Source organism: Paracoccus sp. SY (genome assembly GCF_002901215.1).
Lineage (GTDB): Bacteria > Pseudomonadota > Alphaproteobacteria > Rhodobacterales > Rhodobacteraceae > Paracoccus > Paracoccus acridae.
On the sequence record NZ_NWMQ01000002.1, the window covers coordinates 1 to 111,727 of the forward strand.

The 111,727-nt window shown below is 66.9% G+C and carries 108 protein-coding genes, 2 tRNA genes and 1 pseudogene (1 of these 111 cut by a window edge); 60 read left to right on the forward strand and 51 right to left on the reverse strand.

Annotated features, from left to right (window positions below; translation table 11 throughout):
• Window positions 1–307 (forward strand): hypothetical protein (locus CK944_RS23725; RefSeq protein ID WP_205048996.1); only part of this gene is annotated, 307 nt, incomplete at its 5' end.
• Window positions 308–579: 272 nt separating this feature from the next.
• Here CK944_RS23725 and groL read toward each other — a convergent pair.
• Window positions 580–2,217: a chaperonin GroEL gene (groL, locus tag CK944_RS01810; protein ID WP_103171335.1), complete on the reverse strand. Its 1,638-nt coding sequence runs from the start codon at window positions 2,215–2,217 to the stop codon at window positions 580–582.
• Between the two features lie 35 nt (window positions 2,218–2,252).
• Window positions 2,253–2,540 carry a co-chaperone GroES gene (locus tag CK944_RS01815; protein ID WP_089386456.1) on the reverse strand — a complete coding sequence of 96 codons (288 nt, stop codon included), beginning with the start codon at window positions 2,538–2,540 and terminating at the stop codon, window positions 2,253–2,255.
• A gap of 196 nt (window positions 2,541–2,736) precedes the next feature.
• On the opposite strand from CK944_RS01815, the gene CK944_RS01820 reads away from it, so the two are divergent.
• Complete coding sequence (locus CK944_RS01820; RefSeq protein ID WP_239985945.1) at window positions 2,737–3,750, forward strand: TraB/GumN family protein; 1,014 nt, start codon at window positions 2,737–2,739, stop codon at window positions 3,748–3,750.
• A 3-nt stretch (window positions 3,751–3,753) separates the two neighbouring features.
• Here the strand turns inward: CK944_RS01820 and CK944_RS01825 are convergent, their stop codons facing one another.
• Entirely contained in the window at window positions 3,754–6,669 is a 2,916-nt protein-coding gene (locus CK944_RS01825) for a hypothetical protein (RefSeq protein ID WP_146038582.1), read from the reverse strand.
• Between the two features lie 188 nt (window positions 6,670–6,857).
• Between CK944_RS01825 and CK944_RS01830 the strand changes: the two genes are divergently transcribed.
• Window positions 6,858–7,928 carry an SIMPL domain-containing protein gene (locus tag CK944_RS01830; RefSeq protein WP_103171337.1) on the forward strand — a complete coding sequence of 357 codons (1,071 nt, stop codon included), beginning with the start codon at window positions 6,858–6,860 and terminating at the stop codon, window positions 7,926–7,928.
• Between the two features lie 31 nt (window positions 7,929–7,959).
• Here CK944_RS01830 and CK944_RS01835 read toward each other — a convergent pair whose 3' ends face one another.
• Entirely contained in the window at window positions 7,960–9,240 is a 1,281-nt protein-coding gene (locus tag CK944_RS01835) for an O-acetylhomoserine aminocarboxypropyltransferase/cysteine synthase family protein (protein WP_103171338.1), read from the reverse strand.
• A gap of 127 nt (window positions 9,241–9,367) precedes the next feature.
• Between CK944_RS01835 and CK944_RS23585 the strand changes: the two genes are divergently transcribed.
• The gene (locus CK944_RS23585) at window positions 9,368–10,036 is read left to right on the forward strand and encodes a hypothetical protein (RefSeq protein ID WP_103171339.1); all 669 of its coding nucleotides are present in this window, start codon (window positions 9,368–9,370) and stop codon (window positions 10,034–10,036) included.
• 3 nt (window positions 10,037–10,039) lie between these two features.
• Here the strand turns inward: CK944_RS23585 and CK944_RS01845 are convergent, their stop codons facing one another.
• The gene (locus CK944_RS01845; RefSeq protein WP_103171340.1) at window positions 10,040–10,879 is read right to left on the reverse strand and encodes a MoxR family ATPase; all 840 of its coding nucleotides are present in this window, start codon (window positions 10,877–10,879) and stop codon (window positions 10,040–10,042) included.
• A gap of 161 nt (window positions 10,880–11,040) precedes the next feature.
• On the opposite strand from CK944_RS01845, the gene dksA reads away from it, so the two are divergent.
• Window positions 11,041–11,463: an RNA polymerase-binding protein DksA gene (gene dksA, locus CK944_RS01850; RefSeq protein ID WP_103171341.1), complete on the forward strand. Its 423-nt coding sequence runs from the start codon at window positions 11,041–11,043 to the stop codon at window positions 11,461–11,463.
• A gap of 4 nt (window positions 11,464–11,467) precedes the next feature.
• Complete coding sequence (locus tag CK944_RS01855; protein WP_103171342.1) at window positions 11,468–12,595, forward strand: FAD-dependent oxidoreductase; 1,128 nt, start codon at window positions 11,468–11,470, stop codon at window positions 12,593–12,595.
• A gap of 65 nt (window positions 12,596–12,660) precedes the next feature.
• Here CK944_RS01855 and glmM read toward each other — a convergent pair whose 3' ends face one another.
• From glmM to CK944_RS01875, 4 genes are read right to left on the reverse strand one after another with little or no spacing between them, the layout of a single operon-like run.
• On the reverse strand, window positions 12,661–14,007 hold the full coding sequence (glmM, locus tag CK944_RS01860) for a phosphoglucosamine mutase (protein WP_103171343.1): 1,347 nt from the start codon (window positions 14,005–14,007) through the stop codon (window positions 12,661–12,663).
• Window positions 14,004–14,981, reverse strand: a complete 978-nt coding sequence (gene folP / locus CK944_RS01865; RefSeq protein ID WP_103171344.1) for a dihydropteroate synthase — start codon at window positions 14,979–14,981, stop codon at window positions 14,004–14,006. The genes glmM and folP overlap by 4 nt, the downstream gene beginning before the upstream one ends.
• Complete coding sequence (locus CK944_RS01870) at window positions 14,978–15,757, reverse strand: dihydroneopterin aldolase (protein ID WP_103171345.1); 780 nt, start codon at window positions 15,755–15,757, stop codon at window positions 14,978–14,980. Before CK944_RS01870 ends, folP begins: the two co-directional genes overlap by 4 nt.
• Before the next feature lie 43 nt (window positions 15,758–15,800).
• Window positions 15,801–16,457: a cell wall hydrolase gene (locus CK944_RS01875; RefSeq protein ID WP_103171346.1), complete on the reverse strand. Its 657-nt coding sequence runs from the start codon at window positions 16,455–16,457 to the stop codon at window positions 15,801–15,803.
• Between the two features lie 61 nt (window positions 16,458–16,518).
• Here CK944_RS01875 and CK944_RS23110 point away from each other — a divergent pair, with 61 nt between their 5' ends.
• Window positions 16,519–16,674, forward strand: coding sequence for a hypothetical protein (locus CK944_RS23110; RefSeq protein WP_158247936.1), 156 nt, complete (start codon window positions 16,519–16,521; stop codon window positions 16,672–16,674).
• A 67-nt stretch (window positions 16,675–16,741) separates the two neighbouring features.
• Here the strand turns inward: CK944_RS23110 and CK944_RS01880 are convergent, their stop codons facing one another.
• From CK944_RS01880 to CK944_RS01890, 3 genes are all read right to left on the reverse strand, one after another.
• Window positions 16,742–19,285, reverse strand: a complete 2,544-nt coding sequence (locus CK944_RS01880; protein ID WP_103171680.1) for a putative PEP-binding protein — start codon at window positions 19,283–19,285, stop codon at window positions 16,742–16,744.
• Between the two features lie 72 nt (window positions 19,286–19,357).
• Entirely contained in the window at window positions 19,358–19,948 is a 591-nt protein-coding gene (locus CK944_RS01885) for a peptidylprolyl isomerase (protein WP_103171347.1), read from the reverse strand.
• Complete coding sequence (locus CK944_RS01890) at window positions 19,941–20,447, reverse strand: peptidylprolyl isomerase (protein ID WP_103171348.1); 507 nt, start codon at window positions 20,445–20,447, stop codon at window positions 19,941–19,943. The genes CK944_RS01885 and CK944_RS01890 overlap by 8 nt, the downstream gene beginning before the upstream one ends.
• A gap of 159 nt (window positions 20,448–20,606) precedes the next feature.
• On the opposite strand from CK944_RS01890, the gene pgk reads away from it, so the two are divergent.
• A complete protein-coding gene (gene pgk / locus CK944_RS01895; RefSeq protein WP_103171349.1) occupies window positions 20,607–21,812 on the forward strand; it encodes a phosphoglycerate kinase in 1,206 nt (401 codons plus the stop codon).
• 79 nt (window positions 21,813–21,891) lie between these two features.
• Here pgk and CK944_RS01900 read toward each other — a convergent pair whose 3' ends face one another.
• From CK944_RS01900 to mdh, 13 genes are all read right to left on the reverse strand, one after another.
• Window positions 21,892–22,353, reverse strand: coding sequence for a lytic transglycosylase domain-containing protein (locus tag CK944_RS01900; protein WP_103171350.1), 462 nt, complete (start codon window positions 22,351–22,353; stop codon window positions 21,892–21,894).
• 70 nt (window positions 22,354–22,423) lie between these two features.
• Window positions 22,424–23,818: a dihydrolipoyl dehydrogenase gene (lpdA, locus tag CK944_RS01905; protein ID WP_103171351.1), complete on the reverse strand. Its 1,395-nt coding sequence runs from the start codon at window positions 23,816–23,818 to the stop codon at window positions 22,424–22,426.
• A gap of 46 nt (window positions 23,819–23,864) precedes the next feature.
• Window positions 23,865–24,254, reverse strand: coding sequence for an MAPEG family protein (locus CK944_RS01910; RefSeq protein WP_103171681.1), 390 nt, complete (start codon window positions 24,252–24,254; stop codon window positions 23,865–23,867).
• Between the two features lie 5 nt (window positions 24,255–24,259).
• A complete protein-coding gene (locus tag CK944_RS01915; RefSeq protein ID WP_103171352.1) occupies window positions 24,260–24,514 on the reverse strand; it encodes a hypothetical protein in 255 nt (84 codons plus the stop codon).
• A 54-nt stretch (window positions 24,515–24,568) separates the two neighbouring features.
• Complete coding sequence (gene odhB, locus CK944_RS01920) at window positions 24,569–26,173, reverse strand: 2-oxoglutarate dehydrogenase complex dihydrolipoyllysine-residue succinyltransferase (RefSeq protein WP_103171353.1); 1,605 nt, start codon at window positions 26,171–26,173, stop codon at window positions 24,569–24,571.
• 4 nt (window positions 26,174–26,177) lie between these two features.
• Window positions 26,178–29,144 (reverse strand): 2-oxoglutarate dehydrogenase E1 component, encoded by a 2,967-nt coding sequence (locus CK944_RS01925; protein ID WP_103171354.1) that lies wholly within the window; start codon window positions 29,142–29,144, stop codon window positions 26,178–26,180.
• Window positions 29,145–29,196: 52 nt separating this feature from the next.
• The gene (locus CK944_RS01930; protein WP_103171355.1) at window positions 29,197–29,658 is read right to left on the reverse strand and encodes a hypothetical protein; all 462 of its coding nucleotides are present in this window, start codon (window positions 29,656–29,658) and stop codon (window positions 29,197–29,199) included.
• 7 nt (window positions 29,659–29,665) lie between these two features.
• Complete coding sequence (locus CK944_RS01935; protein WP_103171356.1) at window positions 29,666–30,064, reverse strand: hypothetical protein; 399 nt, start codon at window positions 30,062–30,064, stop codon at window positions 29,666–29,668.
• A gap of 60 nt (window positions 30,065–30,124) precedes the next feature.
• The gene (locus CK944_RS01940; RefSeq protein ID WP_103171357.1) at window positions 30,125–30,472 is read right to left on the reverse strand and encodes a hypothetical protein; all 348 of its coding nucleotides are present in this window, start codon (window positions 30,470–30,472) and stop codon (window positions 30,125–30,127) included.
• 70 nt (window positions 30,473–30,542) lie between these two features.
• Window positions 30,543–31,427, reverse strand: a complete 885-nt coding sequence (gene sucD, locus CK944_RS01945) for a succinate--CoA ligase subunit alpha (RefSeq protein ID WP_103171358.1) — start codon at window positions 31,425–31,427, stop codon at window positions 30,543–30,545.
• 81 nt (window positions 31,428–31,508) lie between these two features.
• Window positions 31,509–32,702, reverse strand: coding sequence for an ADP-forming succinate--CoA ligase subunit beta (sucC, locus tag CK944_RS01950; RefSeq protein WP_103171359.1), 1,194 nt, complete (start codon window positions 32,700–32,702; stop codon window positions 31,509–31,511).
• Between the two features lie 171 nt (window positions 32,703–32,873).
• Window positions 32,874–33,209, reverse strand: coding sequence for a hypothetical protein (locus CK944_RS01955; RefSeq protein ID WP_103171360.1), 336 nt, complete (start codon window positions 33,207–33,209; stop codon window positions 32,874–32,876).
• A gap of 112 nt (window positions 33,210–33,321) precedes the next feature.
• A complete protein-coding gene (gene mdh / locus CK944_RS01960; protein ID WP_103171361.1) occupies window positions 33,322–34,284 on the reverse strand; it encodes a malate dehydrogenase in 963 nt (320 codons plus the stop codon).
• 139 nt (window positions 34,285–34,423) lie between these two features.
• Between mdh and CK944_RS01965 the strand changes: the two genes are divergently transcribed.
• The 12 genes from CK944_RS01965 to CK944_RS02020 all read left to right on the forward strand — a co-directional run bounded on the left by CK944_RS01965 (window position 34,424) and on the right by CK944_RS02020 (window position 43,071).
• The gene (locus tag CK944_RS01965; protein WP_103171362.1) at window positions 34,424–35,170 is read left to right on the forward strand and encodes a sulfite exporter TauE/SafE family protein; all 747 of its coding nucleotides are present in this window, start codon (window positions 34,424–34,426) and stop codon (window positions 35,168–35,170) included.
• A gap of 81 nt (window positions 35,171–35,251) precedes the next feature.
• Window positions 35,252–36,094, forward strand: a complete 843-nt coding sequence (locus CK944_RS01970) for a CoA ester lyase (RefSeq protein ID WP_103171363.1) — start codon at window positions 35,252–35,254, stop codon at window positions 36,092–36,094.
• A gap of 42 nt (window positions 36,095–36,136) precedes the next feature.
• A complete protein-coding gene (locus tag CK944_RS01975) occupies window positions 36,137–36,685 on the forward strand; it encodes an NnrU family protein (protein ID WP_103171364.1) in 549 nt (182 codons plus the stop codon).
• A gap of 1 nt (window position 36,686) precedes the next feature.
• A complete protein-coding gene (locus CK944_RS01980; protein WP_103171365.1) occupies window positions 36,687–36,893 on the forward strand; it encodes a DUF1737 domain-containing protein in 207 nt (68 codons plus the stop codon).
• Complete coding sequence (locus CK944_RS01985) at window positions 36,890–37,924, forward strand: MaoC family dehydratase (RefSeq protein ID WP_103171366.1); 1,035 nt, start codon at window positions 36,890–36,892, stop codon at window positions 37,922–37,924. Before CK944_RS01980 ends, CK944_RS01985 begins: the two co-directional genes overlap by 4 nt.
• A gap of 222 nt (window positions 37,925–38,146) precedes the next feature.
• Window positions 38,147–38,539: a succinate dehydrogenase, cytochrome b556 subunit gene (gene sdhC / locus CK944_RS01990; protein WP_103171367.1), complete on the forward strand. Its 393-nt coding sequence runs from the start codon at window positions 38,147–38,149 to the stop codon at window positions 38,537–38,539.
• A 13-nt stretch (window positions 38,540–38,552) separates the two neighbouring features.
• Complete coding sequence (locus CK944_RS01995) at window positions 38,553–38,939, forward strand: succinate dehydrogenase, hydrophobic membrane anchor protein (RefSeq protein WP_103171368.1); 387 nt, start codon at window positions 38,553–38,555, stop codon at window positions 38,937–38,939.
• Between the two features lie 7 nt (window positions 38,940–38,946).
• Complete coding sequence (gene sdhA / locus CK944_RS02000) at window positions 38,947–40,749, forward strand: succinate dehydrogenase flavoprotein subunit (protein ID WP_103171369.1); 1,803 nt, start codon at window positions 38,947–38,949, stop codon at window positions 40,747–40,749.
• The gene (locus tag CK944_RS02005) at window positions 40,749–41,114 is read left to right on the forward strand and encodes a hypothetical protein (RefSeq protein WP_188715266.1); all 366 of its coding nucleotides are present in this window, start codon (window positions 40,749–40,751) and stop codon (window positions 41,112–41,114) included. Before sdhA ends, CK944_RS02005 begins: the two co-directional genes overlap by 1 nt.
• Window positions 41,115–41,118: 4 nt before the next feature.
• Complete coding sequence (locus CK944_RS02010) at window positions 41,119–41,433, forward strand: hypothetical protein (protein ID WP_103171370.1); 315 nt, start codon at window positions 41,119–41,121, stop codon at window positions 41,431–41,433.
• Window positions 41,434–41,436: 3 nt separating this feature from the next.
• Window positions 41,437–42,279, forward strand: coding sequence for a hypothetical protein (locus tag CK944_RS02015; protein ID WP_103171371.1), 843 nt, complete (start codon window positions 41,437–41,439; stop codon window positions 42,277–42,279).
• Window positions 42,280–42,291: 12 nt separating this feature from the next.
• Window positions 42,292–43,071 carry a succinate dehydrogenase iron-sulfur subunit gene (locus CK944_RS02020; RefSeq protein WP_103171372.1) on the forward strand — a complete coding sequence of 260 codons (780 nt, stop codon included), beginning with the start codon at window positions 42,292–42,294 and terminating at the stop codon, window positions 43,069–43,071.
• 114 nt (window positions 43,072–43,185) lie between these two features.
• Here CK944_RS02020 and glyS read toward each other — a convergent pair whose 3' ends face one another.
• The 3 genes from glyS to CK944_RS02035 are packed head-to-tail and all read right to left on the reverse strand — an operon-like array spanning window position 43,186 to window position 46,816.
• Window positions 43,186–45,438: a glycine--tRNA ligase subunit beta gene (glyS, locus tag CK944_RS02025; RefSeq protein WP_103171373.1), complete on the reverse strand. Its 2,253-nt coding sequence runs from the start codon at window positions 45,436–45,438 to the stop codon at window positions 43,186–43,188.
• Entirely contained in the window at window positions 45,438–45,902 is a 465-nt protein-coding gene (locus CK944_RS02030) for a DUF6446 family protein (RefSeq protein ID WP_103171374.1), read from the reverse strand. The genes glyS and CK944_RS02030 overlap by 1 nt, the downstream gene beginning before the upstream one ends.
• Window positions 45,899–46,816 carry a glycine--tRNA ligase subunit alpha gene (locus tag CK944_RS02035; RefSeq protein WP_103171375.1) on the reverse strand — a complete coding sequence of 306 codons (918 nt, stop codon included), beginning with the start codon at window positions 46,814–46,816 and terminating at the stop codon, window positions 45,899–45,901. Before CK944_RS02035 ends, CK944_RS02030 begins: the two co-directional genes overlap by 4 nt.
• A gap of 106 nt (window positions 46,817–46,922) precedes the next feature.
• Between CK944_RS02035 and CK944_RS02040 the strand changes: the two genes are divergently transcribed.
• Window positions 46,923–48,239 carry a peptidoglycan-binding domain-containing protein gene (locus tag CK944_RS02040; RefSeq protein WP_229665155.1) on the forward strand — a complete coding sequence of 439 codons (1,317 nt, stop codon included), beginning with the start codon at window positions 46,923–46,925 and terminating at the stop codon, window positions 48,237–48,239.
• On the opposite strand, the gene CK944_RS02045 is transcribed toward CK944_RS02040, so the two are convergent.
• The 5 genes from CK944_RS02045 to CK944_RS02065 all read right to left on the reverse strand — a co-directional run bounded on the left by CK944_RS02045 (window position 48,236) and on the right by CK944_RS02065 (window position 56,155).
• Window positions 48,236–49,687: a TrkH family potassium uptake protein gene (locus CK944_RS02045; protein ID WP_103171376.1), complete on the reverse strand. Its 1,452-nt coding sequence runs from the start codon at window positions 49,685–49,687 to the stop codon at window positions 48,236–48,238. The two genes, CK944_RS02040 and CK944_RS02045, sit on opposite strands and share 4 nt — an antisense overlap.
• A gap of 31 nt (window positions 49,688–49,718) precedes the next feature.
• Window positions 49,719–51,206, reverse strand: coding sequence for an MFS transporter (locus CK944_RS02050; RefSeq protein ID WP_103171377.1), 1,488 nt, complete (start codon window positions 51,204–51,206; stop codon window positions 49,719–49,721).
• A gap of 185 nt (window positions 51,207–51,391) precedes the next feature.
• Window positions 51,392–51,841 (reverse strand): cytochrome c maturation protein CcmE, encoded by a 450-nt coding sequence (gene ccmE, locus CK944_RS02055; RefSeq protein WP_103171683.1) that lies wholly within the window; start codon window positions 51,839–51,841, stop codon window positions 51,392–51,394.
• A 19-nt stretch (window positions 51,842–51,860) separates the two neighbouring features.
• The gene (locus tag CK944_RS02060; RefSeq protein WP_103171378.1) at window positions 51,861–52,673 is read right to left on the reverse strand and encodes a glutamate racemase; all 813 of its coding nucleotides are present in this window, start codon (window positions 52,671–52,673) and stop codon (window positions 51,861–51,863) included.
• Between the two features lie 92 nt (window positions 52,674–52,765).
• On the reverse strand, window positions 52,766–56,155 hold the full coding sequence (locus CK944_RS02065; protein WP_103171379.1) for an indolepyruvate ferredoxin oxidoreductase family protein: 3,390 nt from the start codon (window positions 56,153–56,155) through the stop codon (window positions 52,766–52,768).
• A gap of 149 nt (window positions 56,156–56,304) precedes the next feature.
• Between CK944_RS02065 and CK944_RS02070 the strand changes: the two genes are divergently transcribed.
• From CK944_RS02070 to CK944_RS02115, 10 genes are all read left to right on the forward strand, one after another.
• Window positions 56,305–57,228: a LysR family transcriptional regulator gene (locus CK944_RS02070; protein ID WP_103171380.1), complete on the forward strand. Its 924-nt coding sequence runs from the start codon at window positions 56,305–56,307 to the stop codon at window positions 57,226–57,228.
• Window positions 57,229–57,530: 302 nt separating this feature from the next.
• Window positions 57,531–59,711 carry a phosphoribosylformylglycinamidine synthase subunit PurL gene (gene purL, locus CK944_RS02075; RefSeq protein ID WP_103171381.1) on the forward strand — a complete coding sequence of 727 codons (2,181 nt, stop codon included), beginning with the start codon at window positions 57,531–57,533 and terminating at the stop codon, window positions 59,709–59,711.
• Window positions 59,708–60,853, forward strand: a complete 1,146-nt coding sequence (locus CK944_RS02080) for a bifunctional 2-C-methyl-D-erythritol 4-phosphate cytidylyltransferase/2-C-methyl-D-erythritol 2,4-cyclodiphosphate synthase (RefSeq protein WP_103171382.1) — start codon at window positions 59,708–59,710, stop codon at window positions 60,851–60,853. The genes purL and CK944_RS02080 overlap by 4 nt, the downstream gene beginning before the upstream one ends.
• Window positions 60,854–60,857: 4 nt before the next feature.
• A complete protein-coding gene (locus CK944_RS02085; RefSeq protein WP_103171383.1) occupies window positions 60,858–61,355 on the forward strand; it encodes a phosphatidylglycerophosphatase A in 498 nt (165 codons plus the stop codon).
• Window positions 61,352–61,822 (forward strand): CinA family protein, encoded by a 471-nt coding sequence (locus CK944_RS02090; RefSeq protein WP_103171384.1) that lies wholly within the window; start codon window positions 61,352–61,354, stop codon window positions 61,820–61,822. The genes CK944_RS02085 and CK944_RS02090 overlap by 4 nt, the downstream gene beginning before the upstream one ends.
• Before the next feature lie 77 nt (window positions 61,823–61,899).
• On the forward strand, window positions 61,900–62,511 hold the full coding sequence (locus tag CK944_RS02095) for a holin-associated N-acetylmuramidase (protein WP_103171385.1): 612 nt from the start codon (window positions 61,900–61,902) through the stop codon (window positions 62,509–62,511).
• Window positions 62,502–63,023, forward strand: coding sequence for a holin family protein (locus tag CK944_RS02100; protein ID WP_103171386.1), 522 nt, complete (start codon window positions 62,502–62,504; stop codon window positions 63,021–63,023). Before CK944_RS02095 ends, CK944_RS02100 begins: the two co-directional genes overlap by 10 nt.
• 102 nt (window positions 63,024–63,125) lie before the next feature.
• The gene (locus tag CK944_RS02105) at window positions 63,126–65,087 is read left to right on the forward strand and encodes a heme lyase CcmF/NrfE family subunit (protein ID WP_103171387.1); all 1,962 of its coding nucleotides are present in this window, start codon (window positions 63,126–63,128) and stop codon (window positions 65,085–65,087) included.
• The gene (locus tag CK944_RS02110) at window positions 65,084–65,539 is read left to right on the forward strand and encodes a cytochrome c-type biogenesis protein (protein WP_103171388.1); all 456 of its coding nucleotides are present in this window, start codon (window positions 65,084–65,086) and stop codon (window positions 65,537–65,539) included. The genes CK944_RS02105 and CK944_RS02110 overlap by 4 nt, the downstream gene beginning before the upstream one ends.
• A 62-nt stretch (window positions 65,540–65,601) precedes the next feature.
• Window positions 65,602–66,372 carry an enoyl-CoA hydratase-related protein gene (locus CK944_RS02115; RefSeq protein ID WP_103171389.1) on the forward strand — a complete coding sequence of 257 codons (771 nt, stop codon included), beginning with the start codon at window positions 65,602–65,604 and terminating at the stop codon, window positions 66,370–66,372.
• Here CK944_RS02115 and CK944_RS02120 read toward each other — a convergent pair.
• The 3 genes from CK944_RS02120 to CK944_RS02130 form a co-directional block, all read right to left on the reverse strand.
• On the reverse strand, window positions 66,369–67,100 hold the full coding sequence (locus tag CK944_RS02120) for a DNA mismatch repair protein MutT (RefSeq protein WP_103171390.1): 732 nt from the start codon (window positions 67,098–67,100) through the stop codon (window positions 66,369–66,371). The two genes, CK944_RS02115 and CK944_RS02120, sit on opposite strands and share 4 nt — an antisense overlap.
• Window positions 67,049–67,402: a DUF983 domain-containing protein gene (locus CK944_RS02125; RefSeq protein WP_371411643.1), complete on the reverse strand. Its 354-nt coding sequence runs from the start codon at window positions 67,400–67,402 to the stop codon at window positions 67,049–67,051. The genes CK944_RS02120 and CK944_RS02125 overlap by 52 nt, the downstream gene beginning before the upstream one ends.
• Before the next feature lie 138 nt (window positions 67,403–67,540).
• Window positions 67,541–68,926: a diguanylate cyclase gene (locus CK944_RS02130; RefSeq protein ID WP_103171392.1), complete on the reverse strand. Its 1,386-nt coding sequence runs from the start codon at window positions 68,924–68,926 to the stop codon at window positions 67,541–67,543.
• A 99-nt stretch (window positions 68,927–69,025) separates the two neighbouring features.
• Here CK944_RS02130 and CK944_RS02135 point away from each other — a divergent pair, with 99 nt between their 5' ends.
• Genes CK944_RS02135 through CK944_RS02145 form a run of 3 tightly spaced genes read left to right on the forward strand, consistent with a single transcriptional unit; the run spans window position 69,026 to window position 70,888 of the window.
• Entirely contained in the window at window positions 69,026–69,313 is a 288-nt protein-coding gene (locus CK944_RS02135; RefSeq protein WP_103171393.1) for a DUF3572 domain-containing protein, read from the forward strand.
• 52 nt (window positions 69,314–69,365) lie between these two features.
• A complete protein-coding gene (locus tag CK944_RS02140; protein ID WP_103171394.1) occupies window positions 69,366–69,881 on the forward strand; it encodes a heme NO-binding domain-containing protein in 516 nt (171 codons plus the stop codon).
• Window positions 69,878–70,888 carry a GGDEF domain-containing protein gene (locus CK944_RS02145; RefSeq protein WP_103171395.1) on the forward strand — a complete coding sequence of 337 codons (1,011 nt, stop codon included), beginning with the start codon at window positions 69,878–69,880 and terminating at the stop codon, window positions 70,886–70,888. The genes CK944_RS02140 and CK944_RS02145 overlap by 4 nt, the downstream gene beginning before the upstream one ends.
• Here CK944_RS02145 and tpiA read toward each other — a convergent pair.
• The 3 genes from tpiA to CK944_RS02160 all read right to left on the reverse strand — a co-directional run bounded on the left by tpiA (window position 70,863) and on the right by CK944_RS02160 (window position 72,562).
• On the reverse strand, window positions 70,863–71,606 hold the full coding sequence (gene tpiA / locus CK944_RS02150) for a triose-phosphate isomerase (protein ID WP_103171396.1): 744 nt from the start codon (window positions 71,604–71,606) through the stop codon (window positions 70,863–70,865). The two genes, CK944_RS02145 and tpiA, sit on opposite strands and share 26 nt — an antisense overlap.
• An 89-nt stretch (window positions 71,607–71,695) precedes the next feature.
• Window positions 71,696–72,067, reverse strand: a complete 372-nt coding sequence (locus tag CK944_RS02155; RefSeq protein WP_103171397.1) for an iron-sulfur cluster assembly accessory protein — start codon at window positions 72,065–72,067, stop codon at window positions 71,696–71,698.
• Between the two features lie 141 nt (window positions 72,068–72,208).
• Window positions 72,209–72,562 (reverse strand): SUF system Fe-S cluster assembly protein, encoded by a 354-nt coding sequence (locus tag CK944_RS02160; protein ID WP_103171398.1) that lies wholly within the window; start codon window positions 72,560–72,562, stop codon window positions 72,209–72,211.
• Between the two features lie 123 nt (window positions 72,563–72,685).
• Between CK944_RS02160 and tgt the strand changes: the two genes are divergently transcribed.
• The 3 genes from tgt to CK944_RS02175 all read left to right on the forward strand — a co-directional run bounded on the left by tgt (window position 72,686) and on the right by CK944_RS02175 (window position 76,091).
• Window positions 72,686–73,816, forward strand: coding sequence for a tRNA guanosine(34) transglycosylase Tgt (gene tgt / locus CK944_RS02165; RefSeq protein WP_103171399.1), 1,131 nt, complete (start codon window positions 72,686–72,688; stop codon window positions 73,814–73,816).
• Between the two features lie 107 nt (window positions 73,817–73,923).
• The gene (gene rnd / locus CK944_RS02170) at window positions 73,924–75,093 is read left to right on the forward strand and encodes a ribonuclease D (protein ID WP_103171684.1); all 1,170 of its coding nucleotides are present in this window, start codon (window positions 73,924–73,926) and stop codon (window positions 75,091–75,093) included.
• Window positions 75,090–76,091: a GNAT family N-acetyltransferase gene (locus CK944_RS02175; RefSeq protein WP_103171400.1), complete on the forward strand. Its 1,002-nt coding sequence runs from the start codon at window positions 75,090–75,092 to the stop codon at window positions 76,089–76,091. The genes rnd and CK944_RS02175 overlap by 4 nt, the downstream gene beginning before the upstream one ends.
• A 14-nt stretch (window positions 76,092–76,105) precedes the next feature.
• Here CK944_RS02175 and CK944_RS02180 read toward each other — a convergent pair whose 3' ends face one another.
• Window positions 76,106–76,864: a PAS domain-containing protein gene (locus tag CK944_RS02180; RefSeq protein ID WP_103171401.1), complete on the reverse strand. Its 759-nt coding sequence runs from the start codon at window positions 76,862–76,864 to the stop codon at window positions 76,106–76,108.
• 230 nt (window positions 76,865–77,094) lie between these two features.
• Between CK944_RS02180 and gmk the strand changes: the two genes are divergently transcribed.
• Genes gmk through CK944_RS02195 form a run of 3 tightly spaced genes read left to right on the forward strand, consistent with a single transcriptional unit; the run spans window position 77,095 to window position 79,351 of the window.
• Window positions 77,095–77,724 (forward strand): guanylate kinase, encoded by a 630-nt coding sequence (gmk, locus tag CK944_RS02185; RefSeq protein WP_103171402.1) that lies wholly within the window; start codon window positions 77,095–77,097, stop codon window positions 77,722–77,724.
• Window positions 77,721–78,242, forward strand: coding sequence for a gamma carbonic anhydrase family protein (locus CK944_RS02190; protein WP_103171403.1), 522 nt, complete (start codon window positions 77,721–77,723; stop codon window positions 78,240–78,242). Before gmk ends, CK944_RS02190 begins: the two co-directional genes overlap by 4 nt.
• Window positions 78,239–79,351 carry a cell wall metabolism sensor histidine kinase WalK gene (locus tag CK944_RS02195; RefSeq protein WP_103171404.1) on the forward strand — a complete coding sequence of 371 codons (1,113 nt, stop codon included), beginning with the start codon at window positions 78,239–78,241 and terminating at the stop codon, window positions 79,349–79,351. The genes CK944_RS02190 and CK944_RS02195 overlap by 4 nt, the downstream gene beginning before the upstream one ends.
• Before the next feature lie 41 nt (window positions 79,352–79,392).
• On the opposite strand, the gene CK944_RS02200 is transcribed toward CK944_RS02195, so the two are convergent.
• Window positions 79,393–80,109, reverse strand: a complete 717-nt coding sequence (locus CK944_RS02200) for a PEP-CTERM sorting domain-containing protein (protein WP_103171405.1) — start codon at window positions 80,107–80,109, stop codon at window positions 79,393–79,395.
• Between the two features lie 331 nt (window positions 80,110–80,440).
• Here CK944_RS02200 and rpiA point away from each other — a divergent pair, with 331 nt between their 5' ends.
• The 7 genes and pseudogenes from rpiA (at window position 80,441) to CK944_RS02235 (ending at window position 88,020) form a co-directional block, all read left to right on the forward strand.
• The gene (gene rpiA / locus CK944_RS02205) at window positions 80,441–81,202 is read left to right on the forward strand and encodes a ribose-5-phosphate isomerase RpiA (protein ID WP_103171406.1); all 762 of its coding nucleotides are present in this window, start codon (window positions 80,441–80,443) and stop codon (window positions 81,200–81,202) included.
• Window positions 81,199–82,596 (forward strand): glutathione-disulfide reductase, encoded by a 1,398-nt coding sequence (gene gorA, locus CK944_RS02210; RefSeq protein WP_103171407.1) that lies wholly within the window; start codon window positions 81,199–81,201, stop codon window positions 82,594–82,596. Before rpiA ends, gorA begins: the two co-directional genes overlap by 4 nt.
• A 105-nt stretch (window positions 82,597–82,701) precedes the next feature.
• Window positions 82,702–83,976: an FtsH protease activity modulator HflK gene (gene hflK, locus CK944_RS02215; RefSeq protein ID WP_103171408.1), complete on the forward strand. Its 1,275-nt coding sequence runs from the start codon at window positions 82,702–82,704 to the stop codon at window positions 83,974–83,976.
• Window positions 83,976–85,025, forward strand: a pseudogene (gene hflC / locus CK944_RS02220) (protease modulator HflC); the annotation flags it as partial. The gene hflK and the pseudogene hflC, both read left to right, overlap by 1 nt.
• 422 nt (window positions 85,026–85,447) lie before the next feature.
• Window positions 85,448–87,010, forward strand: coding sequence for a Do family serine endopeptidase (locus CK944_RS02225; protein ID WP_103171410.1), 1,563 nt, complete (start codon window positions 85,448–85,450; stop codon window positions 87,008–87,010).
• A gap of 89 nt (window positions 87,011–87,099) precedes the next feature.
• Window positions 87,100–87,624, forward strand: coding sequence for a 2'-5' RNA ligase family protein (locus CK944_RS02230; RefSeq protein WP_103171411.1), 525 nt, complete (start codon window positions 87,100–87,102; stop codon window positions 87,622–87,624).
• A gap of 72 nt (window positions 87,625–87,696) precedes the next feature.
• A complete protein-coding gene (locus CK944_RS02235; protein ID WP_103171412.1) occupies window positions 87,697–88,020 on the forward strand; it encodes a 2Fe-2S iron-sulfur cluster-binding protein in 324 nt (107 codons plus the stop codon).
• Here the strand turns inward: CK944_RS02235 and hisA are convergent, their stop codons facing one another.
• Window positions 88,021–88,737, reverse strand: a complete 717-nt coding sequence (gene hisA / locus CK944_RS02240; RefSeq protein ID WP_103171685.1) for a 1-(5-phosphoribosyl)-5-[(5-phosphoribosylamino)methylideneamino]imidazole-4-carboxamide isomerase — start codon at window positions 88,735–88,737, stop codon at window positions 88,021–88,023.
• 143 nt (window positions 88,738–88,880) lie between these two features.
• On the opposite strand from hisA, the gene CK944_RS02245 reads away from it, so the two are divergent.
• On the forward strand, window positions 88,881–89,264 hold the full coding sequence (locus CK944_RS02245) for a DUF2147 domain-containing protein (protein ID WP_103171413.1): 384 nt from the start codon (window positions 88,881–88,883) through the stop codon (window positions 89,262–89,264).
• A 181-nt stretch (window positions 89,265–89,445) separates the two neighbouring features.
• On the opposite strand, the gene CK944_RS02250 is transcribed toward CK944_RS02245, so the two are convergent.
• The 3 genes from CK944_RS02250 to CK944_RS02260 all read right to left on the reverse strand — a co-directional run bounded on the left by CK944_RS02250 (window position 89,446) and on the right by CK944_RS02260 (window position 92,738).
• Window positions 89,446–90,609: an NAD-dependent epimerase/dehydratase family protein gene (locus tag CK944_RS02250; protein WP_103171414.1), complete on the reverse strand. Its 1,164-nt coding sequence runs from the start codon at window positions 90,607–90,609 to the stop codon at window positions 89,446–89,448.
• Window positions 90,610–90,711: 102 nt separating this feature from the next.
• Entirely contained in the window at window positions 90,712–91,386 is a 675-nt protein-coding gene (locus CK944_RS02255; protein WP_103171415.1) for an ABC transporter ATP-binding protein, read from the reverse strand.
• Window positions 91,383–92,738, reverse strand: coding sequence for a sugar transporter (locus CK944_RS02260; protein ID WP_239985946.1), 1,356 nt, complete (start codon window positions 92,736–92,738; stop codon window positions 91,383–91,385). Before CK944_RS02260 ends, CK944_RS02255 begins: the two co-directional genes overlap by 4 nt.
• Before the next feature lie 113 nt (window positions 92,739–92,851).
• Between CK944_RS02260 and CK944_RS02265 the strand changes: the two genes are divergently transcribed.
• The gene (locus tag CK944_RS02265; RefSeq protein WP_103171416.1) at window positions 92,852–93,688 is read left to right on the forward strand and encodes an ABC transporter permease; all 837 of its coding nucleotides are present in this window, start codon (window positions 92,852–92,854) and stop codon (window positions 93,686–93,688) included.
• 10 nt (window positions 93,689–93,698) lie between these two features.
• On the opposite strand, the gene choV is transcribed toward CK944_RS02265, so the two are convergent.
• From choV to choX, 3 genes are read right to left on the reverse strand one after another with little or no spacing between them, the layout of a single operon-like run.
• The gene (gene choV, locus CK944_RS02270; protein ID WP_103171417.1) at window positions 93,699–94,727 is read right to left on the reverse strand and encodes a choline ABC transporter ATP-binding protein; all 1,029 of its coding nucleotides are present in this window, start codon (window positions 94,725–94,727) and stop codon (window positions 93,699–93,701) included.
• A complete protein-coding gene (gene choW, locus CK944_RS02275) occupies window positions 94,724–95,572 on the reverse strand; it encodes a choline ABC transporter permease subunit (RefSeq protein ID WP_103171418.1) in 849 nt (282 codons plus the stop codon). The genes choV and choW overlap by 4 nt, the downstream gene beginning before the upstream one ends.
• 44 nt (window positions 95,573–95,616) lie before the next feature.
• Window positions 95,617–96,552, reverse strand: a complete 936-nt coding sequence (gene choX, locus CK944_RS02280) for a choline ABC transporter substrate-binding protein (protein ID WP_103171687.1) — start codon at window positions 96,550–96,552, stop codon at window positions 95,617–95,619.
• Window positions 96,553–96,637: 85 nt separating this feature from the next.
• Between choX and betI the strand changes: the two genes are divergently transcribed.
• The 3 genes from betI to betA are packed head-to-tail and all read left to right on the forward strand — an operon-like array spanning window position 96,638 to window position 100,274.
• Window positions 96,638–97,204, forward strand: coding sequence for a transcriptional regulator BetI (betI, locus tag CK944_RS02285; RefSeq protein WP_103171419.1), 567 nt, complete (start codon window positions 96,638–96,640; stop codon window positions 97,202–97,204).
• Window positions 97,201–98,646: a betaine-aldehyde dehydrogenase gene (gene betB, locus CK944_RS02290; RefSeq protein ID WP_103171420.1), complete on the forward strand. Its 1,446-nt coding sequence runs from the start codon at window positions 97,201–97,203 to the stop codon at window positions 98,644–98,646. Before betI ends, betB begins: the two co-directional genes overlap by 4 nt.
• Window positions 98,647–98,657: 11 nt before the next feature.
• Window positions 98,658–100,274, forward strand: a complete 1,617-nt coding sequence (betA, locus tag CK944_RS02295; protein ID WP_103171421.1) for a choline dehydrogenase — start codon at window positions 98,658–98,660, stop codon at window positions 100,272–100,274.
• A gap of 75 nt (window positions 100,275–100,349) precedes the next feature.
• Here the strand turns inward: betA and CK944_RS02300 are convergent, their stop codons facing one another.
• Window positions 100,350–101,090 (reverse strand): DsbA family protein, encoded by a 741-nt coding sequence (locus tag CK944_RS02300; RefSeq protein WP_103171422.1) that lies wholly within the window; start codon window positions 101,088–101,090, stop codon window positions 100,350–100,352.
• Window positions 101,091–101,245: 155 nt separating this feature from the next.
• On the opposite strand from CK944_RS02300, the gene CK944_RS02305 reads away from it, so the two are divergent.
• From CK944_RS02305 to CK944_RS02335, 7 genes are all read left to right on the forward strand, one after another.
• Window positions 101,246–102,382 (forward strand): pyridoxal phosphate-dependent aminotransferase, encoded by a 1,137-nt coding sequence (locus CK944_RS02305; RefSeq protein WP_103171688.1) that lies wholly within the window; start codon window positions 101,246–101,248, stop codon window positions 102,380–102,382.
• The gene (locus CK944_RS02310; RefSeq protein WP_103171423.1) at window positions 102,379–103,578 is read left to right on the forward strand and encodes an N-acetylmuramoyl-L-alanine amidase; all 1,200 of its coding nucleotides are present in this window, start codon (window positions 102,379–102,381) and stop codon (window positions 103,576–103,578) included. Before CK944_RS02305 ends, CK944_RS02310 begins: the two co-directional genes overlap by 4 nt.
• 81 nt (window positions 103,579–103,659) lie before the next feature.
• Window positions 103,660–106,209 carry a penicillin-binding protein 1A gene (locus tag CK944_RS02315; protein ID WP_103171424.1) on the forward strand — a complete coding sequence of 850 codons (2,550 nt, stop codon included), beginning with the start codon at window positions 103,660–103,662 and terminating at the stop codon, window positions 106,207–106,209.
• Between the two features lie 106 nt (window positions 106,210–106,315).
• Complete coding sequence (prfB, locus tag CK944_RS02320) at window positions 106,316–107,443, forward strand: peptide chain release factor 2 (protein ID WP_103171425.1); 1,128 nt, start codon at window positions 106,316–106,318, stop codon at window positions 107,441–107,443.
• Between the two features lie 83 nt (window positions 107,444–107,526).
• Window positions 107,527–108,594, forward strand: a complete 1,068-nt coding sequence (locus tag CK944_RS02325) for a patatin-like phospholipase family protein (RefSeq protein ID WP_103171426.1) — start codon at window positions 107,527–107,529, stop codon at window positions 108,592–108,594.
• Window positions 108,595–108,688: 94 nt separating this feature from the next.
• Window positions 108,689–108,764, forward strand: a tRNA-Val gene (locus CK944_RS02330).
• 168 nt (window positions 108,765–108,932) lie between these two features.
• Window positions 108,933–109,008 (forward strand) — tRNA-Ala (locus CK944_RS02335).
• A gap of 44 nt (window positions 109,009–109,052) precedes the next feature.
• Here the strand turns inward: CK944_RS02335 and CK944_RS02340 are convergent.
• On the reverse strand, window positions 109,053–109,970 hold the full coding sequence (locus CK944_RS02340; RefSeq protein WP_103171427.1) for an HAD-IIA family hydrolase: 918 nt from the start codon (window positions 109,968–109,970) through the stop codon (window positions 109,053–109,055).
• Window positions 109,967–110,902 carry an ornithine cyclodeaminase family protein gene (locus CK944_RS02345; protein WP_103171428.1) on the reverse strand — a complete coding sequence of 312 codons (936 nt, stop codon included), beginning with the start codon at window positions 110,900–110,902 and terminating at the stop codon, window positions 109,967–109,969. Before CK944_RS02345 ends, CK944_RS02340 begins: the two co-directional genes overlap by 4 nt.
• 196 nt (window positions 110,903–111,098) lie before the next feature.
• Here CK944_RS02345 and CK944_RS02350 point away from each other — a divergent pair, with 196 nt between their 5' ends.
• On the forward strand, window positions 111,099–111,727 hold the 5' portion of the coding sequence (locus CK944_RS02350) for an SOS response-associated peptidase (RefSeq protein ID WP_103171429.1). 25 nt of this gene lie beyond the right edge of the window; the window shows 629 of its 654 coding nt (coding positions 1–629); it begins with the start codon at window positions 111,099–111,101; the stop codon falls past the right edge of the window.

Here is a 111,727-nt window from a genome sequence, read left to right on the forward strand (position 1 = left end):
TAAGGTTGTTCAGAGCCGACTCGATAGGGAATTTCTGCATTGTCATCTTTCAAAAACTCCGAAACAACAACTTCAACTGGTAACGCAGGATATTGCAGCCTCAATTACGCCGCATGTCGCTTGGGTACGAGGTTCCTTGATTAGGCCCGACCGAAAGCCGGCCAGTCAAGCGAGGAGTATGGGATTTCCCACAAGCATCACTATAAAGATAGTGAAAACAGCAGGTATTAAATATTTAGTAAACTTCTTCCTTAACGAATTTCAACCGAAGGATTATCGAGAAAGCTGGGGATGTTATTCCAATTGAAAACACTGCTTGTTCTGGTGGCGCGAACGAAACCGTCTGTTGCCCATGGACCGGCTGCCGCCAGACACCCATCCTGCCGGCGCGCAATGTGTCGATCCCGGCCGGGCCGACCCGCGCGATGCTGCACCCTTGCATCGCCGGGGGATCGGCAGTGTTCCGGGTGCGGACTGGGTGTCTTCCGGTTGATCACCTCAGCGGCGCAGGGCGGGTGTTAAATGGAAAAAGGGCGCCTTCCGGCGCCCTTTCCGTTTCTGCCGCAGGGCAGGGGATGATTACATCATCCCGCCCATGCCGCCCATGTCGGGCATGCCGCCGGCCGCAGCCTTCGGCTCGGGCTTCTCGGCGATCATGGCTTCGGTGGTGATCAGCAGACCGGCAACCGAGGCTGCGTCTTCCAGGGCGGTGCGAACCACCTTGGCCGGGTCGATGACGCCGAACTTGAACATGTCGCCATATTCTTCGGTCTGGGCGTTGAAGCCGAAGGACTTGTCGTTCGACTCGCGGACCTTGCCGGCAACCACGGCACCGTCAACGCCGGCGTTCTCGGCGATCTGGCGCATCGGGGCTTCCAAGGCGCGGCGCACGATGGCGATGCCAGCTTCCTGGTCGCTGTTCTCGGCCGACAGGCCTTCCAGCGCCTTGCCGCCCTGAACCAGGGCCACGCCGCCGCCGACGACCACGCCTTCCTGCACGGCTGCGCGGGTGGCGTTCAGCGCGTCGTCCACGCGGTCCTTGCGCTCTTTCACCTCGACCTCGGTCATGCCGCCGACGCGGATGACGGCAACGCCGCCGGCCAGCTTGGCAACACGCTCCTGCAGCTTCTCGCGGTCATAGTCCGAGGTGGTTTCCTCGATCTGCTGGCGGATCTGCGACACGCGGGCTTCGATCTCGGCCTTTTCACCGGCGCCATCGACGATGGTGGTGTTGTCCTTGTTGATCGAGACCTTCTTGGCGCGGCCCAGCATGTCGATGCCGACGTTTTCCAGCTTCATGCCCAGGTCTTCGCTGATGACCTGACCGCCGGTCAGGATCGCGATGTCCTGCAGCATGGCCTTGCGGCGATCGCCGAAGCCCGGAGCCTTGACGGCCGCGATCTTCAGGCCGCCACGCAGCTTGTTGACGACCAGCGTGGCCAGGGCCTCGCCTTCGACGTCTTCGGCCACGATCACCAGCGGCTTGCCCGACTGGATCACGGCTTCCAGCAGCGGCACCATCGGCTGCAGCGACGAGAGCTTCTTCTCGTGCAGCAGGATGTAGGCGTCTTCCAGTTCCGCGACCATCTTGTCGGGGTTGGTCACGAAATAGGGCGACAGATAGCCGCGGTCGAACTGCATGCCTTCGACGACTTCGACTTCCGTCTCCATGCCCTTGTTTTCTTCGACGGTGATCACACCCTCGTTGCCGACCTTCTGCATCGCATCGGCGATGAAGCGGCCGATCTGGGCTTCGCCGTTGGCCGAGATGGTGCCGACCTGGGCGACTTCGTCGCTGTCGTTCACGGGGCGCGAGGCAGCCTTGATCGCCTCGACCACTTTCGAGGTCGCGAGGTCAATGCCGCGCTTCAGATCCATCGGGTTCATGCCGGCGGCAACCGCCTTCATGCCCTCTTTCACGATGGCCTGGGCCAGCACGGTGGCAGTGGTGGTGCCGTCGCCGGCCTCATCGTTGGTGCGCGACGCGACTTCGCGGACCATCTGGGCGCCCATGTTCTCGAACTTGTCGGCCAGTTCGATTTCCTTGGCGACCGAGACACCGTCCTTGGTGATGCGCGGGGCACCGAAGGACTTGTCGATCACGACGTTGCGGCCTTTGGGGCCAAGCGTGACCTTCACGGCGTCGGCCAGGATGTTGACGCCTTTCAGCATCCGGTCGCGGGCGTCGGTATTGAACTTGACTTCTTTCGCAGCCATTTGATTCTCCTGAATTTATCGGTGAAGGTGGCGGATCAGGCGATGACGCCCAGGATGTCGCTTTCCTTCATGATCAGCAGCTCTTCGCCGTCGATCGTGACTTCGGTGCCCGACCATTTGCCGAACAGCACGCGGTCCCCCGCCTTGACCGAGGGCGCGATCAGTTCGCCCGAATCCTTGCGCGCGCCTTCGCCGGTCGAGATGACCTCGCCCTCGGCGGGCTTTTCCTTGGCGCTGTCAGGGATGATCAGGCCGCCCTTGGTCTTTTCGTCCGACTGGACGCGGCGGACCAGAACGCGGTCATGCAGCGGTGTGAATGCCATGGTTGAACACTCCGTGTTTCAGGTTGCAGTGTCGCTTTGTTGGCACTCACACCGGGTGAGTGCCAATAGCCGGTGATTTAGGCCAAGGCTTCGGGCCTGTCAACGGCGCGCGGTCGCCAAAATGTGCGCGGCCGATGCTGGCCAAAGCGGGGGGCCTGTGACAGTTTCCCGGTGTCTGGCAGTCAAGGAGAGAACCGTGCGCAGCCTTCTGGTGGGAACCCTGATGCTGTGGGCGGGGGCGGCCTCTGCCTCGCAATGCGTGGGCACGAACCTTTTCGACACCATGACCCCCGACCAGCGGGCCGAGATCGACGCCGCCGTGGCGGATGTCCCCTATCACCAAGGGTTGCTGTGGCGGGCCAGCAAGGGCGACCAGACGATGATTCTGGTCGGCACCTATCATTTCGGCGATCCGCGCCACGACGCGATGCTGGCCCGGTTGGAGCCGATGCTGGCCGACGCCGCCGCCGTCTTTGTCGAAACGGGACCGGCCGAGGAACGGAAACTGACCGAGGCCCTGGCCTCTGATCCGACCCTGATGGTCGATCCGTCCGGGCCCACCCTGCCGGAACGTCTTGATGACCGCGACTGGGCGGCGCTTTCGGCCGCGATGGCGGATCGCGGGACACCCGCCATCATCACCTCGAAGCTGCGGCCCTGGTATGTGGCGATGATGCTGGGGGTCAGCCCCTGCATGATGCGGCAGGTGGCCGATGGGCAGGGGCAGCGGGACAGCCTGGATCACCGCCTGATGGACCGGGCCGAGGCGCTGGATATCCCCGTGCGGTCCCTGGAACCCTGGGATACGGTCTTCACCCTGTTTCGCGACCTGACGCCCCAGCAGGAGATCGAGATGATCCGGGCGGCCTTGCCTGCCGCATCCTATGCCGACGATTATGCCGTCACGTTGACCGATGCCTATTTCGCGGGGGATGTCTGGCGGATCTGGGAGTTCGGCCGATTCGACGCTTACCGCAATTCGGGACTGACGCGGGATCAGGTCGATGCGCAGATGGATCTGGTCAAGGACCAACTGATGGATCGGCGGAACGCGGCCTGGATCGGTCCGCTGACCAAGGGCGCGCGAAAGGCCGCCGCGCAGGGCAAGGGCATCGTCGCGGGTTTCGGCGCGCTGCACCTGCCGGGCAGGGGGGGCGTGCTGCACCTGCTGGAACAGGACGGCTGGACCATCACCCGGCTGGACGGTTGATCCTCAGCGCCCGCCCAGCACCGACAGCGCCTGCTGCTGGCCACCCTTCACGAAGGTGATGCGGCTGTCGCCGATATCGGTGATCGTGCCGCCGTTGATCCGGTCCCCCAGCCGCAGGGTCAGCACGCGGCCGTTCGACAGGCGCACAAGGGCGCGGCTGGCCTTGCCCGCGCCGATGGTGCCGATGATCTGGGTGCGGTTGATCTGGATGCCGTCCTTGACGGTGGCGGCGACGCCTGCCGTGGTCGGCGTGCGGCCGTCGGGGATATTGGCCGCGACTTCCGGCTCGTCCTCGGCCTCGGGCGGGGCATAGCGTTGCTGGCGGCTGGCTGCGGCGCGGGCCTCTGCCTCGGCCTGGGCACGGGCGCGGGCTTCGGCTGCGGCGCGGGCCTGTGCCTCGGCCTGGGCGTCCTGGGCGGCGCGGGCGCGGGCGCGGGCTTCGGCCTGGGCCTGCAACTCGGCATCCTGGCGGCGCTGTTCAGCCAGGGCCGCTTCCTCGGACTGGGCCTGGGCCGCGGCGCGCAGGTCGCCGGATGTGGGCGCCAGGGTCGCGATGGGTGCCGCGGCGGCGGTGACGGCCGCGGCGGCCGCAGCCCCGGCCCCCGTCGCGCGGCGTGGCGGAAGGGCAGATGAACGAAGCGCCGTCAAAGCGACGGCGCCTGGCAAGGGAGAGCTTTCGGATACGGCTTCGGCAACGGCCTGGTCGATGGCCCTGCCGGACAGGCTGGCGTTGCCGGGACCGGGATCGCTGCGGGCGACGGATCTGGCCCCGCCGGGCCTGGCCTTGGGACGGGCCGACTGTCCCAGTCCTGCTCCCGATGCCGACCGCGCAGGGGGCGCATCGGCGACCGCCGCCGCGACGGCATCCTGCACCGCCCGTTGCGCCGGTCCGCCGACCGCGACCGGCTTGCGGGTCGGGCGGGCATCGGCCAGCCGGATCAATGCGCCGCGTTCCGCCGTGCTGAGGCCTGACGCACCGGCCTGTGCCGTGCGCAGGTCGCGCAGCAGGTCGGTCAGGGCGCGTTTTTCGGCCTGTGTCAGGCGGGTCGGCTGGCCATCCTCGGCCCGGCTGCCTTCCTCGATCATGCTTTGGCGTTCGGGACGGGCGGGCGGGCGGTTCGACGACGCGGCCGGCGGCGTCGCGCGTGCGGGTCCCGATGCCGGTGTCACAGCGGGCTGGCTGGCTTGCTGGGTGGTGGGTCGTTCGGGCGGGCGGGACCCGGTCAGCCGGGCCGTGTCGGGACGTGCGCGTTCCGCGAAGGGCTGCGGATTGGCGGGAACCGCCGGGCGGGCATCGGTCCGTGCCGGAGGCGCGGCCCGCACCGGGGCCACGCGCGGCGGACGGGCCGAACTGGCAAGCCGCTGCGTCGGGGTTTCCACGCGGGCAGCAGGCGCCGCCGGCGCTGCCGCGACCGGAGAGGCAGCCGTCGGAACGCTCGCCGGGGCCGAGGGCGAGGCAGCGGCCGGGGCAGCGGCTGAGGCCGGGGCGTCTGCCATGGTCAGGGCGCTGACCGGGGCCTGCGGCGCGGTGGCCGGGGGCGCGGCCATGGCCTGCGTCAATGCCTGGGTCAGCGCATCATCGGGCTGCGCGGGTGCCGGCTGGGGACGCGTGGCGGTCACCACGGGCGCGACAGGAACGGGCTGGATGGCGGCAGTTTCGGGCGCGGCTTGCGTGGTCTCCGCAGCCTCGGCGGTTTCAGTGTCCGCCGCTGGGGGCAGGGGTGTGGCCACCGGGGCTGCGGCGGTTGCGGTCGGTTGCGCTTCGGGCTGGACCTGCGCGGGTTCCGCAGCGGGCGCTTCGGCAACGGCTTCGACCGCAGGGGCCTGGGCCGGGGTTTCGGCATCCGCCACGGGCGCAGGCGGCACGGCTTCCTGCGGCGCCTCGGCGGTCTCGACCGGCGCGGGCTGCGTCACCGGGTCGGCAGGCATGGCCAGGGCTTCGGCGGTGGTCGCGGGCGTCGGCGCCACGCCATCATCGCCCGACGGCGCGCCGAAGAAGGCCAGGACCAGCACGAGGCCCAGAACCAGAATCCCCATCATCACGGGCAACCGGCCCGGATCCAGGCTGCGCAGGCGCGCCGCAAGCGACGGCGAGGCTGCCGTGTCCTCGGATAGGGCTGCGGGGCGGGCCCGGGCTTCGCGGGCGCGGTCATGGACGGCCTGCGCGCGCGGCGGCAGGGTGCGGGGCGCCGCAGGGGCCTTGACCTCCTTGTGGCGGATCACGGCGGCAGCGGCGGCTTCGGGCGCGGGCCGGGCCTGCGCCGGAACGGCGGCGGCGACCACATGCGGCACGATGCGGCTGATGACGACGGGGGCATCGACCTTGGCGGCGGCGGGTTCCGCGACCGGCACGACCGGGTCGGTCACGCGCGCCTGCGCCAGATCCGGCTGGCTGAAGGGCGGGCGGGTGAACCCGTCGCCGGCCATCCGGCTGGGGCCGAAGTCGGGCTGGCCGTCGAAACGCTCATCCTCGGGGCGGGCGACGAAGCCTGCGGGGCGGAAGCCCTGGGCGCGGGCGAAATCCTCGGCCTCTTCCAGGGTGCGGCGGGCGACGGCGGCGATGCGCAGCGTCTCGATGTCGCCATGGGCCGACGGGCACCAGTCGAAGGCCAGATCCTCGGCCTGATAGGGGGTTATCGCCTCCAGCGCGCGGGCGATGGCCTTGGGGGTGTCGCTGCCCACCGGAACCGTCAGCGTGGTGTAAAGGATCTGGTCGTCGGGAATGACCAGAACGGTGTCGGCCTGGCCCGATGCGGTGCCCGCCTCGTCACGCAGGGCGGCCAGCCGGGCGGTCATTTCCCGGCCCGCGAAGGGGGCCTGGCCCAGGGGGCGCCATCCAAGTCCGTCGCGATGTTCCAGCAGGACCGCCTCGGGCGTGAAGCTCATGGCGAAATCGGGCGGCGCAATATGTCTGTTCATGGTAATGACTGCTCGATGACGATCGCGTGTTATGAAGGTCCGCGACTTGGTGGGATTACGGCAGATCTACCGGATTTTGCGCCCTGAGGAAAGCCAAACTGGCGGATCCGTGAACGCAATTGCTTTGAACTTACCAGCCGGATCGCTGTTAGCTGGAACAAGGAAATTTCCGCAGAGAGGACAGAGACATGACCATCTTTTCGCACCGGCTGGCACGGGCCGCCCTGGTGGCATCCACGGCCCTGGCGCTTGGGGCACCGGCCATGGCCGCACCGGGCAAGGGGGGATACGGCATGTGCCATCCCGGCATGTCGCGCCTGACCGTGACCGGCGAGGGAGAGGCGCGCGCGGCCCCGGATCTGGCGACGATCCAACTGGGCGTGACGACGCAGGCCCCCAGCGCGGCCGAGGCGATGCGCCAGAATTCCACCCAGCAGACCGCGGTGATCGACGCCCTGGCAGGCGCGGGGATCGAGGCGGCGGATGTCCAGACCTCGGGCCTGAACCTCAATCCCGTGATGGATTATGCCGAAGGCCGCGCGCCCAGCGTCACGGGTTACCAGGCCACGAACATGGTGACGGTCCGCGTCCGCGACGTGGCCCGACTGGGCGAGGTTCTGGACGCCATCGTCGTGGCGGGCGCGAACGAGATCAACGGCATCAGCTTCATCCGCGACAACAGCAGCGCGGCCGAGGACGAGGCCCGTCGCGCCGCCGTCGCTGATGCCCGCCACAAGGCCGAGATCCTGGCCGAGGCTGCCGGGCTGACCCTTGGCCCGGTCCTTGTCCTGCGCGACACCCCCACGATGGAGGGGCCGCGCCCCATGATGATGGAGGCCCGTGCCGCCGCGGATGCCGCCAAGGTGCCGATTGCCGCGGGCGAGGTCGCCTTGTCCGCCAATGTGGAAATGCAGTTCGCGCTGACCGGCCAGGATTGCGGTCCGATGATGGATCGGAAAGGCGGCCACGGCCACGGCCACGGGCATGGCGAAGGCCCCGCTTCGGGCCAGGGGACCGATGACGCCGAACAGGGTGTCCTGCCCCCCGGCCATCCGCCCGTTCCCGGCATGGAAACCCCCGCGCCCGACGGCGGTGCCGCAGCGCCCGTCCCCGGCAACGACCCGGCCGCACCGTCACCGGGCGAGCTGCCGCCGCCCCTGGGCACCGATACCGGCGCACCCGAACCCGATGAGCCTGTCGTGCCGCTGGGCGAAGCCCCGGCGGACGCCCCTGCCGAGGGTCAGGCACCCGCAAACTGAACGTGAAAGGGGGCCGCGCGGCCCCCTTTCCTTATCCGACCGCGGCCGACAGCGCCTGGTCCAGGTCGGCGATCAGGTCGGCCGGATCCTCGATCCCGATGGACAGGCGCAGCAGGTCGGGGGCCGCGCCCGCCGCGCGCTGCTGATCCTCGGTCAACTGGCGGTGGGTGGTCGAAGCCGAATGGATCACCAGCGACCGCGCGTCGCCCAGGTTCGCCACATGGCTGAACAGCTTCAGCGCGCCCACCACCTTGACCGCCGTTTCATAGCCGCCCTTGACCGAAAAGGTGAACAGCGCCCCGGCCCCCTTCGGATACAGCCGCTTCGCCGTCGCGTTCCAGGGCGAGGATGCCAGCCCGGCATAGGTCACGGCGGTCACGCGCGGGTCGTTTTCCAGCCATTCCGCGACCTTCTGGGCGTTCTCCACATGGCGGGCCATGCGCAGGCCCAGGGTTTCGATCCCCATCAGCGTGTAATGCGCGCCCTGCGGGTTCATGGTCATGCCCAGGTCGCGCAGACCGATGGCGATAGAATGGAAGGTGAAGGCCAGGTTGCCGAAGGTCTCGTGGAACTTCAGGCCGTGATAGGCGGGTTCGGGATCCGACAGGCTGGGGAACTTGCCCGAGGCCGACCAGTCGAAGCTGCCGCTGTCCACGACCACGCCGCCCGTCACGGTGCCGTTGCCGGTCATGTATTTGGTCAGGCTGTGGACGACCAGCGTCGCGCCCATCTCGATCGGGCGGCACAGGTATGGTGTGGCCAGCGTGTTGTCCACGATCAACGGGATGCCTGCGGCATTGGTGATCTCGGCAACTGCCGGAATGTCGGTGACATAGCCGCCGGGATTGCTGATCGATTCGCAGAAGACCGCGCGCGTGTCGTCGTCGATGGCCGCACGCAGGGCGTCCAGATCGTCGAAGTCCACGAATTTGGCGGACCAGCCGAACCGCTTGATGGTCTGGCTGAACTGCGTGACCGTGCCGCCGTAAAGCCGGGTCGAGGCGATGATATTGCGCCCCGGCCCCATCAGCGGGAACAGCGCCATGATCTGCGCCGCGTGCCCCGACGAACAGCAGACCGCCCCCGCGCCGCCTTCCAGCGCGGCGACCCGGTTCTGCAGCGCGCCGACGGTGGGGTTGGTCAGGCGGGAATAGATGTATCCCACCTCTTGCAGCCCGAACAGGCGCGCCGCGTGGTCGGCGTCCTTGAAGACATAGGACGTGGTCTGATAGATCGGCACCTGCCGCGCGCCGGTCGCGGGATCGGGTTCGGTCCCGGCATGGATCGCGGTGGTGTCAAAGCCCTGGGTCATCTCTCTCTCCTCTCGATGTCGGTTGCGGGCAGAAGGTCACGACAGCGCCCGGGTTTCAATTGGAAATACCGGGTTGTCCCTGCCGGACCTTGCCCCGATCATGCCGTCATCTCCTTAAGGGACAGCCATGCGCATGATCGACTTCAGCAACTGGAACAGCATCCTGTCCACCGTGATCGGGATCGCGCTGTTCGCGCTGATCGGCATCGGCATCCGGGTGCTGGTGATGTTCACCGTCCAGCAGCGCCGCGAACGGATGAACCGCCAGATCAACGAACGCCTGCGGGTGCTGATCGCCGCCTACAAGGTGCTGGGCGGATCCTTCACGGGCGATCTGGCCGTGGATCCCGCCCATCTGCGCGACCTGCGCCAGCGCGCGACCGAGGAGGGCACGGATCTGACCGAAGGCTCGGACCGCCGCCGCCGGATCCGGGATGCGGTCGAAGCCGCGCTGTCCGACATCCTGCTGCTGGGCACGGAAACCCATGTCCGCCTGGCCGAACGCGCCGCCCGCGACCTGGTGGAAGGGCGGCCGGTCCAGACGGATGAACTGGTGCGATCCCTGCGCGACTTCATCCGCAAAGCCCTGGATCTGGAACCCGTGCCCACCGGCCTTGCCATCCCGCCCCAGGGACCGACCCGCCCCGCACCGGGTGGCGGCAAGGGCAGGGGCGGGGACGAGGGGCGGTCCCGCGGCACCGGCGGCGGAGGAGGGGCGGGCGCCGGGGGTGGTGGCGGCATGGGCATGGGCATGGCTGCGGGCCGCCAGGCCGACGATCCCGCGACCGGCGGCTGAGGCTTACCGCTGCCGCCGTGCCATGAAGGCCAGCTTTTCGAACAGTGCCACATCCTGTTCGTTCTTCAGCAGCGCGCCGTGCAGCTTCGGCAGCATCGTGTGGGGGTCACGCCGCAGATCCTCGGGCGCCAGATCCTCGGCCAGGATCAGCTTCAGCCAGTCCAGAAGCTCGCTGGTCGAGGGCTTCTTCTTCAGCCCCGGCGTGTCGCGCAATTCGAAGAACTGCGTCAACGCCTGGTCCAGCAGCCCGCGCTTCAGGCCCGGATAATGCACGTCCACGATGGCGCGCAGCGTGTCGGCATCGGGAAACCGGATATAATGGAAGAAACAGCGCCGCAGGAATGCGTCCGGCAGTTCCTTTTCGTTGTTCGAGGTGATGATGACAACCGGCCGGTGTGCGGCGCGGATCGTCTCGCCGGTCTCGTAAACGTGAAACTCCATCCGGTCGAGTTCCTGCAGAAGGTCGTTCGGAAACTCGATGTCGGCCTTGTCGATCTCGTCGATCAGCAAGACCACCTTGCCGGGCGCCTCGAAGGCCTGCCACAGCTTGCCCTTGCGGATATAGTTGGCGACATCATGGACCCGCGCATCGCCCAACTGGCTGTCGCGCAACCGGCTGACGGCGTCGTATTCATACAAGCCCTGCTGGGCCTTGGTCGTTGATTTGACATGCCATTCGATGATCGGCAGGGACAGGCTTTCCGCCACCTGCCGGGCCAGTTCGGTCTTGCCCGTGCCCGGTTCGCCCTTGACCAGCAGCGGGCGTTCCAGCGTGACGGCGGCATTGACCGCGATCGCCAGGTCGGGCGGGGCGACATATCGGCCGGTGCCGGTGAACTGCATCAAACTCTCCTTTCAGGTGAAATACTTGGGCACGAACAACGCACGGGATCGCATGTCATTCAACCTTGAACGTTTCGCCTAGTGACAAGCAGCACGTCATACTTTATGGGGGCGCGCAAGGTGCCGGTTCGCGTTCCACCCGGCCCTGCCGGAGAGCATTTATGAAAGCCCAGACCTTCCTGCCCCAGGACTATCGTCCCGCCGAGGATGAGCCGTTCATGAACGACCGGCAGTTGGAATATTTCCGGCGCAAGCTGGAAGCCTGGAAGCAGGAATTGCTGGATCAATCCGCCGAAACGCTGGAAGGCCTGCAAGACAGCGCCCGCGCCGTGCCGGATCTGGCCGACCGCGCGTCCGAGGAAACCGATCGCGCCCTTGAACTGCGCACCCGCGACCGCCAGCGCAAGCTGGTCAGCAAGATCGACGCGGCCTTGCGCCGGATCGAGACGGGCGAATACGGTTATTGCGAAATGACGGGCGAACCGATCAGCCTGAAACGCCTGGACGCCCGCCCTATCGCCACCATGACGCTGGAAGCGCAGGAACGCCACGAACGCCGCGAGCGGGTCCACCGCGACGACTGATCCGATGCCAGGCGCCCTGCGATCACGGCCCGTCACGGTCGTCGGCGGCGGCGTCGCGGGGCTGACCGCCGCCATCGCGCTGCAACAGCGCGGGGCAAAGGTCACCGTCCTGGAACGCGCGCCCGCCATCGCCGAGGTCGGCGCGGGCCTGCAACTCTCCCCCAACGCGATGCGCGTGCTTGACGCGCTTGGGCTGTCTGCGGCGCTTGATGCGGTGTCGCTGCCCAGCCATGCGGTGCGGTTGCGCGATGCCTCGGGTTCGGATGTGGTTCGGCTGGACCTGGCCCGCCACCGCCCCCAGGCCCGGTTCCGCCTGATCCACCGCGCCCGTTTGATCGAGGTTCTGGAACAGGCCGCAAGGCGGGCGGGTGTGCGGATCGTCCTGGACCATCCAGTTGAATCTCCACCCGACGCCCCCCTGCTGATCGGCGCCGACGGGCTGCACAGCGGGATCCGCGCCGCCCTGAACGGACGCGAAGTGCCCTTCTTCACGGGCCAGACGGCCTGGCGCGCCGTCATTGCAGACCAGGACAAGCCCCCTGAGGCTCAGGTCTTCATGGGACCGAACCGCCACCTGGTCAGCTATCCCCTGGCGGGCGGGCTTCGCAACATCGTGGCGGTCCTGGAAACCCGCGACTGGCAGGACGAAGGCTGGTCCCATCCCGACGATCCCGCCAACCTGCGCGCGGCCTTCGCCCGCTTCGGCGGCCCGGTGCCGGGATGGCTGGCACAGGTCGATCGGGTCCATGTCTGGGGCCTGTTCCGCCATCAGGTCGCAGCCCGCTGGCAAGACGGACGCATGGCGATCCTGGGCGACGCCGCCCATCCGACGCTGCCCTTCATGGCCCAAGGCGCCTGCATGGCCATCGAGGATGCCTGGACGCTGGCCGCCTGCCTGGACGCCGTGCCCGACCAGCAGGCCGCGCTGATGCGCTATGAAAGCCTGCGCAAGCCTCGCACGACCCGCATCGTCGAGGCGGCGAATGCCAATGCAGGCAACTATCACCTGACCGGTCCGAGGCGGCTTGCCGCCCATGCCGCGCTGCGTTTGGGCGGCAAGGTGGCACCCGGCGCAATTTTGTCGCGCTTCGACTGGATCTATGATTTCGACCCGGTTGCGGAAGCGCCCTAAATCTTCTGTGTGAAAATATCCCACAGGGGGTCCGGGGGACGTGAAGTCCCCCGGCGTTTGCCGCCTCAGGCTGCCTTTTCCACCGCCGCGACGATCCCGTCCACGACTTCGCGCAGCACGGTCTCGTTCTCGGCCTCGGCCATCACGCGGATCAGGGGTTCGGTGCCGGACTTGCGGATCAGGACGCGGCCCGTGCCTGCCAGCCGTGCCTCGGCATCCGCGATCACGGCGCGCACCTCGGCCGCCGACAAGGGGTCGGCGCCTGCGGCGTAGCGGACGTTCTTCAGCATCTGCGGCACCGGGTCGAACTGCGCGGCCAGGACGCTGGCGCTTTCGCCCGTCTCGGCCATGGCGGCCAGGAACTGCATCGCCGCGATCAGCCCGTCCCCGGTGGTGGCATAGTCGGTCATCACGATATGGCCCGACTGTTCGCCGCCCAGGTTGAACCCGCCCCCGCGCATCCGTTCGACCACATAGCGGTCGCCGACCTTGGTGCGCTCCAGCCGCAGCCCGCGCCCGGTCAGGAAATGTTCCAGCCCCAGGTTCGACATCACAGTGGCGACAAGGGCGTTCCCTTGCAGGCGTCCCTGGTCGGCCCAGCGGGCCGCCATCAATGCCATGATCTGGTCCCCGTCGGCCACCTGACCCTTTTCGTCGATGATGATCACCCGGTCCGCATCGCCGTCCAGGCTGATGCCCAGATGCGCGCCATGGTCCAGAACCGCCGCCGCGCAGGCCTGAGGATGGGTGGAACCCACGCCGGCATTGATGTTGAAGCCGTCCGGCTTCACCCCGATGGGGATCACATGGGCGCCCAGTTCCCACAGCACGTCGGGCGCGGCGCGATAAGCGGCGCCGTTGGCGCAGTCGATCACCACGCGCAAGCCGTCCAGGCGCTGTCCTGACGGGAAGGTGGTCTTGGCATATTCGACATAACGCCCGCGACCGTCGTCGATGCGCCTGGCGCGGCCGATATTGGCGGGCTGGGCCGGGGTGATGTCGCCCGCGACGATGCGCTCGATCTCGGCTTCGGCCTCGTCCGACAGCTTGAAGCCGTCGGGGCCGAAGAACTTGATGCCGTTGTCCTCGGCCGGGTTGTGGCTGGCGGAAATCATGATTCCCACATCCGCGCGCATCGACCGGGTCAGGAAGCCCACGGCCGGGGTGGGCACCGGACCCAGCAGCAGCACGTTCATGCCGGTGCTGGTCAGCCCCGCCGTCAGGGCGTTTTCCAGCATGTAGCCGGACAGCCGCGTGTCCTTGCCGATCACCACGCGATGCGCGCTGTCATCGCCCGAGCGGCGGAAATACCGCCCCGCCGCCGCGCCAAGGCGCAGGGCCATCTCGGCGGTCATGGGGTGGGTGTTGGCGCGTCCGCGCACGCCGTCTGTCCCGAACAAGCCTCTGCTCATGTTCCTGCCTTTTCGTTATCGTTGACGGCCTGCCACAGCCGCAGCCCCTGCACCAGTCCGCGCACATCGTGGACGCGGTGTATCTGAACCCCCTGCGCCACCGCCGCAAGCGTCACCGCCAGCGTTCCCGGCGATCTGTCGGCGGGATCCTGCGCCCCGCCGACCGCACCGATGAACCGCTTGCGCGAGACGCCCAGAAGGATCGCGCAGCCAAGCCCATGATACAGCGAAATCCGCCGCAGGATGGCAAGATTATGCGCCTGCGTCTTGCCGAAGCCGATGCCGGGATCGACCAGGATCCGATTGCGCGCGATGCCCGCAGCCTCGGCCCGGCGGATCCGCGCTTCCAGCGCGTCATAGACGTCCAGCAGCACATCGTCATAGCGCGGATCGTCCTGCATCGTCTCGGGCAGGCCCTGCGCATGCATCAGGCAGACCGGCACCTTCGCCTCCGCCGTCAGGCTTGCAAGCGCGGGGTCGAAGTCGAAGCCCGACACGTCGTTGATCAGCCCTGCGCCCGCCGCCAGCGCGGCCCGTGCGACCGCCGTCTTGCGGGTATCGACGGAAAGCGGCGCATCGGCCAGGGCGCGGATGACGGGGACGATCCGGCCGATCTCCTCGGCCACCGGAACCTCGGCCGCGCCGGGGCGGGTGGATTCGCCGCCGATGTCCAGCAGGTCGGCCCCATCCTGCATCAGTTGCCGGCCCCATTGGACGGGGTCATAGGTGCCGCCGTCCGAGAAGCTGTCCGGCGTCGCGTTGACGATGCCCATCACGCGCGGGCGGTCCATGGACAGGTCCAGGACGCCGGAACGGGGCGCGGTCAGGCGTTCCAGCAGATCGGGCGGGATGTCCGTGCCAAGCCGGGGCAGCTGGCCGCGTTCCAGGACCTCGACCTGGGAAAAGCGGATCCAGCCGCCCGCAAGGCGGTGGCGGCCGTATGGGTCGGGAAGGGGGCGGTAATAAAGGCTCATGTCGCCACCGGAACACGGCCCACGGCAATCCCCTCGGGCGGGGCGGGCAGGGGCGCATCGGTCGCGAAATCGACGCGGTGGGCGGACAGGCGCGCGGCCAGCCAGAAGGCCAGGTCCGGCGCGGCGGGCAGGATGCCGGGTGCTTCGACCGCAAGCCGGGCCGGGGCCCAGACCACCGCGGCTTCGGCCCGAATGGCGGCGTCGAGTTCGGTCCGCGTCTCGGCCACCTCGATGCCCAAGGCGTCCGACAGGATCCAGGCGGCCTGATCAAGGCCCAGCAAGGCGATGCGGCGGGTGTCGCCACCCTGCGGCAGGGGCGCGACGTGCGCTTCGGGCACTACCACCAGGGCACCAGAAGGCAAGGCCGCCGGACGGCCCACGACGATCCGCACCGGCAGATGCTGCGATGTCACGGCCATGCGGCCCGCATCGCGGGTGATGGTGATGCCCAGGGCGCCGGGGCCGCGATCCAGCTTTTCCACCGTGACGGTTATCCGCGCGGCGCGGGGATCGGCCAGCACCTGCGCCGCGATGCGTTCGGCCAGCGTTTCCACCAGGTTGAACCGCTGCTCCGCAAGGGCTGCATCCACCGCCTGGACCAGCACGTCATAGGACAGGATGCGGTCCACATGGTCGTCCCTGGCGTCCACGGGATCGCGCAGATCGACGGAAAGCGAAAAACGCAGCCGCTGGGTGCGGCCGCGTTCGGATTGAAAGGCGCCGATTTCGGCTTCGACGACATGGTCGCGCAGATGGATGCGGTCAGGCTGGCTCATGCCTGCCATTCACAGCAATTCCCAGCCGCAGGCAAGTCCGGCCTTAATTCGAGGCGACGCGCTGGCCGCCGGGGCGATAGAAGATGTGCTGCCCGATCTGCACGGTGCGCTGGAACCGGCGCGACCAGGACGGGCTTACGGCGGGCGTGTGGAAATAGGTGGCCCCGTTCGTCAAGGCGCGCGGTGCCCCGGCCAGGGCGTTGCGGGCGATGTCGCGGGCACGCAGATAGGCGCTCTTGTTCTTGATCGGCTTGCGCCCGCCGATGGTATAGCTGAACTGGCTGGGCTGGTTCACCACCCCGCAGACCGACGAGGGGAACTGCCGGCTGTCGACGCGGTTCAGGATCACCTCGGCCACGGCGGCCTGGCCGCGGGTGCTTTCGCCGCGCGCCTCGTGATAGATCGCCTCGGCCAGGCAGTTCAGGTCGCGTTCGTCGAACCTGCCCCTCGCCGACCGTTCGGCGCTGGCCGGCAGCAATCTTGCACGCTGATTTTCACGCTGGACGGCAGATTCAGCCTTCACAGGTTCGTCACCCGTATGTAGAAGCGGCGTCGGACGCGCTGACTGTGTCGCGGAACCGAACAGCCCGGCATCGGACGAAAACAGCGATCCGTTGCCTGCAATGGCGTATGTCGCCGTGAAGGTAAGGGCGGCGGCGCACAGGCATGACGGCACCAACCGCTGAAGCAGCGTTTTCATATCTATCCCTATAACCGTGTCGGATGGACAGGTCGTTAAGATCACGGCTGGCCCAGAGCAGATGGACACCACCGCGTTCGCCGGAATGATTACGGTTTTAGCGATCGGCGCATCCACCGAACTTCCCCGTGAGGTTCCGTTTCAGGGGAAAAAGGGACGTTTCCGGCAGCATCTCGCCGACCTGCAAAGCGTCAACCGGCAGGTTTCGGCACGATGACAACCTTTGCGGGTGCAGCAAGAGGCTGTCGAGACGCAAGATTTTGCGTGATCGACCGGCGAATCAGTCAGCCGTCGCCGCGCAGAAGCCGGGCGCGCAAGGCCGATTGCGCCGCCGCCAGCCGGGCTACGGGAACGCGGAACGGCGAACAGGACACATAGTCGAATCCCGCATCATGGCAGAACCCGATGGATTCGGGATTGCCGCCATGTTCCCCGCAGACCGAGATGGTGATCCCGGGATGCTGCTGGCGTGCCCTCTGCGCCCCGGTCAGCAGCAATTCCCCGACGCCGTCCTGGTCAAGGCAGTGGAAGGGATCTTCCTCATAGACGCGCTGGCCGACATAGGTGCCCATGAAGCGCCCCGCATCGTCGCGCGACAGGCCATAGGTCATCTGCGTCAGGTCGTTCGTGCCGAAGGACAGGAAGGCCGAATGAGCGGCGATGTCGCCCGCGCGCAGGCAGGCGCGCGGCGTTTCCACCATCACCCCCAGGCGATAGGTGAAGTCGATGCGGCGGTCGTTCCTGACGGCGGCGGCCACCGCGTCGATGCGGTTCTTGACCAGCTCGACCTCTCGCATGGCGCTGACCAGGGGGATCATGATCTCGGGGACGACCGGGTCGCCCTTGCGGCTGGCTTCAATGGTGGCCTCGAAGATGGCACGGGCCTGCATGTCATAGATTTCGGGAACGGTGATGCCCAGCCGGACCCCGCGCATCCCCAGCATCGGGTTGAATTCCGACAGCGCCTCGACCCGGCGGGTCACGTCGGACAAGGGCAGGTCCATGGTATCGGCCAGTTCGCGCAACCCCTCGCGGTCATGGGGCAGGAATTCGTGCAGCGGCGGGTCGAACAGGCGGATGGTGACCGGCAGGCCTGCCATGATCTCGAACAGGGCGGTGAAGTCCTGGCGCTGCATGGGCAGGATGCGGTCCAGGGCCAGGCGGCGATCCTGGGGGGTGTCGGCAAAGATCATCTCGCGCATGGCGGGCAGGCGCTCGGCGTCGAAGAACATGTGTTCGGTCCGGCACAGCCCGATGCCCTGCGCGTTGAAGCGCCGGGCGGTGCGGGCGTCTTCCGGCGTGTCGCAATTGGCGCGCACCGCGATGCCCCCCGCCGCATCCGCCCAGACCAGCAGTTGCGAGAAATTGTCGTCGAGCGCCGGTTCCAGCAGGGGGACACGTCCCGTCAACACCTCTCCGCTGGATCCGTCGATGGTGATCTCGTCCCCTTCGTGCAGGGTGATGCCGCCCGCGCGAAGGGTCCGCTGGCGCGCGTCGATGCTGATGCCATTGGCACCCACGATGCAGGGCAGACCCATGCCCCGCGCGATCACGGCCGCGTGGCTGGTGGTGCCGCCCCGTTCGGTCAGGACGCCCACGGATGCGTGCATCCCGCGCACGTCTTCAGGGACGGTTTCACGGCGGACCAGGATGCAAGCCTCGTCCCGCGCGGCGGCGGCCTGGGCGGCGGCGGCGGTGAAGACGATCCGGCCGGTGGCGGCGCCAGGGCTGGCGTTGATGCCGCGCGCGATCACCTCTCGCGGGGCGTGGGGATCGACCTGTCGGTGCAGCAGATCGGCAAGCGCGCGGGGTTCGACGCGCATCACGGCCTCGGATTCCGGGATGATGCCGTCGCGGGCCAAGGCCACGGCGATGCAGACCCCGGCGCGGGATGTCCGCTGAACCCGCGTGGCGTCGATGATCGAGATCTGGCTGTCGGCCACCACGAACTCGATCTGCATTTCCTCGCGCAGGCGCTCGCGCGCGGCGACGCCGAAGCGGATCAGGTCGGCGAAAACCTCGGGCGCGGTGTCTTCCAGCGACGGACCACGGTCGTCGCGGACCAGGAACTGGGTTTCGGCCCCCGCCCCATCCGCGCCCCCATGGTGCTGGCGCTTGAAGCGGCCGGTGACGCGGGGCGCGCCGGTTGCGGAATCGACGAACTGGATGCTGCCCGATCCGCACAGCCCCGGCCCCAGGCCAAGCGCCATCTGCTGAACCACCAGCCCCAGCGGCGCGTCCGGGGGCGCGCCCTTGGCCTGGCGCAGCAGCCGCGCGGTCGGGCCGTCCCAGGCGCGGGCCATGGACCGCAGGACCTCGGCCAGTTGGATGGCGGGATCCTGGGGAAAATCCTCGTCCGTTTCGTCGCGATAGCTGCGAAGCGCCTCGGCCAGGGCGCCTTCGCCGTCCTGGGCGAACATGTCGGGGTCCAGGCGCGCGATATGGATGGCATAGCTTTGGACAAAGCGGCGATACAGGGTGTCGGCATTGGCGCGGCCGATCCGATGGGCCAGCCGCTTGTGCGTCCTGTCGTTGATGCCGACGTTCAGGATCGTGCCCGGCCCGCCCCATTCCGGCATCAGGGCCGAGGGGCGCACGCTGACCAACCCGTCGCCGTCGCTGAAAAGGTCCGCCAGATCCCCCAGGTCGATCCGCCTGCCCGTCGCGATGGACTGCACCGATTCCGCGGGGATCGCAAAGCTGCGCGGCACCGGCAGGCGCATCCGGATCAGCCGTTGCAGGCACTTCGCCCGCCAGCCGTGGCACGCGCGTTCCACCCCGGCCGAGGGGGTGATTTCAGTTACGTCTGGAAGGTTGCGCGGTTCCATGTCGCGCGAAAGATAGGCGCGCGGCGGCCAATGCCGCAAGCGCGAAAAAGGGGGCCATCGGCCCCCTTGATCTTATTCGACGATGGTGACTTTCGCCATGTAGTCGGGTTCCTCGACCGCGCCATTCGCGTTCGCGTCGCCTTTCTTGATGCCGGTCAGCACGTCCCAGCCGTCGATCAACTGGCCAACGACGGTATATTGCCCGTCAAGGAAGGTCGCGGGCGCCAGGTCGATGAAGAACTGGCTGTTGGCGCTGTTCGGATCCTGCGCGCGGGCCATGCCCACGGTGCCCGCCTGGAACGACACGTCGTTGAACTCGGCTTCCAGATCCGGCAGGTCCGATCCGCCGGTGCCGGCCATGGCGACGCTGGCGCCGCCCTGCTTGCCATGTTCCACATCGCCCGTCTGTGCCATGAAGCCGTCGATCACGCGGTGGAAGACCACGCCGTCATAGGCGCCGGCCTTGGCCAGTTCGACCAGGCGGGCGACATGGTTCGGCGCCTTGTCGGCCAGCAGGTCCAGCGTGATGGTGCCCTTGGACGTGCCGTCGGCGGCAGCCACTTCGATCACCATGTTCGGGCCGGGGCCGTCCTCATGCGCGGGGGCCTGGGCATGGGCCGCCGTTGCGGCCAGGACGAATGCGGGGATCAGCAGCTTACGCATCGGCAGCCACCTTGACCGAGATCATGCGGTCGGGGTTCGCAGGCGGCTCTCCGCGCGCGATCTTGTCCACATGCTCCATTCCCTCGATCACGCGGCCATAGACGGTGTACTGGCCGTTCAGGAAATGGTTGTCCTTGAAGTTGATGAAGAACTGGCTGTTGGCGCTGTTGGGGTTCTGCGACCGCGCGGCACCCAGCGTGCCACGATCATGCGGCAGCTTGGAAAATTCCGCCGGCAGGTCCGGCAGGTCCGACCCGCCCGTGCCCGAACGACCGGGGTTGTAGTTGTTTTCCATGTTGGCGTGCTGGACGTCGCCGGTCTGGGCCATGAAACCCTCGATCACGCGGTGGAAGGCCACGTTGTCGTATTTCCCGGCGCGGGCCAGTTCCTTCATGCGTTCGGCATGTTTCGGGGCGACATCGGGCAGAAGCTCGACAACGACGCGGCCGTCCTTCAGCTCGATGATGATGGTGTTTTCGGGATCCTTGATCTCGGCCATGCGGCCCTCCTTTGCCACGTTCGGTCCTTGGTCTAGGGCTTTGCCGCCCCGATCGCAACGCGCAAACCCCCTCACGCGTTGATCATACTTACGCGAGAGTTGACGCGGGCAGCCCCATGCGGGACAAGCCCGGCAATCCCAATGCTGCGAGGACGGACGATGGCCGATTTCAAGACGATCGATGATCTGGACATGGACGGCAAGGTCGTCCTGACCCGCGTGGACGTGAACGTGCCGGTCGAGGACGGCCGCGTGACCGACGCCACGCGGATCGAGAAGATCGTGCCCACGGTCAAGGACATCCAGGCCAAGGGCGGCATCCCGGTGCTGCTGGCCCATTTCGACCGCCCCAAGGGCAAGCGCGTGGATGCCATGAGCCTGAAGCAGATCGTCCCGGCGCTGGAAGCCGCGCTTGGGCAGTCGGTCATCTTTGCCGACGACTGCATCGGCGGGCCCGCCAAGCGGGTGGTGGCGGGGCTGAAGCCGGGCGATGTTGCGCTTCTGGAAAACACCCGCTTCCATGAAGGCGAGGAAAAGAACGACGCCACCTTCGCCGCATCCATCGCGGCGCTTGGCAAGGTCTATATCAACGACGCCTTCTCGGCCGCGCATCGCGCGCATGGCTCGACCGAAGGGCTGGCGCGACTGCTGCCCGCCGGGGCGGGCCGGCTGATGGAGGCGGAACTCAAGGCGCTGGATGCGGCGCTTGGCAATCCGCAACGGCCGGTGATGGCGGTCGTGGGCGGGGCCAAGGTCTCGACCAAGCTGGACCTGCTGATGAACCTGGTGGACAAGGTCGATCACCTGGTGATCGGCGGCGGCATGGCCAACACCTTCCTGGTCGCCAAGGGCGTCGAGGTGGGCAAGTCCCTGGCCGAACGCGACATGGCCGACACGGCGCGCCAGATCCTGGAAAAGGCCGACCAGGGCGGCTGCGTGATCCATCTGCCGCTGGACATCGTGGTGGCGCGCGAGTTCAAGGCGGGCGCGGAATCGCAGGTGCTGCCGGTCGATCAATGCCCGCCCGACGCGATGATCCTCGACGCGGGCCCCGCCACTGTGGACGCGCTGCGCGAGGCGATGGGCCATTGCAAGACGCTGATCTGGAACGGCCCCCTTGGCGCCTTCGAGATCGAGCCCTTCGACCGCGCGACCAATGCGGCGGCCCAGGCCGCGGCGCAACTGACGCGCAATGGCACGATGACCTCGGTCGCGGGGGGCGGGGATACGGTCGCGGCGCTGAACAAGGCGGGCGTCAGCGGGGATTTCACCTTCATCTCGACCGCCGGGGGCGCCTTTCTGGAATGGATGGAAGGAAAGGAACTGCCCGGCGTCGCCGCCCTGAAGGACGCGCGGAACGGCTGACGAAAAAGGGGGCGCTCGCGCCCCCTCTTGCGCCTCGGGCGCAATTCACCCCCGAGGATATTTGGCACAGAAGAAAACCCTAGCCGCGCAGGCCGGTCTTTTTCAGCAGCCCCTTGCGCTTGGCCTCGTAATAATAGCCGCGCGAATACCACATCACCGTCTTGTCGGGATTGCCGTCGGCCACCATCCAGGCGCCGCGCAGGTATTTGACCCCATAGCGCAGGTTCGTGTCCGCATCCAGCAGCGCCTCGGGCGATCCGCGATGGCCCATGGTGCGGGCGGTCTGCGGGTTCAGCTGCATCAGCCCGTAATAGGAACCGTTGCGCGCGCCGGGGCGATGCTGCGATTCCCGCAGGATGATGCGCTGCACCATCGCGGAAGGCACCTCGTAATGGCGCGACCAATAGTTGATGCGGGCGCGCAGCTGCGGCGTCTCGTTCGGGTAAAGCCCGTTGCGGCCCAGGCCGTCCGGCATCTTCTGGCCCCCGCCGCCACAGGCGGCAAGCGCAAGCGTCGCCAGGATCAGGCCGCGCCTTCCCATCTTCTGTGCGGAAATATCCCGGGGGGTGAGACGCGCCAGCGTCGAGGGGGGCAGCGCCCCCCTTGCCAGATCAGACATGGATGGCGCCGTCCCCGCAGGCAAGCGCCGCTTCCCGCACCGCTTCCGAGGTGGTCGGATGCGCGTGGCAGGTCAGCGCCAGATCCTGCGCAGCGGCGCCGAATTCCATCGCCACGCAGACCTCGTGGATCATCTCGCCCGCGTTGGGGCCGATGATGTGGCAGCCGAGGATGCGGTCGGTTTCCGCATCGGCGATCATCTTGACGAAGCCCTCGGCCTGCATGACCGCCTTTGCCCGCGCATTGCCCATGAAGGGGAACTTGCCGACCTTGATCTTGCGGCCGCCTTCCTTGGCGGCTTCCTCGGTCAGGCCGACGCTGGCGACTTCGGGCATGGTATAGATCACGCCGGGGATCAGGCCATAGTTGACGTGCCCATGCTTGCCCGCGATCACCTCGGCCACGGCCATGCCCTCGTCCTCGGCCTTGTGGGCCAGCATCGGGCCAGGCACCGCGTCGCCGATGGCATAGATGCCGGGAACCGAGGTCGCCCAGTGGCCGTCCACCTTGATATAGCCGCGATCGGTCATCTGCACGCCCAAGGCATCCAAGCCCAGGCCGTCGGCATAGGGGCGGCGGCCGGTGGCGACCAGGACCACATCGGCCTTGATCTCGTGCTTGCTGCCGTCCTTGCGCAGCTCGTATTCGACCTCGGCCCGGCCATCCTCGACCTCGACCTCGGACACGGCGGCGCCCAGGATGAACTTGAGGCCCTGCTTGGTCAGGATGCGCTGGAACTGCTTCTGCACCTCGCCGTCCATGCCGGGGGTGATGGCGTCCAGGTATTCGATCACCGTCACCTGCGCGCCGAGGCGCGCATAGACCGAACCCAGTTCCAGCCCGATCACGCCAGCGCCGATCACCACCATGGATTCCGGGATCTTCGGCAGCGCAAGCGCGCCGGTCGAATCCACCACGATGCCCGCATCGTTGTCCACCGTCACGCCCTTCAGCGCCGAGGGGACCGAGCCGGTGGCGATCACGATGTTCTTCGCCTCATGAGTGGTCTCGCCGACCCTGACCTTGCCCGGCGTCTCGATCACGGCCCAGCCTTTCAGCCAGTCGATCTTGTTCTTCTTGAACAGGAACTCGATGCCCTTGGTGTTGCCGGCGACGGTTTCGGACTTGTAGCCCTGCATCTTCTGCCAATCGATTTCGACGTGGCCGGCCATCAGGCCCATCTTGGCGAAATTCTCGTGCGTCTCGTGCAGCATGTGGCTGGCGTGCAGCAGGGCCTTGGACGGGATGCAGCCCACGTTCAGGCAGGTGCCGCCCAGCGTCTCGCGCCCCTCGACGCAGGCGACCTTGAGGCCCAGCTGGGCTGCCCGGATCGCGCAGACATAGCCGCCCGGTCCCGCCCCGATCACGATCAGGTCATAGGTGGACATCAACTTCTCCTTCATTGTCCCTCAGGGGCCAGTGTCCAGGGCGTGCCTAGAACAGCGCGGCCAGTATCATCAGCATCGTCGCCGCGAATCCCACGGCCCAGATGACCGAGCGCCAGGGCACCCAGCCAAAGACATAGGCCGGCACATAGAGGATTCGCGCCGCAAGATAAATCCATGCGCAGGCCGTCGTCGCGCCGCTGGCCTGCCCGCCCAGCGTCACCACGACAACGGCCAGGGTGAACAGGATCAGCCCTTCGAAATGGTTGTTCAGCGCCCGCTGCAGGCGCCCCGCCGTCCCGGTCAGCGCCGGGGCATGATCGCGCGGCCCCATCGCCACGCGCGGCCCGACCTGCATGTTCGCCGCGACCGAGAAAGCCGCGAATTGCAGGCCCTGCAGCAGGCCCGCAAGCGCCAGGACGGTCAGTTCCGGCGTCATCATGGTCAGGCGGTCTTCACGAAGTGGAAATCGGTGCCGGTCACGCCCGCCTGCGCGTTGAAGGGGGCCGCGCCGCCGGACAGATAGGCCCGCGCGGCCTTGGGGTCGGTCACCTGGAACAGCGCCCAGGCATTGCGGTCATCTTCGTGCCACAATTGCAGCAGCGACAGGCCGGCATGGCCGCGATCCTCGGCATCGGCGTCGAAGGCCGTGCGAAAGGCGGCATAATCGGCGACGGTGTAATGGGCGATCAGTTGCATGGCCTGTCCTTTCAAGGGAAAGGCACCGCCGCTGGGATCGGCGGTGCCGGGTCTTTACAGATCCATCAGCAGGCGGCGGGGATCCTCCAGCGCCTCCTTGACGCGGACCAGGAAGGTCACGGCGCCTTTGCCGTCCACGATCCGGTGGTCATAGGACAGCGCCAGATACATCATCGGCCGGATCACGATCTGCCCGCCGACGACGACCGGACGGTCCTGGATCTTGTGCATCCCCAGGATCCCCGACTGCGGGGGGTTCAGGATCGGCGAGGACATCAGCGAGCCATAAACCCCCCCGTTCGAGATGGTGAAGGTGCCGCCCTGCATTTCCTGCATGGTCAGCTTGCCGTCCCGGCCCTTGGCGCCCAGTTCGGCGATTTCCTTCTCGATAGCGGCGAAGCCCTTCTGGTCGGCGTCGCGCACCACCGGAACCACCAGGCCCGAGGGGGTGCCCACGGCCACGCCCATGTTGACATAGTTCTTGTAAACCACGTCGGTGCCGTCGATCTCGGCGTTGACCTCGGGGACTTCCTTCAGGGCGTGGCAGCAGGCCTTCACGAAGAAGGACATGAAGCCCAGCTTGACCTTGTGCTTCTTCTCGAAGGCGTCCTTGTATTCGTTGCGCAGACCCATGATGCCGGACATGTCGGCCTCGTTATAGGTCGTCAGCATCGCGGCGGTGTTCTGCGCGTCCTTCAGGCGCCGCGCGATGGTCTGGCGCAGGCGGGTCATCTTGACGCGTTCCTCGCGCGCGGCGTCCTCGGCCGGGCGGGGGGCTGCCGGGACGGCGGCGGGCTTCGGCGCGGCGGCTGCCTTGGCGACGTCTTCCTTCATCACGCGGCCGTCGCGGCCCGAGCCGGTCACCTGATCGCGGCTGACGCCCTTTTCGGCCATGGCCTTCCGGGCCGAGGGCGCATCCTCGACATCGGTGCGGGGCTGGGTCTGCTCGGGGCCGGCGCCGGGGGATCCGACCTGGCCTGCGGTCACCCCATCCTCGCCGCCCGAGGCGGAACCCACGGGGGCCTCGGCATTGCCATAGGCGCCCTTGTTGTCGCCCTTGCTCTCGGAAGAAGACTGCGGGGCCGAGGCGCCCGCGCTGCCGGCGGCGCCTTCGGTGATGATCGCCAGGCGCGCCTTGGCATCGACGGTCGCGCCTTCCTCGGCCAGGATGTCGGCCAGGACGCCCGCGGCGGGGCTGGGAACCTCGACCGACACCTTGTCGGTTTCCAGCTCGCACAGCATCTCGTCCACGGCGACGGTGTCGCCGGGTTTCTTGAACCAGGTGGCCACGGTCGCCTCGGTCACGCTTTCGCCAAGCGCGGGCACCATCACATCCACGGATTTGCCGCTCATCTGTTTCTGTCCTTCCGGGGTCTTCTGGGCCGTCTCGGCCTGCTGTTGTGTGTTTGGGGTGACGCTGCCAGCCTCGCCGATCTGGGCCAGCAGCGCGTCGGGTCCGACGGTTTCGCCTTCCGCCACCACGATTTCGGCAAGGATGCCCGCCGCGGGGCTGGGAACCTCGACCGTCACCTTGTCGGTTTCCAGCTCGCACAGCATCTCGTCCACCGCCACCGCGTCACCCGGCTTCTTGAACCAGGTGGCGACGGTCGCCTCGGTGACGGATTCGCCCAGGGCGGGCACGCGGACTTCGGTGGGCATCAGGTCATCCTTCAAGCGACAGCGCCTCGTTCACCAAAGCTTCCTGTTCGGCCTTGTGGCGCGATCCAAGACCCGTGGCGACCGATGCGGCGGCGTTGCGCCCGACATAGCGGGCGCGGTTGTGGCGCGCCCCCAGCCGGTCCAGCGACCATTCCAGGTAGGGCTCGACAAAGCTCCACCCGCCCTGGTTCTTGGGTTCCTCCTGGCACCAGATGACCTCAGCGTCCTTGAAGCGGGCCAGTTCCTTGACCATCGACTGCGCGGGGAAGGGATAGAACTGTTCCAGCCGCAGCAGATAGATGTCGTCGATCCCGGCCTCGTCCCGCGCCTTCAGCAGGTCGTAATAAACCTTGCCCGAACAGATCACGACGCGGCGGATGCGGTGATCCGGGACCAGCGTGATGTCCGAACTGCCCTGCTGCGCGTCGTCCCACAGCACGCGGTGGAAGGTCGATCCGGTCTGGAAATCCTCGGCCCGGCTGGTGGCCTTGGGATGGCGCAGCAGCGATTTCGGCGTCATCAGCACCAGCGGCTTGCGGAAGCGGCGGTGCATCTGGCGGCGCAGGATGTGGAAATAGTTGGCCGGCGTCGTGCAGTTGGCGACGATCCAGTTGTCCTCGGCGCACATCTGCAGGAAGCGTTCCAGGCGGGCGGAACTGTGTTCCGGCCCCTGACCCTCAAAACCGTGGGGCAGCAGCATCACCAAGCCCGACATGCGCAGCCATTTCTTCTCGCCCGAGGAGATGAACTGGTCGAACATGATCTGTGCGCCGTTGGCGAAATCGCCGAACTGAGCTTCCCACATCACCAGGGCGTTCGGTTCGGCCAGCGAATAGCCGTATTCGAAGCCCAGCACGGCGTATTCCGACAGCATCGAATCGATGACTTCGTAATTCGCCTGGCCTTCCGCGATGTGGTTCAGCGGATAGTAACGATCCTCGGTCTTCTGGTCGATGAAGGCCGAATGACGCTGGCTGAAGGTGCCGCGCGTGCTGTCCTGTCCTGCCAGCCGCACGCCCTTGCCTTCCAGCAGAAGCGATCCGAAGGCCAGGGCCTCGCCCGTGGCCCAGTCGAAGCCTTCGCCCGTCTCGAACATCTGGCGCTTGGATTCCAGAAGGCGGCCCACGGTCTTGTGCAGGTTGTGGCCTTCGGGAACGGTGGTCAGCGCGCGGCCGATCTGGGCCATCGTCGACGGCTCGATCCCCGTTTCGCCCGAGACGTATTCGGCCCCCTCGCGATCAAGGCCCGACCACTTGCCGTCCAGCCAGTCGGCCTTGTTCGGCTTGTAGTTCTTGCCGATCTCGAACTCCTCGTTGAGGTGGTTCTGGAACGCGGCCTTCATGTCCTCGATCTCGCCCTCGGGGATCAGGCCGTCGGCGACCAGGCGTTCGGTGTACAGCTGCAGCGTGGTCTTGTGACCCTTGATCTGGGTGTACATCGCCGGGTTGGTGAACATCGGCTCGTCGCCTTCGTTGTGCCCGAAGCGGCGATAGCAGAAGATGTCCAGCACCACGTCCTTCTGGAACTTCTGGCGGAACTCGGTCGCGACCTTGGCGGCATGGACCACGGCCTCGGGGTCGTCGCCATTGACGTGGAAGATCGGCGCCTCGACCATCAGGGCGATGTCGGTCGGATAGGGCGAGGTGCGGCTGAAATGCGGCGCGGTGGTGAAGCCGATCTGGTTGTTCACCACGATGTGCAGGCAGCCGCCGGTGCGATGGCCCTTGATGCCCGAAAGCTGAAGGCATTCGGCCACAACGCCTTGGCCCGCGAAGGCCGCGTCGCCATGCAGCAGGATCGGCAGGACCGCGCTGCGGTCATGCTGGTCGCCCAGCTGGTCGCCCTTGGCGCGCGCCTTGCCCAGCACGACCGGGTTCACGGCCTCCAGGTGCGAGGGGTTGGCGGTCAGCGACAGGTGGACGGTGTTGCCGTCGAATTCGCGGTCGCTGGATGCGCCCAGGTGGTATTTCACGTCGCCCGAACCGTCCACGTCCTCGGGCTTGAAGCTGCCGCCCTGGAATTCGTGGAAGATGGCCCGATAGGGCTTGGACATCACGTTGGCCAGGACCGACAGACGGCCCCGGTGGGGCATGCCGATGACGATTTCCTTCACGCCAAGCGCGCCGCCGCGCTTGATGATCTGTTCCATCGCGGGGATCAGCGCCTCGCCGCCGTCAAGGCCGAAGCGCTTGGTGCCCATGTATTTCACATGCAGGAACTTCTCGAAGCCCTCGGCCTCGACCAGCTTGTTCAGGATGGCGCGGCGGCCTTCGCGGGTGAACTGGATTTCCTTGCCGTAACCCTCGATCCGTTCCTTCAGCCAGGCGGCTTCCTCGGGGTTGGAAATATGCATGAACTGGATCGCGAAGGTGCCGCAATAGGTCCGCTGCATCAATTCGGTGATCTGGCGGATCGAGGCGATCTCCAGGCCCAGCACGTTGTCGATGAAGATCGGCCGGTCCATGTCGCCGGGACCGAAGCCATAGGTTTCGGGGTTCAGTTCCCCGTGGTCGGGCACGTCGCGCAGGCCCAGCGGGTCCAGGTTCGCGTGCAGGTGGCCCCGGATGCGGAAGGCGCGGATCAGCATCAGCGCGCGGATCGAATCCAGCACGGCCTGACGCATCTTGTCCTCGGTCAGGCTGACGCCCTTTTCCTCGGCCTTGGCGGCGATCTTCTTCATCGCGGCGGCGGCTTCGGATTTGGAGGCCATCGGCCATTCGCCGGTCAGCGCGGCGGTGGTCTCGTCCGACGGCATGGGCGGCCAGTCGGCGCGCTTCCAGCTTGCGCCCTCCGCCTCGCGGGCGGCATCCTCTCCGGCATCGCCCAGGCTGCGGAAGAATGCGTCCCAGGCCGCGTCGAAGGCGCCCGGGTTCTGCGCCCATTGGCCGTAAAGCTGCTCGATATAGGCCGCGTTGTGCCCTTGCAGGAAGGACGAGTCGTGGAAATCGGCGTTCTTGGGTTGGTCGGTCATTGTGTCTCGCGTCCTTGACGCAATGGAAGAATGGGAACGGGGATATGCGGCGTCAGGCGGCGCTGCATGTGACGATCATCATCTGGACACCGGGCATTGCGCTGCCCGCGCCAGGCTTGTTGGTGCGGCTGTTTTCCAAGCCGCGTCCCGCGCTGCGGCACAGTTGCGCGGGTGCGGCCTCGATCTTGCCGGCGTCGGTCTGGGCGGGCCGGAACAGCACGGTGAAGCGGCTGTCGGCATCGCCTGTGACGGCGATGACCGAAGCTTGGTGCAGGCCGGTGCGGCTGTCCACGGGGCCGGTCGGCAGGGCCGGGGCGGGGGGCGCAACCACCGGCGGCGATGGCAGAACGGGCAGGCTGGCCACTGGCGGGGCAGCGGGCGCCGGGGCAGGGGCCACGGGGGCAGGCTGCTGGGCCGCTGGTGTCACCTGCACGCAACCCGCCAGAAGCGCGGCCGGCAGAAGCACCGACAGGCGGGCAAGAACGGAAGGTTTGGCAGGATATCTGGGTGTCATGACCGCCTCAGGCACAATAAACGTCGATGATGGCCGCGCCGGGATCGGCATAGGGATCCGCGCGCGGGATGCGTTCGATCCGGGCAACCCCGCGGCGTTCCAGCCCGCACAAGGCGCGGGCCGCGCCCTGGTCGGCCCCGGCGGGCGCGCGGGTGGGGTGATAGATCAGCCGCCAGCCGAAATCGCGCCGCGCCACGGTGCGCACGGAGTCGGGGGGCAGGGTGCTGGCCTGGTGCAGGTTCGTGATGGCGGGAATGCCGCCGCGCAGGATGTCGTCGGTGGGCGCGCGGCCACAGGCCGTCAGCGCCAGAAGGGCGGCCAGGGACAAGGGCGCCATGCAGCCGCCGGTCCGGGCGTTTGCCCCGTCCGAAGATCTGGCTGCTGCGCGCTGCGGCTGGTCGTCCACGTCATCCCCCTGGTTTCCGATGCCCCATACTTATGTCCGAGGCACCGGCTTTCAATCGCGTCACCCGCAGGTGACGGTCATCCTTTGAACGCCACTGCCGAACTGCGGGGCAGAGGTATCCACCGCCTCGGCCGAAAAGACCTGCGAGGCGGTGTTGGAACAGATGATCGCGGGTGCGGCGGCAACCTGGTCGGCCGTCACCGCGTCGCCGCGATAGAAGACCGTGTACTGGTTGCCGGTGCGCGAGGCGGCGACCACGGCATCGGCCGGCAGGCCCGTCGCCGCGCCAAGCGCGCCCGAGGGAACCGAGGCCACCGACACCGAGGTTTCGACGCGCGTGATCGGCTCGGGCGCGCAGGCTCCCAGAACGACAGTCGAGGCGATGATGGCAGCAGAAAGCATCTTCATCTTTAATCTCCTGTGGTTACAGAGCGATTGCTCTTGCCCGTGGAACGCGCGCGCCGCGCCGGGGGTTGCGTCAGCCCTTGATGGCCTTCAGCACGGCCTCGCCCAGGCCTGCGGGGCTGTCGGCCACGACGATCCCGGCGCGCTTCATCGCCTCGATCTTCGATTCCGCGTCACCCTTGCCGCCCGACACAATGGCGCCGGCATGGCCCATGCGACGGCCCGGAGGGGCGGTGCGGCCCGCGATGAAGCCAGCGGTGGGCTTCCACTTGCCCTTCTTCTTCTGCTCGGCCAGGAACTCGGCCGCTTCCTCCTCGGCCGAACCGCCGATCTCGCCGATCATGATGATCGACTCGGTTTCCGGGTCGTCCAGGAACATCTGCAGCACGTCGATATGCTCCATCCCCTTGATGGGATCGCCGCCGATGCCCACCGCCGAGGACTGGCCCAGGCCCACGTCCGAGGTCTGCTTCACGGCCTCATAGGTCAGGGTGCCCGAACGCGACACGACGCCCACGCTGCCGCGGCGGAAGATGCTGCCCGGCATGATGCCGATCTTGCATTCGTCCGGCGTCATGATGCCGGGGCAGTTCGGCCCGATCAGGCGCGACTGCGACCCTTGCAGGGCGCGCTTGACGCGCATCATGTCCAGCACCGGGATGCCTTCGGTGATGCAGACGATCAGCGGGATCTGCGCGTCGATGGCCTCCAGGATCGAATCCGCCGCGAAAGGGGGCGGGACATAGATCGCGGTCGCATTGGCGCCCGTCTTCGCCACGGCCTCGTGGACCGAGTTGAAGACCGGCAGGCCCAGATGTTCGCTGCTGCCCTTGCCGGGGGTCACGCCGCCGACCATCTGCGTGCCATAGGCGATCGCCTGTTCGGTGTGGAAGGTGCCCTGGGATCCGGTGATCCCCTGGCAGATGACTTTGGTGTCTTTGTTAACGAGAACGGCCATTACGGCTTTCCTTGACGTAGGGTGCGTGGTCCCACGCACCATTGTTCAGGGGAAGGCGCGTGAAATCACGCGCCCTGTGTTTCAACCTTTAACGGCTTTCACGATCTTCTCGGCCGCGTCCGACAGGTCGTCGGCGGCGATCACGTTCAGACCGGACTTGGCGATGATCTCCTTGCCCAGTTCGACGTTCGTGCCTTCCAGGCGCACGACCAGCGGAACCTGCAGGCCGACTTCCTTCACAGCGGCGATGATGCCTTCCGCGATGATGTCGCAGCGCATGATGCCGCCGAAGATGTTGACCAGGATGCCTTTGACGTTCGGGTCCGAGGTGATGATCTTGAAGGCTTCCGTCACCTTCTCCTTCGTGGCGCCGCCGCCCACGTCCAGGAAGTTCGCGGGTTCCGCCCCATACAGCTTGATGATGTCCATCGTGGCCATCGCCAGGCCCGCGCCGTTCACCATGCAGCCGATCTCACCGTCAAGCGCGATGTAGTTCAGGTCGAACTTGGAGGCGGCCAGTTCCTTGGGATCTTCCTCGGTCTCGTCGCGCAGCGCCATGATGTCGGGCTGGCGGTAAAGCGCGTTGTTGTCGAAGCCCATCTTCGCGTCCAGGCACTTGATGTTGCCTTCGGGCGTGACGATCAGCGGGTTGATCTCCAGCATCTCCATGTCCTTTTCGATGAACATGCGATACAGGTTCTTGACCAGCGCCACGCACTGCTTGACCTGCGAGCCTTCCAGCCCCAGGGCGAAGGCCACGCGGCGGCCGTGGAAGTCCGACAGGCCGGATGCCGGATCGACGCTGAAGCTGACTATCTTTTCGGGCGTGTGGGCCGCGACTTCCTCGATGTCCATGCCCCCCTCGGTCGAGGCGACGAAGCTGACGCGAGAGGTCTGGCGGTCCACCAGCAGCGCCAGGTATAGTTCGCGCGCGATGTCGCTGCCGTCCTCGATATAGATGCGGTTGACCTGCTTGCCGGCGGGACCGGTCTGGTGCGTGACCAGCGTGCGGCCCAGCATCTGGCGGGTCAGTTCCTCGGCTTCCTCGACCGACTTGGCCAGGCGGACGCCGCCCTTTTCACCGGCTTCGGCTTCCTTGAAGCTGCCCTTGCCGCGGCCGCCCGCGTGGATCTGAGCCTTCACGACCCACAACGGGCCGTCCATCTCGCTGGCGCAGGTCTTGGCCTCGTCGGCCTTCATCACGATCCGGCCGTCGCTGACCGGCGCGCCGTATTGACGCAGCAGCGCCTTGGCCTGGTATTCGTGGATATTCATCCTGACCCCCTTTTTCGGTTCGGCAGATTTCGGGGCCTCTTGCCACATCCGAGGGGAGAACGAGAAACGTTTTGATCGGGAAAACGCCTAAACTTGCAGGAACATGCCGATTGTGATCACAGCTTCAAATGCCGTGATCACAAAGGACATGCCGCGGGATTCGCCTGACCCTCAGCCAGCGACGCGGGCGCAATCGAAGCTGTCGCCGGTGGTTTCCGATGTCCAGGTCATCCGGTTGTCATTTTGCCACTGAACCTGGATCACCGCGCCGTCGGCCAGGGTCATCGTGGTTGCGCGGTTCTGGGTCGAGAAACTGCGGATCGTGATCGGCGCGGCATCGACCGAGGGGATATAGGAGGTCGGCGTGAATGTCATGGTGGTCGCGCCGCAATCCCATGTGCCCATGAACGGCAACTGGTCGGTCGGGCGGGGGCTGGTGGGCGGCGCCTGACAGGCGGTCAGGACAATGGCGGAAAACAGGGCAGCAGGCAGAACGGTCCGGTTCATGGTCGCCTCCGGTTGCAAGGAACGGGGCGATGATAAAGCGGAAGCCGAAAAACGCATAACATCAAATGCAAAGGCGCGCCCACCGGGCGCGCCTTGTTCATGTCGGGCCGTTTCAGGCCAGCGAGCCGTCGATGCCCTTGCAGGCCTCGACCAGGCCGTTCACCGCATCGACGGACTTGGTGAACATCGCCTGTTCGTCTTCGTTCAGCGTGATGTCGATGACCTTTTCGACGCCGCCCGCACCGATCACGGTGGGCACGCCCACATACATGCCGTTCAGGCCATAGGCGCCGTCCACATAGGCCGCGCAGGGCAGGACGCGCTTCTGGTCCTTGAGATAGGCTTCCGCCATCTCGATCGCGCTGGTCGCGGGGGCATAGAAGGCGCTGCCGGTCTTCAGCAGGCCGACGATCTCGGCGCCGCCGTCGCGGGTGCGCTGGACGATGCTGTCCAACTTCTCCTGCGTGGTCCAGCCCATCTTGACCAGATCCGGCAGCGGGATGCCCGCGACCGTGGAATAACGAACCAGCGGCACCATCGTGTCGCCATGCCCGCCCAGCACGAAGGCCGTCACGTCGCGCATGGAGACGCCGAATTCCAGCGACAGGAAGTGGCGGAAGCGGGCCGAATCCAGCACGCCGGCCATGCCGCAGACCTTTTCACGCGGCAGGCCGCTGAATTCGCGCAACGCCCAGACCATCGCGTCCAGCGGGTTGGTGATGCAGATCACGAAGGCGTTCGGGGCGTGCTTGGCGATGCCTTCGCCCACCGACTTCATGACCTTGAGGTTGATGCCCAGAAGGTCGTCGCGGCTCATCCCCGGCTTGCGCGGCACGCCGGCGGTGACGATGCAGACATCCGCGCCCGCGATGTCGGCGTAATCGTTGGCGCCTTTCATGACGGCGTCGAAGCCTTCGGACGGACCCGACTGGGCGATGTCCAGTGCCTTGCCCTGGGGCGTGCCCTCGGCGATGTCGAACAGGACGACGTCGCCCAGTTCCTTCATCGCGGCCAGATGCGCCAGCGTGCCGCCGATCTGCCCCGCACCGATCAGTGCGATTTTGGGTCGGGCCATGGATAACCTCCGATCAATGGGATGATTGTTGCGGGGTGGTTACGGGGTCGCGCAAGAAATCGCAAGCCACTGTTGGCGCTGACACTTGCCAAAGCGGGCGCGGGGCCGCATTCCTGCCGGGCGGACAGGGGAATGGACCATGCTGGAATTGACCGTTGGGGGCTGGGTTCTGGCCGTGATCGCCGCAGCCTCGGTCGGGCTTGCCAAGGGCGGGCTGGCGATGGTCGGCATGATCTCGGTCCCGGTGCTGTCGCTGGTGATGTCGCCGGTACAGGCGGCGGGCTTGATGCTGCCCATCTATGTGGTGTCCGACGTGGGCGGGCTGCTGGCGTTCCGGCGGAACTTCGACATGCGCGTGCTGGCCACCGCGCTGCCCGGCGCCCTTGCCGGGATCGGCATCGGCTGGGCGGGCGCGCATGTGGTGCCCGTGGATGGCGTCACCTTCATCGTCGGCGCGGTCGGGACGATCTTCGCGCTGAACGCATTGATCCGGCCCCCGCTAAAGGACGAAAGGCGATCCCCGTCCTATGCCCGGGGCACGGGCTGGGGGCTGCTGTCGGGATATACCAGCTTCGTCAGCCATGCGGGCGCGCCGCCCTGGCAGGTCTATGTGCAGCCGCTGCGGCTGTCCGCGCTGACCTATGCGGGAACGACCACCTGGTTCTTCGCGGTCTGCAACTGGGTCAAGCTGATCCCCTATGCCGCGCTGGGGCAGTTGTCGCCCGGCAACCTTCGGGCCGCCGCCGTGCTGATGCCGGTCGCGCTGCTGTCGGTCTGGGCCGGCCTGCGGCTGGTCAAGATCATCCCCGAGGCGCTGTTCTACAAGCTGATCACCTGGGGCCTGCTGGCGGTGTCGCTGCGGCTGATCTGGCAGGCGCTTGCCTGACGCCGCAGCGCAGCAATTTTGCGCTTGCCAATTCTAGCGCCACAGGGCAGCGTCGCGCAAGATTGTTGCGAGGAGGATCTGATGGCGCGTCCCTATCGTTCGGTTCTGTATATTCCCGCCGCCAATGCGCGGGCGATGGAAAAGGCGCAGACGCTTCCCGCCGACGCGATCATCTTCGATCTGGAGGACGCGGTCGCCCCTGCGGAAAAGCCTGCCGCGCGGGATGCCCTGGCGGCAGCCCTGGGCAATGATTACGGCCCGCGCGCGCGGATCGTGCGGATCAACGGTCTGGCGACGGAATGGGGCGAGGACGACGCGCGCTTCTGCGCGGGGCTGGCGGTCGATGCGGTGCTGATCCCCAAGGTGGACGGCCCCGCCGACCTGGACCGGGTGGCCGCGATCATTCCCGACGCGCCCTTGTGGGCGATGATGGAGACGCCGCTGGGGATGCTGAACGCCGTCGCCATTGCCGCCCATCCCCGGCTGGAGGGGATGGTGATGGGCACCAACGATCTTGCCAAGGAACTGAACAGCCGCTTCCGCCCCGACCGGCTGCCGATGCAGGCGGGGCTGGGCCTGTGCCTGCTGGCCGCCAAGGCCCATGGCAGGGTGATCGTGGACGGGGTCTTCAACGCCTTCAAGGACGAGGACGGGCTGCGCGCCGAATGCGAACAGGGCCGCGACATGGGATTTGACGGCAAGACGCTGATCCACCCCGCCCAGCTTGCCATCGCCAACGACGCCTTCGCCCCCACGGACGCGGAAATCGACCTGGCCCGCCGCCAGATCGACGCCTTCCAGGCGGCAAGCGCCGAAGGCAAGGGCGTCGCCGTGGTCGATGGCAGGATCGTGGAAAACCTGCATGTCGAAACCGCGCGCAAGACGCTGGACCGCGCCAAGGCGATTGCGGCCATGGCCGGATAAGGGCAGGGTGCGGCACAAGACATCCAGCGAAGGGAAAGCCAGATGGTTCTGCTGATATCGGGACTGGTTCTGTGGTGGGCGGCCCATCTGTTCAAGCGCGTGGCACCGGAACGGCGTGCCGCCCTGGGCGATAAGGGCAAGGGCCTGGTCGCGGTCCTGCTGATCCTGTCGGTCTTCATCATGGCGCGGGGCTATGGACAGGTCGATGGCCCCGTCTGGTGGGGCCGTTCGCCCGCGACGACGGGCATCAACAATCTGCTGATGCTGCTGGCCTTCTATCTCTATGCTGCCGACGGGATGGGCACGCGCGTCACCGCCTGGATCCGGCATCCGCAGCTGACCGGCTTCTCGCTCTGGGCCGTGGCGCATCTGCTGGTGAACGGGGATCTGGCCTCGCTGATCCTGTTCGGCGGGCTGCTGGCCTGGGCGCTTGTGGAAATCGTCCTGCTGAACCGCGCGGGCGCCTGGAAGCGGCGCAGCGGGCCCTTCCCGGTCCGCAAGGAAATCATGGCGGCCGTGGGCGCGGTCGTCGTCATGCTGGTCGTGGGCCTGATCCACGGCTGGATCGGACCCTGGCCATTCGGAGGCTGACGTGACCACCCTTTACCGCTGCATCACCGAGGACGACACCGTCCAGTTCTGCCACCGTGTCAGCGAGGCGCTGTCCAAGGGCTGGTCCCTGCATGGCAGCCCGACCATGGCCTTCGATCCCGTCAAGGGCGTGATGCGGATGGGGCAGGCCGTGACCAAGCAGGTTCAGGCCGAATACCATCCCGACATGAAGCTGGGGCAGCAATGACCAAGACCAATCCGGGCCGCTTCTTCGAGGATTACCGCATCGGCCAGGTGATCCGCCACGCCGTTCCCCGCACTGTCGCGGAAGGGGAACGGGCGCTGTATCACGCGCTGTATCCTGCGCGCCACGCGCTTTATTCCAGCGATGAATTCGCGTCGAATTGCGGGCTGGAAAGCAGCCCGATGGATGACCTGCTGGCCTTTCACATCGTCTTCGGCAAGACCGTGCCGGATGTCAGCCTGAACGCGGTGGCGAACCTGGGCTATGCGCAGGGGCGCTGGCTAGCCCCGGTCTGGCCGGGCGACACGCTGCGGTCGGAATCGCAGGTGATCGGGCTGAAGCAGAACAGCAATGGCAAATCCGGCGTGGTCTGGGTCCGTACCGAGGGTCTGAACCAGATGGAGGAGCCCGTGCTGGACTATGTTCGTTGGGTGATGGTGCGCAAGCGCGACCCTGATGCCCCCGCGCCCGAAACGGTCGTGCCCGACCTGGCCCCCGTTGTCATGCCCGAGGATCTGGTGTTTCCGGAAGGGCTGGATTTCAGCGACTACGACTTCGATCTGGCCGGCGAGCCGCATCGCTGGGGCGATTACCAACTGGGCGAGAAGATCGACCATGTGGACGGCGTCACCATCGAGGAGGCCGAGCATATGCTGGCGACCCGGCTGTGGCAGAACACCGCCAAGGTCCATTTCGACGCCACGAACCGAGAGGATGGGCGGCGGCTGATCTATGGCGGCCATGTCATCAGCATGGCCCGCGCGCTGTCCTTCAACGGATTGGCGAATGCGCAGATGATCGTCGCGCTGAACGGCGGCACCCATGCCAACCCTTGTTTCGCGGGCGATACCGTTCGCGCATGGTCCGAGGTTCTGGACAAGGCCGAAACGCCCGCGCCCGGCGTCGGCGCGATCCGGCTGCGGCTGGTCGCCACCAAGGGCGACAGCGGCGCGTTCAGGCTGAAGGACGCCGAGGGCCGCTATCATCCCGATGTCCTGCTGGATCTGGATTACTGGGCACTGATGCCGGTCTGACAAAGCGACTCGGCCGTTTCGCATCCGCAGCATGTGTTGTGATCACAGCCCGCCAGGTCGTGATCACAAACTCCGCCGACCAAGTCAAATCCGCGAAAAGACGGTGATGACTGGGTGACAGATGAAACAAATGGCGACAGTAACGCGTCAATTGCCAGCCCGCGCGGTCAGCCAAGCACCTGCGACGGGTCAAGCCAGAACCGTTTGAAGGAGCGCCGCATCATGGCCGACGTGAACCGGGGCAACCGGCCGCTTTCCCCCCATCTTCAGGTTTATCGCCTGCCCATGGCCGCCGTGACGTCGATCATGACGCGGATCACGGGGCACGCATTGGTCGCGGGTATCCTGCTGCTGGTCTGGTGGCTGGTCGCCGCCGTAACCGGCCCGGAAGCCTTTGCCGCCGCCGACTGGGTGGTGCGGTCCTGGATCGGCTTCATCGTGCTGACCGGATCGGCCTGGGCGCTGTGGTTCCACACGCTGGCGGGCATCCGGCACCTGTTCTACGATTCCGGCCAGCTTCTGCGGATCGAGGAGGCCGAGCGCGCAAGCTGGGCCATCATCATCGGGTCGGTGGTGCTGACGCTGCTGTCGCTGATCCTGTTCTTCTTTGCATAAGGGCAAGGCAACCATGCGCTATATCACCCCCCGCAAGGCAGCCATGGGCCTGGGTTCCGCCCACAGCGGCACGGCCGACCACTGGTTCCTGACCGTCAGTTCCTGCGCCCTCGTCCTGCTGGTCCCGGCCTTCATGCTGGTGATCGGCAATGCCATCGGCATGTCGCATCCCGAACTGGTGGCCTATTTCGGCCGTCCCTATCCGGCGCTGATCACGGCGCTGTTCATCGTCGTGGGCATGGTGCACTTCATCAAGGGCACCCGGATCATGATCGACGATTACTTCCAACACACGGCGCGCAAGGTGGCGATCATCGTCTCGGTGGTCTTTTCCTGGGCGGTCATCGCGGCGGCGGTCTTTGCGCTGGCCAAGATGACGCTGGTCACCGTCGCGATCTGAGGGCACCATGGCAGCATACGATATCCATACGCATGATTACGACGTGGTCGTGGTGGGGGCCGGGGGCGCCGGCCTGCGCGCGACGCTGGGCATGGCCGAACAGGGCCTTCGCACGGCCTGCGTGACCAAGGTCTTTCCGACCCGGTCCCACACCGTCGCGGCGCAGGGCGGCATCGCCGCGTCTCTGTCGAACATGGGCCCGGACAACTGGCAGTGGCACATGTACGACACCGTGAAGGGGTCGGACTGGCTGGGCGACACGGACGCGATGGAATACCTCGCGCGCGAGGCGCCCAAGGCCGTCTACGAGCTTGAACATTACGGCGTTCCCTTCAGCCGGACCGAGGAGGGCAAGATCTATCAGCGTCCCTTCGGCGGCCACACGACCGAGTTCGGCGAAGGCCCCCCGGTGCAGCGCACCTGCGCCGCGGCCGACCGGACCGGCCACGCGATCCTGCACACGCTTTACGGTCAGTCGCTGAAGAACAATGCGGAATTCTTCATCGAATACTTTGCGATCGACCTGATCGTCACGGACGGCGCCTGCACCGGCGTGGTCTGCTGGAAGCTGGACGACGGCACCATCCACGTCTTCAACGCCAAGATGGTGGTGCTGGCGACCGGCGGCTATGGCCGGGCCTATTTCAGCGCGACATCGGCCCATACCTGCACCGGCGACGGCGGCGGGATGGTCGCGCGCGCGGGCCTGCCCCTGCAGGACATGGAGTTCGTGCAGTTCCATCCGACCGGCATCTATGGCTCGGGCTGCCTGATCACCGAAGGCGCACGGGGCGAGGGCGGATACCTCACCAATTCGGAAGGCGAGCGTTTCATGGAACGCTATGCGCCGACCTACAAGGATCTGGCGTCCCGCGATGTGGTCAGCCGCTGCATCACCATCGAGATCCGCGAAGGCCGCGGCGTCGGTCCCGACAAGGACCACATGTATCTGAACCTGATGCACCTGCCGCCCGAGGCCTTGGCCGAACGTTTGCCCGGCATCAGTGAATCGGCCAAGATCTTCGCAGGCGTCGATGTGACCAAGCAGCCGATCCCCATCCTGCCGACGGTCCATTACAACATGGGCGGCATTCCCACGAACTATTGGGGCGAAGTCCTTGCGCCGACGGCGGAAAACCCCGATGCGATCTTCCCCGGCCTGATGGCCGTGGGCGAGGCGGGCTGCGCATCCGTCCATGGCGCGAACCGCCTGGGATCGAACAGCCTGATCGACCTGGTGGTCTTTGGCCGCGCCGCCGCCATCCGCGCCGGGCAGGTGATCGACCGCGAGGGTCATATCCCCTCGACCAACCAGGCCGAGGTTGACAAGGCCCTGGCCCGCTTCGACGGTCTGCGCCACGCCAAGGGCACCGTCAGCACGGCCGAACTGCGGCTGGAAATGCAGCGCACGATGCAGGCCGATGCGGCGGTGTTCCGCACCGACAAGACCCTGGCCGAGGGCGCCGAGAAGATGACGGCGATCGCGGCCAAGATGGACGACATCAAGGTCACGGACCGGGGCCTGATCTGGAACAGCGACCTGATGGAAACGCTGGAACTGACCAACCTGATGCCCAACGCGCTGGCGACCATTGTCGCGGCCGAGGCGCGCAAGGAAAGCCGTGGCGCACATGCCCATGAGGACTGGCCCGAGCGGGACGACGCCAACTGGCGGAAGCACTCGCTTGCATGGGTCGATGGAAACGCGGTTAAACTGGACTACCGCCCCGTCCATCTGGACCCCTTGACCAAGGAAGAGGATGGCGGGATCGACCTGAAGAAGATTGCTCCCAAGAAAAGGGTTTACTGATGCGCTTCCAAACTCTCGCCGCCCTGGGTCTTGCCGCCGCCACGCTTGCGGCCTGCGCCGCACCGATGCCGCCGGCGACCACCGTCACCGTGCCCCCCGCGGTCGTCACCACGCCGACCGTGCTGGACGCGGCCTCGCGCCAGGTTGCCCGGACCGTCATCAACGCCGAGATGGAGAAGCGCCTGCCCGGCGCCAATGTCGCGCCCTATACCGACTGCGTGGTCAACAACGCCACCACGGCGGAACTGATCGACATCGCCCAGGCCTCGCGCGCGGGCGTGTCGGGCACGGCGGACAGCGTGGCGGCCATTGTCTCGCGCCCGGCGACCACGCAGTGCATCGCCGCGGCGGCACGCACGGCCTGATGTGATGCGCGCGCGGGCGGGACATATGGCCTTGGCGCTGATCGGGATGCTGGCCGCCTGCGGCCCCGTCCCGGTCCAGCAGGCCGAGGTGACCTGCCTGCGCGACGCCGAACTGGCCGTCCGCCCGCAGACCAATGTGGCGGTCGGCATCGGCACCGGATCGTCCGGCACGCGCGGCTTCGGCAGCGTGTCGGTCGATCTGTCGGGCGACTACCTGATGGGCCGCGACCCGTCGCAGGTCTATGACCGCTGCGTGCAGCGCCGTTCGGGCCAGCCGCCGCGCCGGCCGCTGATCGACCAGCCGGGCTGGACGGGCTGAGCCATGGCGGGGCAGGCAGGGACAGGGCAGGGGGCGCGGCGCCTGATCGTTCATCTGGGCGTCCAGAAGACCGGCAGCACCTCGATCCAGCGGCACCTGCGCCGCAATGCCGACACGCTGGCGCATCACCTTGTGGTCCGCACGCCCGAGGAAGGATCGCCCATGCGCCCGCTGGGCCGCGCGGCGATTGCCTTCAGCCTGGCGCCTTCGGATGTCCGTGCGCAGGCGCTGAGGCTTGCCTTTCGCGACGTGCTGGACACCCTGCCGGCAAGCGATGTTCCGGTTCTGGTCAGCCACGAGAACCTGGCGGGCGCCATGCCCGGCAATGGCGGCGAGACGGGGCTGTTCCCGCACCTGCCCGGGATCGCCGGCCTTCTGGCAGAAGAAGCGCGGGAATTCGCGACCGATTTCGTGATCTATACGCGCAACCAGAAAAGCTGGCGTCCCTCGGTCTGGGCGCAGGCGGTGCGGACCGACGGTTATACCCGCAGCCTGGTTGAATTCGAGGCCGAGACTGCCGATCTTCCCCGGTGGGGCGACCTGATCCGCCGCATGACGGCCGAACTGGGCGGACGCGTGACCCGCTTCCGGCTTGAGGACGAGGGCGATCCCCTGCGCCCCGGCCGCCAGCTTCTGCGTCATGCCGGGCTGGATGACGCCCTGATCGACGCGCTTCAGCCCCTGGACGGAGAGGCGAACAGCCGCCTGAACGACGGCGCGACCGAATTCCTGCGCAGGCTGAACGGCCTGTCGCTGAACCCCCACGCGCATGGCCGGATCGTCGATCTGGTCGCGCGCGCCGAACATCTTTTCGCGGCGGACGTGACGTCGCAAGGCACTTCCTGAGAGGAGCACCCCATGGTCCAGTTCACCCTGCCCAAGAACAGCCAGATCCGGGTCGGCAAGACCTGGCCCGCGCCTGCGGGCGCCACCAATGTCCGCAAGTTCAAGATCTATCGCTGGGATCCCGACACGGGCGAAAACCCGCGGCTGGACACCTATTTCGTCGATCTGGACAAGTGCGGGCCGATGATCCTGGACGCGCTGATCAAGATCAAGAACGAGATCGACCCGACCCTGTCCTTCCGCCGGTCCTGCCGCGAAGGGATCTGCGGGTCCTGCGCGATGAACATCGACGGCGGCAACCACCTGGCCTGCATCTATGGCATCGACGAGGTGAAGGGCGACGTGTCCATCTATCCGCTGCCGCATATGCCGGTGGTCAAGGACTTGGTGCCAGATCTGACGCATTTCTATGCCCAGCTTGCATCCGTGAACCCTTACCTGATCACCAAGTCGCCCACGCCCGGAAAGGAATGGAAGCAGTCCATCGAGGACCGCAAGAAGCTGGACGGGCTTTATGAATGCATCCTTTGTGCCTCCTGCTCGACCTCTTGCCCCAGCTACTGGTGGAACGGCGACCGTTATCTTGGCCCGGCCGCGCTGCTGAACGCCTATCGCTGGATCATCGACAGCCGCGACGAGGCCACGGGCGAGCGGCTGGACGAGCTGGAGGATCCCTTCAAGCTGTATCGCTGCCACACGATCATGAACTGCACCAACACCTGTCCCAAGGGGTTGAACCCCGCCAAGGCGATTGCCTCGATCAAGCACATGATGGTCGATCGGATGGTGTGATCCGCGTCCCGCAGTGGCCGGGGGCCAGCCCCCGGACCCCCGGGGTATTTGGGCAACGAAGAAGGGCCGGAGCAGTGATGCTTCGGCCCTTTTGGTTTTAGCATATTGGAAGGGTCAGCCTTCGACCTTGGTGAAATCCGCGATCTGCTGGCCTGCGGCGCGGATGCGGTGCAGCAGGTTCAGGCGGTTGCGGCGGACGATCTGGTTGTCGGTATTGACCTGCACCGCCTCGAAGAAGGCGTCGATGGGGGCGCGAAGGCCTGCGATGGCGGTCATGGCGGCGGGGAAATCCTCGGCCTTGATCGCGGCTCTGATGGCCGGTTCGGCGGTATCGAGGGCGGCGAACAGGGCGCGTTCCTCGTCGGTTTCGGCGAACTTCACGTCGGCGCCAAAGCTGTATTCGACGCCGTCCTTTTCCTCGGCCTGGGCCAGGATATTGCCCGCGCGCTTGAGGCCCTGGGTCAGGTTCCGGCCGTCATCCGTCTGCAGCATGGCGTTCAGGGCGGTGGCGCGGTTCACCACCAGCACGAGGTCGTCGTTGCCGGGTTGCGCCAGCACGGCGTCGATGATGTCGTGGCGGATGCCTTGGTCGCGGAGATAGACCTTGAGGCGGTCGTGGAGGAAGGAGAGGAGGTCGGCAGCTTTCGAATCCAGTCCGACAGCAATATTTTCTGCCGTGGCTTCGGGATCGAAGTTTTCTCCGAACGTATGCGCATCGAACAGACTTAAGAGAAGCTTCTGTTCTGCTTCTGTTAGATTACTATCCCTTGAGGCGTTGCGTGTTGTATTGAGCGTCTGTGCAAATTGATCAAGCATCGATTCTTTCACGGCCGCTGCCAGGTTTCTGATCAATGGAAGTTTCGATGTGGTCTCTAACCTCATACGGACGTCACTTCCGAGAATGAGCCGAATGACCCCCAGCGCGGCCCGCCGTAGCGCAAAGGGATCCTTCGATCCCGTAGGCTTCTCATCAATCGCCCAGAACCCGGTCAGCGTGTCGATCTTGTCCGCGAGTGCCACCGCCACCGACACAGGCGTGGTTGGCACCGCATCCGACGGCCCGAGCGGCGAGTAGTGGTCGCGGGCGGCATCTGCCACGGCCTCATCCTCGCCAGCCGCAAGCGCGTAGTAGCGACCCATCGTGCCTTGCAGTTCGGGGAATTCACCGACCATGGCGCTGCGCAAGTCCAGCTTGGCCAGCTTTGCGGCCCGTTCGGCCTGGTCGGCATCGGCGCCGACCAAGGGCGCGATCTCTCGGGCAAGGGCGGCGATGCGTTCGATGCGATCCGCCTGCGAGCCCAGCTTGTTGTGGAAGGTAACGGATTTCAGCCCCTCGGCCCAGGCCTGCATCCCGGCCTTCGCCTCGCGCAGGTCGTTCTGCCAGAAGAACGCCGCGTCCGACAGACGCGCGGCCAGCACCCGCTGGTTGCCGGCCAGGATCGTCGCGCCGTCGTCGGGGGTCTCGATATTGGCGACGGTGACGAAGCCCTCGATCCGGCCGGTCCTGGGGTTGCGGGCCGAGAAGAACTTCTGGTGTTCCTTCATCGAGGTCTGCAGCACCTCGGGCGGCAGGTCCAGGAAGCGTTCCTCGATCACGCCCATCAGGGGGACGGGCCATTCGACAAGGCCCGCGACTTCGGCCAGCAGGGCGTCGTCGGGCACGATCTGCCAGCCGCGCGCGAAGGCGAGGTTCTCGGCCCCTTGGCGGATCGTTTCCTCGCGCTCGGCGCTGTCCAGGATCACATGGGCGCGGCGGAGTTTCGCGGCATAGTCGTCGAAGCCTGAAACGGTGAAGGCGTCGGGGGACAGAAAGCGGTGGCCGCGCGTGCTGTTGCCGGCGGCGATGCCTTCGACCGTCAGCGGGACCACGGTGGCGCCGGCCTCGTCCGAGAGCAGGCAGATGATCGAATGCAGCGGGCGCACCCAGCGCAGCGAACCCGCGCCCCAGCGCATCGACTTGGGCCAGGGGAAGTTGCGGATGGCGGCGTCCAGAACCTCGGCCACGATCTCGGATGCGGGGCGACCGGGCTTTTCGACCGTGGCGAACCAGACCTGGCCCTTCTTGTCGTCGCGCGCCGTCAACTGGTCGCGGGTCAGGCCGGCCGAGCGCAGGAAGCCCTCCAGCGCGGCTTCGGGGGCATCCAGGCGGGGGCCCTTGCGTTCCTCGCGCGTGGTGGGGCTGTGGGCGGTCAGCCCTTCCACCGCAAGCGTCAGGCGGCGGGGCGTGGAAAAGGCCCCGGCGCTGGCATAGGTCAGCCCGGCTTCGACCAGTCCGTCCGTGACCAGCTTGCGCAGATCCTTGCGCGCGCGGGCCTGCATCCGGGCGGGAATTTCCTCGGAGAACAGTTCGATCAACAGGTCGGGCATCAGTCCATCACTCCGCGTTCCGGGGTCTTGTCGTTGTATTGGTGCCAGCCATAGACGCGGCCGTCGGGATAGATCGCCAGCACGCGGTCCACGTCCGGGCGGATCTCGGCCTGGCCCAGGACGGCCTGGGCTGCGCCGGAGGCGAGGTCGGCGGTCAGTTGCCCGTGGTCGAAGCAGTCGAACCAGCCGGGGGCGCCCAGCGGCGTCGCGCCGCCGAAAGGGACGGGATCGGCGGGCTGCTGGTCCAGCACCGCGCAGGCCCGCCAGCGAAGGGGCGAGCTGTCTGCGTCGATGCCCTGGAAGTCGCGGACGGGCAGGGTGACGGGGCCGCCGGCGGTCTGCACGGCGAGCGTGTCGGCAGGCGGGATGCGGTCGTAGAAATGGTATTCCTGCAGATACCACATGCCCCCGCCCGCGATCACGCCGATGGCCAGCAGCCCTATGCCGACGATCTTGCCGTTCATGCTTGCGCGGCCTCGGTCGTGACGAACAGGTCGGCGCAGGCCTTCGCAAGCGCGCGGACCCGGCCGATATAGGCCTGCCGTTCCGTGACCGAGATCACGCCGCGCGCGTCCAGCAGGTTGAAGATGTGGCTGGCCTTGATCGCCTGGTCATAGGCCGGGTGCGCCATGGGAATGGTGCGGCCCGCCGCGTCCACCGGATCGGCGGCAAGGATGCGGGCGCATTCGGCCTCGGCGTCCTTGAAGTGCTGGAACAGCGTGTCGGTATCGGCCACGTCGAAGTTCCAGCGGGAATATTCGCGTTCGGTCTGGCGGAAGACATCGCCATAGGTCAGCGGGATCGGCGCGTCGGGGTCGTTGAAGGGCATGTCCATGACATGTTCCACCCCCAGCACATACATCGCCAGCCGTTCCAGGCCATAGGTCAGCTCGCCCGACACCGGGCGGCAGTCATGGCCGCCGACCTGCTGGAAATAGGTGAACTGGCTGACCTCCATCCCGTCGCACCAGACCTCCCATCCCAGGCCCCAGGCGCCCAAGGTCGGGGATTCCCAGTCGTCTTCCACGAAGCGTACGTCGTGGACCAGCGGGTCCAGGCCGATGGCGCGCAGGCTGCCCAGATACAGATCCTGCAGGTTCGCGGGGCTTGGCTTGATGATGACCTGATACTGGTAATAATGCTGCAGGCGGTTGGGGTTTTCGCCATAGCGCCCGTCGGTCGGGCGGCGCGAGGGCTGGACATAGGCCGCGGCCCAGGACCGCCCGCCCAGGGCGCGCAGCGTGGTGGCGGGGTGGAAGGTGCCCGCGCCGACTTCCATGTCATAGGGCTGCAGGACGGCGCAGCCTTGGGCGGCCCAGTAATTCTGCAACCGCAGGATGATGTCCTGGAAGCTGCGGGGTCGGTTGGGGCTGGTCATCGGGGCCGTCCTTTGCATAGATCAGCACATGCTTGCGCGCCTTCTAGGCGGGGCGGGGAACAGGGTCAATAAAGGCCGCAAGAACGGCCAGCGAAGGGGAACGGGGATGCGGCGCTTGGCTTTCTTGGTGATGGCGGCGGGATTGCCGATGGCGGCCTGGGCGCAGGACGCCGTGATCCGCATCGAGGCCAAGCGCGGCGACGACGTGGCCGAAGCCGCCGCCCGCTGGGCCAGCCAACTGGGCGAGGTGGTGACCTTTCCCCTGCCGCGCGGCTGGACGGCCATCGCCATCGGTCCCCTGACGCCCGAGGAAGCGGGCGAACGGATCGGGGCGCTGAAGGAGGCGCGCCAGATCCCGCAGGACAGCTTCGTCACCGTGCCGGGCCCGGATGTGGTTCTGACGCCGGTGGGTGCGGCGCCTGCGGTTGCGGAACCTGTGACCGAGGAACCTGCCGCGCCGCAGCCGGACCTGCCCGCGCCGGGAACCTATATCCGCCTGCAATCGGTGCAGGACCGTGCCGAAGCCGATGCCGCGCTTGCGGAATGGCGCAAGACCTTCCCCGAGGCGGGGATGACGGAATTGCCGAACGGCCGGTTCGGGGTGGTGCTGGGTCCGATGGACCGGGCGACGGCGGATGCCTGGCTGGATGTCTTCGAGGATGGCGACGTGGTGCCGGACGATGCCGTGGTGTCGGATGCGTCCGAACTGGGCGCGGTGATCGAGGCGGGGGAAACCCCCGACCTGCCCCCGCCGCCTGCCACCGCCGCCGAGATGCCGCCCATGGACCAGGTTCAGCGCGCGCTTCGCTGGGCGGGCGTGTATGATGGGGAAATCGACGGCAAGACCGGTCCGCGCACCCGCGACGCCATCCAGGCCGAGATCCTGGCCGAGCGCCTGTCCACCGATCCCGGCACGGCCATGGCCGAACTGATCGCCCGGCGCGAGGCCTGGCGGGCCGAAGTCGGGCTGACAACGCTGGAAGACAAGGCCACGGGGCTGTCGGTCATGGCGCCGATGGACCGGCTGGAATTCGACCGGGCGGAACGGGCGCTGTCGATCTATGGCCCCAAGGACGGGTCGGGCGCGGCGCTGATCCTGTTCAGCCAGCCCGGCGGTCAGCAGGAGTTGCTGGACATGTCGGGCCTCGTCACCGCGCTTGGCTGGGTGCCGCAGCCGGTGCGCGACATCAAGCCGGGCCGTGTCCTGCTGGAAGGCGCAAACGACGCCCATATCGGCCGCGCCGAAGGCTGGGTCCGCGACGGCCGGGCCGAGGGCTTCGTGCTGATCTGGCCTGCGTCCGACGCGCAGGGCCAGGCGCGGATCGCGGCAGAAATGTCGGACAGCTTCGCGCGCAGGGGTCCGGCGGCGAATGACGCGCCCCAGCCTGCCCAGTCTGCCACGCCCGCCTTGGGAAATCCCTAACCCCGCCAGAAGCGCGGCAGCAGCAGGACCAGCACCGATACCAGTTCCAGGCGGCCCAGATACATTCCCAGCGTCATCAGCCATTTGGCCGCGTCCGGAAATTCGGCGACCGATCCGTTGGCGGTGATCTCGGGTCCCCAGACGGGGCCGATATTGGCGATGGCGGTCCAGGCGCCGGTCAGGGCGGTGCGGGGATGCAGCCCGGCCAGCGACAGGCCCACGATCAGCAGCCCGAAGGTCAGCATGAACAGCGTGAAGAAGGCCATGACGGAATCGATCACGTCCTGGTCCAGGGGGCGGCCTTCATAGCGCAGGGCATAGACGCGGTGGGGCGAATGCATCCGGCGCAACTGCGCGCGCACCGCCTGGAACAGCACTAGGTATCGGAACACCTTGACCGAACAGGCGGTCGATCCCGTGCAGCCGCCGATCAGCCCGCAGATGATCAGGATCGCCAGCGGCAGGTGGCCCCAGGTCATCACGTCGGTCGAAAAGAACCCGGTGCCGGAAAAGGTGGACACGGTGTTGAACACGGTTTCCCGCGTGATGTCGATGATGTTGCCCTGATGCTGCAGGAAGATCACGCGATAGGCGATGATGATCGCGCAGGCATAGACGATCCAGCGAAGATAGGCGCGGATCTGCAGATCCTGCCAGAAGGGCGTCAGGTCCCCGCGCATCCCCTGCACCAGCCGGATGAAGGGGATCGAGGCCAGGATCATGAAGAAGGACGCCGCCCATTCCAGCGGTCCCAGGAAGGCCCCGAAGCTGGCGTCATAGTTCGAGAAGCCGCCGGTCGAGACCGTGCCGAAAGCCTGCACGATGGCATCGAAGCCGTTCATGCCCAGCAGCAGATAGGTGACGGTGCAGAACGCCGTCAGCATGATGTAGATGCGCGTCATCTCGGCCGCGATCTCTCCGGCGCGGGGCATGATCTTGCCCAGGGTGTCGAAGCCCTCGGACCGGAAGAACTGCATGCCGCCCACCTTCATGATCGGCAGGAAGACCATGGCGACGACGACGATACCGAGGCCGCCGATCCAGTGCAGGATGGCCCGCCACAGATGCGTGCCGCGCGGCAGGCCGTCCAGTTCAGGGAATGCCGTGGTGCCGGTGGTGGTGACGCCCGACATCGCCTCGAAATAGGCATCGACGAAGGGGGCGCCGGGCTGGCCCAGCATGAAGGGCAGGGCGCCGAAGACCGGCAGCACCGCCCACAGGCCCGAGGTCAGCAGAAAGGCCTGCTGGATCGACAGGCTTCTGTATTCGCCCCAGGTCGCGACCGAGACCAGCGTGCCCGCGACGGCCGTCAATGCCGCGCATTGCAGGAAGACCACCCAGTGCGGGTCGCCGTGCCACCAGTCCACCAGCATGGGCGCCAGCATCGAAACCCCCAGGGTCACGATGATCTTGCCGATCGGATGGGCCACGGGGCGAAGGTCGATCATGGCGACTGCTTGCCCCGCGCCCGTCAGGCCGTCAAGCGCCCTGCTGGACCCCGCGTGCGGCGCGGTTGATCCGGCCGATCCACCATGCCGCCGCCAGCAGCACCAGCCCCGCCGCCAGCGCCACCATGCCCGTGGCATGGTCGAAGGCCGCGTTGGCCGTGGCGATCAGGCGGTCCGCCTGCGGCGCGGGCAGGGTCGCGGCCAGGGCCAGGGCGCCGTCCAGCGAATCCGTGGCCTCGCGTCCTGATCCCCCGGCACCCGCGAAGCTGGCGCTGTAGATGCCCGCAAGCAGGCTGCCCAGGATCGCGATGCCAAGCGCGCCGCCCAGTTCATAGGACACCTCCTCGACCGAGGCCGCCATGCCCGCGCGGTCCGCGGGCGCGTTCAGCATGATGGCCGAGGAGGCGGCGGTCATGGCCGCGCCGATGCCTGCCCCCATGACCGCGAAGCTGCCAAGCGCCAAGGCCGGATGGCCGAAGCCCATGCCATAGGCCAGGATGCCCGCCCCGCTGGCCGCCAGCGACCAGGCCAGCAGGCGCCCCGCGTCCATGCGGGCCATCATCAGGCCCGCGACCGGTCCGGCCACGAAGGCCGCCAACGGGATGGGCAGGCTGAACAGCCCTGCTTCCAGGGGCGACAGGCCCTGGACCAGTTGCAGGCGCTGCGTGATGGCAAGCTGCACCCCCAGCAGCGCGGCGGCGGAGACGACGGCGCCGATGACCCCGCCCGCGAAACGGGGATCGCGGAACAGCGCCAGGTCGATCATCGGGCTGGCGCTGCGGCGCAGGCGGCGCAGGAACAGCGCAAGGGCGGCAAGGCCCACCAGGGCGGACAGGACCAGCACCGTCGCGGAAGGCGCAGGCTTGGCGATTTCCTTGATGGCCAGCGTGATGCCGATCAGGCCCACCAGGATCAGCACCGATCCCGCAGGGTCGAAGGGATGATGCCCGTGGGCCTTGCCCCTGGGCACGAAGGCGATGGTCAGGACCAGTGCCGCCAGCACGACCGGCAGGTTGATCAGGAACACGGCGCCCCAGTGGAAATGCTGAAGCAGCGCCCCGCCGATCACCGGCCCCAGCGCCGCCCCGCCCGAGGCGACGGCGGCCCAGATGCCGATGGCCAAGGCCCGGTCATCGGGATCCTCGAAGGTTTGGCGGATGATCGACAGCGTGGCGGGCATCATCGCCGCCGCGCCCAGGGCAAGGCCCGCCCGCGCCGCGATCAGCATGACCGGCGACGGCGCAAAGCCCGCAGCCAGCGAGGCCAGCCCGAAGATGACCAGCCCGATGGCGAACATCCGCCGGTGACCGTAACGGTCCCCCAACGCCCCCGCGCCGGGCAGCAGCCCGGCCACGACCAGCGAATAGGCATTGACGATCCACAGCTTTTCCGTGGCCGAGGCACCCAGATCCCGCGTCAGCGTCGGCAGCGCGGTGTAAAGCACCGTCATGTCGATGACGATCAGGAACAGCGCGCTTGAAACGATCGCCAGCACGAGCCAGGGGGAACGGGCGGTCATGATTCACCTGAAATGAAGGCGATGCCGGAACGGGTCGATGCGTGACTTTAGCTATAATGGAGAAGGAGCAAAATGGCCGAGATCGCGGGGCTGCGGAACGAACAGGCAGCCATTTCCGGCGCGACCCGCGCAGGTGGCCTCTGAAAGCCACCGCTTGGGTCTTGCCTGGGTCGGCCCCTGCCAAATCAGCTGTTCGGATCCTGGTAAACGCCGGTTTCCTTCAGCGTGTCCATGACCTCGCGCGGCATGTAGGTCTCGTCATGCTTGGCCAGAAGGTCGCGCGCCTCGAAGCGGCCGTCGCGGTAATAGCCCTTGGCGATGGTGCCCTGGCCTTCGGTGAACAGGTCCGGGCGCGGGTCGCGGCCGACATAGCTGACGGGGATTTCCGCCGCGCCATCGGTGATGACGAAGTCGAATTCGACGCCGTGGCGGTCCACGATGGACCCGTCCTTCACCAGCCCGCCCAACTGGAAATATTCGTCGGGATCGGGCGCGGCCTCGGTCACCTGCGTGGGCGAGCGATACAGGTTGATGCCGTCGCGAAAGCCGTAGCCGATCAGCCCCACCGCGATCAGCAAGGCAACGGCGGCCGCGACGATCACCTGGATGCGGCGGCGTTTCTTCAGGGATTTCATGCCAGCCATGGTATCACCCTCATGCTGCCTCGAAATGGATGGGGCGGCGCAGGAACTGGGTGGCCTTGCTGGACACCCGGACCGGATCGCCCGTCGTCAGGTTCTTGGATTCGGTGCCCGAACCCAGGAATTCCGGCCTGCGCTGCAGATAGTCGGCCAGGCTTTCCGCGACCAGTCCCGCCTGGCTGAAAACCTTGACATCGGGACCAAGCGCCTTCTGGAAGGCCGCTTCGACCAGGGGATAATGCGTGCAGCCCAGCACCGCGGCCTCGGGGTGGGGCATCCGGCGCAGCAGCGCCTCGACATGGGATGCCACAAGCGCCTCGGCCAGGATCTCGTCGCCCATCTCGATGGCATCGACCACGCCGCCGCAGGGCTGGGCCTCGACATCGACGCCCACGGCGCGGAAGGCCAGTTCCCGCTGGAAGGCGCGGCTGGCGACGGTCGCCGGGGTGGCGAACAGCGCCACATGCTTGACCGCGACCTCGCGGGGCGGCGAATTGTCGCCCCAACGGCGTTCGGTCAGCGCCTCGATCATCGGGACGAAGACGCCCAGGACGCGCTTGTCGGCGGGCAGCCAGGTTTCCTGCATCCGCTTCAGCGCGGCGGCGCTGGCGGTGTTGCAGGCCAGGATCACCAGATCGCAGCCTTCCTGCCACAGCCGTTCGACGCCCGCGCAGGTCAGGTTGAAGATATCCTCGGCATCGCGCACGCCATAGGGCGTATGCTTGTTGTCGCCCAGATAGACCAGCGGCAGGTCGGGCAGGCGCGCGGCGATGGCCTGATGGACCGTCAGCCCGCCCAGTCCCGAATCGAAAACGCCTACCGCCATCCGTGCCACCCTTGTTCTGTCGCGAGGTGCCTTTTTAGGGCGCATCGCGGTTCTTGGAAATGACTTAGATCAGGTGACCCCCCGAAAGGTGGTCATTCGGCGGCCTGCTGCAGGGGTGCCTGGCCGCTGCGGAGCTGCGCCAGCAGTTCCGTCCGGCGCAGGGCCGCGGCTTGTTCGGCCTTTTCCTTCACCGGGCCGAAGCCGCGCACCGTCAGCGGCAGTTCCGCCAGTTCGATGGCAACGGGCATGGTGGCATCGGTGACATTCGCCAGGACTTCGCGCATGTCCGCCTCGTATTCGCGGATGGCAGCCCGTTCCCTGCGGCGTTCGGCGGCATAGCCGAAGGGGTCGAAGGGCGTGCCGCGCAGGAACTTCAGCCTTGCCAGCAGCTTGAAGCCGCGCAGCATCCCTTCGCCGTATTCGCGTTTCCTCGGGCGGCCTTCGGCATTCTTGCCGCCCAGGATCGGCGGGGCGAGGTGCAGCTTCAGCTTCGTGTCGCCATCCCACTGTTCCGCAATCTGCTGCGCCGTGGTCAGGTGCAGCCGCGCGACCTCGTATTCGTCCTTGTAGGCCAGCAGCTTGTAATACCCGCGCGCGACGCTTTCGCGCAGGGGTGCGGGGGCGGCATCGACCAGCTTGCGGAAACGCTTTGCCAGCCGCTTGTTCTGGTAACCGATCAGCCGCGCCTCGCGATAGGCCACCGGATCGGGGGGCAGTTGCGTGACCGGGGCGGGCTTGCGGGTCTGTTCGGGGAAGGCCATGGCCCAGCGGCCGATCTGGAAGGCCCGCTGGTTTTCCGCGACCTTGGCGCCGTTCAGTTCGATCGCCTGCATGATCGCGTCCAGCGTCAGGGGGATCAGCCCCTGCTGCCAGGCCGCGCCCAGCACCAGCATGTTGGAATAGATCGAATCCCCCAGCATCCGCAGCGCCAGGTCGTTGGCGTCGAAGAAGGCCACCTTTTCGCGCAGCCGCGCCTGAAGCGAGACCTTGAGCTGGTCCGAGGGCACGCGGAAATCGCGCAGGCGGGTGAAGTCGCCGGTCACGATCTCGTGGTCGTTGACGACGGCGCCGGTGCGGCCCGTGGTCATCAGGCCGATGGTCTTGGCCCCGGCGGTCACGACCAGGTCGCCGCCGATGATGCAGTCTGCCTCGCCCACGGCGACGCGGATGGCGCTGATGTCCTCGGGGCGGTTCGCCAGGCGCAGGTGGATATGGACCGCGCCGCCCTTCTGGGCCAGGCCCGCCATCTCCATCATGCCGGCGCCCTTGCCGTCGATATGGGCGGCCTGGGCCAGCACCGCGCCCAGCGTCACGACCCCGGTGCCGCCGACGCCGGTGATGACAACGTTATGCGTGCCGGTGATCGCGGGAAGGGTGGGGCTTGGCAGGTCGGGGATCTCGAAGGCCTCGGCCTTGGGCTTCCTCAGCTTGCCGCCCTCGACCGTGACGAAGCTGGGGCAGAAGCCCTTGAGGCAGGAAAAGTCCTTGTTGCAGGACGACTGGTCGATCTGGCGCTTGCGGCCCAGTTCGGTGTCCAAGGGCACGATCGACACGCAGTTCGACTGGATGCCGCAATCGCCGCAACCCTCGCAGACCTCGGGGTTGATCCAGACGCGGCGGTCGGGATCGGGGAAGGTGCCCTTCTTGCGGCGGCGGCGTTTCTCGGCCGCGCAGGTCTGGATATAAAGGATCGCGCTGACGCCCTCGGTCCCGGCCAGTTCACGCTGCACGGCCATCAGTTCGGACCGTTCCTCGAAGCGCAGGCCCGTGGGGAACTGCTTGCGGTCGATGTCTTCCTTTTCGTCATAGACGACGACCAGGGGCTTGACGCCCATCGCCACCAGTTCCTCGGCGATCTGGGGGGCGGTCAGGCCGCCTTCGTTGGGCTGCCCGCCGGTCATGGCGACCGCGTCGTTGAACAGGATCTTGTAGGTGATCGTGGTCCCCGCCGCGATGGCCGCGCGGATCGCCAGCGACCCCGAATGGTTGTAGGTGCCGTCGCCCAGGTTCTGGAAGACGTGCTTGGTCTTGGAAAACGGCGCCTCGCCCACCCAGTTCACGCCCTCGCCGCCCATATGGGTGAAGCCGGTGGTTTCCCGGTCCATCCACTGCACCATGTAGTGACAGCCGATCCCGGCATAGGCGCGGCTGCCGTCCGGCACCCTGGTCGAGGTGTTGTGCGGGCAGCCCGAGCAGAACCAGGGCGTGCGCGTGGCGATTTCCGGGGCGTTGTCGGCGCGGCGCACCTCGGCCAGGCGGGTCAGGCCCGCCTTGATGTGGTCGGTGCCGCGACCTTCCTCAATCAGGATTTCGCCGATCTTCTGGGCGATCATCACCGGATCAAGGGCGTAGCGCGTGGGGAACAGTTCGGCCCCGGTGCGGTCGTGCTTCCAGCCATGGACGCGGCGGCCGTGGCGGTTGTCGAAGATCGCCTCCTTCAGCTGCACCTCGATCAGCTTGCGCTTTTCCTCGACGCAGACGATCAGTTCAAGGTTCTCGGACCATTCCTGGAAGGACTTCATGTCCAGGGGCCAGGTCTGCCCGACCTTGTAGGTGGACAGGCCCAGCCGTTCGGCCTCGGCCTCGTCGATGCCCAGAAGCGACAGCGCATGGACCAGATCCAGCCAGTTCTTGCCCGCCGCGACGAAGCCGATCTTGGCGCCGGGCTTGCCCCAGACCTTGTGGTCGATCTTGTTGGCGCGCGAAAACGCCTCGGCCGCCCAGCGTTTATAGTCGATCATCCGCGCCTCGGAGGCGACGGGCGTGTCGTGCAGGCGGATGTTCAGCCCACCTTCCGGCATCTGGAAGTCGGGCGTGACGAAGGACAGCCGGAACGGATCGCCATTGACGACCGAGGTCGCCTCGACCGTGTCCTTCATGGTCTTCAGCCCCGTCCAGACGCCCGCGAAACGCGACAAGGCAAAGGCGTAAAGGCCGTAATCCAGGATTTCCTGCACGCCCGCAGGCGACAGCACGGGGATATAGCGGTCGATCATCGCCCAATCCGACTGGTGCAGCACGGAACTGCTTTCGCCGGTATGGTCGTCGCCCATGGCCATGACCACGCCGCCGAATTTAGACGTGCCCGCCATGTTGGCATGGCGCATCACGTCGCCCGACCGGTCCACGCCCGGACCCTTGCCATACCACAGCGCGAAGACGCCGTCGTATTTGCCCTCGCCGCGCAACTCGGCCTGCTGGCTGCCCCAGATGGCGGTGGCGGCCAGATCCTCGTTCAGGCCCGGCTGGAACAGGATGTTCTGTTCCCCCAGCCGCTTGCCTTCGCGCATCATCTGCAGATCGACGCCCCCCAGCGGCGATCCGCGATAGCCGGTCACGAAGCCCGCCGTGTTCAACCCCGCCGCCTTGTCGCGCGCCGCCTGCATCAGCATCAGCCGCACCAAGGCCTGCGTGCCGTTCAACAGCACCTGGGGCTTGGTCAGGTCGAACCGGTCCGCTAGCGAAAATTCCTGCTTGCTCATTCTGTGGTCTCCTCCGCCTTGAGACATTATAGGTCAGCTTTGCTGACCGACGAAGGAAAAACTTCGTGTTTGCCTTTCGCTTGCCGAGATGGGGCATTCAGGTTAGGTCTGCAAAAATTGCATGGCAGCCACGGCAGGATTGTAACAGCATGGACTGGGACAAGCTTAGAATCTTTCACGCCGTTGCCGATGCCGGCAGCCTGACCCATGCCGGCGACACGTTGCACCTGTCGCAATCGGCGGTCAGCCGGCAGATTCGCGCCCTGGAAGAATCACTTGGGACCACCCTTTTCCACCGCCATGCGCGGGGGCTGATTCTGACCGAACAAGGGGAACTGCTGTTCGAGGCCACCTCCTCCATGGCGCGCAAGCTGGACACCGCATCGGCCCGCATCCGCGACAGCGAGGAGCATGTCTTCGGCGAATTGAAGGTGACGGCCACCGTGGGCTTCGGCACGCTGTGGCTGGCCCCCAAGCTGGTCAAGCTTTACGACAAGTATCCCGACCTCAAGATCGACCTCATGCTGGAGGAACGGGTCCTGGACCTGCCCATGCGCGAGGCCGACGTGGCGATCCGCATGAAGGAACCCAGCCAGTCCGACCTGATCCGGCGCCGCCTGCTGTCCGTGCGGATGCGGCTTTATGCGACGCAGGAATACCTGGACAAGGCGGGCGTGCCCGAAACCATGGCCGACCTGTCCCCCTATCGCCTGATCTGCCAGCGTCCCGACCAGCCCCAGGTGACGGCCGGCGCGCGCCTGGTGCAGGAAATCATGGCCCAGAACATCGGATCGACCCTGACGGTAAACAACTATTTCGGGGTGCTGCAGGCCGTGCTGGCGAACCTGGGCATCGGCGTGTTGCCCGATTATCTGACAGCCGATCACAAGCGCCTGGTCCGCGTCCTGCCCAACATCGAATCCGGCGAGGTGCCGGTCTTCCTGGCCTATCCCGAGGAATTGCGCCAAACCCGCCGGGTCGCCGTGTTCCGCGATTTCGTGCTGGAGGAAATCCAGGCATTCCGCCGCCGGCAAAGCGAAGCCCTGCTGTCAGAGGCCATAAGCAACGACTAAAGTCGCAGAAGCTGGGGCAAATCTGCAACTTTGGCGTGTAGCCATTCCGCAACTGCATGGCCGCTATGACCTTTGGATGGGGTCAATGGCCTTGAATCGTTAACAGCCTGCCCATAGATCAGGCGTCGAAGGCGATGATCAGCGTAATCGCTCATCACCTTCTACCTCCCTGTTGGACTTAGGCCGGGCCTTGTGCCCGGCTTTTTTTTGGCCCGCTTTCGACAGGGGTCGGCGCAGGCCTTCCCATGCGCGCCGTCTGTGCCTAAAAGGCGCCACATCCACCCCCGCAGGAAGGCACCACGATGCAGGAACCGACGATCACCCCCGACCTGATCGCCGCGCACGGGCTGAAGCCCGACGAATACGACCGCATCCTGGACATCATCGGACGCGAACCCACCTTCACCGAACTGGGCATCTTCAGCGCCATGTGGAACGAGCATTGTTCCTACAAGTCGTCGAAGAAATGGCTGCGCACGCTGCCCACGACCGGCCCCCAGGTGATCTGCGGTCCGGGCGAGAATGCGGGCGTGGTGGATATCGGCGACGGCCAGGCCGTGGTCTTCAAGATGGAAAGCCACAACCACCCCAGCTATATCGAGCCGCACCAGGGCGCCGCGACCGGCGTGGGCGGCATCCTGCGCGATGTCTTCACCATGGGGGCGCGCCCGATTGCCGCGATGGACGCGCTGTCCTTCGGCCGCCCGGAACATCCCAAGACCCCGCATCTGGTCAAGGGCGTGGTGGAAGGCATCGGCGCCTATGGCAATGCCTTCGGCGTCCCGAACGTGGGCGGAGAGGTCCGCTTCCACCGCAGCTATGACGGCAACTGCCTGGTCAACGCCTTTGCGGCGGGCCTGGCCGATGCGGACAGGATCTTCTATTCCGCCGCCTCGGGCATCGGGATGCCGGTTGTCTATCTGGGCGCCAAGACCGGCCGCGACGGGGTGGGCGGCGCGACCATGGCCAGCGCCGAGTTCGACGACAGCATCGAGGAAAAGCGTCCCACGGTCCAGGTGGGCGATCCCTTCACCGAAAAATGCCTGCTGGAAGCCTGCCTCGAGCTGATGCAGACGGATTCCGTCATTTCCATCCAGGACATGGGCGCGGCGGGGTTGACCTGTTCCGCCGTGGAAATGGGCGACAAGGGCGGGCTTGGCATCAAGCTGATCCTGGACAACGTGCCGCAGCGCGAAACCGGCATGACCGCATACGAGATGATGCTGTCGGAAAGCCAGGAACGGATGCTGATGGTCCTCAAGCCCGAGAAGGAAGCCGAGGCCCGCGCCATCTTCGAGAAATGGGATCTGGACTTCGCCATCGTGGGCGAGACGATCGCCGAGGACCGCTTCCTGATCATCCACGGCAATGAGGTCAAGGCCGACCTGCCGCTGTCGAAGCTGTCGTCCAGCGCGCCGGAATACGACCGCCCCTGGGTGGAAACCCCCGCCGCCGGTCCTGCGCCGGATCTGCCCGCGATCACGCCCATCAAGGCGCTGCGGGCGCTGATCGGATCGCCTTCCTATGCGCACAAGGCCTGGGTCTGGGAACAATACGACACTCAGGTGGGCGCCGACACGATCCGCCGCCCCGGCATGGGCGCGGGCGTGGTCCGCGTCCACGGCACCAACAAGGCGCTGGCCTTCACCAGCGACGTGACGCCCCGATACGTCAAGGCCAACCCCTATCAAGGCGGCAAGCAGGCCGTGGCCGAGGCCTATCGCAACCTCTCGGCCGTGGGCGCGCTGCCGCTGGCAACCACCGACAACCTGAACTTCGGCAACCCCGAAAAGCCCGAGATCATGGGCCAGTTCGTCGGCGCCATCAAGGGCATCGGAGAAGCCTGCAAGGCTCTGGACTTCCCCATCGTGTCGGGGAACGTGTCGCTGTATAACGAGACCGACGGCAAGGGCATCCTGCCCACCCCCACCATTGGCGGTGTGGGCCTGATCGACGACCTGTCGAACCTGATCGCGGGCCTGCCGAGCGAAGGCGACGTCGCCATCGTCATCGGCGAAACGCGCGGCCATCTGGGCCAGTCGGCGCTCGCCGCCGAGGCCTTCGGCATCGAGGAGGGCGACGCGCCTCATGTCGATCTGGAGGCCGAGCGCAAGCATGGCGAATTCCTGCGCGCCAACCGCACCCATCTGAAATCCGCCACCGACCTGTCGGACGGCGGCCTGGCCCTTGCCGCCTTCGAGATGGCCGAGGTCGCGGGCATCGGCATCCGCCTGGACAGCGGCGACATCGCGCAGCTGTTCGGCGAAGACCAGGCCCGCTATCTGGTCGCCTGCGACGCCGCCGGGGCCGAGGCGCTGTTGAAGGCGGCCGATGCCGCTGGCGTTCCCGCCGCACAGGTGGGCGTCTTCGGCGGCCTTGCCGTGCAGATGGGCGATGACGCGGGCGATCTGGCGGAGCTGTCGCAGCTTTACCGCACCGCCTTCGCCCAGGCGATCCGGGGCGACATGCCCGATCACGCATGACGGTCACGGCGCCTCCGGGCTATGCCGCCATCGTCACCGCTGCCGGTCGCGGCACCCGCGCGGGCGGGGGCGAGCCGAAACAATGGCGCGACCTGGCCGGGCGCAGCATCCTTGCGCGCTCGCTCGATGCCTTTGCGGGCTTTGACCGCGTGGTTCTGGTGGTCCATCTCGACGACATGGCCCGCGCGATCCGCGACTTTGCGGGCGGCGTGACCATCGTCACCGGCGGCGAGACGCGGGCGGCCAGCGTCATGGCCGGGCTGCAAGCGCTGGAAGGGCAGGCGACCCACGTCCTGATCCATGACGGCGCCCGCCCCCTGGTCGGCGATGCCGTCATCCAGGGCGTGATCGACGCGCTGCAAGGCGGCGCGCCCGCCGCGGCCCCGGCCTTGCTCGTCAGCGATGCCTTGTGGAAGGGTGCGGACGGGGCTGTCACCGCCACGACCCCGCGCGACGGGCTGTTCCGAGCGCAGACGCCGCAGGGCTTTGCCTTGGATCAAATATCCAATGCGCACCGCCTCCACCCCCACGACGCCGCCGACGATGTGGAACTGGCGCTCAAGGCCGGGATCCCGGTTGCGATCACGCCGGGGTCCGAGGACAATCTGAAGATCACCTTTCCCGCAGATTTCGCGCGGGCCGAACGGATACTGGGGACTGCGATGGATATTCGCCTTGGCAATGGCTATGACGTTCACGCCTTCGGGCCGGGCGACCATGTCTGGCTGTGCGGCGTGCAGATCGCGCATGAAGCCGGGCTGGTCGGCCATTCCGACGCGGATGTGGGAATGCACGCGCTGACAGACGCGATCTATGGCGCGCTGGCCGAAGGCGATATCGGCCGCCATTTTCCGCCCAGCGATCCGCAATGGAAGGGCGCCGACAGCGCGATCTTCCTGGCGCATGCGGCGGATCTGGCGCGCGAACGGGGCTTTACCTTCGGCAATGCCGACGTCACGCTCATCTGCGAGATGCCGAAGATCGGCCCGCACGCGCAGGCCATGCAGGCCCGCCTAGCCCAGATCATGGGCATTGACGCCAGCCGCATCAGCGTCAAGGCCACCACCTCGGAACGGCTGGGATTCACCGGGCGGCGCGAAGGCATCGCGGCCATCGCCACTGCCGTGCTGATCAAGGCGTGACGCGATGATCGCCATGATCACGACCTTCTTCGGCATCGGCAGGCTGCGCCCCGCGCCCGGCACCTGGGGGTCGGCGGCCGCCGTCCTGCTGGCGGTGCTGGTCTATGAGGCCGGGGGGGCGCTGCTGATCCCCCTTGGCGCGGTCCTGGCCGCACTGGTCGGGTTCTGGGCCGTGCCGCAGGCGCTGCGCATGACCAGCGACGAGGACCCGTCCGAAATCGTCATCGACGAGGTGGCGGGCCAGTGGCTGGCCATGTCCTTCACGGTAATTCCCTTGTCCCGGCACGGGATCTCGATCCTGGATGCCTGGCCTGCCTTTGTGGTGCCCTTCCTGCTGTTCCGCCTGTTCGACATCTGGAAGCCCTGGCTGGTGGGCCGCGCCGACCGGCGGGGCGGGGCCGTCGGCGTGATGATGGACGATCTGTGGGCCGGTCTGTTCGCGGGTCTGGGATCGGTCGCGCTTGCCGGTCTGTATCACGCCCTGCTGGAGCCGATGCTGTGAGCCTTGCCGCCGATATCCTGGACGCCGCCCGCGCGCGCGGCGTGATGATCGCCACCGCCGAAAGCTGCACCGGCGGCCTGATCGCAGGCGCCCTGACCGAGGTGCCGGGATCGTCCGACGCCGTGGACCGGGGCTTCGTCACCTATTCCAACGCCGCCAAGCAGCAGATGCTGGGCGTGCGCGCTGAAACGCTGGAAGCCCATGGCGCCGTCAGCGAACAGGTCGCGGCGGAAATGGCCGCTGGCGCGCTGCGCCTGTCCCTGGCGGGCATCGCTGTTTCCGTCACCGGCATCGCAGGCCCCGGTGGGTCCGAACACAAGCCCGAAGGCCGCGTCTGCTTCGGCATCGCGCAGCCTTTCGGCACCCGGACGGAAACGGTCGAGTTCGGGGCCATCGGCCGCAGCAATGTCCGCGCCGCGACCGTCGATCACGCCTTGCAGATGCTGATGGACGCCCTGCGCGACTAGCAACGCACGGACGGTTAACGGCCCGTTAACGCAGGCCCGCCACCCTTGCCGCCTGATGTTCAGGACGGGGGTGATCCATGCCAAGCGTTGAGGAAGTCGCCGCGCAGATCGTCGCGCGGGAAGGCGGTTACGTGAACGATCCCGACGATCCGGGCGGCGCCACCAACTATGGCGTCACGGTCGGGACCATGAAGTCCCTGGGCTTGGATCTGAACAAGGACGGGCGGGTCGATGCGACCGACGTCAAGGTGCTGACCCGCGCCCAGGCGCAGCAGATCTTCGTCGAACATTACTTCCGCCGCCCGCGACTGGCCGAACTGCCCCCTGCGGTGCAGTCCAGCGTCTTCGACATGTATGTGAACGCGGGCACCAATGCCGTGAAGATCCTGCAAAGGCTGGTCGCGCGCATGGGCTTTGCCGCGACGGCCGACGGCGTCATCGGCCCGCAAACCATCGCCGCGGCCCATGACGCCGCCGCCGCCGCGCCCGACCACTTCGCCGATGCCTATGGGATCGCGCGACGGAATTATTACTATTCGCTGGCCGATCAGCGCCCCGCCAGCCGCAAATATGCGCGCAGCAAGGCGGGCGGCAAGGGCGGCTGGATCACCCGGGCCGAGGAATTCATCAGCCCCCGCTATCACCTGACCGAGGCCGAGCATCGCGAAAGGACCGCCAAATGGGCATGATCGACCGCTTCATCGGCCTGGGCCAGGGCGTCACCGCCTTGGGGAGCGCCGCCACCGGCATGGCCGAGGTCTTCACCCAGAACGCCACCCGCAAGATGGAGCTTGAGGAGGAAGCCTATGCCCGCGCGATCAACCAGCTGGGACAGGAATTCCAGACCGTCCGCCCGGGATTTTTCGACAGTTTCGTCAACGGTTTGAACCGCCTTCCCCGACCGCTTCTGGCCTTGGGGACCATGGCCCTGTTCGTCTATGCCATGATCGAGCCCGAGGGGTTCGGCCTGCGCATGATGGGCCTGCAACAGGTGCCCGAACCCTTGTGGTGGCTGCTGGGGGCCATCGTGGGCTTCTATTTCGGCGCGCGAGAGGCGCATCATTTCCGCCATCGCGTCTGGCCCGCCCAAGAGGTCAAGACCAGCGTGACGACCACCCAGCAGGTCACGGCGGTCAAGCCCAACGACGACTTTGCCGACAATGCCGCGCTGCGCGACTGGGTGGCCGGCCTGCGCGAATAGGCCGCAGCCCGGCGCACGCAAAACTGACCAAGGCGACCAAGGGGGGACTTTTCCCCCCTTTTGCATGGCTCTATGCTGGGCGGACACGGAAGGATCGCCGCCATGACAGCTGAATTCGGCCATTTCGCCCTGATCCTCGCCTTTGCGGTGTCGCTGTATCAGACGGTCGTGCCGCTGGTCGGCGCCTCGAAAGGGTGGGGGGGCTGGATGGACAGCGCCCGCCCCGCCGCCGTGGCGCAGTTCCTGCTGGTCGGGCTGTCCTTCGCGGCGCTGACGGTGGCCTTTGTCACCTCGGACTTCTCGGTGAAGCTGGTGTACGAGAATTCGCATACCGCCAAGCCGATGATCTACAAGATCAGCGGCGTCTGGGGGAACCACGAAGGGTCGATGCTGCTGTGGGTGCTGATCCTGGCACTGTTCGGGGCGGCGGCTGCGGTCTTCGGCGACAACCTGCCCCCGGCCTTGCGGGCGCGGGTGCTGGCGGTGCAGGCGGCGATCGGCGCGGCCTTCTATGCCTTCATCATCTTCACCTCGAACCCGTTTTTGCGTCTGGCCAGCCCGCCCTTCGACGGGCGCGACCTGAACCCGCTGCTGCAGGATCCGGGCCTGGCCTTCCACCCCCCGTTCCTTTACCTGGGCTATGTCGGCCTTTCGATGGCCTTCAGCTTCGCCGTCGCCGCCCTGATTGAGGGGCGGGTGGACGCCGCCTGGGCGCGCTGGGTGCGGCCCTGGACGCTGGCCGCCTGGATGTTCCTGACCATCGGCATCGCGCTGGGATCCTGGTGGGCCTATTACGAGCTTGGCTGGGGCGGCTTCTGGTTCTGGGATCCGGTCGAAAACGCCAGCTTCATGCCCTGGCTGCTGGCCGCCGCCCTGCTGCATTCCGCCATTGTCGTCGAAAAGCGCGAGGCGCTGAAAAGCTGGACGATCCTTCTGGCGATCATGGCCTTCGGATTTTCCATGATCGGCACGTTCATCGTGCGTTCGGGCGTCATCACTTCGGTCCACAGCTTCGCAAGCGACCCGGCGCGGGGGGTGTTCATCCTGGGGATCCTGGTGTTCTTCACCGGGGGCGCGCTGACGCTTTATGCCGCGCGGGCGGGGCAGATGACCGCCAAGGGGATCTTCGCGCCGGTGTCGCGCGAAGGCGCCCTGGTCCTGAACAACGTCCTGCTGGCGGTGTCGGCCTTCGTGGTCTTCATCGGCACCATGTGGCCCCTGATCGCCGAGATGCTGTGGGACCGCAAGCTGTCGGTCGGGGCGCCCTTCTTCAACCAGGCCTTCACGCCCTTCATGGTGGTGCTGGCGATGGTGCTGCCCCTGGGGTCGATCCTGCCCTGGAAACGCGCGACGCTCGGCCGGATCATGCGCCCGCTGTGGCCGGCGCTCGCGCTGACCGGGGCGGTGATGGCCCTGATCTTTGCCGTCTCGACCGGACGGTCGGCGATTGCGGTGATCGGGGCGGGGCTTGGCGCCTGGATCGTCTTCGGCGCGGTTGCCGAACTGGTCCACCGCACCGGCCAGTCGGGCCTGTCGCGCCTGGCCCGCCTGCCGCGCGCCGACTGGGGCAAGGCCATCGCCCATGGCGGTCTGGGCGTCACCTTCATCGGTGTCGCCCTTTTGACCGCCTGGCAGGTCGAGGATATCCGCGTCGCGCAGATCGGCCAGCCGTTCCGGGTCGCCGATTACGACATCACCCTTGCCAGCGTCGATGAGGTCGAGGGGCCGAACTACGTCTCGACCACGGCCACCATGGAGGTCGCGCGGGATGGACGCCCGGTGGCGGTGCTGCATCCTGAAAAGCGGGTCTATCCCGTCCAGGCCATGCCCACGACCGAGGCCGCGATCGACAACGGCATCTTCCGCGACATCTATCTGGTGATCGGGGATGCCCAGGCGGACGGGGGCTGGGCCGTGCGCACCTATATCAAGCCCTTCGCCAACTGGATCTGGGCGGGATCCCTGCTGATGGCGCTTGGCGGGATCGTCAGTCTGTCCGACCGTCGCTATCGCGTGGCCGCAGGCGCCCGGCGCACGCCCGCCAGAACGGTGGCCGCGGAATGAGACGGCTTGCCCTGGCACTCGCCCTGCTGCTGCCCATGGCGGCCTTCGCGGTGCAGCCCGACGAGGTGCTGCCCGATCCCGCGGCCGAGGCACGGGCGCGCGAGATTTCCCAAAAACTGCGCTGCCCGGTCTGCCAGGGCGAGAATATCGACGAATCGAACGCCCCGATCAGCCGCGATCTGCGGCTGTATGTGCGCGAACGGATCATCGCCGGCGACAGCAATGACGAGGTGATCGACGCCGTCGTGGACCGCTTCGGCGAATTCGTGCTGTTCGAACCCCGCGCCCGGGGCGGCAACCTGGTCCTGTGGCTGGCCGGGCCGGTCATGGCGCTGCTGGCCCTGCTGGGGGCCTGGCGCTTCCTGCGGTCCCGCGCGACGGCCCGCCCCGAGGAAACCACGGCGCTGAGCCAGGCCGAGCGTGACCGGCTGGACCAGATCATGCGCGACTGACGCCGGGTCGCGCTTTCCCCCTGCGCGGTTTCGGTCATGATGCCGCCAAAAGGGGGACCGCCATGACTTACGAAACCATCGAATTCGCCGTCAGCGAAGGCGTCGCCACGCTGACCCTGAATCGCCCGCAGGTGATGAACGCGCTCAGCAGTCGGATGCGGGCCGAGATCACGGACGCGGTGCAGACCCTGCCTGGGGAAGCGCGTTGCCTGGTCATCACCGGCGCCGGGCGGGGCTTCTGTTCGGGCCAGGATCTGACCGATCGGGCGGCGGCAGCCGATCTGGAAGGCACGCTGCGCGACGAATACGAGCCCATGCTGCGGGCGATCCGCGCCTGCCGCGCGCCGGTGATCGCGGCGGTGAACGGGGTCGCGGCGGGGGCGGGGGCGAACTTGGCCCTGGCCGCCGATGTGTTGATCGCCACCGAAAGCGCCAGCTTCATCCAGGCCTTCGCGCGAATCGGGCTGGTCCCGGATGCGGGCGGCACCTTCGTCATTCCCCGCGCCGTGGGCATGGCGCGGGCCATGGGCATGATGCTGTTCGCCGAACCCGTCAGCGCCCGCCAGGCCGCCGATTGGGGGCTGATCTGGGAAGCCCTGCCGGATGCGGATTTCGCCGAAGGCATCGCCACCCGTGCGCGGCAACTGGCGCAGGGACCGACGGCCGCCTATCTGGCGATCCGCGAAGCCGTCGCGGCATCCACCCAGAACGACATGGACGCGCAGCTTGCGCTGGAGGCGCGGCTGCAAGGCGCAGCGGGCCGGACAGCGGATTTCGTCGAAGGGGTGACGGCCTTCCTGGAAAAGCGCCCGGCGCGGTTCACCGGACGCTAGGCGATCTGCGCGAAACGCGGGGCAGGGGTCCGGTTGTCGAAGAAGGGCACCGTATCGGGCACCGGCAGGGGCGCGTCGGGCGCCAGGCCCGCGATCAGGTCGGCCAGTTCGGCCAGCACCACCTCGGTGATGAAGGGCAGGTCTAGGGCGCGCGCCTGGGCCAGGGGCACCCAGTGCAGGTGCGAAAGCTCGTCGCAGGCGCGGCTGAAATCATCGGGGTCGGTCGCCAGGCAGGCGGCGTCGGCCACGAAGAAATGCGCGTCGAACCGGCGCGGCCGGCCCGGCGGGGTGATGGCGCGGAACAGATAGGTCAGGGAGGCGGCATCGGGGGCAAGCCCCGCCTCGGCAAAGCCCGGCCAGTCGCAGCGGCCGGGACGGCCGATCAGCTGGCCCGTTTCCTCGGCCAGTTCGCGCAGGGCGGCGGCGGCAATGGCATCGGGATGGGGCGTGCAATCGGGGCGGGGTTCCCGTGCCAGGCGGCTTCGATGCGGTTCCGCAAGGGGGGCTGCCAGCGACACGGCCGCGTCCGAGGCATCGACCGCGCCCCCTGGAAAGACGTATTTCGACGGCATGAAGACCGCCCCCGCGCCGCGCATCCCCATCAGGACCGAACTGTCGCCCCCCGTCCTGCGTAGCAGGATGACGGTCGCCGCGTCGCGGATGGGGGTGGGGTCGGTCACGCCGAGGTCACGGGTCGCGCGCCGAATCCGTGCATCCGCCGCGCCCATTGCAGGCCCACGAAGGCCCCCTTGATGCGCGGCAACAGCAGCAGCGAGAGGATCACAGCGCCCAGGCTGAAGGTCCAGATCATCGTCATCGCGGAAGGCCGCCATGCGACATAGCTGGCCAGCAGGATCGGCGCGCCCAGATGCGAGACAAGGAGGATCGTCAGATAGGCCGGGCCGTCGTCGGCACGCTGATGATGCAAGGCCTCGCCGCAGGACGGGCAATGATCGGCGACCTTCAGAAAGGACCGGAACAGCTTCCCCTCGCCGCAGGCGGGGCAGCGGCCCCGAGAACCGCGAAGCACTGCCTGTCCGGTCGGACGCTCGGACATATCGGACGGTGCGGCTTGGGACGACATGGCAATCTCCGGGTTGGTCGGGCGTTGCCAATGTAGGGGCTGATCGTGTCGGATACCAGACCGGTTCCCGTGCCTTTCGACGCCTCAGCAGACCGGCTGCGACGGCGCCATCAGCACGCGGTTGCGCCCCAGCGACTTGGCGGCGATCATCGCGCGGTCCGCACGTTCAAGCGCGATTTCGGCCAGGATGTCGGGGCGGCTGATGCAGAAGGGCGTCTGTTCCAGCGCCACCCCGATCGACAGCGTGGCCTGAACCTCGCCTCCGCCCGAGATGCGGGGCAACAGCGTGGGCTGCGCCTCGACGGCGCGGCGGATTTCCTCGGCCATCCGAAGCGCCTCGGCCTCGGTGGCGTTGGGCAGCACGACCAGGAACTCCTCTCCTCCCAGGCGGGCGGTCAGGCCGCGGCTGGACACGATCTCCTCGACCCGATGGGCGATGTCGCACAGGACGGCGTCGCCCGCCGCATGGCCGAAGCTGTCGTTGATCGCCTTGAAGCGGTCCAGATCCAGCGCCATCACGGCAAATCCCGATTGCCGCCGCATGGCGCCGCGCGCGATCTCGACCAGGCGGGGCAGGGCATAGCGGCGGTTGTAAAGGCCGGTCAGCGGATCGGACATGGCCCAGGCCATGTTGCGCTTCATCTCCTCGCGCCGGGTGTCGGCACGGCGCTTGCGGTCAAGCTGGTTGCGCAGCGCAAGGGCGGCGATTTCGGCATTGTTGTCCTCGGCCGGGTCCAGGGGCAGAACCTCGCCCGCGCCCAGATCCAGCGCGATGGCGCAAAGCTCCTCGCGCTCGGGCGCGACAAGGACGGCAAAGCCCGCCTCTTTCGATCCGTTGCGCGACCGCAGTTCCGACAGAAGCTGCAATCCGTCGCCCTTGCGGTCGATGTCGGCGGCGATGATGTAGAGATCTGCGCCATCGCCCTGCGCCGCCGCGCTGAGCGTTTCATCGGGGCTGGAAATGGCGAATCGGCAGTTCAGGCGCGGTTGCAGGGCATGTCGCCAGCGTTGCGCCCGCGCGGGTTGGTCGGCCACCAGCACGACATTGCCCGACGGCGCGTGGGCAAAGCCCGCCGCCTGTTCGGCCATGGCGAAGTCTGGCGGATCCTCCGCCTCGGCGTCCCGCAGCAGGCCGCGGACGCGGGCCAGCAGCATCTGTTCATCGACCCTCGGATCCAGAACGGCCGCCGCGCCCGCCTCCAGCGCCTCGACTCGGCGCTGCCCGTTGGCAAGGACCAGGACCGGCGTACGGGGGCGCTCCACCGACACCATGCGAAAGAAATCGGCCAGCGGCACATCGGTGAAGCCCGGTCCCAGCAGAATCAGATCCGGGCGCCCAAGGCGCAGTTGAGACAGAAGTTCGGTTGCCGAAGCGGCCGCCAGCACATCGTAACAGGCGCCCGACAGCCTGACCTTGAGGCTGATCCGGCTGGTTGCACTGCTTTCCGCGATAAGGATACGCGCAGTCACAGATAACGCCCCTTTACGACAATTTTCCAAAGAATTGCATTGATTCCTTAACAAAGGGTTTCCAAACAGGCATCACTGGCCGCATCGGGGAAACATGTGATGACATATACGCGAGAATCCGCGCAGAACCTGGCCATGGGCGTTCTTCTCTACATGGTGGAACGGCCCGAACTGCTGGGCGGCTTTCTGGGGGCGACCGGCCTTCAGCCCCAGGATCTGCGCCAGGCGGCCGGCAATCCCGACATCGCCCTGCATGTCCTGGACTATCTGCTGGAAGACGACCAGCGGGTGCTGGAGGCTGCGGCGGACTTGCAGGTCGTGCCGGGCGACCTGATGCAGGCCCGCACGGCCCTGGCCGGCCCTGGCAGCTACGGATGGGAGATCTGACGTTGGGAATTTCTTCACCTCTTGCCCTTATCACGGGCGGCGGAGGTGACACATGCACGATCTGGTCAGCCGCGCGATCGAAAAATTCCTGACCGAGCAGTCGGTTTCCCTTGAAGACCGGGCGGGCACCCTGCCTCCGGGCCAGTTGCTGCATGATGCTGCGCGCAACCTGGACAAGCCCGTCGATGAACTGGCCGAGGATCTGGGGGCATGGCTGGTCCAGCAAGAGGAAATCTGGCGCCTGCTGCGTTTCTGCGGCCGGGATTTCCTGGATTTCCTTCTGCGGCTCGAGGAGTTGCCGGACCGCATCCGGCTGATCACGGATGATGTCGATATCCCTGAAATCGGCCTGTCGCGCGGCGATGACGGGCTGCTCTGGGTGACGTTCACGGATGGATCGCCCATCTGGACGTCCCTGCTGGCCGGGCTGCTGCGGGCCATGGCCGACGATTATGGCACGCTTTGCGTGATCTTCCGGCAGGACGGGGGCCTGTGCATCGACGTGTCGGACCTGGCCTTCGCCGCCGCGCGCACCTTCCACCTGTCGGCTAGGGGGCAGGGGCGATGACCCATGCCCTGACCCTTGGGCAAGCCGCCCTGGACCGCCTGATGCCCATGCACCTGTGCATCGCGGATTGCGGGCAGATCCATTTTGCCGGTCCGACCATGCGCAAGCTGATGCCGCCCGGCGCCCAGGGCGTCGAGGATATCTTCGTCGAGGCAAGGGGTATCGCGACCGGCCATGTCATCGGCGCCATCCGCGCGGCGGAACCTGGCGACCGCCTGGCCCTGCGCCTGCGCCATCACCAGCAGTTGATGCTGCGCGGCCATGTCGTCGCGCCGGGGTTCGGTGGGCTGCTGCTGAATTTCGGCTTCGGGGTGTCGCTGTCGGACGCGGTCGCCACCTTTGGCCTGACCGAGGGAGACTTCGCCCCCACGGAACTCGCGCTTGAACTGATGTTCCTGCAAGAGGCGAACCGGGCCATCCAGCAGGAACTTGCCCGCTTCAACCGCCACCTGATGCTGGCCCGCCAGGATGCCGAGCGAGAGGCCCATACCGATGCCCTGACAGGTCTGCTCAACCGCCGGGGCCTGCAGGCAGTCATGCGCAATGCCCTGGATCCCAAGGGCGGGATGCAGGGTTTCGCCCTGGTTCATCTGGACCTGGACAATTTCAAGCAGGTCAACGACCGGCTGGGCCATGGCGCGGGCGACCGCTTGCTGGGCAATGTCGCCCGCGTGCTGGGCCGGGCGGTCCGGTCGCGCGATCACGTCGCGCGGATCGGCGGGGACGAATTCGTGCTGATCCTGGGGGGAAGCTGGACCTGCCAGGCGCTGACCGCCATCGGCATGCGGATCGTCCAGGGCATCGAGGCCGTCTCGCCCGAAGACTGCGCCGTATCGGCAAGCCTGGGGATCGTGCTGTCCGCAGGCTATGGCCCGGACGGCATCGACCGGATGCTGGATGATGCCGACGTCGCGCTCTATCGGTCCAAGCGGGCCGGCAAGAGTCGCGTCTCGATCGCGCCCCTGCCGGTGGACGCCGCCGTCAAGCCGCTGCCAGGGCCGCGATGATCGGTCCGAAATCGACGGCCTTCAGGCTTGCCCCGCCGACCAGGGCGCCGTCCACGTCGGGAACGGCAAAGATCTCGGCCGCATTGCCCGGCTTGACGCTGCCGCCATAAAGCAGGCGCACCTGCGCCGCGTCCTGCACCTTGCCCGCCAGGCGTTCCCGCATCAGCGCATGAACCTCGGCGATCTGGTCGGTGGTGGGGGTGCGCCCTGTGCCGATGGCCCAGACGGGTTCATAGGCGATGACGGTATTGGCAGCCGTGGCCCCCTCGGGGATCGACCCGTCCAGTTGCGAGGCGATGACCGTCAGCGTCTCGTCGCCGTCCCGCTGCGCCTCGGTTTCGCCCACGCAGATGATCGCCGTCAACCCGGCGGCATGGGCGGCTGCGGCCTTGGCCGCCACCATTGCATCGGTCTCGCCATGGTCGGCGCGGCGTTCGGAATGTCCCAGGATCACATAGGCCGCGCCCGCATCCTTAAGCTGGCCTGCCGCGATGTCGCCGGTATGCGCGCCCGACCGGTTGGCATGACAGTCCTGCCCGCCAAGGGCGATGGCATCGCCCGCCCTTGCCTTCATCGGGTGCAGAAGCACGGCCGGCGGGCAGATCACGACCTCGCAGCCGGGATTCGGATGGGCCGTGACCAGGGCGTCGATCTCGGCCAAGGCGGCCAGGTCGCCGTTCATCTTCCAGTTTCCAGCAGCCAGTTTGCGCGGTGCCATGCTGTTCCTCCAAGCGTTTGCAGAGGCTTAGGGGCAGGGTCCGGGCTTCGCAATGATGATAGCGACGAAACCCCGCGCAAATTGCCCCATCAACCGGCGGCGCGGCTTCCTTCCAGCGGCTCAAACCGCACGGATTCGCCGCAGCCGCAGGCATCGGTCACGTTCGGGTTGCGGAACCGGAACTGGGATTCCAGCACCCCGGTCTCATAGTCGATCTCGGTCCCGAACAGGAACATCTGCGCCTTGGGCGCGATCAGCACGCGTGCTGCGCCCTGTTCCACGATCTCGTCATTGGATTCCGCTGTCTCGACCAGATCCATGGTGTATTCCATGCCCGCGCAACCGCCCTTCTTCAGCCCGATCCGCAGGCCGAAGGCGTTCTTGCCCGCCATCAGCCGGGCGATCTGGCGCTCGGCGGCAGGCGTGATCGTGACGGGCACGGATCCGGGAATGGCAAACATGGGCGCGTTCCTTCTTTTCACCCCGAACATAATCCCCCGGCCTGCCTCCATCAAGACGGGCAGGTTCTTTGCCTTGGGGTCAAATATCCCACAGGGGGTCGGGGGACGTGAGGTCCCCCGGTCACCGCCGCCAAGAGCAGCCTACATGAAGCCCAGTTCCAGCCGGGCCTCGTCGGACATCATGTCCATGCCCCATTGCGGCTGGAAGGTCATTTCCACATCGACCTGCTTGACGCCCGGAATGGCCTCGACCGCGTCGGCGACCCAGCCCGGCATCTCGCCCGCGACGGGGCAGCCGGGCGCGGTCAGGGTCATGACGACCCGCACCTCGTTTTCCGGGTTGATCGCGATGGTATAGATCAGGCCCAGGTCGAAGATGTTGACCGGGATTTCCGGGTCGTAAACCGTCTTGCAAGCCTCGACGACGCTTTCATACAGCGGATGCTCGGTGGTCGAGGGCGCGATCAGCGGCGCACCTTCCTGCGGTTCGGTCATGGCGTGTTCCTGTCGAATTTGCCTTGATATAGGCTTCTGCCCCCTTCAGGTCCAGAGACGGGCCGCATTGCGGTCCCCGCCCGCAGCGGCTAGACACGCCCGGTTCCAGCGACAGGCCCCCCGATGAGCGAGCGTTTCCACTTTACCCTTCACGCGACCGACGGCCAAGCCCGCACCGGCACCATCCACACGCCGCGCGGCGAGATCCGCACCCCCGCCTTCATGCCGGTGGGCACCGCCGCGACCGTCAAGGCGATGCTGCCTGAATCCGTCCGCGCCACCGGGGCCGACATCCTGCTGGGCAACACCTATCACCTGATGCTGCGGCCGGGCGCGGAACGCATTGCGCGGCTGGGCGGGTTGCACCGCTTCATGAACTGGGACCGGCCCATCCTGACGGATTCGGGCGGCTTCCAGGTGATGTCGCTGGCGGCCCTGCGCAAGCTGACGGAAGACGGGGTCACCTTCTCGTCCCATATCGACGGGTCCAAGCACATGCTGTCGCCCGAAACCAGCATGGAGATCCAGCGCCTGCTGGGCAGCGACATCGTGATGTGCTTCGACGAATGTCCCGCGCTGCCCGCGACCGAGGAGGCCGTGGCGCAGTCCATGCGCCTGTCGATGCGTTGGGCGCAGCGGTCGCGCGACGCCTTCGGCGACCGGCCGGGACACGCGCTGTTCGGCATCATGCAGGGCGGCGTCACGCCGGAACTGCGCGAGGAGTCCGCCGAAGCTTTGAAATCCATCGGCTTCGACGGCTATGCGATCGGCGGCCTTGCCGTGGGCGAGGGACAGGAGGCGATGTTCGGCGTCCTCGACTATGCGCCCGGTTTCCTTCCCGCCGACAAGCCGCGCTATCTGATGGGCGTGGGCAAGCCCGACGATATCGTGGGTGCCGTGCAGCGGGGCGTGGACATGATGGACTGCGTGCTGCCGTCGCGGTCGGGCCGCACCGGGCAGGCCTGGACCCGGCGGGGACAGGTCAACATCAAGAACGCGCGCCATGCCGACGACCCGCGCCCACTGGATCAGGATTGCACCTGCCCGGCCTGCACCGGATACAGCCGCGCCTATCTGCACCACGTCTTCCGCGCGGGCGAGATGATCAGCGGGATGCTGTTGACCTGGCACAACCTGCATTATTTCCAGGAACTGATGGAAGGCCTGCGCGGCGCGATTGCCCAAGGACGACTGGACGATTTCGTGGCTGATTTTCACGCAATGCGCGCAGAGGGCGACATCCCGGCCTTGTGATCCGTCAGGCTGGCTGACCAAAAAGACTTTCCAAGGCGAAGTCTTGGTCTTATGTCAACCGGATCCGGCGGACGAACCGCCCTGCGAAAGCCCTCATGAGCGACGACATCATCACCATTACCCGGACCGACGACCTCGCGCTGTTTTGCGAGAACGCAAAGTCAGCCCCCTATGTCACCGTCGATACGGAATTCCTGCGCGAACGGACCTATTGGTCGAAGCTGTGCCTGATCCAGCTTGCCATTCCGCCCGCATCGACCCCCAAAACCCCGGGCGGAGAGGCCGTGCTGGTCGACCCCCTGGCCGAAGGGCTGTCGCTGGAGCCGCTTTACGACCTGTTCCGCCACGAGGGCACCGTCAAGGTGTTCCACGCCGCCCGCCAGGACCTCGAGATCTTCTTCCATGACGCGGGCCTTTTCCCCCAGCCCCTGTTCGACACGCAGGTGGCCGCGATGGTCTGCGGCTTTGGCGAGCAGGTCGGATACGAGACCCTGGTGCGCAAGATTGCCAAGGCGAACCTGGACAAGTCGTCGCGCTTCACCGACTGGTCGCGCCGGCCCTTGTCGGACGCGCAGGCGGCCTATGCCCTGGCCGACGTGACGCATCTGCGCGTCATCTATGAATTCCTGGCCGCCGAACTGCGCAAGAACAACCGCGAAAGCTGGCTGGCCGAGGAGATCGCGGTCCTTGAAGACCCCGAAACCTATATCACCCGCCCCGAGGAAGCCTGGCTCAAGATCCGCACGCGCACCAATTCGCCCCGCTTCCTGGCGATCCTGCGCGAACTGGCCCGCTTCCGCGAAGCCTATGCCCAGGAACGCGACATTCCCCGGTCGCGGGTCTTCAAGGACGACGCCATGATCGAGGTCGCCTCGACCAAACCCCTGACCGAGGCCGATCTGGGCCGGTCCCGCCTGCTGCTGCGCGAGGCGCGCAAGGGAGACATCGCCAACGGCATCCTGGCCGCCGTCAAGGCCGGGATCGAGACGAAGGACCTGCCCCAGGCCAAGGCCGAGGAACCGGGCAAGCCCGGCAATGCCGCGCTGTCCGACCTGCTGCGGGTTCTTCTGAAGGCCAAGGCGGATGAATCGGGGGTCGCGCCCAAACTGATCGCGTCGTCGTCCGAACTGGACGCCATCGCCCAGGGGGAACGCGACCTGCCCGCGCTGAAGGGCTGGCGGGCCGAGGTGTTCGGGCATGACGCCCTGCGCCTGGCGCAGGGAGAGATCGCGCTGTCGGCCAAGGGCGGCGCGGTGCGCGTCATACCGGTGGGATGAACGCGGTGGCGGCCCTGGTCCTGACCCGTCCATGGCCCGAGGATGCCGCCGCCATCGCCGATGCCCTGTCCGGCTGGGATGTGGCCCAATGGCTGACCGCCGTGCCCTGGCCCTATCGGCCGGACGATGCGGCGGCCTTCATTGCCGGTGCCGGTCTTGACGAACATGCCGTCCGCCACGAGGGCCGCCTGGTGGGCATGGTCCGCGCCTCGGCCAGCTTCGGGATCTGGATGGCGCCGGCCGCGCAGGGGCAGGGGCTTGCGGAACGGGCGTCGGTCCTTGCCTTGTCCCGCCGTTTCCGCGGCGGCGCCGACGAAACCGAGGCGAACCATGTCCAGGGCAACACCCGCTGTGCCGCGCTGCTGGCGCGGCTGGGTTTCCGGCCATCCGGCCCGGTCACGCTGTGGTCGCAGCCACGGCAGCAGCAATTGCCCGGGCTGTCGCTGCGCCTGTCCCGACAGGATTTCGCCCGTCGTCATCCCATCGTCCTGTCCACGCCGCGCCTGCTGATCCAGCCATTCCAGCCCGCCGACCTGCCCGACCTGCACCGCATCGCCACCAGCCCCCAGGTCGCGTCGAAGCTGCTGGTGTTCCATCCCCACATGACGCCCGAGGAGATGGAACCCTTGTTCCGGTCGGACGGTCTGCTGCCGCCCATGCGCCTGACCGTGCGTCATGGCGGGCGGGTCGCCGGGTCCATCGGCATCAGCGCGGGCGATCCTTGGCGCATCTTCTATTTCCTCGATCCCGCCCTGGTGGGGCAGGGACTGGGAGAGGAGATGGCGCGCGCCTTCCTGGACGAGATCATCGCCCGCTTCGACCCGCCCGAACTGCTGGCCGACGTGTTCCTGGACAACCTGCCGTCCCGCAGGCTGCTGAAGAACCTTGGCTTCCAGCGAGAGGAAGACCAGATGCTGTTCTCGGCCGGGCGCCGAGAGGCTGCGCCAGCTGCCATCTATCGCTGGCAACGCAAGATGCGCCCCTGGCTGCTGGCGTGATTATCCGGCCCCGATCATTCGGTCCGGCCCGTTGGACGCGAGGGTCCGGGCAGGGTGATCAGTTGAAACTGGGACCGCCTGCCTTCGCTGTCGTCGCGCCCCAGGCCGCGTTCCGGCGCGGCCAGTCCCGCGGGTCGGCCAAGCTTTCCCGCCCGCGCGCTTCCGGTGGACCATCCCTCTCGCCCGGGGTCCGAGGCGGAGGGCGCCAGGGTCTTGCCCCCTTCGATGATGGGCAGAACCTCGTCATGGGTCAGGTCGAACCGGCGTGGGGCGACGCCGATCTGGCCTTCGGCGATGATGCAGCCCAAGGCGCGCGTCACGTCGCCCAGATCCGAGGACAAGGGCAGAAGCAGCATCCGCGCCGAAAGCTCGGGCCGGGCATATTCGGCTTTCGCGTGCAACGTCATCTGGGCCAGTTGCGGGGCGCGGAACACCGATTCCAGCACATCCGACAACCGCCCGCGCGAACTTGAATGGGCCAGCGAACAGAAGGCCATGCCCCGCACCTCCATCCCCATCAGGTCGATCAGGTGCTGCCCGGCAAGGCGGAACCGCGCGGCGCCGGGCGCGATCCGTTCCAGGATGAAGGCGTAATCCAGCGCGCGCCGGATCCCCTGGGGCTGGATGTCGGACCGGGCGGGCACGGCCCGACCCTGTCGCAGGCTGTCCCAATAGGCGCGCATGTCGGCCATGATGCGGGCAGGCTGGGTCAGGTTGAAATCGGCAAGATGCACAATCCGGCCTGTCCGATCCGCTTCGGGCGGACACGACATCTTGTCGTCCTTCCATTCCGACACTGCTTTACCCTCGTTACCACGCGCATCCAGGAACGCAGATACGCCATTACTGCAAGATCATGATAAACATAACTTCGCCACATGCCGAGTCGTTTCCTAACGAATGGTTAAGGCATCTGCAGGCCCGGTCCGACCCGATGCAGGGGACTTGACCGTCGGGCACCGCTGGTCCATCCCGCCGTCAGATTGCCAAGGAAAGACGACCCATGGACCGGACCGGCCTGCTGATCATCCTGTCATCGCCATCGGGCGCGGGGAAATCGACACTGGCGCGGCGGCTGATGGACTGGGATCCCAGCCTGCGGTTCTCGGTATCGGCGACCACCCGCCCCCCCCGGCCGGGCGAGGTGGACGGGCAACATTACTTCTTCACCACCCCCGGCGCCTTTCACCAGATGGTCGAACAAGGGCAGATGCTGGAATATGCCGAGGTGTTCGGCAACCTTTACGGCAGCCCCCGCGCCCCGGTCGAGGCGGCGATGCGCGACGGCCGCGACACGCTGTTCGACGTGGACTGGCAGGGCGGCCAGCAGATCCGCGCCTCGGCCCTGGGGGGGCATGTCGTGTCCATCTTCGTGCTGCCGCCGTCGCTTCCCGAATTGGAACGCCGCCTGCGCGGACGCGGGCAGGACAGCGACGCGGTGATCGCGGGGCGGATGGCGAAAAGCCGGGCCGAGATCAGCCACTGGGCCGAATACGATTATGTCCTGGTCAACGACGACTTGGACGAGACGGAAGGCCGTCTGCGCGCCATCCTGACCGCCGAACGGTTGCGCCGCGACCGGCAGGGCGGGCTGGGCCGCTTCGTCAAGCACCTGATGGAGGAGGACGCATGATCTGGGAACTGGACGGTATCGCACCCCGGGTCGCGGCAGACGCCTGGGTCGCGCCCGACGCGCAACTGATGGGCAAGGTAGTGCTGGAGGAAGGCGCCTCGGTCTGGTGGGGGGCCGTGCTGCGCGGCGACACCGAGGAGATCCGCCTGGGCCGGGGCAGCAATGTCCAGGATCTGTGCGTGCTGCACACCGATCCGGGTTGCCCGCTGGTCATCGGCGTGGATTGCACCATCGGCCATCGCGCGATCCTGCACGGCTGCACCATCGGCGACGGCGCCCTGGTCGGCATGGGTGCCACGATCCTGAACGGCGCGAAGATCGGCGCGGGCGCCCTGATCGGCGCGGGCGCCCTGATCGCCGAGAACAAAGAAATCCCGCCCGGCGCCCTGGTCATGGGCGCGCCCGGCAAGGTCGTGCGGATGCTGGACGAGGCGGCGCTTGACGGCCTGCGGCAGTCGGCCGCCCGATACCGCGCCAATGCCGCGCGGTTCCGCGCGGGCCTGCGGCAGGCCGGATGATCCCCGACGCGCATCGCCGGGCGTCCGACCTGCTGGACGGGGTGCCCGTGCCGATGCTGGCGGTCGATGACCGGGCGCGCACCATTGCCGCCAATCCCGCCGCGGTGGCCCTGTTCGGGGGCGGCGATCTGCTGAACCGGCCCTTTGTCACCATCCTGCGCCATCCGGCCATCGTCGCGGCGCTGGACTGGGTGCTGGATCCCGACCGCCACCCCGCGCCGGTGCCCGACCCCTCGCTGCCCGCCTCGGCCAAGGGGGTGGTCCGGCTGAACGCCGTGATCGGGGCGGACGGGCGCGACATCGCGGCGGAAATCACCGTGGCGCGCCTGCCCTCGCCCCTGGGGAAGGGGGCGACGATCGCGGTTCTCGACCGGTCGGCGGCCGAGGAGGCGGAACAGATGCGGCGCGATTTCGTCGCCAATGTCAGCCACGAACTGAAGACGCCGCTGACCGCGATGATCGGCTTCATCGAGACCCTGCGCGGCCCGGCTCGCGACGATGCCAAGGCCCGCGACCGCTTCCTGGACATCATGGAACGCGAAGCCGCCCGCATGAACCGCCTGGTCAGCGACCTTCTGTCCCTGAGCCGCGTCCAGGCCGAAGAACGCCGCCGCCCCGGCGGCCAGGTCGATCTGCCCCTGCTGCTGCGGGGGGTGCTTGCGACCATGGACCATGCGGCGCAGACCGCCGGGGTCACGCCAGAGGTCCGGGGCCTCGACGGCAGCCAGATGGTGCCCGGCGATCCCGACCAGTTGGTGCAGGTCTTCCAGAACCTGATCGAGAACGCGCTGAAATACGGGGGCTCTGGCGGATACCTGGGCGTGACGATGCGCCGGATCGACCACGAACCGCAATTGCGCGGCCCCGCCTGGGCGGTGGAGATCCGCGACAGGGGCGAAGGGATCGAGGGGATGCACCTGCCGCGCCTGACCGAACGCTTCTATCGCGTGGACACCCACCGATCACGCGCGCAGGGCGGAACGGGACTGGGCCTGGCCATCGTCAAGCATATCGTGAACCGCCATCGGGGCAGGCTGCGCATCGACAGCAGCAAGGGCCAGGGCAGCGCCTTCACGGTGATCCTGCCCGAAAGCGCCAGCCGGGGCTGAGAAACCCCGCCGCGCGGCTGCGGCGGGGTCGGGCCTTGGTCCTATTTCGCCCTGCGGCGGCGAAGCATCGACAGCAGCCCCAGTCCGCCCGCCAGCATCGGGAATGCCGCGGGCACCGGAACCGGCGAGGGGTCGGGATCCGGATCCGGCGTCACGCTGCCGAAGGTCACGTCGTCGAAGACGATCTGGTCGGCCACCCCGGCAAAGCTGACCGACTTGGCAAGCCCCGCAAAGCCGATGCCGCCGGCCACGAAGGGGCAGAAACCTGCGTTGTATTCGCTGCCGCAATTGCTGGAGGTGAGGCCAAGCGACAGGGAGGCCAGCAGGTTGCCCGTGCCGTTCAGCCCGTCATAGACGCTGATCGAGCCGGTATTGAAGATCGCGGTATAGAAGAACGAAAACCCGGTGGTGAAGCCTGCGGCAACGTTCATGAAGGTCTCACCGCCCGACAGGAAGAACAATCCGCCCAGCTGGGAGTCGGGATTTCCCTGCCCGCCCCGCGAGGTGTTCGAGCAACTGGTTCCGGGCGTGTTCAGGCAGATCGCCTGGGCATTTTCGGAAAACTCGATCCCGACATCGGTGCCCGAGGTGCCGTCGCTGCTGACACCGCCACTGTAATAATCGCCTATGAAGGCAAAACCCGAAGGATAGGATGAATTCACCCCTTCGAAATCGAGAACGATTGTCGCGGCCTGGCTTTGTGAGGTTATCGCAAGAAGGATTGCCCCGGCTGCACCGCTTGAAAGCAAGTTTTTCATGATCGGTCCTTTTGCTTAATGGAATATTCGTGATTCATGGACATATTTGTCTTTAACAAGCCTCCTTTTATTTAAATTGGCGATAAACATTTCGCCGAATAAAGCACGAATATAATACCGCATGAAAACCCGAAAACAAAACTAATTTAAAGGCAGGTTGCCTTCAATATTTAAGGGTCAATAATGGCAATAATTATATTCTTGGATTCGCGCTTCGGATTTGGATGTTGAAGACGCATCCTCTCCGGCAGCCACCTTTTCCGTCTCGGGCGTTCCACATGACCGCGGCTTGCCCTATAAGCATTTAACCAGTCCAAGCCGGAGACCGCCGATGACCCAGAACCCCCAACCCGATCCCGCCAAGCTGGCCGCTGCGCGCGCCGCCGTGGCCCTGGTCCGGGACGGCATGAAGCTGGGCCTGGGCACCGGATCGACCGCCAGCGTCATGGTCCGCGAACTGGCCGCCCGCGTGCGTGCCGAGGGATTGTCGCTTCGCTGCGCCGCCACCTCTCGCGCGACCTGCGACCTGGCCGAAAGCCTGGGGCTGTCGATCGAAAGCCTGGATCAGATCGGCTGGCTGGACATGACCATCGACGGCGCCGACGAGGTCGATCCCGACCTGCACCTGATCAAGGGCGGCGGCGGCGCGCATCTGCGCGAAAAGATCGTCGCGGCGGCCAGCAAGCGGATGGTCGTCATCGCCGATCCCGGCAAGGTGGTGGAACAGCTTGGCGCCTTTCCCCTGCCGGTCGAGGTGCTGCAATTCGGGTTCGAGACCACCCGCACTCTGATCCGCCGCGCGCTTGCCGACCTGGATCTGGGCGACCGGGACGTTCTGCATCGCCTGAAGGGCAGCGACCCCTGGGTCACGGACGAGGGGAACTGGATCCTCGACCTGCATCTGGAATGCATCCCCGATCCGGTGGCCCTTGCGCGCGCGCTGTCGGCCATTCCGGGGGTCGTGGAACATGGGCTGTTCCTGGGCATGTGCCATCTGGCGATCATCGGCAAGCCGGACGGCACGATTGTCCGGCTTGACCGCAATGCCGACATCGACGCCGACCTGCTGGCCGGCGAAGGGGACCAGCCATGAGCTTCGATTATGACCTGTTCGTGATCGGCGGCGGGTCCGGTGGCGTGCGGGCAGCCCGCGTCGCTGCGGGCGAACATGGCGCCCGCGTCGCCCTGGCCGAGGAAAGCCGCATGGGCGGCACCTGCGTGATCCGCGGCTGCGTGCCCAAGAAGTTGATGATCTTCGCGTCCCAGGCGGGCCTGATGGCCGAGGAGATGCGCGGCTATGGCTGGGAAGGCGCGCAGGCGGGCCGGTTCGACTGGCCGGTCTTCCGGTCGAAACTGGATGCCGAACTGACGCGGCTGGAACTGATCTATACCGCGAACCTGGAAAGGTCGGGCGTGCAGATCTTCCATCAGCGCGCCACCATCGTCGATGCCCACACGGTCGCCCTGGCCGACGGCACGACGAAGACCGCCAAGCATATCCTGATCGCGGTCGGCGGCCGCCCCGCCTTGCCCGGCATCCCCGGCGAGGAACTGGGCCTGATCTCGGACGACCTGTTCCTGATGAAGGAACTGCCGCGCCGGGTGCTGCTGGTCGGCGGGGGCTATATCGCCTGCGAATTCGCCACCATCCTGTCGGGCTTGGGCGTCGAGACCGTCCAGGTCTATCGCGGCGACGCGGTGCTGCGCGGCTTCGACCAGCAGGCCCGCGACATGGCGACCGTGCAGCTGAGCGAGATCGGCATCGACCTGCGGCTGAACGTCACCCCCACCGGACTGGCGCGCGCGGGCGACCGCATCGACGTCGCCTTCAACGACGGCAGCCACGAGGAATTCGACGCGGTGTTCTGGGCCACCGGGCGCAATCCCTATACCGGCGGGCTGGGGCTGGAAAACACCGGCGTCCACCTGCGCGGGAATGGCGCGATCGCCGTGGACGAATGGTCGCAGACCTCGGTGCCGTCGATCTTTGCCGTGGGGGACGTGACCGACCGGGTGAACCTGACCCCCGTTGCCATCCGCGAAGGCCATGCCTTTGCCGACACGATCTTCGGCGGCCGGGCGCGCAAGGTCAGCCACGCCACCATCGCAAGCGCCGTTTATCTGCGCCCGCACGAGGTCGCGCAGATCGGCCTGACCGAGGAACAGGCCTGCGCGCGCGGCGACGTCGATGTCTATGCCACCACCTTCCGGCCCATGCGCTCGATGTTCGCGGGCAGCAACGCCAAGGTGATGATGAAGCTGCTGGTCGATCCCGGAACCGACGTCGTGCTGGGCTGCCACATCTTCGGACCCGACGCGGGCGAGATGATCCAGCTTGCCGCGATCCCCATCACCATGGGCGCGACCAAGGCCGACTTCGACGCGACCATGGCGGTCCATCCCACCGCGGCCGAGGAACTGGTGACCATGCGTCAGCCCACCCGCAGGCACCGGCTGGAGGTTCCTGCACAGGCTGCAACCGCCTGACAATTGCGACAGATGGGCGCGGGCGGGGGCTGTTCGGGTTGACATTTCCCCCTGCCGGCCCAGTTTTCAGACAACGGAACGACGAAGAAGAAAGAAGGACCACGGATGGCAAGTCAGGGCCCTTGGGGCGGCGGAAGCGGCGGAGGAGATGACGAGGATCGCGACAAGCGTCCGGTGAACCGCCCCTGGGGACAGCAGCAACCACCAAAAGGGCCGCAGCGTCCCGGTGGCCCCCAGCAGATGCCCGAAATCGAAGAACTGATGAAGAAGGGCCAGGAACGCCTGCGCGTGCTGATGGGCGGACGCGGCAGCGGCAACGGACCGACCGGCGGCGGACCCCGGCGCCCGCAGACCCCGGGCTTCCAACTGAACCGGACCACGCTCACCATCGGCGGCCTGGTCCTGCTGGCCTTGTGGGCCTTCGCCAGCTTCTATCGCGTCCAGACCAACGAACGCAGCGTCGAGTTCCTGTTTGGCCGCGCCGTGGCCGTAGGGACCGAGGGTCTGAACTTCGCCCCCTGGCCGGTCGTCACCGCCGAGGTCATTCCCGTGACCAACGAACGCGTGACCGAGATCGGCACGGGCCGCCAGGGCGAGATGGACAACGGGCTGATGCTGACCCGCGACCAGAACATCGTGGACATGGAATACCAGGTCGTCTGGAACATCTCGGACCCCGAGAAATTCTTGTTCAACCTGGCCGATCCCGCCGACACCATGCGCGCCGTGGCCGAATCCTCGATGCGCGACATCATCGCGCGCAGCGAACTGGCGCCGATCCTGAACCGCGATCGCGGCACCATCGCCAACGACCTGCAAACCTCAGTCCAGGAAACGCTGGATGCCTATCAGTCGGGGATCAACGTGGTCCGGGTCAACCTTGACCGCGCCGACCCGCCGGCCGAGGTGATCGACGCCTTCCGCGAGGTGCAGGCCGCCCAGCAGGAACGCGACCGGCTTGAAAAGGAAGCCGACGCTTATGCCAACCGCGTCCTGGCCCAGGCCCGCGGTGACGCGGCCCAAGCCCTGGAACAGGCCGAGGCTTATCGCGCCCAGGCCGTCAACACCGCCCAGGGCGAGGCCGCGCGATTCAATTCGATCTACGAGGAATATGTGAAGGCCCCCGACGTGACCCGCCGCCGGATGTATCTGGAAACCATGGAAACCGTGCTTGGCCGCGTGGACAAGGTGATCTTGGGCGATTCGACCGGGGGGCAGGGATCGGGCGTCGTGCCCTATCTGCCGCTGGACCAGTTGCGCCGGCAGGGATCGGGCACAAGCGGCCAGAACGCTGGCCAGAACGTCGGCCAGACGGGCACCAGCCTGCCCGGTTCGGGGCTGCAAGGCCAAGGCAACGCGACCACGGGGGGTAGCAACTGATGGCCAATGTTCGCAGAAATCTGGCCGCGACGCTGGCCATCCCGTTCCTGATCGTGGTGGCGGTGCTTGTCGCCTCGTCGCTATTCATCGTGGACGAACGCGAAAAGGCGCTTGTGCTGCGACTGGGTCGCGTCGTGGACGTCAAGGAGGAACCGGGCCTGGGCTTCAAGGTGCCCTTCCTGGACAATGTCGAGAAATACGACGGCCGCATCCTGGGCCTGCCCACCGTGCCGCTGGAGGTCACGCCGCTGGACGACCGCCGCCTGATCGTGGACGCCTTCGCCCGCTGGCGGATCACCGATGTCGTGCGCTTCCGCCAGGCGGTCGGCGCGGGCGGCATCCAGGGGGCGCAGGGCCGTCTGGAACCCATCGTGCGCAACGCCATCCGCGAGGTGCTGGGCACCGTGCCGTCCACCAGCGTCCTGTCGGACGACCGGACCGCGCTGATGAACCAGATCCGGGACGAGGCGCGCAACAACTCGGAAGGGCTGGGGGTCGAGATCATCGACGTCCGCCTGACCCGCACCGACCTGCCCGAGCAGAACCTGAATGCGACCTATGCCCGGATGCGGGCCGAGCGCCAGCGCGAGGCCGCCGACGAGATCGCCCGGGGTGGCGAGGCCGCGCAGCGCGTCCGCGCCGCCGCCGACCGGACCGTGACCGAGCTGACCTCGGAAGCGTCCAAGCGGGCCGAGATCGTGCGCGGTGAGGCCGACGCCCAGCGGAACGCCATCTATGCCGACGCCTTTGGCCGCGACCCCGAGTTCTTCGCCTTCACCCGGTCGATGACCTCGTACGAACGGGCGCTGCAGGGCGACAACAGCACCATGGTCCTGCAGCCCGAGGGCGAGTTCTTCAGCTATCTGCGCGATGACGGCGCCAGCCGCGCCAATCCCTCGGCGACGCCCGTGCCCGCAGGCAATTCGGCAGCGTCCGTCCTGGAGCCGCAGGCCCAGGAGGAAGAAGAAGGCCTGGTGACCCCCACCGTCACCGACCGCGAGGGCAATCCCTTGGGCGAAAGCGCGGGCGTCAAGCTGACCCCCGTGCCGGAAATGCTGACCACCCCGCCGCAGCAAAGCGACGGCGTCGTGGCGCCCGTCAGCGGCGCTGCCGAGCCTGCGGCCGAGACAACCCCCGCCGATCAGGCCCCGCCCGCAACCGACGCGGAAGCCGCCGACCCGGCAGCGGCGCCCGAAGCCGCTGATGCGGCAGGCGGACAGGCGGCAGAGCCCGCAGCGCCAGAGGCCGGGGTCGAAGGGACCGATCCGGCCCCGGAAGCCCAGCCGGGCCAGTAATGAAGACGGACAGGGGCAGGTGGCGACATCTGCCCCTTCTGCAATAAAAGTCACGATCAGTTCACTGTCCGAGAGCGTGGTTTATTTGCAACGCCGCCCTATTTCTTCTTCATAACACCAGCGGTCCCCCGGCCCTTTGTCAGGACCGACGAACTGCGTAAGATGAGGACATCCGCATGAAGACGTTTTCTGCTCGGCATCTTCTGACTGCCTCGGCGCTGGCCGTGACCGTCGGCCTTGGTATTGCGGCGGCGCAGGACGCGCAGCCCGATATCTCGCCCGAGGCCAGCCAGCAGGCGCAAGAGGCGGCGAACAACAACGAACCGCTGAAGGCGGAACGCCAGGCCGGTTCGTCCCAGGTCATGCCCGACAGCTTCGCCGATCTGGTCCAGCAGGTCGCCCCGGCCGTGGTCAACATCACCACAAGCGCCGTGGTGGCCCAGCCCACCGGCGGCGAGGGCGGGCCGATGTTCCCCGAGGGCAGCCCGTTTTCCGACCTGTTCCGCGACTTCGGCATCCCCGGAATGCCCAACCAGCCGGGCCAGGGCGGACCCCGGATGCCCCAGCGGTCGAACGCGCTTGGGTCGGGCTTCGTGATTTCGTCTGACGGCTTCATCGTCACGAACAACCACGTCATCGAGGGCGCCGACGAGATCGAGATCGAGTTCTATTCCGGCGAGACGCTGGCCGCCGAAGTGGTCGGCACCGACCCCAACACCGACGTGGCCCTGTTGAAGGTCGAAAGCGACGAGCCGCTGCCCTTCGTGGAATTCGGCAATTCCGACGACGCGCGCGTCGGCGACTGGGTTCTGGCCTTGGGCAACCCGCTGGGCCAGGGCTTTTCGGCCAGTTCGGGCATCGTCTCGGCCCGCAACCGCGAATTGTCGGGCACCTATGACGATTACCTGCAGACCGACGCGGCCATCAACCGCGGCAACTCGGGCGGGCCGCTGTTCAACCTGCAAGGCGAGGTGGTGGGCGTGAACACCGCGATCCTGTCGCCCAATGGCGGGTCCATCGGCATCGGCTTCTCGATGGCGTCGAACGTGGTGTCCAGCGTCGTGGATCAGTTGCGCGAATTCGGCGAAACCCGGCGCGGCTGGCTGGGCGTCAAGATCCAGGACGTGACCCCCGACATGGCCGAGGCGCTTGGCCTTGCGGTCGAATCCGGCGCGATGGTGACGGATGTTCCCGACGGTCCCGCGAAGGATGCCGGGATGCGCGCGGGCGACGTGATCACCAATTTTGCCGGATCGCCTGTCGAGGATACCCGCAGCCTGGTCCGCCGCGTGGCCGAGGCGCCGGCGGGCGAGCCGGTCGATGTCGTCGTGCAGCGCCAGGACGGTCCCGTGACCCTCAGCGTGACGCTGGGCCGGCGCGAGACGGCGGAAGGCACGGGCAATGCCACCGCAGGGCAGGGTGGGAACGGCCCCGCCCAGCAGGACATCCTGGGCATGTCGCTGTCGGCCCTGACGGCCGAGATGGCGCAGGACATGGGCCTGCCGAATGACGCCAAGGGCCTGGTGATCCAGGAAATCGACCCGGAAAGCGAAGCGGCCGAAAAGGGCCTCGCCCCCGGCGACGTCATCACCGAGGCGGGCCAGCAGCCGGTTGCCTCCATCGCGGACCTGAACGCCCGCATCGACGAGGCGCGCGAGGCGGGCCGCAAGTCGTTGCTGGTCCTGGTGCGCCGCGACGGAGAGCCGCGCTTCGTGGCCCTGCCGGTCGGCGAAAGCTGAGGGCTGACGGCGCAAGCCCGTGAAACACGTCAGGGGCGGTTCGCATCAGCGAGCCGCCCTTTTCACGACGGTATGGTGGAACTTGGAAGATGGCCGACGACGACCCGCTGATCCTGACCGCCTGGCTGGACGACACCAGCTTCGAGTTCTTCCAGACCATGCGGCAGCGGCATTTCCCGCCCGCGCGCAACCACATTCCCGCGCATCTGACGCTGTTTCATCATCTGCCGGGCGACGGGATCGGCTGGATCACGCAGGAATTGCAGAAGGTGGCCCGGGAACTGGCCCCGGTCGAGGGGCAGGTGGCGCGGCTGCGGTTTCTGGGCAGGGGCGTCGCCTATGACATCGACTGCCCGGCTATCGAACGGCTGCGCGACGACCTGTCGGCGACCTTTTCCCAGGTGCTGACCCCGCAGGACCGCCAGCGGATCAGGCCCCATGTCACGATCCAGAACAAGGTCGCTTCGGCCGAGGCCCGCGCCCTGTTCGACGGACTGTCCGCCGAATTCCGACCCTTCCCCCTGACCATCAGGGGGCTGCTGCTGTGGAATTACCGGGGCGGGCCCTGGGACGAGGCGGGCCGGTTTCCCTTCGGCGTCCCGGCGCAAGCGTAAGGCGCGCACGCCCCTTTTCATTGCGGGGGCGATGGCCTATCTGCCCCCTGCACAGCAAAGGATACGCAAGCCATGGCCCGCATCACCTATATCGAGCATAACGGAACCCGGCACGAGGTTGACGTGAAGCCCGGCATGACGGTGATGGAAGGCGCGCGCGACAACGGCGTGCCGGGCATCGACGCCGATTGCGGCGGCGCCTGCGCCTGTTCGACCTGCCATGTCTATGTCGATCCAGCCTGGCTGGACCAGCTTCCCCCCCGCGACCCGATGGAGGAGGACATGCTGGATTTCGCCTGGCAGCCCGATCCCGAACGGTCGCGCCTGACCTGCCAGATCAAGGTGACCGAGGCGCTTGACGGTCTGGTCGTCCAGATGCCGGAACGCCAGATCTGATCACTTCAGCATCGCCAGGGCCTGCGACAGGTTGATCGCCCCGTCATAAAGCGCCCGCCCCGAGATCGCGCCCGCGATCACCTGCGTGTCCCTCAGCGCGCGCAGATCGTCCAGCGACGACACCCCGCCCGAGGCGATGACCGGGATGCCGACCGCGCGGGCCAGGGCCTCGGTCGCGGCGATGTTCGGGCCCTGCATGGCCCCGTCGCGGTCGATGTCGGTATAGATGATCGCGGCGACGCCCGCGTCCTGGAACTGGCGGGCAAGGTCCGTAGCCATCACCTCGGTCTCGGTGGCCCAGCCACGGGTGGCGACGCGGCCTGCGCGGGCGTCGATGCCCACCGCGATCCGGCCCGGAAAGGCTGCTGCCGCCTGGCGCACCAGGTCGGGATTTTCCACCGCGACGGTGCCCAGGATCACGCGCGTCAGGCCTTTGTCCAGCCAGCCTTCGATGGTCGCCATGTCGCGGATGCCGCCGCCCAGCTGGGCGGGGATGTCGATGGCCGACAGGATCGCCTCGACCGCCGCCCCGTTGACCGGATGGCCCGCGAAGGCGCCGTTCAGGTCCACGAGGTGCAGCCATTCCGCACCCGCATCCTGGAAGGCGCGGGCCTGTGCCGCCGGGTCGGTGCCGAAGACGGTCGCGGCCTCCATTTCGCCGCGCAGCAGGCGGACGCAGTTGCCGTCCTTCAGGTCGATGGCGGGGTAAAGGATCATGGCGGCCTCCTGGTTTTGCGGATCGCGCAACCCTTTGCCACGCGGGCGGGCGGAACGGAAGGGCGGGCTGCGACCTGACGTCACGCTTGCCAGAAACCGGGCGCCGCGCGCAGCATCCACCCATCCTTGGAGGAGGGAACCCCATGCGCCACATCATCGCCACAGCCTTTCTTGTCCTGGCGGGCACCGCAGCCGCCGCCGACCCGATCGAGGGTGTCTGGCAGACCCAGCCGGACGAAGGATCCTTCGCCCATGTCACCATCGCCCCCTGCGGCGGGGCCTTCTGCGGCACGATCACGCGGACCTTCAAGGATCGCGCCGAATACCAGTCGCCGAACCTTGGGCGTCAGATCGTCATCGACATGGCCCCCCAAGGCGGCGGCAACTATTCCGGCAAGGTATGGCGCCCCGCCAACGACAAGATCTACAACGGCAAGGCCAGCGTCCAGGGCGACCGGATGAGCCTGTCGGGCTGCGTCGCGGGCGGGCTGATCTGCAAAAGCCAGACCTGGGCGCGGGTGCAGTAAGGACACCCACCGCACGGCCCGTCTGCGCGAACCGCGGAACCAGAAGGCCGCGATGATCCTTTGACCGGCCATCGACCTGACGGACGGAAACTGCATCCGCCCGCCGCGCGGAGAGATGGAGGCCGCGCCTGCTGAGACCGAATGACGAACGCACCCGCCGGATGGCAGGTGCGTCAGCAATTCACGCGGTCCGCCATTGCGACACGCAGGGGATCTTGTCCCGGTCGCAGCGGTCGGCGAATTTCCGGGCGATTTCCTGCACCTCGGCCAGCAACCCGTCCTCCAGCTTGATTGGATCAAGGCCGAGCCCAAGGAAACGGTCGTTGGCGACGTGCAGGTCGTTTTCGTCGGCCTCGTTGCGCGGGTTCTTGAGGAACGCGACCTCGACCCCGGTCTGGTCGGCGATCATCCGGGCCAGGTCGCGGACGCGGTGGGTTTCGGTCATCTGGTTCAGGATGTTGACCCGGTCGCCGCGCGCCGGCGGGTTCGTCAGCGCCAGTTCGATGCAGCGGCAGGTGTCCTGGATGTGGATGAAGGCGCGGGTCTGCCCGCCCGTTCCATGCACCGTCAGCGGATAGCCGATCGCCGCCTGCATCAGAAAGCGGTTCAGCACCGTGCCGTAATCGCCGTCATAGTCGAAGCGGTTGATCAGCCGGTCGTCCATGCGGGTTTCCTCGGTCTGGGTGCCCCAGACGATGCCCTGGTGCAGGTCGGTGATCCGCACGCCGTCGTTCTTGTTGTAATAGAAGAAGAACAGCTGATCCTGGGTCTTGGTCATGTGATAGATCGACCCCGGATTGGCGGGATACAGGATTTCCTGCCGGTGGGGGCCGTTCTCGGTCTCGATCACGACATCAAGATAGCCTTCGGGGATCTTCATGCCCGCCGTGCCATAGCCATAGACACCCATCGTGCCCAGGTGGACCAGGTGGATGTCCTGTCCGCTTTCGACGATGGCGGCCAGGACGTCGTTGGTGGCGTTCAGGTTGTTGTTGACCGTATAACGCTTGTGCCAGCTGGACTTCATCGAATAGGGCGCGGCCCGCTGTTCGGCGAAATGGATCACCGCGTCGGGTTTTTCGTCGCGCAGCAGGGTCAGCAGGCGGTGGTAATGTTCGCCCACCGTGAAATTCTCGACCCGAATCTGGTGGTTGGTCAATTCCTGCCAGGCGCGAACCCGTTCGCCCAGGGGGCGGATCGGGGTCAGGCTGCTGACCTCAAGCTCCACGTCGATCTTCCGGCGCGACAGGTTGTCCACGATGATGACGTCATGGCCGCGCGCCGACAGATGAAGGGCCGTGGGCCAGCCGCAGAAACCGTCTCCGCCCAGAACGATGATTTTCATGAACCTGCCCTTATGGATGCGCTGCTCGCCGCCTTGTAATGGGGCGGCATGGCAGACGCCATAGCCGCCATGCGGCCGACACGGGACCGTTGCAATCCGGTCCTAGCCCGCCTTGGCCACGGCCCGCTGCATGTTGGCGGTATGGACCGCGATGGCCTCTTCCAGATCGTGGAAATAGCTAAGCTTTCCGTTTTCCAAGACCGCCCCGGCCTGGCAGATCTCTCTCAGGGAGGGCATGGAATGGGACACGACGACCGCCCCGGCCGCCTTCATGCGCGCGTTGAAGACATGGTTTGACTTGGCGCGGAAGGCGGCGTCGCCCACGGCCGACACCTCGTCCACCAGATAGGTGTCGAAGGGCACCGCCATGGACACGCCAAAGGCCAGCCGCGCCCGCATCCCCGACGAATAGGTGCGGAACGGCAGATAGAAATGCTGGCCCAGTTCGGCGAAATCCTCGACGAAGTCGCGCATCTCGTCCGTGTCGATGCCATAGACGCGCGCGACAAAGCGGCAGTTCTGTTCGCCCGTCAGTTCGCCGTTGAAGGACCCCGCAAAGCCCACCGGCCAGCTGATCGTGCCGGTGGACAGGATCCGCCCCGAGGTGGGCAGCATCGCCCCCGAGATCATCCGCAACAGCGAGGACTTGCCCGCGCCGTTGCGTCCCAGCAGCGCCACGGACACGCCCGTCGGAAAGGTCACGTTCATGTTGTCGGCCACGACCTTTCGCCGCCCGTTCAGCTTGTAGATCTTGGTGAGGTTTTCCAGCCGGATCATCGACGGTCGCGCAAACTGTAATAGGTCAGGATGCCGACGATCCAGATCAGCAGCAGAAATCCGCCCAGCAGGGGCAGCAGCTTCAGCCGCTTGGGGAATTCGGAATCCTCGGCCAGGGTCGGCTTGACATAGGCGGCCAGGTATCGGGTCTGGCGCGCGGCTTCGGCGCGGGCGGCGTCATAGGCGGCCCGGGACGCGATATAGGTCTGTTCCGCGAATTCGCGATCCACCATCAGGCTTTCGAACTGGCCCACGACCGTGGACAGCGCCTCGCCGGTGGCGGTCTCGGAGCCGAATTTCTGGCGTTCTGCGGCGATCTGTTCGCGGATCACGTTCACCCGAAGCTGGGTTTGTTCGATCCGGGGGTCGTTTTCCTGGGCATTCGCCTGAAGCAGGCCAAGCGCGACAAGCTGTTCGGCCAGTTGCGCCTGAAGGGTGCTGACGACGCCCGCCTGTCCCGCGACATCGGCGGCCGGATCGACAAGCTGGTGGCGGTTGCGGAATTCGGTCATTTCCTGACGCGCGGAACGCAGCCGTTCCAGGGCCTCGTCCAGGTCGTTGCGGGCATAACGCAACGCGTCCTCGCGCGCGACGGCGTTCAGTTCGTTCACCAGGATGGTGCTTTCGTCATAGATCGCCTGGGTGATCGCCTGGGCGTCCTTGGGATCGAAGGCCACCACGCGCAGGTCGATCATGCCCTCGTCGTAATAGACGCGCACCTTGCGTTCCCATTCCGACAGCAGATCCTCCAGCGAGTCGTTGCCGGTATAGGCGAAGACCGGATCGTTCTCGGGCTTGGACCACATCGCGCGCAGGTCCAGCCGGTCGTCGATGCGCTGCACAAGGTCATGGCTCTGGATGAACTTGTAGAGGATGTCGGTATCGTTTCCGGTGCTCGACGTGGAGCCCACCAGCGAAGACAGCCCGCCCAGCAACTCGCTGGGCGACACGCCCGATTCGGAACGCACCGTGAAGCCCATATAGGACGCATACTGGTCCTCGGCCCGCGCATACAGATACCAGGTGCTGACCAGGATCGGCAGCAGCACGATCACCACGAAGCTGGCGGCCACGCCCAGATGGCGCGGCTTCAGGCGGGCGGTCGATGCCGCGGGCTTGACCGGCGCCTGGGGCGGGGGCATCTGCGGGGCAGGGCGGCCCGGCGCCGCCGGCACGGGACGCGGGGCGGCCGCACCCCCTGCCGCCGGGTTCGGCTGGGCCGGGGCAGGCCTTGCCGCCGCAGGCTGGCCCGCAGGCACGGGCCGGGGCTGTGCGGGCACGGCGCCAACGGGGGTGGGGTTGGCAGGACGGGGGGCGTCGGCGTGAACCGGCTTGTCGTTCTGGACGGTCATGCGCAGACACTCGGGGTTGTTGATCTGTCGAGCCGTGTCATACATAAACCGCCCACACAGTTCCAGCGTCCATCCCTGACGGGGGCGTGAACAGGCAAGGGGCAGTCGGGCCTATGTCCAAGATCAATTTCCCTTCGGCCGCTGCGCAGGCCCCGGAGGAAACGCTGCGCCTGGCGCACCGGCACCGGTCCTTTTCCAGTTTCCGGGCCATCGGCGCCCTGGTGCTGCGAGAGATGGCGACGACGAACGGCAGATCCGCCGGCGGCTATGTCTGGGCGGTCGCCGAACCCGTGGCCGGCATCGTGCTGTTGACGCTGGTCTTTTCCATGGTCCTGGCCAAGCCGCCCATCGGCACGAACTTCCCGATCTTCTATGCGACGGGGATGGTGCCCTTCCTGTTCTACATGGCGATATCCGGCAAGGTGGCGCAGTCCATCCTGTATTCCAAGGCGTTGCTGGCCTATCCCGCCGTGACCTTCATGGACGCCTTGCTGGCGCGCATGATCATGAACGGCATCACGCAGATGCTGGTGGCCTATATCGTCTTCGCCGCGCTTCTGTTTTTCCAGGACACCCGAACCGACCCCCAGGCGGGGGGAATCGCCCTGTCGCTGCTGATGGCCTTTTCCTTTGGCGTCGCCGTGGGGGCGGTGAACTGTTTCCTGAACGAGGCCTTTACCTGGTGGCCGCAGGTCTGGGCGATCCTGAACCGGCCCCTGTTCCTGATTTCCTGCGTCTTCTTCATGTATGACGATATCCCGCCGCCGTTTTCGGACTATCTGTGGTTCAATCCGCTGGTCCATGTGGTTGGCCAGATGCGGAAATCCTTTTATCCTTCCTATGCAGGGGATTACGTCAGCCCGCTTTATGTGCTGGGGGTGTCGCTGTTCGTCTATGCCCTGGGCCTGGCGCTTCTGATCCGCTATCACCGCGACCTGCAGAACAGCTGACCGGCCCCGATCAGCCCTGGGGGTTTATCAGCCTGCTCAGCACCGCGTCGCGGGTGATGCAGCCGCCGCCCTGGACGGGCAAGGCGGGCCGGTCCGCCAGCAGTTCCATCACCCGGCGCACCGGCATGTCGCGGGGGACCGGATTGCCCCCCAGGCCCTCGGGCACATCGCCCGGCTGGACCACGTCGGCGGCGGTCAGGACGCCCAGCGGGTTCATGTGGGCCACGAAATCGGCGACATAGTCGTTGACCGGGTTGGCGATGATGTCGCGCGCGGTGCCGATCTGGACGATGCGCCCGCCTTCCATCAGGGCGATGCGGTTGCCCAGCTTGAAGGCCTCGTCCAGGTCATGGCTGACGAAGATGATCGTGCGGCGGGTCTTGGCCTGCAGTTCCAGCAGCTCATCCTGCAGCCGCGCGCGAATCAGGGGATCCAGGGCGCTGAAGGGTTCGTCCATCAGCAGGATCGGCGCCTGGGTGGCAAAGGCGCGGGCCAGGCCCACGCGCTGCTGCATCCCGCCCGACAGGTCGCCCACCTTGCGGTCGGCCCAGTCGGTCAGGCCGACCGTTTCCAATTGCGCATCAACGCGTGCGCGACGTTCGGCGGCGGGCATCCCCGCCAGTTCCAGCCCCAAGCCCACGTTTTCGCGCACGCTGCGCCAGGGCAGCAGGCCGAACTGCTGGAAGACCATCGCCACATGGCGCAGGCGGATGTCGCGCAGCGCGCGGCGGCCCGCCCCGCTGACGGAAATCATGCCGTTGCCGTCCCAGACCCGGACCTCGCCCCGGCAGACGTGGTTCAGGGCATTGACCGCGCGCAGCAGGGTGGACTTGCCCGATCCCGACAGGCCCATCAGGACCAGGATCTCTCCCTGCCGGACGTTGAGGGAACAGTCGTGGACGCCCAGGACCTGGCCCGTGGCGCTGCGGATTTCGCCGCGTTCCTTGCCCTGGTCCATCAGCGGCAGGGCGGTTTCCGGGTGATCGCCGAAGACGATGCTGACGCGGTCGAATTCAACGGCGTTGGGTATGGTGTTCATTTCCGGCCCTCCATCCGCAGCATCCGGTCCAGAAGGATCGCCACCACGACGATCACGAAACCCGATTCGAAGCCAAGCGAGGTGTTCACGCTGTTCAGCGCCCGCACCACCGGCACTCCAAGGCCGGACGCGCCCACAAGCGCCGCGATCACCACCATGGACAGCGACAGCATGATCGTCTGGTTCAGGCCCGCCATGATCTGGGGCAGGGCGCTTGGCAGTTCGACCTTCCACAGAAGCTGGCGGGGCGTGGCGCCAAAGGCGGTGGCGGCCTCGACCAGGGCGGGCGGGGTGGATGCGATGCCAAGCTGCGTCAGCCGGATCGGCGCGGGCAGCACGAAGATCACGGTCGCCAGCAGGCCCGGCACCATGCCGATGCCGAAGAAGACGATGGCCGGGATCAGATAGACAAAGGTCGGCAGCGTCTGCATCAGGTCCAGCACGGGCCGCATCCAGGCGTAAAGGCGGGACCGGTGCGCGGCGGCGATGCCGACGGGAACGCCGATCGCCATGCAGACCAGGCAGGCCGCCAGAACCAGCGTCAGGGACTGCATCATCTCGTCCCAATAACCCTGGTTCAGCACGAACAGCAGGCCCAGGGCGACCAGCAGGCACGTCTTCCAGTTCCGTTGCAGCAGCCAGGTCAGCGCCACCGCCAGCAGGATGAACAGGAAGGGATGGGGGGCTTCCAACGCGGCAAGGATCCGGCCGATCAGCCATTCCAACGCGCCCGCTATGGTATTGAACAAGCCGGCCGCATTGGCGTTCAGCCAGTCGAAGACCCCCTTGGCCGTGCGGCCCACGGGGATCTTGTTGTCAGTCACCCATGCCGTCAACTGCTCCATGCGCGATTCCTTGCTGGTTTACGGGAAGGCGGACGCGCCGGCGATCAGCCGGACAGCGCCTCGGTCAGGGCGGCCTGCGCGTCGTTGCCGTCGAATGTCGTCACGCCGTCCAGCCAGGAGGTTGCGGCATCGGGATTGGCCGACAGCCATTCCTTCGCGGCCTCCATCGGATCCTGGCCGTCGTTCAGGATCATGCCCATGACCTCGTTCTCCATGGGCAGGGTGAATTCTAGGTTCTGCAGGAACTTGCCCACGTTGGGGCATTCCGTGACATAGCCCTGGCGGGTGTTCGTGCGCACCTCGGCGCCGCCCAGGTCGGGGCCGAACACCTCGTCGCCGCCGGTCAGGTAGGTCATCTCGAACTGGGCGTTCATCGGATGGGGTTCCCATCCCAGGAACACGATCGGCTGGTCGGCGCTGCTGGCGCGGGCGACCTGGGCCAGCATCCCCTGTTCGCTGGATTCCACCACCTCGAAGGTGCCCAGGCCGAACTTGTCGCCCGCCACCATCTCCAGCAGCAGGCGGTTGCCGTCGTTGCCCGGCTCGATGCCATAGATCTGGCCCGACAGCGCGTCCTTGTGTTCCGCGATCTTGCCGAAGTCGGTGATGCCCAGGTCGGCGCCCGCCTTGTTCGTGGCCAGGGTGTATTTCGCCCCCGTCAGGTTGGTGCGCACCGTGTCCACCGTGCCCGCGTCGCGATAGGGGGCGATGTCGGCCTCCATCGTGGGCATCCAGTTGCCCAGGAAGATGTCCACGTCATCTGTGGACAGCGCCGTATAGGTGACGGGCACCGACAGCAGCTTCGTTTCCGTCTCGTATCCCAGGGCCTGCAGCACGGTCGAGGCAAGCGCCGTCGTCGCCGTGATGTCGGACCAGCCCACATCGGAAAACACGACCTGGCGGCAATCGTCGGGTTCAGCGGCGAAGGCGGGTCCGGCCACGGCAATCGCAAGGGTGGTGATCAGGCTTTTGCGGATCATGCGGTGCATCCCTGTTCTTGATTGGTTGATCAATTAAAGATAGACAGGCTTCGAATAGCAACAGTTTCTTTGCACAGGTGCTGCCTTGCCCAAGATTGGCGCCGAGCCTATCCGAAAAGCCGCGTTAATCAACGCCACGATCTTCGAGGTCGGGCGCACGGGGTCGCTTGACGTCACCGTGGCCCAGATCGCGCGGCGGGCCGGCATGTCGCCTGCGCTGGCGCATCACTATTTCGGGTCCAAGGACCAGATCTTTCTGGCCGCGATGCGCTATATCCTGCGCGTCTATGGTGGGTCGGTCGCGGAACGGCTGCCCGGCCACGGCACGCGCGGGCGGCTGAACGCCATCATCCACGCCAGCTTCGCGCCGCAGAATTTCCAGCGCGAAACCGTCAGTGCCTGGGTCAACTTCTATGCCTTGGCGCTCATCAACCCCGAGGCCGAGCGGCTGCTGCGCGTGTATCACCGTCGGTTGCGGTCGAACCTGATTCTGGCGCTGCGCCCGCTGACCGACGATCCGGCCCGCGTGGCCGAAACCCTGGGCGCGCTGATCGACGGCGTTTACCTGCGCACCGTCCTGACGCGCGACGATGTGGATGCCGCCGCCGCCGAAAAGCTGATCTTCGATTACCTGGACGAGGTTTTGTCTTGACCCATGACGCCCAACCCCCAGCAAGCCTGTTCATCGACGGCGCCTTTGTCGAAGGCGAGGGCGCGGCGCTGCCCGTCTTCTATCCCCACACCGGCCAGGAAATTGCCTCGCTGCGCGAGGCTTCCGGGGCCCAGGTGGCGCTTGCCTGCCAGTCAGCCGCCCGCGCGCAACCTGCCTGGGCGGCGATGACCCCTGCCGACCGGGGCCGCGTCCTGTCCCGCGCCGCCGCCATCATCCGCGACCGGAACGAGGACCTGTCGCGGCTGGAAACGCTGGACACCGGCAAGCCCATCCAGGAAACGCTGGTGGCCGACTGGGCATCCGGCGCGGCGGCGCTGGAATATTTCGGCGGGCTGGCCGCGACCGTGACCGGCCAGATGATCCCCCTGGGCCGAGACTGGGCCTATACCCGGCGCGAACCCTTGGGCGTCTGCGCGGGCATTGGGGCCTGGAACTATCCCAGCCAGATCGCTTGCTGGAAGGCCGCGCCTGCCCTTGCCATGGGCAATGCCATGGTCTTCAAGCCGTCCGAGGAAACGCCGCTGGGCGCCCTGAAACTGGCCGAGTTCCTGGTCGAGGCCGGCGCGCCGCCCGGCATCTTCAACGTCGTCCAGGGGCGCGGAGAGGTCGGGGCCGCGCTTGTCACCGATCCCCATGTCGCCAAGGTTTCGCTGACCGGATCGGTGCCCACGGGCCGCCGCGTCTATGCCGCCGCAGCTGAAGGGATGCGCCATGTCACGATGGAACTGGGCGGCAAGTCGCCCTTGATCGTCTTCGACGATGCCAGCCTTGAAGATGCCGTGGGCGCGGCGATCCTGGCGAATTTCTACTCCTCGGGCCAGATCTGTTCCAACGGGACGCGGGTGTTCCTGCAACAGGGCATCGCGCAGCGATTCCTGGATCGGCTGGCGGAACGGCTGGCGACGATCCGCACCGGCGACCCGCTGGACCCTGAAACGCAATTCGGCCCGATCATCAACGGCACCCAGGCGGCCAAGATCCGCGCGGCGATCGCGGCGGGCCGGGACGCGGGCGCGCGGCTGGTCTGCGGCGGCGCGGGAGAGGGGGCCTTCATCCCGCCCACGGTCTTTGCCGACGCCACCGACGACATGACCATCACCCGCGACGAAATCTTCGGCCCGGTCATGACCACCCTGACCTTCGCGGACGAAGCCGAGGCCGTGGCCCGCGCCAATGCCACCGGCTTCGGTCTGGCCGCCGGGGTCTTCACCCGCGACCTGGCCCGCGCCCATCGCGTGGTCGCCGCGCTGGAGGCCGGCACCTGCTGGATCAACGCCTATAACCTGACGCCGGTCGAGATGCCCTTCGGCGGCGTCAAGATGTCGGGCCTGGGGCGCGAGAACGGCACCGCCGCCATCGAGCATTATTCGCAACTCAAGACCGTCTATGTCGGCATGGGCGCCGTCGAGGCGCCATACTAAGGGGGATCGCCATGACCGCTGATTACGTCATCGTCGGCGCCGGTTCCGCCGGTTGCGCGCTCGCCTATCGCCTGACCGAGGCCGGGCATTCCGTCACGCTGATCGAATATGGCGGCAGCGACATCGGCATCTTCATCCAGATGCCGGGCGCGCTGTCATACCCGATGAACATGCCGCGATACGACTGGGGCTTCCAGACGCAGCCCGAACCCCATCTGGGCGGGCGCAAGCTGGCCACGCCGCGCGGCAAGGTGCTGGGCGGGTCGTCGTCCATCAACGGCATGGTCTTCGTGCGCGGCCACCGCAAGGATTACGACCACTGGCGCGACAGCGGCGCGACCGGCTGGGGCTACGCGGACGTGCTGCCCTATTTCAAGCGGATGGAAACCTGGCATGGCGGCGCCTCCCCCTTGCGCGGCACCGACGGCCCTCTGCATGTCACCCGCGGCAAGCGCCGCAACCCGCTGTTCAACGCCTTCATCGAGGCCGGGCAGCAGGCAGGCTGGCCCTATACGCCCGACTACAACGGCGAACAGCAGGAAGGCTTCGGCCCGATGGAGGCCACCATCTGGAAGGGCCGCCGCTGGTCCGCCGCCAATGCCTATCTGCGCCCGGCGCTCAAGACCGGCCGCCTGACCGTGATCCGCGCCTTCGCCCGCCGCATCCTGTTCCAGGGCAAGCGTGCCCATGGCGTCGAAATCGAACGCAAGGGCCAGGTCCAGGAAATCCGCGCAACACGCGAAGTCATCGTCTCGGCCAGTTCCATCAACACGCCGAAGCTGCTGATGCTGTCGGGCATCGGCCCCGCCGACCACCTGCGAAGCCACAGCATCGCGCCCCTGGCCGACCGTCCTGGCGTCGGGTCGAACCTGCAGGACCATCTTGAAATCTACATGCAGTACAAGGCGCTGAAGCCGATCACGCTTTACACCTACTACAACCTTCTGGGCAAAAGCCGGGTGGGCGTGGAATGGCTGCTGCAGAAGACCGGCCTGGGCGCGTCGAACCAGTTCGAAAGCTGCGGCTTCATCCGGTCGTCCGATGCCGTGGATTACCCCGACATCCAGTATCACTTCCTGCCGCTGGCCGTGCGCTATGACGGCAAGGCGGCGGCGCAGGGCCATGGCTTCCAGGCCCATGTCGGCCCGATGCGGTCGAAGTCGCGCGGCACCGTGCGGCTGGCGTCAGGCGATCCGGTGGCCGCGCCCGAGATCCGCTTCAACTATATGTCCCATCCCGACGACTGGGCCGAGTTCCGCGCCTGCGTCCGCCTGACCCGAAAGATCTTCGACCAACCCGCCGTTGCCGACTATCGCGGGGACGAGATCCAGCCGGGCGCCCCCGTGCAGACCGACGACCAGATCGACGCCTTCATCCGCGACCATGCCGAATCGGCCTATCACCCCTGCGGCACCGCGCGCATGGGCGCGGCCAGCGACCCGATGGCCGTGGTAGACCCGGACCTGAAGGTGATCGGGGTCGAAGGGCTGCGCGTGGCCGACAGTTCGATCTTCCCGCGCATCACCAACGGCAACCTGAACGGCCCCTCGATCATGGTCGGCGAAAAGGCCGCCGACCACATCCTGGGCCGCATCGCCCAGGCTGACGACCGCATGGCCGCCGAATAGCCGCTTCTTCGTTGCCCAAATACCCCCGCCGGAGGCACCTGCGCGCGCGGCAGGCGCGACCGGCGCGGATGGGCGTCAGCCGTTCCCCTCGCGCGCGGCGGCAACGGCGGGCTCCAGCCCGTCGGCAGGCATGCCGCGCAGCAGGGTGTCGCCGATCACGAAGGTCGGCGTGCCCATGATCGCCATGCGTTCCGCCAGTTGCCGGTTCTCGCGCAGCACGGCCGATACGGATTCGGTGTTCATGGTGTTGATCACCTCGTCGCCGTCTATGCCGATATCCGCCGCGATACCCTTCAGCGCCTCGGGCGAGGGCGCGCCGCGCAGGGCCATCAGGGCGTCATGGGCCTGGACATAGGCCTCGTCCCCGCCGATCTGCTTCGCCGCCACCGCGAACCGGGCCGAGGTTTCACTCTCGGGTCCAAGGATGGGGAATTCCTTCAGGATGAACCGGATGTTGCCGTCGCTTTCGACGATGTCGTGGATCTGGTCGTTGAACTTGCGGCAATATCCGCAGCGATAGTCGATGAATTCCACCACCGTCACGTCGCCGTCGGGGTTTCCGCCGACCCAGCTGTGCCCGTCCTCGAAGATGGCGTCGCGGTTGGCGGCGACCAGGGCCACGTCGTTCTGGGCCTCGGAGGCGACGCGGCGTTCCTCCAGCACGTTGATGGATTCCACCAGAACCTCGGGGTTCGCCATCAGGTATTCGCGCACCGCATCCCCGAAGGCTGCCTTCTCGGCGTCCGACATGGCGGAAATGTCGAAGGCCAGGGCGGGGGTCGCGGTCAGCATCAGCGCGGCGATCAGGCGTTTCATCGGGATCCTCGGTGTTCCGTTTCGCATGACCTTGGCCCCTGCGGTCGATCTTGGCAAGAAAGCCGCTGACAAAGCTGCGTGACCGGGGGCTTTTCGTGCGCCCTGGGCCAGCGTAAGACATGGAAAAAAGACAAAAGGCCGAAAGCATGAGCAGCATCAGGAAATCCGCCCGCGGGCAGGTCGATCCCTTCATCGTCATGGACGTGATGGAAGCCGCCTCTCGCGCCGAGGCCGCGGGCCGCCACATCATCCACATGGAGGTGGGCCAGCCGTCCACCCCCGCCCCCGAAGGCGCGCGCCGCGCGCTGGCTGCCGCGCTGGAACAGCCGCTGGGCTATACGGTCGCCTTGGGCCTGCCCGCTCTGCGGCAGGGCATCGCGGACCTTTACCGCCGCTGGTATGGCGTCGATCTGGATCCGGCGCGCGTGGTCGTGACGCCCGGCAGCAGCGGGGCCTTCATCCTTGCATTCTCGGCCCTGTTCGACGCGGGCGACAAGGTGGCCATGGGCTTTCCCGGCTATCCTAGCTATCGCCAGATCCTGCGGGCCATGTCGCTGGAACCCGTCGGCATCCCGACGCGGCCCGAAGACCGCTATCAGCCGCGTCCCGGCGACCTGCCCGATGGCTGCAAGGGGCTGATCCTCGCATCGCCCGGAAACCCGTCGGGCACGGTGCTGCGGACGGATGAATTGCGCGCGTTGTCGGATGCCGCAAGGGCCAAGGGCATGGCGCTGATCTCGGACGAGATCTATCACGGCCTGTCCTATGGCGACCGCTGCCATTCCGCGCTGGAGGTGACGAACGACGTGTTCGTCATCAATTCCTTCAGCAAGTATTTCTCGATGACCGGCTGGCGCGTGGGCTGGATGGTCGTGCCCGAGGATCACATCCGCACCGTCGAACGGCTGGCCCAGAACATGTTCATCTGCCCGCCCCATGCCAGCCAGGTCGCGGCGCTTGCGGCGCTTGACTGCACGGATGAAGCGGACGCGAACCTGGCCGCCTATGCCGAAAACCGCCGGTTGATGCTGGACGGGCTACCCAAGGCGGGCTTTCACCGCATCGCGCCGCCAGAGGGTGCGTTCTACATCTATGCCGATGTCTCGGACCTGACGGACGATTCGCTGGCCTTCGCGGCCGAGATCCTGGACAAGGCGGGCGTCGCGGTGACGCCTGGCCTGGACTTCGATCCCGAACGGGGCGCCCGGACGCTGCGCTTCTCCTATGCCCGCGCAACGGCCGACATCGCCGAGGGCCTTCGCCGACTGACGGAGTTCATGGCCGCAAGATGAAGGTGCTGGCGCTGATCCTGTCCTTGCTGGTGGCTTTTCCCGTCTGGGGAAACGAACCGGCGCGTCTGGACATCGGGGGATCGGCGCTTGTGGCGACGGGTCGCGGTTGGGGCGGGCCGCAGCCGCTGGAACTGCGGCTGTCGCTGACCAGGGCGGTGCCTTACCGGACCTATCTGGTGGATGGGCCGCCGCGCCTGGTGGTCGATGTGAAGGACACCGATTTCGGGCTGGCCCGGCCCCAGGATCTGTTCGGCGCGGATCTGGCCCCTGCGATCCGCTGGGGACCCTATCGGGAAGGGTGGTCGCGCGTGGTGGTCGAACTGCCCGGGACTTACCGCATCGACCGCGCGGGCCAGCGGGCGCGGGCGGCCCTGTCCCAGATCACCGTGGTTCTTGCCCCCGTCGCGGCCCAGGACTTTGCGCCCCGGCCATCCGCCACCGCCGCCCTGCGCGACCTGCCCGAACCGGCGGAACTGCCCGCCCAGCCTGCGGACGAGGGCTTTACGGTGGTTCTGGACCCCGGCCATGGCGGCTTCGATCCCGGTGCCCTGGCGGAAGGCGAAAGCGAGGCGAACCTGGTCCTGGTCTTTTCGCTTGAACTGCGCGCGGCCTTGCAGGCGCGGGGGATCACCGTGGAAATGACGCGCAGCGACGACAGCTTCGTCGCGCTGGAACGGCGGATGACCACGGCCCGGCAGGCGCGGGGGGATCTGTTCATCTCGCTTCACGCCGATGCGCTGCCGCAGGGGCAGGCGGCGGGGGCCACGGTCTATGTCTGGAATCCCGCGGCCGACGATCGCGCGGCCGAACAGCTGGCGCTGCGCCACGGGCGCGACGATCTGGTGGCGGGCGCGGATCTGACCGGGCATGACGATGCCCTGACCGGGGTGTTGATGGATTTCGTGCGCACCGACACCCAGCCCCGTTCGGAAAGCTTCGCCCGCTGGCTGACGTCGCGGATGTCCCTGATGGGGATCGGGATGCACGAACGGCCCGTGCAGCGCGCCACCTATTCGGTGCTGAAATCGCCCGACATTCCCTCCGTCCTGCTGGAACTGGGCTTCATTTCCGACCACGACGACCGGGCCAATCTGCTGAACCCGCTGTGGCGCGGGCGCATGGTGCAGGTGGTGTCGGACGCCATCGTCGGCTGGGCGCGGGACGAGGCGGCGCGGGCCGCGATGCTGCGTCAATAAGGGCGCGGATCGCCCAGTGTTGTTTTGACCGGACGGGGCCGCGCCGCTATAGACGGGCCAAGTCCACGGAAAGGCCCTCACTTGCTGCGCAGCATCCTGTCCTTTTTCGGTGCCATCTTCTCGTGGTTCGTCACCGCGAGCTTTTTCATCGCGCTGACGGTGGGCGCGATCTTCTGGATCTATTCGCGCGACCTGCCCAGCCACGAGACCCTGGCCCAGTACACGCCCAAGACGATCAGCCGCATCTATTCGGGCGAGGGGATGCTGATCGACGAATTCGCCGAGGAACGCCGCCTGTTCGTCCCGGTCGAGGAAATCCCCGACCTGGTCAAGCACGCCTTCATCAGCGCCGAGGACAAGAACTTCTACAACCACCCCGGCTATGACGTGCGCGGCATCGTCGGTGCGGCCTATCAGGCGGTGGCGTCGCGCGGATCGTCGGTGCGCGGCGCGTCCACCATCACCCAGCAGGTGATGAAGAACTTCCTGCTGGATGGCAGTCGCAGCGTCGAACGCAAGGTCAAGGAACTGATCCTGGCGTCGCGGCTGGAACGCACGCTGTCCAAGGACCAGATCCTGGAACTGTATCTGAACGAGATCTTCCTGGGCCAGAACAGCTTCGGCGTGGCCGCGGCCGCGCAGACCTATTTCAACAAGGCCCTGGCAGAACTGGCCCCGCACGAGGCCGCGATGCTGGCCGCCATGCCGCAGGCGCCCAGCACCTATCACCCCGTGCGCGCCAAGGACCGCGTGACCGAACGGCGCAACTATGTGCTGCGGGAAATGTGGCAGAACGGCTATATCGACGAGGCCACCTATCAGGCCGAGGCGAAGCTGCCGCTGAAATCGGTGCAGAACGGCGACTTTCCGGCGTTCCGCCAGCAATTGCCGCCCCGCGATTATTTCACCGATGAAATCCGCCGCCAGTTGTCCGCGCAGTTCGGCAACGAGGAATTCTTCGGTGGCGGCCTGACCATCCGCGCCACCGTCGCCCCCGACCTGCAGGCCGCCGCCGCCGATGCGCTGCGCCAGGCGCTGGAGGATTACGACCGCGGCACCGGCGTCTGGCGCGGCACGGGCGAGACGATCCCGGCCGAGCAACTGACCGACGAGGCCGCATGGCGCGGCGCGCTGTGGCAGGTGCAGGTGCCGCGCGACATTCCCGGCTGGCATCCCGCCGTGGTGCTGGAACTGGGCGACAGCGACGCCCGCATCGGCATCGAGGGGATCGAGGAAGACGCCGACGGCCATTGGATCCCGGCCGAGGATGTCCGTTGGGCGCGCAAGCGCGGTCCCGACCGCAGGCTTGGCCCGCGCGCGCAGGTGGCGGGCGATCTGGTCGCCGTCGGCGATGTGGTGCTGGTCCGCGCCATGACGCGCGACAGCGACGGCAGCTTCATCCGCTGGACCCTGCGCCAAGTGCCCGAGATCCAGGGCGGCTTCATGGCGATGGACGTGAACACCGGCCGCGTCATGGCGATGCAGGGCGGGTTCAGCTATCAGTCATCGGTGTTCAACCGCGCCACGCAGGCGCGGCGCCAGCCGGGGTCCAGCTTCAAGCCCTTCGTCTATGCCGCCGCGCTGGACAACAACTATACCCCCGCGACCATCGTCGTGGACGAGCCGATCACGCTGAACACCCCCTTCGGGTTGTGGGAGCCGAAGAACTCGACCGGCAAGACCTATGGCCCGACGCCCCTGCGGACGGGCATCGAGATGTCGCGCAACCTGATGACCATCCGCATCGCCCAGGATATCGGGATGGATCGGGTGGCCGACTATGCCGAACGCTTCGGCGTCTATGACGATCTCAAGCCATTCCTGGCGAACGCACTGGGCGCGCAGGAAACCACGCTGTTCAAGATGGTCGCGGCCTATGCGATGTTCGCCAATGGCGGCGAACGGGTCGAACCCACGCTGGTGGACCGGGTGCAGGACCGGCGCGGGCGCACCATCTATCGCCACGACCAGCGGGTCTGCGAGACCTGCGGCCAGCAGGCGCTGCCGGCGGGGCAGGGGCCGGTGATCGACACCAACCGCGAACGGGTGATGGACGCGGTGACGGCCTATCAGCTGACCTCGATGCTGGAAGGCGCGGTCAAGCGCGGATCGGCCAGCGGGGTCGATCTGCCGGTGCCGATCGCGGGCAAGACGGGCACCACCAACGACGCCAAGGACGTGTGGTTCATCGGCTATTCGTCCAACATCGTGGCGGGCTGTTACCTGGGCTATGACCAGCCGCGCAGCCTGGGATCGAACGCCTATGGCGGGACGCTGTGCGTGCCGGTGTTCAACGCCTTCATGCGCAAGGCGGTGGCGGAATACGGCGGCACCGAATTCGCGGTCCCGCCCGGGGGTTACTGGGTCAAGATCGACCGCACCACCGGGCAGCGGCTGTCGGACAGCGCCAGCGGGCCGAATGTCGTGGCCGAATATTTCCGCAACGGCACCGATCCCGACTGGGGTTCGCCGCTGATCGTGTCGGGCTTCGGCGACGGGAACGTGGTCCTGCCCTGGCAGGCGGGCGCGGGGTCCGGGTCGGGGAAGGCCGTCACCACATCGACCGGGGAACGCAAGGTCATCCCCAGCCGCACCGATTTCGGGACCATGTCCTCGGGCGGGCTTTACTGAACGGCGGCTGCGGGACCGTGCGTGGCAAGGGGCGGTCCGACCCTTGCCCCAGGGTTCCGCCCGCGTTATCACCCCTGACCTGACGCCACCCCTCGAGGATCCGCCCATGCGCGCCGAGACGCAGTCCACCATCGAAGCCATCCGCAAGTCGCTGACCCTGCTGGGCCAGCGGATGGATTGGCAGACCGCGCCGCACCGGCTGGAGGAGATGAACGCGATGATCGAGGCGGGCGACCTGTGGTCCGACCCCGCCCGCGCGCAGAAGCTGATGCGCGAACGCCAGGCCTTGCTGGACGCGCTTGAAACCTATCGCCGCATCGACGGCGACCTGTCCGCCAATGCCGAGATGGTCGAACTGGCCGAGGAGGAGGGCGACGCGGATCTTGTGGCCGAGGCCGAGGCGAACCTGAAGTCGCTGGCCGAACTGGCCGCGCAAAAGGAACTGGAAGCCCTGCTGAACGGCGAGGCGGACGCGAACGACACCTTTCTGGAAATCAACGCGGGCGCGGGCGGCACCGAAAGCTGCGACTGGGCGTCGATGCTGGCGCGCATGTATGTCCGCTGGGCCGAAAAGAAGGGCTACGAGGTCGAGTTGCTGTCGGAAACGGCGGGGGACGAGGCCGGCATCCGCAGCGCCGCCTACAAGGTCAGCGGGCACAATGCCTATGGCTGGCTGAAATCGGAATCGGGCGTGCATCGGCTGGTCCGCATCAGCCCCTATGACAGCGCGGCGCGGCGGCACACGTCCTTCAGTTCCGTCTGGGTCTATCCGGTCGTGGACGACAATATCGAGATCGACATTCCCGACCGCGACATCCGCATCGACACCTATCGGTCCTCGGGCGCGGGCGGGCAGCACGTCAACACCACCGACTCGGCCGTGCGGATCACCCACCTGCCGACCGGGATCGTGGTCACGTCCTCGGAAAAATCGCAGCACCAGAACCGCGCCAACGCCATGGCCGCGCTGAAATCGCGCCTGTACCAGATGGAACTGGACCGCCGCAACGCCGAGATCAACGCCCAGCACGCCGCCAAGGGCGATGCGGGCTGGGGCAACCAGATCCGGTCCTATGTCCTGCACCCCTATCAGATGGTCAAGGATCTGCGCACGGGCGAGGAGACCAGCGACACCCAGGGTGTCCTGGACGGCGACCTGGACGCCTTCATGGCCGCGACCCTGGCCCTTGACGTTGCCGGCAAAAGCCGGGCCGAGGCCAACGCCGAGGACTGATCCCCGTTGCAGATGCAACGCCCGCAGCCCGATGGATTTGACGCGCATTCCCGCTATGCTGCGCCTCAAATCGGGGGAGCGCGATGGATGAAAAGCAGATCAACCTGGCCTTGCAGGGCGGCGGTGCGCATGGCGCCTTTTCCTGGGGCGTTCTGGACCGGCTTCTGGACGAGGACTGGCTGACCATTTCCGCCATCAGCGGCACATCCGCAGGGGCGCTGAACGGGGCCGCGCTGAAGGGCGGGCTGGCACGGGGCAATGGCCGGGCAGGGCGGCGCGCGGCGCGGGAAAACCTGGACTTCCTTTGGGCGCAGGTGGGTCAGCGCAGCGACAACCGCATGGTGCGGTGGCTTCATTCGCTGTTTCCGGCCCCGCAAGGCCTGGACCGCCTGACCGAACTGTTTTCGCCCGCCGCCTGGCTGGACAACCTGACACGGCTGTTCAGCCCCTATGACTATGGTCCCTTTTATGTGAATCCGCTGGCCGGGGTGCTGCGCGACCTGCCCTTTCCCGATTTCAGCAACACGCGCGGCCCGCAGCTGTTCGTCGCCGCCACCAATGTGCGGACGGGCAGGATCCGGGTCTTCACCAACGCGGCGGCCACCCCCGATGCGGTGATGGCATCGGCCTGCCTGCCGAACCTGTTCCAGGCCGTCGAGATCCCCGATCCCGAGACCGGCGAACTGGAAGCCTTCTGGGACGGCGGATATACCGGAAATCCGGCGATGTTTCCCCTGTATGACCACAGGCTGCCCCGCGACATCGTGATCGTGAACATCAACCCGCTGATCCGCGACGGCGTCCCCCGCACCCCGGCCCTGATCGCCGACCGCGTGAACGAGGTCAGCTTCAACGCATCCCTGATGGCGGATCTGCGGGCCATCAACTTCGTCAAGCGCCTGTTTGCCGAGGATCGGTTGCAGAATCGGGCGATGAAGAACCCGCTGATCCACATGATCCTGGACGACACGCTGATGACCGACCTGAATGCCAGGTCCAAGCTGATGCCCGCGCCGGGTTTGTTGGCGCGGATGAAGCTGGCCGGGCAGACGGCCGCCGACACGTTCCTGCGCGATCACGCGGATGCGCTGAACAATCGCGATACGGTCGATCTTCCCGCCCTGTTCGCCGGTTCGGGGATCGTCGGCTAGAACAGCGGGCCTGCCCGATGGTCCTGTGGTCCGAATCCCGGCCCGCTGCCGCCGCTTGCCATCCCCGGCGGCCGCCTGTAGAAGGCAGCGCGGCGGGCGGTTAGCTCAGTTGGTAGAGCGCTTCGTTTACACCGAAGATGCCGGGGGTTCGAGTCCCTCACCGCCCACCATTTTCCTCTTTTCGACAGGCCTGTGACCGCAGGTGGAACGGCCCGTCCGGGTTTTGCGGAAACGCTTTCACAAACTTGCCGCAAGCCCCACATTTTCCGCTTGCACCCCGCTGCGTGCCCCCCTATAGACCCCCCACGCCACGTCGAAAGACAAGGCAGACCTCCGGTGGGGCCATAGCTCAGTTGGTAGAGCGCTTGAATGGCATTCAAGAGGTCAGGGGTTCGACTCCCCTTGGCTCCACCAAATCATCCCTTTCGATGACAGCGTTTCCCTTGCCCCGCAGGGGATCACGGCCGCAGTGCCGATTGGCCTTCATGCGCCATTTGAAAGGCAAGATCTGACAGCGACGCGATGTCGATGTCGGGGTGGACGCCGGGCACCTGTCTTGGCGGCACGCCGGTCCGCACCAGGATCGTCTTCAGCCCGGCTGCCTGGCCCGCGATGATGTCGGTCTCGATCTGGTCGCCCAGCATGAAGGTGGTGGCGGGATCGCTGCCCAGGATGTGCAGCGCCATGCGGATCAGGTCGGGCTGCGGCTTGCCGATGACCAGGGGCATCACGCCCGAGGCGGTCTCGATCGCGGCCAGGATCGACCCCGCGCCCGGCTCGAATCCGTCGCCATGGGGCAGCATCCGGTCGGGATTGGTGCCGAAGAACCGCGCCCCGCCCAGAAGGGCCGTCTGCGCCTTCTGCAGCTTGTCGAAGGTGAATTCGCGGTCGAGGCCCACCACCACGGCGGCGACATCGGTATCGGCGATCTGAAATCCGCGCGCCTCGACCGCCGCAACCAGTGACCGCGCGCCGATCACCATGACCCGCGCGCCGGCCGGCATCGTTTCGCGAAGCCGTTCCGCCACGGCGGCCGAGGTGGTGACGATCCGCTCCCGCATCGCGGGAATGCCCATGCCATTCAGCTTGGCCGCGAATTCCCCGGCCGACCGGGTCGAGTTGTTGGTCACGAAGGCATAGGGCAGGCCCTGTTCGTGCCAGTATCGGAAGGCGCGGACAGCCTCGGCGATGGGGGTCTCGCCGCGATAGGCGACGCCGTCCAGGTCGCTGATGATGGCGGAAATGCGGGGCAGGGTCATCGTCATCCTCGGGTCGGTGGGGATCATGCCGCGCGACATGGGCGCGACTGTCAAGGGACAGCGGCCGCAACCCCCACCTGCGTCGCAGGCGGCGGCTGCGTCCGTTCCCCTGGTCATCCCAGGCGGTCGATGATCCAGGACGCGATCATCAGGTCCAGATGCGCGCCCCCGCCGTTCTTGAAGACGGTGATATCGTCGTTCGACGCGCGCCCTTGGACGCCGGGTTGAACCAAGTCGTAGAGATCGCCCCTGATGCTGTCTTCGGTGATCGCGCCCGAGCCGAGGGGGATCAGCAGTTCCCCGATATGGGCGGTGGTCTCGCGGCTGTCCACGAACAGGCGGGCGCGGGCCAGCAGGGCATCGTCAGCCTCTCGCATGTCGGCCTTGTAGGCGCCGATCAGATCGACATGGGTGCCGGGCCGCACCCAGTCGCCCCCAATAACCGGCTGCCGGGCCATAGTGGCCGTCGAGACGATGTCTGCCTGTCCCACCGCCGCCTGCAGATCGGCCGTCGCGCGAAGGTCGGCACCGATGCCGGCCAGGCCAGCGACAAGCGCCTGGGCCTGTTCGGGGCGCCGTGCCCAGACCGTCACCGTCTCGATCCCCGGCAGCACGGCCGTATAGGCCTGGACCAGACTGGCCGCGACCGTGCCCGCGCCGACGATCAGCAGGTGGCGGCTGTCCGGCCGCGCCAGCAGGCTGGCGCCCAGAACCGAATCCGCCGCCGTCTTGAAGGTCGTCACCAGCCTGTTTTCGACGATCGCGCGCAGATGGCCGTCGTCCTTGTCGAAGACCAGCATCGCGCCCTGCACGGTGGGCAGGCCGCGCGACGGGTTGGCGTCGAAGACGGTGAAGGGCTTGGCGCCATAGCCAAGCCCGGCGATGAAGGCCGACCGGGTCATCATCGTGCCGTCCGACGGACCAAGGAAGGTGTCGCGGATTTCGGCGCGTGGCAGGGCATGGCCCGCCTTCAGCGCCGCGACCGCGCCCGGCCAGTCCAGCCGGCCCACGGCGGCATCATGGGTGATGAAGGGGGGTGTTGCGGTCATGGGTTCTTCCTTCCGTCTTGTGGGCAGGTGTCGCACGAACGATAGCGGTCTTGGAAGGGATCGCAGGGGATCTGCCGACCATCGCGCCGACCGGGAATGGTGCCCGTGCAGCAGGGGCAAGGAACAAGCCGGCGGTCCGCAGGGTTTGCCGGGGAACGCGGGGCAGGGTATCACCTGTGCATCGGGAAAGCGGACCATGTGCAATCTTTACAACCTGACCACCAACCAGCAGGCGATCCGGGACGTGGCAAGGGTCATGGAGGACAGCCTTGGCAATCTTGAGCCGAGCCTGGACATCTATCCCGACCGACCCGCCCCGGTGGTGCGCAACACCGTCGCCGGGCGCGAACTGGCCCGGCTGACCTGGGGAATGCCCACGCCGCCGCAATTCCTGAAGACGAGGGATGCGCCCGACACCGGCGTCACCAATATCCGCAACACCGCCAGCCCCCATTGGCGCCGCTGGCTGGGTGTCCCCAACCGCTGCCTTGTGCCCGCCACCGCCTTTTCGGAATATGGGGCCAAGCCCGATCCGGCGACGAAGCGCAAGCCGCTTTACTGGTTCGGGCTTGATGAAACCCGGCCCCTGTTCTTCTTCGCGGGCATCTGGACGCCCTGGACAGGCACGCGGGGGTCGATGAAGACGCCGCGCCCCGGCGAGCACCAGCTTTTCGCCTTTCTGACCTGCGAGCCGAACGGGGTCGTGGGCAGGGTCCATCCCAAGGCCATGCCGGTGATCCTGACCACCCCGGACGAGATCGAGATGTGGATGACGGCGGAATGGCCCCATGCACAGGCCCTGCAACGTCCGCTGCCCGACCGCCA

What these genes read in the sequence shown, in the direction of transcription:
- groL (WP_103171335.1), bottom strand. Translation starts at nt 2,217, where the DNA reads ATGGCTGCGAAAGAAGTCAAGTTCAATACCGACGCCCGCGACCGGATG.
- CK944_RS01815 (WP_089386456.1), bottom strand. Translation starts at nt 2,540, where the DNA reads ATGGCATTCACACCGCTGCATGACCGCGTTCTGGTCCGCCGCGTCCAG.
- CK944_RS01825 (WP_146038582.1), bottom strand. Translation starts at nt 6,669, where the DNA reads ATGAACAGACATATTGCGCCGCCCGATTTCGCCATGAGCTTCACGCCC.
- CK944_RS01830 (WP_103171337.1), top strand. Translation starts at nt 6,858, where the DNA reads ATGACCATCTTTTCGCACCGGCTGGCACGGGCCGCCCTGGTGGCATCC.
- CK944_RS01835 (WP_103171338.1), bottom strand. Translation starts at nt 9,240, where the DNA reads ATGACCCAGGGCTTTGACACCACCGCGATCCATGCCGGGACCGAACCC.
- CK944_RS23585 (WP_103171339.1), top strand. Translation starts at nt 9,368, where the DNA reads ATGCGCATGATCGACTTCAGCAACTGGAACAGCATCCTGTCCACCGTG.
- CK944_RS01845 (WP_103171340.1), bottom strand. Translation starts at nt 10,879, where the DNA reads ATGCAGTTCACCGGCACCGGCCGATATGTCGCCCCGCCCGACCTGGCG.
- dksA (WP_103171341.1), top strand. Translation starts at nt 11,041, where the DNA reads ATGAAAGCCCAGACCTTCCTGCCCCAGGACTATCGTCCCGCCGAGGAT.
- CK944_RS01855 (WP_103171342.1), top strand. Translation starts at nt 11,468, where the DNA reads ATGCCAGGCGCCCTGCGATCACGGCCCGTCACGGTCGTCGGCGGCGGC.
- glmM (WP_103171343.1), bottom strand. Translation starts at nt 14,007, where the DNA reads ATGAGCAGAGGCTTGTTCGGGACAGACGGCGTGCGCGGACGCGCCAAC.
- folP (WP_103171344.1), bottom strand. Translation starts at nt 14,981, where the DNA reads ATGAGCCTTTATTACCGCCCCCTTCCCGACCCATACGGCCGCCACCGC.
- CK944_RS01870 (WP_103171345.1), bottom strand. Translation starts at nt 15,757, where the DNA reads ATGAGCCAGCCTGACCGCATCCATCTGCGCGACCATGTCGTCGAAGCC.
- CK944_RS01875 (WP_103171346.1), bottom strand. Translation starts at nt 16,457, where the DNA reads ATGAAAACGCTGCTTCAGCGGTTGGTGCCGTCATGCCTGTGCGCCGCC.
- CK944_RS23110 (WP_158247936.1), top strand. Translation starts at nt 16,519, where the DNA reads ATGGACACCACCGCGTTCGCCGGAATGATTACGGTTTTAGCGATCGGC.
- CK944_RS01880 (WP_103171680.1), bottom strand. Translation starts at nt 19,285, where the DNA reads ATGGAACCGCGCAACCTTCCAGACGTAACTGAAATCACCCCCTCGGCC.
- CK944_RS01885 (WP_103171347.1), bottom strand. Translation starts at nt 19,948, where the DNA reads ATGCGTAAGCTGCTGATCCCCGCATTCGTCCTGGCCGCAACGGCGGCC.
- CK944_RS01890 (WP_103171348.1), bottom strand. Translation starts at nt 20,447, where the DNA reads ATGGCCGAGATCAAGGATCCCGAAAACACCATCATCATCGAGCTGAAG.
- pgk (WP_103171349.1), top strand. Translation starts at nt 20,607, where the DNA reads ATGGCCGATTTCAAGACGATCGATGATCTGGACATGGACGGCAAGGTC.
- CK944_RS01900 (WP_103171350.1), bottom strand. Translation starts at nt 22,353, where the DNA reads ATGGGAAGGCGCGGCCTGATCCTGGCGACGCTTGCGCTTGCCGCCTGT.
- lpdA (WP_103171351.1), bottom strand. Translation starts at nt 23,818, where the DNA reads ATGTCCACCTATGACCTGATCGTGATCGGGGCGGGACCGGGCGGCTAT.
- CK944_RS01910 (WP_103171681.1), bottom strand. Translation starts at nt 24,254, where the DNA reads ATGACGCCGGAACTGACCGTCCTGGCGCTTGCGGGCCTGCTGCAGGGC.
- CK944_RS01915 (WP_103171352.1), bottom strand. Translation starts at nt 24,514, where the DNA reads ATGCAACTGATCGCCCATTACACCGTCGCCGATTATGCCGCCTTTCGC.
- odhB (WP_103171353.1), bottom strand. Translation starts at nt 26,173, where the DNA reads ATGCCCACCGAAGTCCGCGTGCCCGCCCTGGGCGAATCCGTCACCGAG.
- CK944_RS01925 (WP_103171354.1), bottom strand. Translation starts at nt 29,144, where the DNA reads ATGACCGACCAACCCAAGAACGCCGATTTCCACGACTCGTCCTTCCTG.
- CK944_RS01930 (WP_103171355.1), bottom strand. Translation starts at nt 29,658, where the DNA reads ATGACACCCAGATATCCTGCCAAACCTTCCGTTCTTGCCCGCCTGTCG.
- CK944_RS01940 (WP_103171357.1), bottom strand. Translation starts at nt 30,472, where the DNA reads ATGAAGATGCTTTCTGCTGCCATCATCGCCTCGACTGTCGTTCTGGGA.
- sucD (WP_103171358.1), bottom strand. Translation starts at nt 31,427, where the DNA reads ATGGCCGTTCTCGTTAACAAAGACACCAAAGTCATCTGCCAGGGGATC.
- sucC (WP_103171359.1), bottom strand. Translation starts at nt 32,702, where the DNA reads ATGAATATCCACGAATACCAGGCCAAGGCGCTGCTGCGTCAATACGGC.
- CK944_RS01955 (WP_103171360.1), bottom strand. Translation starts at nt 33,209, where the DNA reads ATGAACCGGACCGTTCTGCCTGCTGCCCTGTTTTCCGCCATTGTCCTG.
- mdh (WP_103171361.1), bottom strand. Translation starts at nt 34,284, where the DNA reads ATGGCCCGACCCAAAATCGCACTGATCGGTGCGGGGCAGATCGGCGGC.
- CK944_RS01965 (WP_103171362.1), top strand. Translation starts at nt 34,424, where the DNA reads ATGCTGGAATTGACCGTTGGGGGCTGGGTTCTGGCCGTGATCGCCGCA.
- CK944_RS01970 (WP_103171363.1), top strand. Translation starts at nt 35,252, where the DNA reads ATGGCGCGTCCCTATCGTTCGGTTCTGTATATTCCCGCCGCCAATGCG.
- CK944_RS01975 (WP_103171364.1), top strand. Translation starts at nt 36,137, where the DNA reads ATGGTTCTGCTGATATCGGGACTGGTTCTGTGGTGGGCGGCCCATCTG.
- CK944_RS01985 (WP_103171366.1), top strand. Translation starts at nt 36,890, where the DNA reads ATGACCAAGACCAATCCGGGCCGCTTCTTCGAGGATTACCGCATCGGC.
- sdhC (WP_103171367.1), top strand. Translation starts at nt 38,147, where the DNA reads ATGGCCGACGTGAACCGGGGCAACCGGCCGCTTTCCCCCCATCTTCAG.
- CK944_RS01995 (WP_103171368.1), top strand. Translation starts at nt 38,553, where the DNA reads ATGCGCTATATCACCCCCCGCAAGGCAGCCATGGGCCTGGGTTCCGCC.
- sdhA (WP_103171369.1), top strand. Translation starts at nt 38,947, where the DNA reads ATGGCAGCATACGATATCCATACGCATGATTACGACGTGGTCGTGGTG.
- CK944_RS02005 (WP_188715266.1), top strand. Translation starts at nt 40,749, where the DNA reads ATGCGCTTCCAAACTCTCGCCGCCCTGGGTCTTGCCGCCGCCACGCTT.
- CK944_RS02010 (WP_103171370.1), top strand. Translation starts at nt 41,119, where the DNA reads ATGCGCGCGCGGGCGGGACATATGGCCTTGGCGCTGATCGGGATGCTG.
- CK944_RS02015 (WP_103171371.1), top strand. Translation starts at nt 41,437, where the DNA reads ATGGCGGGGCAGGCAGGGACAGGGCAGGGGGCGCGGCGCCTGATCGTT.
- CK944_RS02020 (WP_103171372.1), top strand. Translation starts at nt 42,292, where the DNA reads ATGGTCCAGTTCACCCTGCCCAAGAACAGCCAGATCCGGGTCGGCAAG.
- glyS (WP_103171373.1), bottom strand. Translation starts at nt 45,438, where the DNA reads ATGCCCGACCTGTTGATCGAACTGTTCTCCGAGGAAATTCCCGCCCGG.
- CK944_RS02030 (WP_103171374.1), bottom strand. Translation starts at nt 45,902, where the DNA reads ATGAACGGCAAGATCGTCGGCATAGGGCTGCTGGCCATCGGCGTGATC.
- CK944_RS02035 (WP_103171375.1), bottom strand. Translation starts at nt 46,816, where the DNA reads ATGACCAGCCCCAACCGACCCCGCAGCTTCCAGGACATCATCCTGCGG.
- CK944_RS02040 (WP_229665155.1), top strand. Translation starts at nt 46,923, where the DNA reads ATGCGGCGCTTGGCTTTCTTGGTGATGGCGGCGGGATTGCCGATGGCG.
- CK944_RS02045 (WP_103171376.1), bottom strand. Translation starts at nt 49,687, where the DNA reads ATGATCGACCTTCGCCCCGTGGCCCATCCGATCGGCAAGATCATCGTG.
- CK944_RS02050 (WP_103171377.1), bottom strand. Translation starts at nt 51,206, where the DNA reads ATGACCGCCCGTTCCCCCTGGCTCGTGCTGGCGATCGTTTCAAGCGCG.
- ccmE (WP_103171683.1), bottom strand. Translation starts at nt 51,841, where the DNA reads ATGAAATCCCTGAAGAAACGCCGCCGCATCCAGGTGATCGTCGCGGCC.
- CK944_RS02060 (WP_103171378.1), bottom strand. Translation starts at nt 52,673, where the DNA reads ATGGCGGTAGGCGTTTTCGATTCGGGACTGGGCGGGCTGACGGTCCAT.
- CK944_RS02065 (WP_103171379.1), bottom strand. Translation starts at nt 56,155, where the DNA reads ATGAGCAAGCAGGAATTTTCGCTAGCGGACCGGTTCGACCTGACCAAG.
- CK944_RS02070 (WP_103171380.1), top strand. Translation starts at nt 56,305, where the DNA reads ATGGACTGGGACAAGCTTAGAATCTTTCACGCCGTTGCCGATGCCGGC.
- purL (WP_103171381.1), top strand. Translation starts at nt 57,531, where the DNA reads ATGCAGGAACCGACGATCACCCCCGACCTGATCGCCGCGCACGGGCTG.
- CK944_RS02080 (WP_103171382.1), top strand. Translation starts at nt 59,708, where the DNA reads ATGACGGTCACGGCGCCTCCGGGCTATGCCGCCATCGTCACCGCTGCC.
- CK944_RS02085 (WP_103171383.1), top strand. Translation starts at nt 60,858, where the DNA reads ATGATCGCCATGATCACGACCTTCTTCGGCATCGGCAGGCTGCGCCCC.
- CK944_RS02095 (WP_103171385.1), top strand. Translation starts at nt 61,900, where the DNA reads ATGCCAAGCGTTGAGGAAGTCGCCGCGCAGATCGTCGCGCGGGAAGGC.
- CK944_RS02100 (WP_103171386.1), top strand. Translation starts at nt 62,502, where the DNA reads ATGGGCATGATCGACCGCTTCATCGGCCTGGGCCAGGGCGTCACCGCC.
- CK944_RS02105 (WP_103171387.1), top strand. Translation starts at nt 63,126, where the DNA reads ATGACAGCTGAATTCGGCCATTTCGCCCTGATCCTCGCCTTTGCGGTG.
- CK944_RS02110 (WP_103171388.1), top strand. Translation starts at nt 65,084, where the DNA reads ATGAGACGGCTTGCCCTGGCACTCGCCCTGCTGCTGCCCATGGCGGCC.
- CK944_RS02115 (WP_103171389.1), top strand. Translation starts at nt 65,602, where the DNA reads ATGACTTACGAAACCATCGAATTCGCCGTCAGCGAAGGCGTCGCCACG.
- CK944_RS02120 (WP_103171390.1), bottom strand. Translation starts at nt 67,100, where the DNA reads ATGGGCGCGGCGGATGCACGGATTCGGCGCGCGACCCGTGACCTCGGC.
- CK944_RS02135 (WP_103171393.1), top strand. Translation starts at nt 69,026, where the DNA reads ATGACATATACGCGAGAATCCGCGCAGAACCTGGCCATGGGCGTTCTT.
- CK944_RS02140 (WP_103171394.1), top strand. Translation starts at nt 69,366, where the DNA reads ATGCACGATCTGGTCAGCCGCGCGATCGAAAAATTCCTGACCGAGCAG.
- CK944_RS02145 (WP_103171395.1), top strand. Translation starts at nt 69,878, where the DNA reads ATGACCCATGCCCTGACCCTTGGGCAAGCCGCCCTGGACCGCCTGATG.
- tpiA (WP_103171396.1), bottom strand. Translation starts at nt 71,606, where the DNA reads ATGGCACCGCGCAAACTGGCTGCTGGAAACTGGAAGATGAACGGCGAC.
- CK944_RS02155 (WP_103171397.1), bottom strand. Translation starts at nt 72,067, where the DNA reads ATGTTTGCCATTCCCGGATCCGTGCCCGTCACGATCACGCCTGCCGCC.
- CK944_RS02160 (WP_103171398.1), bottom strand. Translation starts at nt 72,562, where the DNA reads ATGACCGAACCGCAGGAAGGTGCGCCGCTGATCGCGCCCTCGACCACC.
- tgt (WP_103171399.1), top strand. Translation starts at nt 72,686, where the DNA reads ATGAGCGAGCGTTTCCACTTTACCCTTCACGCGACCGACGGCCAAGCC.
- CK944_RS02175 (WP_103171400.1), top strand. Translation starts at nt 75,090, where the DNA reads ATGAACGCGGTGGCGGCCCTGGTCCTGACCCGTCCATGGCCCGAGGAT.
- CK944_RS02180 (WP_103171401.1), bottom strand. Translation starts at nt 76,864, where the DNA reads ATGTCGTGTCCGCCCGAAGCGGATCGGACAGGCCGGATTGTGCATCTT.
- gmk (WP_103171402.1), top strand. Translation starts at nt 77,095, where the DNA reads ATGGACCGGACCGGCCTGCTGATCATCCTGTCATCGCCATCGGGCGCG.
- CK944_RS02190 (WP_103171403.1), top strand. Translation starts at nt 77,721, where the DNA reads ATGATCTGGGAACTGGACGGTATCGCACCCCGGGTCGCGGCAGACGCC.
- CK944_RS02195 (WP_103171404.1), top strand. Translation starts at nt 78,239, where the DNA reads ATGATCCCCGACGCGCATCGCCGGGCGTCCGACCTGCTGGACGGGGTG.
- CK944_RS02200 (WP_103171405.1), bottom strand. Translation starts at nt 80,109, where the DNA reads ATGAAAAACTTGCTTTCAAGCGGTGCAGCCGGGGCAATCCTTCTTGCG.
- rpiA (WP_103171406.1), top strand. Translation starts at nt 80,441, where the DNA reads ATGACCCAGAACCCCCAACCCGATCCCGCCAAGCTGGCCGCTGCGCGC.
- gorA (WP_103171407.1), top strand. Translation starts at nt 81,199, where the DNA reads ATGAGCTTCGATTATGACCTGTTCGTGATCGGCGGCGGGTCCGGTGGC.
- hflK (WP_103171408.1), top strand. Translation starts at nt 82,702, where the DNA reads ATGGCAAGTCAGGGCCCTTGGGGCGGCGGAAGCGGCGGAGGAGATGAC.
- CK944_RS02225 (WP_103171410.1), top strand. Translation starts at nt 85,448, where the DNA reads ATGAAGACGTTTTCTGCTCGGCATCTTCTGACTGCCTCGGCGCTGGCC.
- CK944_RS02230 (WP_103171411.1), top strand. Translation starts at nt 87,100, where the DNA reads ATGGCCGACGACGACCCGCTGATCCTGACCGCCTGGCTGGACGACACC.
- CK944_RS02235 (WP_103171412.1), top strand. Translation starts at nt 87,697, where the DNA reads ATGGCCCGCATCACCTATATCGAGCATAACGGAACCCGGCACGAGGTT.
- hisA (WP_103171685.1), bottom strand. Translation starts at nt 88,737, where the DNA reads ATGATCCTTTACCCCGCCATCGACCTGAAGGACGGCAACTGCGTCCGC.
- CK944_RS02245 (WP_103171413.1), top strand. Translation starts at nt 88,881, where the DNA reads ATGCGCCACATCATCGCCACAGCCTTTCTTGTCCTGGCGGGCACCGCA.
- CK944_RS02250 (WP_103171414.1), bottom strand. Translation starts at nt 90,609, where the DNA reads ATGAAAATCATCGTTCTGGGCGGAGACGGTTTCTGCGGCTGGCCCACG.
- CK944_RS02255 (WP_103171415.1), bottom strand. Translation starts at nt 91,386, where the DNA reads ATGATCCGGCTGGAAAACCTCACCAAGATCTACAAGCTGAACGGGCGG.
- CK944_RS02260 (WP_239985946.1), bottom strand. Translation starts at nt 92,738, where the DNA reads ATGACCGTCCAGAACGACAAGCCGGTTCACGCCGACGCCCCCCGTCCT.
- CK944_RS02265 (WP_103171416.1), top strand. Translation starts at nt 92,852, where the DNA reads ATGTCCAAGATCAATTTCCCTTCGGCCGCTGCGCAGGCCCCGGAGGAA.
- choV (WP_103171417.1), bottom strand. Translation starts at nt 94,727, where the DNA reads ATGAACACCATACCCAACGCCGTTGAATTCGACCGCGTCAGCATCGTC.
- choW (WP_103171418.1), bottom strand. Translation starts at nt 95,572, where the DNA reads ATGGAGCAGTTGACGGCATGGGTGACTGACAACAAGATCCCCGTGGGC.
- choX (WP_103171687.1), bottom strand. Translation starts at nt 96,552, where the DNA reads ATGATCCGCAAAAGCCTGATCACCACCCTTGCGATTGCCGTGGCCGGA.
- betA (WP_103171421.1), top strand. Translation starts at nt 98,658, where the DNA reads ATGACCGCTGATTACGTCATCGTCGGCGCCGGTTCCGCCGGTTGCGCG.
- CK944_RS02300 (WP_103171422.1), bottom strand. Translation starts at nt 101,090, where the DNA reads ATGAAACGCCTGATCGCCGCGCTGATGCTGACCGCGACCCCCGCCCTG.
- CK944_RS02310 (WP_103171423.1), top strand. Translation starts at nt 102,379, where the DNA reads ATGAAGGTGCTGGCGCTGATCCTGTCCTTGCTGGTGGCTTTTCCCGTC.
- prfB (WP_103171425.1), top strand. Translation starts at nt 106,316, where the DNA reads ATGCGCGCCGAGACGCAGTCCACCATCGAAGCCATCCGCAAGTCGCTG.
- CK944_RS02325 (WP_103171426.1), top strand. Translation starts at nt 107,527, where the DNA reads ATGGATGAAAAGCAGATCAACCTGGCCTTGCAGGGCGGCGGTGCGCAT.
- CK944_RS02340 (WP_103171427.1), bottom strand. Translation starts at nt 109,970, where the DNA reads ATGACCAGGGGAACGGACGCAGCCGCCGCCTGCGACGCAGGTGGGGGT.
- CK944_RS02345 (WP_103171428.1), bottom strand. Translation starts at nt 110,902, where the DNA reads ATGACCGCAACACCCCCCTTCATCACCCATGATGCCGCCGTGGGCCGG.